104 protein-coding genes, 2 tRNA genes and 1 pseudogene (1 of these 107 cut by a window edge) are annotated in these 114271 nt (G+C 68.8%); 59 read left to right on the plus strand and 48 right to left on the minus strand.

The window, feature by feature from the left end:
• Both FFS15_RS03950 and FFS15_RS03955 read right to left on the minus strand, forming a co-directional pair.
• Positions 1-995, minus strand: a pseudogene (locus tag FFS15_RS03950) (hypothetical protein); the annotation flags it as partial.
• Positions 995-1261: a multidrug ABC transporter ATPase gene (locus FFS15_RS03955; RefSeq protein WP_137843709.1), complete on the minus strand. Its 267-nt coding sequence runs from the start codon at positions 1259-1261 to the stop codon at positions 995-997. The pseudogene FFS15_RS03950 and the gene FFS15_RS03955, both read right to left, overlap by 1 nt.
• A gap of 150 nt (positions 1262-1411) precedes the next feature.
• On the opposite strand from FFS15_RS03955, the gene FFS15_RS03960 reads away from it, so the two are divergent.
• Positions 1412-1795, plus strand: coding sequence for a cold shock domain-containing protein (locus FFS15_RS03960; protein ID WP_137843710.1), 384 nt, complete (start codon positions 1412-1414; stop codon positions 1793-1795).
• Positions 1788-2453, plus strand: coding sequence for a DUF3027 domain-containing protein (locus FFS15_RS03965; RefSeq protein ID WP_137843711.1), 666 nt, complete (start codon positions 1788-1790; stop codon positions 2451-2453). Before FFS15_RS03960 ends, FFS15_RS03965 begins: the two co-directional genes overlap by 8 nt.
• 22 nt (positions 2454-2475) lie before the next feature.
• Here the strand turns inward: FFS15_RS03965 and FFS15_RS03970 are convergent, their stop codons facing one another.
• Genes FFS15_RS03970 through FFS15_RS03995 form a run of 6 tightly spaced genes read right to left on the minus strand, consistent with a single transcriptional unit; the run spans position 2476 to position 10258 of the window.
• A complete protein-coding gene (locus FFS15_RS03970; RefSeq protein ID WP_137843712.1) occupies positions 2476-4794 on the minus strand; it encodes a glycoside hydrolase family 3 N-terminal domain-containing protein in 2319 nt (772 codons plus the stop codon).
• The gene (locus FFS15_RS03975) at positions 4791-5858 is read right to left on the minus strand and encodes an ABC transporter permease (protein WP_137843713.1); all 1068 of its coding nucleotides are present in this window, start codon (positions 5856-5858) and stop codon (positions 4791-4793) included. The genes FFS15_RS03970 and FFS15_RS03975 overlap by 4 nt, the downstream gene beginning before the upstream one ends.
• A gap of 2 nt (positions 5859-5860) precedes the next feature.
• Positions 5861-6940 (minus strand): ABC transporter permease, encoded by a 1080-nt coding sequence (locus FFS15_RS03980; protein ID WP_137843714.1) that lies wholly within the window; start codon positions 6938-6940, stop codon positions 5861-5863.
• On the minus strand, positions 6937-7746 hold the full coding sequence (locus FFS15_RS03985; RefSeq protein WP_137843715.1) for an ATP-binding cassette domain-containing protein: 810 nt from the start codon (positions 7744-7746) through the stop codon (positions 6937-6939). Before FFS15_RS03985 ends, FFS15_RS03980 begins: the two co-directional genes overlap by 4 nt.
• Positions 7743-8567: an ABC transporter ATP-binding protein gene (locus tag FFS15_RS03990; RefSeq protein WP_137843716.1), complete on the minus strand. Its 825-nt coding sequence runs from the start codon at positions 8565-8567 to the stop codon at positions 7743-7745. Before FFS15_RS03990 ends, FFS15_RS03985 begins: the two co-directional genes overlap by 4 nt.
• Positions 8564-10258, minus strand: coding sequence for an ABC transporter substrate-binding protein (locus FFS15_RS03995; protein ID WP_137843717.1), 1695 nt, complete (start codon positions 10256-10258; stop codon positions 8564-8566). The genes FFS15_RS03990 and FFS15_RS03995 overlap by 4 nt, the downstream gene beginning before the upstream one ends.
• Positions 10259-10431: 173 nt before the next feature.
• Between FFS15_RS03995 and FFS15_RS04000 the strand changes: the two genes are divergently transcribed.
• On the plus strand, positions 10432-11064 hold the full coding sequence (locus tag FFS15_RS04000) for a TetR/AcrR family transcriptional regulator (RefSeq protein ID WP_137843718.1): 633 nt from the start codon (positions 10432-10434) through the stop codon (positions 11062-11064).
• A 9-nt stretch (positions 11065-11073) separates the two neighbouring features.
• Here the strand turns inward: FFS15_RS04000 and serC are convergent, their stop codons facing one another.
• On the minus strand, positions 11074-12189 hold the full coding sequence (gene serC, locus FFS15_RS04005) for a phosphoserine transaminase (protein WP_137843719.1): 1116 nt from the start codon (positions 12187-12189) through the stop codon (positions 11074-11076).
• 202 nt (positions 12190-12391) lie between these two features.
• Here serC and FFS15_RS04010 point away from each other — a divergent pair, with 202 nt between their 5' ends.
• The 8 genes from FFS15_RS04010 to FFS15_RS04045 all read left to right on the plus strand — a co-directional run bounded on the left by FFS15_RS04010 (position 12392) and on the right by FFS15_RS04045 (position 22095).
• Positions 12392-12799 (plus strand): hypothetical protein, encoded by a 408-nt coding sequence (locus FFS15_RS04010; RefSeq protein WP_137843720.1) that lies wholly within the window; start codon positions 12392-12394, stop codon positions 12797-12799.
• 29 nt (positions 12800-12828) lie between these two features.
• Positions 12829-13530: a metal-dependent transcriptional regulator gene (locus FFS15_RS04015; protein WP_137843721.1), complete on the plus strand. Its 702-nt coding sequence runs from the start codon at positions 12829-12831 to the stop codon at positions 13528-13530.
• Positions 13531-13893: 363 nt separating this feature from the next.
• Positions 13894-14718, plus strand: coding sequence for a M23 family metallopeptidase (locus FFS15_RS04020; protein ID WP_349290447.1), 825 nt, complete (start codon positions 13894-13896; stop codon positions 14716-14718).
• 326 nt (positions 14719-15044) lie between these two features.
• Positions 15045-15542 carry an HNH endonuclease gene (locus tag FFS15_RS04025; RefSeq protein WP_137843723.1) on the plus strand — a complete coding sequence of 166 codons (498 nt, stop codon included), beginning with the start codon at positions 15045-15047 and terminating at the stop codon, positions 15540-15542.
• 12 nt (positions 15543-15554) lie between these two features.
• Positions 15555-16118 (plus strand): cysteine hydrolase family protein, encoded by a 564-nt coding sequence (locus FFS15_RS04030; protein ID WP_137843724.1) that lies wholly within the window; start codon positions 15555-15557, stop codon positions 16116-16118.
• 102 nt (positions 16119-16220) lie between these two features.
• Entirely contained in the window at positions 16221-16937 is a 717-nt protein-coding gene (locus FFS15_RS04035; protein ID WP_137843981.1) for a hypothetical protein, read from the plus strand.
• Position 16938: 1 nt separating this feature from the next.
• Positions 16939-18570, plus strand: coding sequence for a DNA polymerase Y family protein (locus FFS15_RS04040; protein ID WP_137843725.1), 1632 nt, complete (start codon positions 16939-16941; stop codon positions 18568-18570).
• Positions 18571-18591: 21 nt separating this feature from the next.
• Complete coding sequence (locus tag FFS15_RS04045; RefSeq protein WP_137843726.1) at positions 18592-22095, plus strand: error-prone DNA polymerase; 3504 nt, start codon at positions 18592-18594, stop codon at positions 22093-22095.
• Positions 22096-22159: 64 nt separating this feature from the next.
• Here the strand turns inward: FFS15_RS04045 and FFS15_RS04050 are convergent, their stop codons facing one another.
• Positions 22160-22441, minus strand: a complete 282-nt coding sequence (locus FFS15_RS04050) for a Fe-S cluster assembly protein HesB (RefSeq protein ID WP_137843727.1) — start codon at positions 22439-22441, stop codon at positions 22160-22162.
• A gap of 156 nt (positions 22442-22597) precedes the next feature.
• On the opposite strand from FFS15_RS04050, the gene FFS15_RS04055 reads away from it, so the two are divergent.
• From FFS15_RS04055 to FFS15_RS04090, 8 genes are all read left to right on the plus strand, one after another.
• Positions 22598-23557, plus strand: coding sequence for an NAD(P)-dependent alcohol dehydrogenase (locus FFS15_RS04055; RefSeq protein WP_137843728.1), 960 nt, complete (start codon positions 22598-22600; stop codon positions 23555-23557).
• Positions 23558-23692: 135 nt separating this feature from the next.
• Positions 23693-24067: a nuclear transport factor 2 family protein gene (locus FFS15_RS04060; protein WP_249353692.1), complete on the plus strand. Its 375-nt coding sequence runs from the start codon at positions 23693-23695 to the stop codon at positions 24065-24067.
• A 76-nt stretch (positions 24068-24143) separates the two neighbouring features.
• Positions 24144-25124, plus strand: coding sequence for a phosphodiester glycosidase family protein (locus FFS15_RS04065; RefSeq protein WP_137843730.1), 981 nt, complete (start codon positions 24144-24146; stop codon positions 25122-25124).
• A gap of 4 nt (positions 25125-25128) precedes the next feature.
• Positions 25129-26253 carry a bifunctional glycosyltransferase family 2/GtrA family protein gene (locus FFS15_RS04070; RefSeq protein ID WP_137843731.1) on the plus strand — a complete coding sequence of 375 codons (1125 nt, stop codon included), beginning with the start codon at positions 25129-25131 and terminating at the stop codon, positions 26251-26253.
• Positions 26250-26885, plus strand: a complete 636-nt coding sequence (locus FFS15_RS04075) for a DUF4956 domain-containing protein (protein WP_137843732.1) — start codon at positions 26250-26252, stop codon at positions 26883-26885. The genes FFS15_RS04070 and FFS15_RS04075 overlap by 4 nt, the downstream gene beginning before the upstream one ends.
• Positions 26882-27712, plus strand: a complete 831-nt coding sequence (locus tag FFS15_RS04080; protein WP_137843733.1) for a polyphosphate polymerase domain-containing protein — start codon at positions 26882-26884, stop codon at positions 27710-27712. The genes FFS15_RS04075 and FFS15_RS04080 overlap by 4 nt, the downstream gene beginning before the upstream one ends.
• On the plus strand, positions 27694-29439 hold the full coding sequence (locus FFS15_RS04085) for a carbohydrate-binding domain-containing protein (protein WP_137843734.1): 1746 nt from the start codon (positions 27694-27696) through the stop codon (positions 29437-29439). Before FFS15_RS04080 ends, FFS15_RS04085 begins: the two co-directional genes overlap by 19 nt.
• A gap of 72 nt (positions 29440-29511) precedes the next feature.
• Positions 29512-29583 (plus strand) — tRNA-Arg (locus FFS15_RS04090).
• 222 nt (positions 29584-29805) lie between these two features.
• Here FFS15_RS04090 and FFS15_RS04095 read toward each other — a convergent pair.
• The 5 genes from FFS15_RS04095 to FFS15_RS04115 all read right to left on the minus strand — a co-directional run bounded on the left by FFS15_RS04095 (position 29806) and on the right by FFS15_RS04115 (position 33683).
• Positions 29806-30936 carry a site-specific integrase gene (locus FFS15_RS04095; RefSeq protein ID WP_137843735.1) on the minus strand — a complete coding sequence of 377 codons (1131 nt, stop codon included), beginning with the start codon at positions 30934-30936 and terminating at the stop codon, positions 29806-29808.
• Between the two features lie 412 nt (positions 30937-31348).
• The gene (locus tag FFS15_RS04100) at positions 31349-31834 is read right to left on the minus strand and encodes a (deoxy)nucleoside triphosphate pyrophosphohydrolase (protein ID WP_349290448.1); all 486 of its coding nucleotides are present in this window, start codon (positions 31832-31834) and stop codon (positions 31349-31351) included.
• Positions 31758-32711 (minus strand): hypothetical protein, encoded by a 954-nt coding sequence (locus FFS15_RS04105; RefSeq protein ID WP_137843737.1) that lies wholly within the window; start codon positions 32709-32711, stop codon positions 31758-31760. Before FFS15_RS04105 ends, FFS15_RS04100 begins: the two co-directional genes overlap by 77 nt.
• Before the next feature lie 16 nt (positions 32712-32727).
• Positions 32728-33222 carry a DnaJ domain-containing protein gene (locus FFS15_RS04110; protein WP_137843738.1) on the minus strand — a complete coding sequence of 165 codons (495 nt, stop codon included), beginning with the start codon at positions 33220-33222 and terminating at the stop codon, positions 32728-32730.
• The gene (locus FFS15_RS04115; protein WP_137843739.1) at positions 33219-33683 is read right to left on the minus strand and encodes a hypothetical protein; all 465 of its coding nucleotides are present in this window, start codon (positions 33681-33683) and stop codon (positions 33219-33221) included. Before FFS15_RS04115 ends, FFS15_RS04110 begins: the two co-directional genes overlap by 4 nt.
• A gap of 295 nt (positions 33684-33978) precedes the next feature.
• Between FFS15_RS04115 and FFS15_RS04120 the strand changes: the two genes are divergently transcribed.
• The 5 genes from FFS15_RS04120 (at position 33979) to FFS15_RS04140 (ending at position 44014) form a co-directional block, all read left to right on the plus strand.
• Complete coding sequence (locus tag FFS15_RS04120) at positions 33979-34605, plus strand: DNA methyltransferase (RefSeq protein ID WP_283205747.1); 627 nt, start codon at positions 33979-33981, stop codon at positions 34603-34605.
• Between the two features lie 206 nt (positions 34606-34811).
• Entirely contained in the window at positions 34812-36269 is a 1458-nt protein-coding gene (locus FFS15_RS04125; protein WP_249353696.1) for an Eco57I restriction-modification methylase domain-containing protein, read from the plus strand.
• On the plus strand, positions 36262-38808 hold the full coding sequence (locus FFS15_RS04130; RefSeq protein ID WP_137843742.1) for a DEAD/DEAH box helicase family protein: 2547 nt from the start codon (positions 36262-36264) through the stop codon (positions 38806-38808). The genes FFS15_RS04125 and FFS15_RS04130 overlap by 8 nt, the downstream gene beginning before the upstream one ends.
• Positions 38809-38976: 168 nt before the next feature.
• Positions 38977-40977: a DUF262 domain-containing protein gene (locus tag FFS15_RS04135; RefSeq protein WP_137843743.1), complete on the plus strand. Its 2001-nt coding sequence runs from the start codon at positions 38977-38979 to the stop codon at positions 40975-40977.
• Between the two features lie 292 nt (positions 40978-41269).
• A complete protein-coding gene (locus FFS15_RS04140; protein ID WP_137843744.1) occupies positions 41270-44014 on the plus strand; it encodes an AAA family ATPase in 2745 nt (914 codons plus the stop codon).
• A 150-nt stretch (positions 44015-44164) separates the two neighbouring features.
• On the opposite strand, the gene FFS15_RS04145 is transcribed toward FFS15_RS04140, so the two are convergent.
• From FFS15_RS04145 to FFS15_RS04155, 3 genes are all read right to left on the minus strand, one after another.
• Positions 44165-45925 (minus strand): ATP-binding protein, encoded by a 1761-nt coding sequence (locus FFS15_RS04145; RefSeq protein WP_171013078.1) that lies wholly within the window; start codon positions 45923-45925, stop codon positions 44165-44167.
• Positions 45926-46384: 459 nt separating this feature from the next.
• On the minus strand, positions 46385-48064 hold the full coding sequence (locus FFS15_RS04150; protein WP_171013079.1) for an N-6 DNA methylase: 1680 nt from the start codon (positions 48062-48064) through the stop codon (positions 46385-46387).
• Between the two features lie 548 nt (positions 48065-48612).
• A complete protein-coding gene (locus FFS15_RS04155) occupies positions 48613-49074 on the minus strand; it encodes a hypothetical protein (RefSeq protein WP_137843747.1) in 462 nt (153 codons plus the stop codon).
• A gap of 54 nt (positions 49075-49128) precedes the next feature.
• On the opposite strand from FFS15_RS04155, the gene FFS15_RS04160 reads away from it, so the two are divergent.
• Positions 49129-49689 (plus strand): hypothetical protein, encoded by a 561-nt coding sequence (locus FFS15_RS04160; protein WP_249353698.1) that lies wholly within the window; start codon positions 49129-49131, stop codon positions 49687-49689.
• 255 nt (positions 49690-49944) lie between these two features.
• On the opposite strand, the gene FFS15_RS04165 is transcribed toward FFS15_RS04160, so the two are convergent.
• Positions 49945-50679, minus strand: coding sequence for a hypothetical protein (locus FFS15_RS04165; protein WP_137843748.1), 735 nt, complete (start codon positions 50677-50679; stop codon positions 49945-49947).
• Positions 50680-50827: 148 nt separating this feature from the next.
• On the opposite strand from FFS15_RS04165, the gene FFS15_RS04170 reads away from it, so the two are divergent.
• Together FFS15_RS04170 and FFS15_RS04175 are read left to right on the plus strand one after the other, a co-directional pair.
• The gene (locus tag FFS15_RS04170) at positions 50828-52018 is read left to right on the plus strand and encodes an IS30 family transposase (protein ID WP_137843749.1); all 1191 of its coding nucleotides are present in this window, start codon (positions 50828-50830) and stop codon (positions 52016-52018) included.
• Between the two features lie 874 nt (positions 52019-52892).
• Positions 52893-54524, plus strand: a complete 1632-nt coding sequence (locus FFS15_RS04175; protein WP_137843750.1) for a hypothetical protein — start codon at positions 52893-52895, stop codon at positions 54522-54524.
• 268 nt (positions 54525-54792) lie between these two features.
• Here FFS15_RS04175 and FFS15_RS04180 read toward each other — a convergent pair whose 3' ends face one another.
• A complete protein-coding gene (locus FFS15_RS04180) occupies positions 54793-55365 on the minus strand; it encodes a hypothetical protein (RefSeq protein WP_137843751.1) in 573 nt (190 codons plus the stop codon).
• 156 nt (positions 55366-55521) lie between these two features.
• On the opposite strand from FFS15_RS04180, the gene FFS15_RS04185 reads away from it, so the two are divergent.
• Positions 55522-55785, plus strand: a complete 264-nt coding sequence (locus tag FFS15_RS04185) for a hypothetical protein (RefSeq protein WP_137843752.1) — start codon at positions 55522-55524, stop codon at positions 55783-55785.
• An 88-nt stretch (positions 55786-55873) separates the two neighbouring features.
• On the opposite strand, the gene FFS15_RS04190 is transcribed toward FFS15_RS04185, so the two are convergent.
• The gene (locus tag FFS15_RS04190; RefSeq protein ID WP_249353700.1) at positions 55874-56053 is read right to left on the minus strand and encodes a DNA-binding protein; all 180 of its coding nucleotides are present in this window, start codon (positions 56051-56053) and stop codon (positions 55874-55876) included.
• 119 nt (positions 56054-56172) lie between these two features.
• Here FFS15_RS04190 and FFS15_RS04195 point away from each other — a divergent pair, with 119 nt between their 5' ends.
• Positions 56173-56817 carry a hypothetical protein gene (locus FFS15_RS04195; protein ID WP_249353702.1) on the plus strand — a complete coding sequence of 215 codons (645 nt, stop codon included), beginning with the start codon at positions 56173-56175 and terminating at the stop codon, positions 56815-56817.
• Positions 56818-57351: 534 nt separating this feature from the next.
• Here FFS15_RS04195 and FFS15_RS04200 read toward each other — a convergent pair.
• The gene (locus FFS15_RS04200) at positions 57352-57558 is read right to left on the minus strand and encodes a cytochrome c-type biogenesis protein CcmH (protein ID WP_137843754.1); all 207 of its coding nucleotides are present in this window, start codon (positions 57556-57558) and stop codon (positions 57352-57354) included.
• A gap of 38 nt (positions 57559-57596) precedes the next feature.
• Positions 57597-59009 (minus strand): HNH endonuclease signature motif containing protein, encoded by a 1413-nt coding sequence (locus FFS15_RS04205; RefSeq protein ID WP_137843755.1) that lies wholly within the window; start codon positions 59007-59009, stop codon positions 57597-57599.
• Positions 59010-59175: 166 nt separating this feature from the next.
• On the opposite strand from FFS15_RS04205, the gene FFS15_RS04210 reads away from it, so the two are divergent.
• From FFS15_RS04210 to FFS15_RS04225, 4 genes are all read left to right on the plus strand, one after another.
• Complete coding sequence (locus FFS15_RS04210; RefSeq protein WP_137843756.1) at positions 59176-60141, plus strand: alpha/beta hydrolase; 966 nt, start codon at positions 59176-59178, stop codon at positions 60139-60141.
• 410 nt (positions 60142-60551) lie between these two features.
• Positions 60552-61193 carry a hypothetical protein gene (locus tag FFS15_RS04215; RefSeq protein WP_137843757.1) on the plus strand — a complete coding sequence of 214 codons (642 nt, stop codon included), beginning with the start codon at positions 60552-60554 and terminating at the stop codon, positions 61191-61193.
• A gap of 53 nt (positions 61194-61246) precedes the next feature.
• Positions 61247-61462 carry a hypothetical protein gene (locus FFS15_RS04220; protein ID WP_137843758.1) on the plus strand — a complete coding sequence of 72 codons (216 nt, stop codon included), beginning with the start codon at positions 61247-61249 and terminating at the stop codon, positions 61460-61462.
• Between the two features lie 97 nt (positions 61463-61559).
• A complete protein-coding gene (locus FFS15_RS04225) occupies positions 61560-62012 on the plus strand; it encodes a pyridoxamine 5'-phosphate oxidase family protein (RefSeq protein WP_137843759.1) in 453 nt (150 codons plus the stop codon).
• 9 nt (positions 62013-62021) lie between these two features.
• Here the strand turns inward: FFS15_RS04225 and FFS15_RS18555 are convergent, their stop codons facing one another.
• The gene (locus FFS15_RS18555) at positions 62022-62612 is read right to left on the minus strand and encodes a pyridoxamine 5'-phosphate oxidase family protein (RefSeq protein ID WP_171013080.1); all 591 of its coding nucleotides are present in this window, start codon (positions 62610-62612) and stop codon (positions 62022-62024) included.
• A 142-nt stretch (positions 62613-62754) separates the two neighbouring features.
• Here FFS15_RS18555 and FFS15_RS04235 point away from each other — a divergent pair, with 142 nt between their 5' ends.
• Both FFS15_RS04235 and FFS15_RS04240 read left to right on the plus strand, forming a co-directional pair.
• Complete coding sequence (locus tag FFS15_RS04235; RefSeq protein WP_171013081.1) at positions 62755-64392, plus strand: GAF domain-containing protein; 1638 nt, start codon at positions 62755-62757, stop codon at positions 64390-64392.
• A complete protein-coding gene (locus FFS15_RS04240; RefSeq protein ID WP_137843761.1) occupies positions 64389-65024 on the plus strand; it encodes a response regulator transcription factor in 636 nt (211 codons plus the stop codon). Before FFS15_RS04235 ends, FFS15_RS04240 begins: the two co-directional genes overlap by 4 nt.
• Positions 65025-65033: 9 nt before the next feature.
• Here the strand turns inward: FFS15_RS04240 and FFS15_RS04245 are convergent, their stop codons facing one another.
• Together FFS15_RS04245 and ppsA are read right to left on the minus strand one after the other, a co-directional pair.
• Positions 65034-65870, minus strand: a complete 837-nt coding sequence (locus tag FFS15_RS04245; protein ID WP_137843762.1) for a universal stress protein — start codon at positions 65868-65870, stop codon at positions 65034-65036.
• A gap of 24 nt (positions 65871-65894) precedes the next feature.
• The gene (gene ppsA / locus FFS15_RS04250) at positions 65895-68288 is read right to left on the minus strand and encodes a phosphoenolpyruvate synthase (protein ID WP_137843763.1); all 2394 of its coding nucleotides are present in this window, start codon (positions 68286-68288) and stop codon (positions 65895-65897) included.
• A 218-nt stretch (positions 68289-68506) separates the two neighbouring features.
• Between ppsA and adhP the strand changes: the two genes are divergently transcribed.
• From adhP to FFS15_RS04280, 6 genes are all read left to right on the plus strand, one after another.
• Positions 68507-69517, plus strand: a complete 1011-nt coding sequence (adhP, locus tag FFS15_RS04255; protein WP_137843764.1) for an alcohol dehydrogenase AdhP — start codon at positions 68507-68509, stop codon at positions 69515-69517.
• A 36-nt stretch (positions 69518-69553) separates the two neighbouring features.
• Entirely contained in the window at positions 69554-69970 is a 417-nt protein-coding gene (locus FFS15_RS04260) for a hypothetical protein (protein WP_137843765.1), read from the plus strand.
• Positions 69971-70053: 83 nt separating this feature from the next.
• A complete protein-coding gene (locus tag FFS15_RS04265) occupies positions 70054-71226 on the plus strand; it encodes an acyl-CoA desaturase (protein ID WP_249353742.1) in 1173 nt (390 codons plus the stop codon).
• 109 nt (positions 71227-71335) lie between these two features.
• On the plus strand, positions 71336-72493 hold the full coding sequence (locus FFS15_RS04270) for an NAD(P) transhydrogenase subunit alpha (protein WP_249353704.1): 1158 nt from the start codon (positions 71336-71338) through the stop codon (positions 72491-72493).
• Positions 72493-72792: an NAD(P) transhydrogenase subunit alpha gene (locus FFS15_RS04275; RefSeq protein ID WP_137843767.1), complete on the plus strand. Its 300-nt coding sequence runs from the start codon at positions 72493-72495 to the stop codon at positions 72790-72792. The genes FFS15_RS04270 and FFS15_RS04275 overlap by 1 nt, the downstream gene beginning before the upstream one ends.
• Positions 72789-74168: an NAD(P)(+) transhydrogenase (Re/Si-specific) subunit beta gene (locus FFS15_RS04280; RefSeq protein WP_137843768.1), complete on the plus strand. Its 1380-nt coding sequence runs from the start codon at positions 72789-72791 to the stop codon at positions 74166-74168. The genes FFS15_RS04275 and FFS15_RS04280 overlap by 4 nt, the downstream gene beginning before the upstream one ends.
• 23 nt (positions 74169-74191) lie before the next feature.
• Here the strand turns inward: FFS15_RS04280 and FFS15_RS04285 are convergent, their stop codons facing one another.
• The 3 genes from FFS15_RS04285 to FFS15_RS04295 all read right to left on the minus strand — a co-directional run bounded on the left by FFS15_RS04285 (position 74192) and on the right by FFS15_RS04295 (position 76237).
• The gene (locus tag FFS15_RS04285) at positions 74192-74554 is read right to left on the minus strand and encodes an Lsr2 family protein (protein WP_137843769.1); all 363 of its coding nucleotides are present in this window, start codon (positions 74552-74554) and stop codon (positions 74192-74194) included.
• 97 nt (positions 74555-74651) lie between these two features.
• Positions 74652-75527: a helix-turn-helix transcriptional regulator gene (locus tag FFS15_RS04290; RefSeq protein WP_249353706.1), complete on the minus strand. Its 876-nt coding sequence runs from the start codon at positions 75525-75527 to the stop codon at positions 74652-74654.
• A gap of 173 nt (positions 75528-75700) precedes the next feature.
• Positions 75701-76237 carry a methylated-DNA--[protein]-cysteine S-methyltransferase gene (locus FFS15_RS04295; RefSeq protein ID WP_137843770.1) on the minus strand — a complete coding sequence of 179 codons (537 nt, stop codon included), beginning with the start codon at positions 76235-76237 and terminating at the stop codon, positions 75701-75703.
• Between the two features lie 237 nt (positions 76238-76474).
• Here FFS15_RS04295 and FFS15_RS04300 point away from each other — a divergent pair, with 237 nt between their 5' ends.
• Together FFS15_RS04300 and FFS15_RS04305 are read left to right on the plus strand one after the other, a co-directional pair.
• Positions 76475-80143, plus strand: a complete 3669-nt coding sequence (locus FFS15_RS04300) for an AAA family ATPase (protein ID WP_171013093.1) — start codon at positions 76475-76477, stop codon at positions 80141-80143.
• A complete protein-coding gene (locus tag FFS15_RS04305; protein WP_137843771.1) occupies positions 80130-80333 on the plus strand; it encodes a hypothetical protein in 204 nt (67 codons plus the stop codon). Before FFS15_RS04300 ends, FFS15_RS04305 begins: the two co-directional genes overlap by 14 nt.
• 7 nt (positions 80334-80340) lie before the next feature.
• On the opposite strand, the gene mscL is transcribed toward FFS15_RS04305, so the two are convergent.
• Genes mscL through FFS15_RS04320 form a run of 3 tightly spaced genes read right to left on the minus strand, consistent with a single transcriptional unit; the run spans position 80341 to position 81735 of the window.
• A complete protein-coding gene (gene mscL / locus FFS15_RS04310) occupies positions 80341-80769 on the minus strand; it encodes a large conductance mechanosensitive channel protein MscL (protein WP_137843772.1) in 429 nt (142 codons plus the stop codon).
• A 33-nt stretch (positions 80770-80802) separates the two neighbouring features.
• Positions 80803-81123 carry an FmdB family zinc ribbon protein gene (locus FFS15_RS04315; RefSeq protein ID WP_137843773.1) on the minus strand — a complete coding sequence of 107 codons (321 nt, stop codon included), beginning with the start codon at positions 81121-81123 and terminating at the stop codon, positions 80803-80805.
• Between the two features lie 15 nt (positions 81124-81138).
• Positions 81139-81735: a 5-formyltetrahydrofolate cyclo-ligase gene (locus tag FFS15_RS04320; RefSeq protein WP_137843774.1), complete on the minus strand. Its 597-nt coding sequence runs from the start codon at positions 81733-81735 to the stop codon at positions 81139-81141.
• A gap of 100 nt (positions 81736-81835) precedes the next feature.
• On the opposite strand from FFS15_RS04320, the gene galU reads away from it, so the two are divergent.
• From galU to FFS15_RS04340, 4 genes are all read left to right on the plus strand, one after another.
• Positions 81836-82723, plus strand: a complete 888-nt coding sequence (galU, locus tag FFS15_RS04325; protein WP_137843775.1) for a UTP--glucose-1-phosphate uridylyltransferase GalU — start codon at positions 81836-81838, stop codon at positions 82721-82723.
• A 23-nt stretch (positions 82724-82746) separates the two neighbouring features.
• Positions 82747-83376 carry a GNAT family protein gene (locus tag FFS15_RS04330; protein ID WP_137843776.1) on the plus strand — a complete coding sequence of 210 codons (630 nt, stop codon included), beginning with the start codon at positions 82747-82749 and terminating at the stop codon, positions 83374-83376.
• Between the two features lie 57 nt (positions 83377-83433).
• Positions 83434-84318 carry a large exoprotein gene (locus FFS15_RS04335; protein ID WP_137843777.1) on the plus strand — a complete coding sequence of 295 codons (885 nt, stop codon included), beginning with the start codon at positions 83434-83436 and terminating at the stop codon, positions 84316-84318.
• 85 nt (positions 84319-84403) lie between these two features.
• Positions 84404-84476: transfer RNA gene (locus tag FFS15_RS04340), tRNA-Ala, on the plus strand.
• A 58-nt stretch (positions 84477-84534) separates the two neighbouring features.
• Here the strand turns inward: FFS15_RS04340 and FFS15_RS18940 are convergent.
• Genes FFS15_RS18940 through hemE form a run of 7 tightly spaced genes read right to left on the minus strand, consistent with a single transcriptional unit; the run spans position 84535 to position 91859 of the window.
• On the minus strand, positions 84535-85461 hold the full coding sequence (locus FFS15_RS18940; RefSeq protein WP_137843778.1) for an O-acetyl-ADP-ribose deacetylase: 927 nt from the start codon (positions 85459-85461) through the stop codon (positions 84535-84537).
• Position 85462: 1 nt separating this feature from the next.
• Positions 85463-86830 carry a glutamate-1-semialdehyde 2,1-aminomutase gene (locus FFS15_RS04350; protein ID WP_137843779.1) on the minus strand — a complete coding sequence of 456 codons (1368 nt, stop codon included), beginning with the start codon at positions 86828-86830 and terminating at the stop codon, positions 85463-85465.
• Positions 86818-87801 (minus strand): porphobilinogen synthase, encoded by a 984-nt coding sequence (gene hemB / locus FFS15_RS04355; protein WP_137843780.1) that lies wholly within the window; start codon positions 87799-87801, stop codon positions 86818-86820. The genes FFS15_RS04350 and hemB overlap by 13 nt, the downstream gene beginning before the upstream one ends.
• Complete coding sequence (hemC, locus tag FFS15_RS04360; protein WP_137843781.1) at positions 87798-88724, minus strand: hydroxymethylbilane synthase; 927 nt, start codon at positions 88722-88724, stop codon at positions 87798-87800. The genes hemB and hemC overlap by 4 nt, the downstream gene beginning before the upstream one ends.
• Entirely contained in the window at positions 88721-89404 is a 684-nt protein-coding gene (gene hemQ, locus FFS15_RS04365) for a hydrogen peroxide-dependent heme synthase (RefSeq protein WP_137843782.1), read from the minus strand. Before hemQ ends, hemC begins: the two co-directional genes overlap by 4 nt.
• Positions 89405-89440: 36 nt before the next feature.
• Entirely contained in the window at positions 89441-90799 is a 1359-nt protein-coding gene (locus FFS15_RS04370) for an FAD-dependent oxidoreductase (protein WP_137843783.1), read from the minus strand.
• Entirely contained in the window at positions 90792-91859 is a 1068-nt protein-coding gene (gene hemE / locus FFS15_RS04375; protein WP_137843784.1) for a uroporphyrinogen decarboxylase, read from the minus strand. The genes FFS15_RS04370 and hemE overlap by 8 nt, the downstream gene beginning before the upstream one ends.
• A gap of 17 nt (positions 91860-91876) precedes the next feature.
• Between hemE and FFS15_RS04380 the strand changes: the two genes are divergently transcribed.
• From FFS15_RS04380 to FFS15_RS04400, 5 genes are all read left to right on the plus strand, one after another.
• Positions 91877-93145 (plus strand): glutamyl-tRNA reductase, encoded by a 1269-nt coding sequence (locus tag FFS15_RS04380; protein WP_137843785.1) that lies wholly within the window; start codon positions 91877-91879, stop codon positions 93143-93145.
• 329 nt (positions 93146-93474) lie between these two features.
• A complete protein-coding gene (locus tag FFS15_RS04385) occupies positions 93475-95508 on the plus strand; it encodes a glycosyl hydrolase family 28-related protein (protein WP_137843786.1) in 2034 nt (677 codons plus the stop codon).
• A gap of 141 nt (positions 95509-95649) precedes the next feature.
• Positions 95650-97071 (plus strand): serine/threonine-protein kinase, encoded by a 1422-nt coding sequence (locus FFS15_RS04390; protein WP_137843787.1) that lies wholly within the window; start codon positions 95650-95652, stop codon positions 97069-97071.
• Complete coding sequence (locus tag FFS15_RS04395; protein ID WP_137843788.1) at positions 97068-97514, plus strand: hypothetical protein; 447 nt, start codon at positions 97068-97070, stop codon at positions 97512-97514. The genes FFS15_RS04390 and FFS15_RS04395 overlap by 4 nt, the downstream gene beginning before the upstream one ends.
• 83 nt (positions 97515-97597) lie before the next feature.
• Positions 97598-98920 (plus strand): HNH endonuclease signature motif containing protein, encoded by a 1323-nt coding sequence (locus tag FFS15_RS04400; protein ID WP_249353708.1) that lies wholly within the window; start codon positions 97598-97600, stop codon positions 98918-98920.
• A gap of 37 nt (positions 98921-98957) precedes the next feature.
• On the opposite strand, the gene FFS15_RS04405 is transcribed toward FFS15_RS04400, so the two are convergent.
• A complete protein-coding gene (locus tag FFS15_RS04405; RefSeq protein ID WP_137843789.1) occupies positions 98958-99767 on the minus strand; it encodes a ZIP family zinc transporter in 810 nt (269 codons plus the stop codon).
• A 94-nt stretch (positions 99768-99861) separates the two neighbouring features.
• Positions 99862-100947 (minus strand): Glu/Leu/Phe/Val dehydrogenase family protein, encoded by a 1086-nt coding sequence (locus tag FFS15_RS04410; RefSeq protein ID WP_137843790.1) that lies wholly within the window; start codon positions 100945-100947, stop codon positions 99862-99864.
• 189 nt (positions 100948-101136) lie between these two features.
• Between FFS15_RS04410 and FFS15_RS04415 the strand changes: the two genes are divergently transcribed.
• From FFS15_RS04415 to FFS15_RS04425, 3 genes are read left to right on the plus strand one after another with little or no spacing between them, the layout of a single operon-like run.
• Positions 101137-101931 carry a methyltransferase domain-containing protein gene (locus FFS15_RS04415; RefSeq protein ID WP_137843791.1) on the plus strand — a complete coding sequence of 265 codons (795 nt, stop codon included), beginning with the start codon at positions 101137-101139 and terminating at the stop codon, positions 101929-101931.
• Positions 101932-101940: 9 nt separating this feature from the next.
• Entirely contained in the window at positions 101941-102423 is a 483-nt protein-coding gene (locus tag FFS15_RS04420; RefSeq protein WP_137843792.1) for a YbaK/EbsC family protein, read from the plus strand.
• Positions 102423-102962: an ankyrin repeat domain-containing protein gene (locus tag FFS15_RS04425; RefSeq protein ID WP_137843793.1), complete on the plus strand. Its 540-nt coding sequence runs from the start codon at positions 102423-102425 to the stop codon at positions 102960-102962. Before FFS15_RS04420 ends, FFS15_RS04425 begins: the two co-directional genes overlap by 1 nt.
• Positions 102963-102980: 18 nt before the next feature.
• On the opposite strand, the gene FFS15_RS04430 is transcribed toward FFS15_RS04425, so the two are convergent.
• The gene (locus tag FFS15_RS04430) at positions 102981-103763 is read right to left on the minus strand and encodes an IclR family transcriptional regulator (protein ID WP_249353709.1); all 783 of its coding nucleotides are present in this window, start codon (positions 103761-103763) and stop codon (positions 102981-102983) included.
• A gap of 61 nt (positions 103764-103824) precedes the next feature.
• On the opposite strand from FFS15_RS04430, the gene hutH reads away from it, so the two are divergent.
• The 3 genes from hutH to hutI all read left to right on the plus strand — a co-directional run bounded on the left by hutH (position 103825) and on the right by hutI (position 108454).
• Positions 103825-105390 carry a histidine ammonia-lyase gene (gene hutH, locus FFS15_RS04435; protein ID WP_137843795.1) on the plus strand — a complete coding sequence of 522 codons (1566 nt, stop codon included), beginning with the start codon at positions 103825-103827 and terminating at the stop codon, positions 105388-105390.
• Between the two features lie 2 nt (positions 105391-105392).
• Positions 105393-107102 (plus strand): urocanate hydratase, encoded by a 1710-nt coding sequence (gene hutU / locus FFS15_RS04440; RefSeq protein WP_137843796.1) that lies wholly within the window; start codon positions 105393-105395, stop codon positions 107100-107102.
• 101 nt (positions 107103-107203) lie between these two features.
• Positions 107204-108454 carry an imidazolonepropionase gene (gene hutI / locus FFS15_RS04445; RefSeq protein ID WP_137843797.1) on the plus strand — a complete coding sequence of 417 codons (1251 nt, stop codon included), beginning with the start codon at positions 107204-107206 and terminating at the stop codon, positions 108452-108454.
• A gap of 11 nt (positions 108455-108465) precedes the next feature.
• Here hutI and FFS15_RS04450 read toward each other — a convergent pair whose 3' ends face one another.
• The 5 genes from FFS15_RS04450 to FFS15_RS18560 form a co-directional block, all read right to left on the minus strand.
• A complete protein-coding gene (locus tag FFS15_RS04450) occupies positions 108466-108936 on the minus strand; it encodes a histidine phosphatase family protein (RefSeq protein WP_137843798.1) in 471 nt (156 codons plus the stop codon).
• A complete protein-coding gene (locus FFS15_RS04455) occupies positions 108933-109763 on the minus strand; it encodes an agmatinase family protein (RefSeq protein WP_137843987.1) in 831 nt (276 codons plus the stop codon). The genes FFS15_RS04450 and FFS15_RS04455 overlap by 4 nt, the downstream gene beginning before the upstream one ends.
• Before the next feature lie 131 nt (positions 109764-109894).
• On the minus strand, positions 109895-110242 hold the full coding sequence (locus tag FFS15_RS04460) for a gamma-glutamylcyclotransferase family protein (protein ID WP_137843799.1): 348 nt from the start codon (positions 110240-110242) through the stop codon (positions 109895-109897).
• Positions 110243-110261: 19 nt separating this feature from the next.
• Positions 110262-111533, minus strand: coding sequence for a DUF445 domain-containing protein (locus FFS15_RS04465; protein WP_137843800.1), 1272 nt, complete (start codon positions 111531-111533; stop codon positions 110262-110264).
• A gap of 18 nt (positions 111534-111551) precedes the next feature.
• The gene (locus FFS15_RS18560) at positions 111552-112082 is read right to left on the minus strand and encodes a PadR family transcriptional regulator (RefSeq protein ID WP_171013082.1); all 531 of its coding nucleotides are present in this window, start codon (positions 112080-112082) and stop codon (positions 111552-111554) included.
• A gap of 67 nt (positions 112083-112149) precedes the next feature.
• Between FFS15_RS18560 and FFS15_RS04475 the strand changes: the two genes are divergently transcribed.
• Positions 112150-113262 carry a serine hydrolase domain-containing protein gene (locus FFS15_RS04475; RefSeq protein ID WP_171013083.1) on the plus strand — a complete coding sequence of 371 codons (1113 nt, stop codon included), beginning with the start codon at positions 112150-112152 and terminating at the stop codon, positions 113260-113262.
• A gap of 26 nt (positions 113263-113288) precedes the next feature.
• On the opposite strand, the gene FFS15_RS04480 is transcribed toward FFS15_RS04475, so the two are convergent.
• On the minus strand, positions 113289-114271 hold the 3' portion of the coding sequence (locus tag FFS15_RS04480; RefSeq protein WP_249353711.1) for an acyl-CoA dehydrogenase family protein. The gene runs 181 nt beyond the window's last position; the window shows 983 of its 1164 coding nt (coding positions 182-1164); its start codon lies off the right edge, out of view; its stop codon occupies positions 113289-113291.

The following is a 114271-nucleotide window of genomic DNA, read 5'->3' on the forward strand; positions in this document are numbered from 1 at the left end:
CGCAGGCGCAGGTCGAGGGCGGGGGCGAGGGGGCCGGGGGCGATCGCGGTGAGGTCGGCCTGCAGGTACACGCGGTCGATCTCGGCCGGAAGATGGGCGACGAGTGCCGAGGCGTCGGCTGCGCCGCCGGCGCGCAGGGTGCCCGTCCACGACGGCTCGGCGTCGGAGTCGTCGAGGAGTCCCCAGCGCACGGCGGTCCGGCGCAGGCGCGCGGCCTCGGCCGGCCACTCGGAGTCGAGCGGGTACGTGCTCGGCCACCGCGCCGCGGGCAGGAACCCGCCGTCGGCCGTTCGCAGCCCCGCGGGCAGCGCCGCGCGGTAGCCCGTCGCGATGCTCTGCCAGCGCTCGGCGGTGGACGATGCCAGCCACCGCTCGCCGGCCTCGCGGATGATCCATGTGCGCTCGACGGTGCCCGCGAGGCCCGCGGCTTCGGCCGACAGCAGCAGGTCTTCGAGCTCGTCGGCGGTGGCGACGGCACCGGCTTCGACGAGGCGCTTGCGGTCGACCGCGCTCACCGTGCCGGTGCCGGTGCGAGCGAGGGGTGCCTGGAGCCCCGCGAGGAGCACGTCGGCGAGGGCGCCGGCGGTGGTGAAGGCCCGCTCGGCGGCGGCTGCGGCGGCACGCTCGTCGGCGCGCTCGGGCTCGGGAGCGGCGCCTGCGGCGACGAAGGCGTCAGGCTTGGCACCGAGGAGGTGGCTGACCCGCTCGGCGACGGCGGCATAGGGCGACCCGGCCTCGTCGACGAGGGCGAGCCGCGTCAGCAGTGCCGTCGTCGCGTGATCGGCGGGCGAACCCGCGAGGGCGGCGAGCGCGGGGCGCGGGAGGCGCGTCAGAGCGCGGTCGAGGGATGCGGCATCCAGCAGGCCTTCCGCCGCATCGAAGAAGTCGTGCCATGCGGCCGACGGCGGGACGGCGCGGGCGGCGAGCGTCGCGGCGAGCGCGACGTCGTCGCGAGCGGCAAGCCACGTCGCAAGTGCACGCCCGTCGGAGACCATCAGCCTCCTCGGCCTGCCCGAGCCTTCCGCACGAAGCTCGTGATGAGCACGGTCAGCAGCATCGCGAACGCGACGATCGGGGCGATCCATACGATCACCGCGACGACGGGCCAGATGCCCGTCTGCATGTCGGCGCCCGCTGACGAGCCGATCATGATCGCGAAGAAGCACAGGATCGACAGCAGGAGGAGGCCCAGCGACATGAACGCCAGAAGTCGGTCGATCGGGCGGACGGGGACGTCCTCGCCCGGGGTGTTCGTGCTCATCCGCCTCAGCCTACTCGCCTCGGGGCGTGCTCTAGGCTTGGGGTCGGGGATCGGCCGATCCCCGTTCTGTCGTGTCCGTCTCGTTCGTGGGATGGATGCGATCGTTACGACACTTCCGCCGCAAGCGGTGCGATTCACAGCGAGGTCTCCATGCCCACCGGCAAGGTCAGGTTCTACGACGAGGAGAAGGGGTTCGGCTTCATCACCGCAGATGACGGCCAGGACGTCTTCCTGCACGCCACGGCCCTGCCCGCGGGAGCCCCGGCGCCCAAGCCCGGCGTCCGCCTCGAGTTCGGCGTCGCCGACGGCAAGCGGGGTCTGCAGGCGCTTTCGGTGCGTGTGCTCGACGCGCCGGTGAGCCTCGCGAAGCGCTCGCGCAAGCCCGCCGACGACATGGCGATCATCCTCGAAGACCTCGTGAAGCTGCTCGACACCATCGGCGGCGACCTGCGTCGGGGCCGCTACCCCAGCCCCGCGCACGCGAAGAAGGTCGCCGCGGTGCTGCGCAAGGTCGCCGAGGACTTCGATGACTGATCAGGCCGACCCGGCCCTTCTCGAAGCCCGCGACCTCGCTCTCGCGGCGCTGCGGGAGATCACTCCTGCGTCCTCGATCGGGGCGCCGGCGGACTATCGCATCGAAGACGGCGGCGTCGTGTCGCTGCGCTTCGAGACGACCCTCCCGGGCTATCCCGGTTGGTTCTGGACCGTGAGTCTCGCACGGGTCCCGGATGCCGAGCCCACCGTGCTCGAGGTGGAGCTGCTTCCCGGTGACGGGGCACTGCTGGCGCCCGACTGGGTACCGTGGGCCGAGCGCCTCGCCGACTACCAGGCGGCGCAGCTCGCGCTCACCGAGGCGGCGGGCGCGGACGCGGATGCTGACGACGATGCGGATGCGGACGACGATCTCGACGATGTCGACGATCTGGATGCCGCGGACTTCGACCGCGACGGCTCGCCGATCCTGCACGCGGGCGACGTCGACGGCGTCGACATCGACGAGCTCGACGAGCCGATCGATGCGGACGACGACCTCGACGACGAGGACGACGCCGACGAGGACGACTCCGAAGACGGCCTCGACGAAGACGATGACGCCGACGAGGACGACTCCGACGAGGACGCTGACGAGGATGATTCCGACGAGGACGACGCCGAAGACCTCGACGAGGCCGCCGGGGACGACGACGCCTGACTCGCCGTCGTCCCCGTGGCCCTCACACCGTCGGGGTCGGCGGGTCGAGCAGCACGGCGAACCGTGCCGAGAGCAGGTCTTCGTCGCGTGAGGACGCTCCCACGAGCAGTTCGAACGTGCCCGCTTCGACCCGGCGCACGCCCTGCGCGTCGACGAGGGTGCACTCTGCGACGTCGAGGTCGATCGACACGACGCGGGCCTCTCCGGGCTCGAGGTCGACGACGCGGTAGGCCTTGAGCTCCTTGTCTGCCCAGCTGACCGAGGTCACTTCGTCGCGGAGGTACGCCTGCACCACCTCACGCGCCGGGCGCGCGCCGGTGTTGGTGACCCGCACTTCGGCGCGAACGGTGTCGTCGAGGCCGAATCCGTCGCCGAGGATGCGCAGGTCGTCGTAAGCGACGGTCGAGTACGACAGTCCCTCGCCGAAGGCGTGCGCCGGACTCTGCGTGAGGTCGGCGTACCGGTTGCCGTGCTGCCCGCGGATCTGGTTGTAGTACGTGGGCTGCTGCCCGGCGTGCCGGGCGAACGAGATCGGCAGCCGACCGCTCGGCTCGGTGAGGCCCAGGAGCACCTCGGCGATCGCCTGCCCGCCCTGCATGCCGGGGCTCGCCGCCCACACGAGCGCAGCGGCCCGCTCGGCCGACGGCGGGAGGACGAGCGGCTTGGAGGCGAGGAGCACGACGACGAACGGCGTGCCGGTCTCGGCGATGGCGTCCAGCAGTGCGATCTGACCGCCGACGAGCTCGAGCGTCGCGGTCGAGCGACCCTCGCCGACGAGCTCGATGCGGTCGCCGACGACGACGACGGCGAGGTCGCTCTCGCGAGCCGTGGCGACGGCATCCGCGATGAGATCCGCGTCCGCCGGGGTGGGGACGACGATCTGCGGCCGCGGTTGGCCATCGGGGAAGAACGCGCCCGCGGGATCGTCTTCGAGGGTCAGGATGCCGGCGCCTTCGGCGTACTCGACACTCCAGTCAGCGGGGGCGATGCGGCGGAGGCCGTCGAGGACGGTCGTGATCATCGCGCGCGGGTGGCCGCCGGGCAGCCAGTCCGCCTGTCCCGATGACCCCGCCCAGTCGCCGAGCTGCGTCTGCGCGTCGTCGGCGAGCGGGCCGATCACCGCGATGCGGCGGGGTGCGGCACCCGCGATCGCGCGGCCGGCGGCATCCGTCGTCCGTCCTTCGAGCAGCGGCAGCGTGCCGTCGTTGCGCAGCAGGACGAGAGATCGGCGTGCCGCCTCGAGGTTGAGCTCGGTGTGCGGCGCGCTGCCGACGATCTCCTGGATGCGGTCGGCGTCGGGGTGGCGGGGGTTCTCGAAGAGGCCCAGCTCGAACTTCAAGAGCAGGATGCGCGAGACGGCGCGGTCGAGGTCGGATTCCGCGAGCAGGCCGCGATCGATCGCCTCGAGGGCGCCGTTGAAGAATCCGGGGGTCGTCATCACCATGTCATTGCCCGCCTTGACCGCGGCCGCGGCGGCGTGGGCGTAGTCGGGCTGGATCTTCTGCTCCCAGACCATGCGCCCGACGTTGTCCCAGTCGGTGATGAGAGTGCCGGTGTAGCCCCACTCGCCGCGCAGCACGTCGTTCAGGAGCCAGTCGTTGACCGTGATCGGCACGCCGTCGGTCGTCTGGTAGCCCAGCATGAAGGTGCGGCATCCCTCCTTCGCCACGCGTTCGAAGGGCGGCAGGAACCATGAGCGCAGCTTGCGCCGCGAGAGGTCGGCCTCGCTCGCATCGCGGCCGCCCTGGGTCTCGGAGTACCCGGCGAAGTGCTTGGCGGTGGCGAGGATCGCCGTCTCGTCGTCGAGCCCGCCGCCCTGGTAGCCACGCACCATCGCCGAGGCGAGCTCGCCGATGAGGAACGGGTCTTCGCCGAAGGTCTCGTCGACACGACCCCACCGGAGGTCCCGTGCGATGCACAGCACCGGCGAGAAGGTCCAGTGGATGCCGGTGGCCGCCACCTCTTGGGCGGTCGCGCGCGCGACCCGCTCGAGGAGGTCGGCATCCCACGAAGCGGCCATGCCGAGCTGCGTCGGGTAGATCGTCGCCCCCTCGAAGAAGGAGTGCCCGTGGATGCAGTCCTCGCCGACGAGCAGCGGGATGCGCAGGCGGGTCTGGGCGACGAGCTCGTGCGCGAGTGCGAGGCGCTCGGGCGACGCGTGCAGGATCGAGCCGACGTGCTGGCGCAGCACCTGCTCCTCGATGTCTTCCCGGGCATCGAGCTGCAGCATCTGCCCGACCTTCTCCTCGACGCTCATGCGATCGAGGAGATCGGCGATGCGTGCCGCGATGGAACGCGTCGCGTCGAGGTACGCGGGGGTCGCGATGTCGGCAGTGGTCACGAGGTCTCTCCGGTTGTCGTCGTGGTGGTGGTCGACGGGCGCACGGCGGTGACGGTGTCGTTCACGTTCATGCCCTTCTTCTTCATCGCGCGGGCACGTTCGCCGGCCGAGCGCAGGCGCGGGTTGACGTACTCGTCGATGCCGAAGTTGATCAGCGACAGGGCGACGCCGATCGCGGCGATGCACAGCCCCGGAGGCATGAACCACCACCACTGGCCCTGCCGGAACGCGCCCTGGGCGCTGGCCCAGTTGAGGATCGTGCCCCAGTTGTAGGTCGTCACGGGGATGATGCCGATGTACGACAACGTCGTGAGGCCGATGATCGCGGCCGTCACCGTGCCCACGAAGCTCGCGGCGATGAGTGCCATGAGGTTGGGCAGCATCTCGACGGTGATGATGCGCCGCATCGGCTCGCCATTGGCGCGTGCGGCATGCACGAAGTCGCGGCTGCGCAGCGACATCGTCTGTGCACGGAGCACCCGCGCACCCCACGCCCAGCCGATGAGACCCAGAACCAGCGCGATGACCCACAGCGGCGGGTCCTCGAACATCGTCGCCACGATGATGATGAGCGGGATCCCCGGCAGCACGAGGAAGACGTTGGTGAGGGCCGACAGGCCTTCACTCCGCCATCCGCGCAGGTAGCCCGAGGTCACGCCGATCACGATCGCGATGACCGTGGCGATGATCGCGGCCAGGAAGCCGACGACGATGACGCCGCGCGTGCCGTGGATGACCTGGCTGAGGACGTCCTCGCCGATGTGGGTCGTGCCCAGCCAGTGCGCGGCCGACGGCGGCTGGAACCGCGCCTCGTTGTTGACCTGCGTCGGGGAGTACGGCGCGAGTACGTCGGCGAAGATCGCGACGAGCACGAAGAACCCGAGGATCGACAGGCCCGCGATCGACTTGCCGTTGCGGAACATGGCGAACGCCGCGCCGAGCTTCGACCAGAAGGTCGGCTTGGTGTGCCCGTTGGCGGAGCCTGCGGGAGGCGTGCGCAGCGTCGCCGTCTCGGGGGTGTGGGCCGGGGGCTTGGTCGCATTGTCGTTGACGATGGTGTCCATCCTCAGTCCTCCGTCTGGCGCGTGCGCGGGTCGAGAAATGCGTAGGCGACGTCGGCCAGGAGGTTCGCCACGAGCACCGAGATCGTGATCACGAGGAAGACTCCCTGCATGAGGGCGTAGTCCTTCGCGTTGGTGGCGTCGAGCAGCAGTTTGCCGACGCCGGGATAGCTGAAGACCACCTCCATCACGATCGTGCCGCCGACGATGAAGCCGAGTGCCAGGGCGAAGCTCTGGATCTGGGGGAGCACGGCGTTGCGCGCGGCGTAGCGCCACAGCACCCGTGAGTTCGGCATGCCCTTGGCCTGAGCGACCATGACGTAGTCCTCGTCGAGCACCGTGAGCATCATGTTGCGCATGCCCAGCATCCATCCGCCGATCGAGGCGATCACGATGGTGGCCGCCGGCAGGAAGCCATGATGGATGACGTCGCCGATGAACTCCGCCGACCATTCCGGCTTCACCCCGACTCCGTAGGCCTTGCCGATCGGGAACCACCCGAGCATCACCGAGAAGATCGAGATGGCCATGAGGCCGAGCCAGAAGTACGGAATGGTGCTGAGGAAGGTCGTGATCGGGATGAGCGCGTCGAGGCGGCTGCCGCGGCGCCATCCGACGATCGCGCCGCCGATCGTGCCGATCGCGAACGCGACGAGCGTCGCGAAGCCCACGAGCCCCACGGTCCAGATCAGCGACTGGCCCACCACCTCGGTCACGGGGCGCATGCCGTGGAGGAGCGAGATGCCGAGGTCTCCGCGCAGGAGCAGACCCCAGTAGTCGAGGTACTGCTGCCAGAGGGATGCGTCGGTGTCGAGGCCGAGGAGCGCGCGCAGCGCTTCGGCGGCCTCGGGCGAGACGTTGCGGTTGCGGGCGAGATACGCATCGACCGCGTCGCCCTTCATCATGCGGGGCAGGAAGAAGTTGATCGTGATGGCGGCCCACAGGGTGAACAGGTAGAACAGGACCCGCCCGCCGAGGAAGCGCCACGGGACGCGCGAGCGACCCTTGACCGCGCTGGTGGCGGTGGTGCCCGACACGATCGGGTCGAAGTCCGGTGTGGGGACCGGGGGAGCGACAGCGCTCACTTGTCACCTCCGAGGATGCCGGCTGCGTGCGAGAAGAAGGAGTCGGGATCGGGGGATGCCGCACGCAGCTCTTGGGTGTAGGGGTTCTCCGGACGCAGGATCACGTCGTCGGCGGGACCGCGCTCGACGACGCGCCCCTGGTTGAGCACGAGGATCTCGTCGCTGAAGTGACGGGCGGTCGCGAGGTCGTGGGTGATGTAGAGGACACCCAGGCCCTCCTCGCGCTGCAGGTCGGCGAGGAGGTTCAGCACGCCCAGGCGGATCGACACGTCGAGCATCGAGACCGGCTCGTCGGCGACGAGCAGCTTCGGGCGCGATGCGAGCGCGCGGGCGATGGCGACGCGCTGTCGCTGACCGCCCGAGAGCTCGTGCGGCCGTCGGTCGATCACGGCGTTCGGATCCAGGCGCACGCGCTCGAGGATCCGCCGCACCTCGTCGTCGACCTGGTCCTTGGGTACGACGTGGTCGAGCCGCAGCGGCCGCTCGATGTGATACCGGATCGAGTGGTACGGGTTGAGTGACGCGAACGGGTCTTGGAACACCATGCGCAGCGCCTGGCGGTAGGCGCGCAGGCCCTTGCCGCGCCGGGGGATGGGACGGCCGTCGAGGCGCACTTCGCCGCTCGTCGGCGTCTCGAGCTGGGTGAGGATCTTCGCGATCGTGGACTTGCCGCTGCCCGACTGGCCGACCAGGCCGATCGTCTGGCCCGAGCGGAGCGTGAAGCTCACGTCGTCGAGGGCTTTGATCTGACCGGCGCCGCGGACGGAGTAGATCTTGGTGACGGAATCGAACTCGAGGACGGTCATCGGTGAACCACCCCCCTGGATCCGGTGAGTCTGGGGAACGAGGCCAGCAGCGTCCGGGTGTACGCGTCCTGCGGGTCGGTCCAGATCCGCTCGGCGGTGTCGAGCTCGACGATCTCGCCCTCGCGCATGATCGCGATGCGGTCGCTGATCTCCAGCAGTAAGGGCAGGTCGTGCGTGATGAAGATCACGGAGAACCCGAAGTCGTGGCGGAGCTCCGAGATCTGACGCAGGATCTCGCGCTGCACGAGCACATCGAGCGCGGTCGTCGGCTCGTCCATGACCATGAGCTGCGGACGGAGGGCCAGTGCCATGGCGATCATCACGCGCTGGCGCATGCCGCCGGAGAGCTCGTGCGGGAACGACCGGTAGCGCTGCGCGCCCACTTTGACGATCTCGAGGAGCTCGATCACCGCGGCGCGGCGCTCTGCGCGGCTGAGGTTCGGGCGATGGACCTCGAAGACGTCCTCGAGCTGAGACCCTACGGTCGTGACCGGGTTGAGCGAGTTCATCGCACCCTGGAAGACCATCGAGATCTTGTCCCAGCGGAAGCGGCGCATCTCCTCGGTTCCGAGGCTGTTGACGTCGACGTCTTCGCCGGACGCATCATGGAAGACGACGGAGCCGCTGGTGATCACGGCCGGTGGCCGGAGCAGACGCTGGAGGCCGTAGGCGAGGGTCGTCTTGCCGCATCCGCTCTCGCCGGCGAGTCCGAGGATCTCACCGCGCTGGAGTTCGAGGGTGACGTTCTTGACCGCTTCCACGGGGGGATCGACGTCGTAGACGATCGAGAAGTCCTGGACGGAGAGGAGCGAATCTCTCATCTGTGCTGGTTCGCTTTCGTGAGGGGTGACGTGGCGGGCTGCAGCTTGGTCAGGATCTGCACGATCGCCGGCTGGGTCGGGTCAGCGGAAGCGTACGCGTCCTCCTCCGACGGCCACCCCACGTAGTTGCGGGTGTTGAACTCGCCGAGCAGCGGGTGTGCACCGAGCGGGATCGCGGGGACGTTCTCGACGAACGCCGTCTCGATCACGGTGAGCGCGGCCGCACGGTCGGCCTCGGACGACGCGTTCGCGTACGTGTTCAGCGCCTCGGTGACGGCGGGGTCGTCGAAGCGGCCGAAGTTGAACGCGGCCTTGCCGTCGACGATCCACTTCGGGTCCATCGTGGAGGTGTAGAGGCCGTACGCGTTGCCGGTGTCCTCGAGCCAGTGGATGATCGCCTGGAACGTGCCTTCCTGACGGGCCGCGTCCCAGCCGCCCCAGTCGGGCTGGTCGATCTTGACCTCGATGCCGAGGCCCTCCTTGAGCTCTTCCGCGATGAGCGCCTGCTCGGTGTTCCAGTCGCTCCAGCCCGCGGGGACCGAGATCGAGAACGTGACGGCCTCGCCATCCGGGTCGATCAGAGCCTCACCCTCCCAGGTGTAGCCGGCGTCCGTGAGGATCTGGCGCGCCATGTCGACGTCGACCGAGTACTCCTGGCCTTCGTAGTCGGGGACGATCTCGTCCGAGAGCAGTTCGCTGAGACCGGTGACACTCCAGATCGCCTCGCTCGCGCCTTCGCGCGCGATGTCGACATAGGCCTGACGGTCGATCGTCCACGCGAGCGCCTGACGCAGAGCCGGGTCGTTGAACGGCTTCGTCTGCAGGTTCATGAACAGCGTGGCCGCGCCCACCGTGGGCGACGCGAGGAACTTGTTCTCGGGGTCGGCTGCCAGGAAGCTGTCCTGGATCTGCGGGATGAACGCCTGCGCCCAGTCCGCCTCGCCCGAGACGAGCGCGGTCGTGAGGGCCGCGTTGTCGCCATACGAGACGTAGTGGAGCTCGGGCACGGCCAGCTCGCCGCCCCAGTACTCGGGGTTCGCCGCGAGCGTGACCGACTCGGTCGTCCAGGAGTCGAGGACGTACGGGCCGGTGCCGACGACCTGGCCCTCGCCGGTGAGGGGATCGGTGTTGGGGTCTGCGATGTCGCTCCAGATGTGCTCGGGCACGATCTGGAAGTGCAGCACGCGGGCTTGCTGGTTGTACCGCGAGCTGTTGAATTCGATGGTCACGGTGTCGCCGTCGACACTCACGCTCTTGAGGTCGAGGGCGTTGGTGTCGTTGAGCTTGCCGTCGAGCACCTGGTTGTAGGTGAAGGCGATGTCGTCGGCGGTGAAGTCCTCGCCGTCGCTCCACTTCACGCCGCTGCGGGCCTTGGCGGTGAGCTGCGTGTAGTCGTCGTTCCATTCGACCGTCTCGGCCAGCCACGGGGTGGTGCCGAGGTCGCCGGTCGGGTTGACGAGCGCGAGGGACTCGAAGATGACCTTGCCGTAGCCGTACTTCGAGGCCGACGAGTCGCCGAGGTACGGGTTGTTCGACTCGGTGGTGATCGCGCCGTCGGGCTTCGCGATCGTGAGCGCCACGGTTCCGGTCGATCCACTGTCGGCGTCGGGGTCGGTGCCCCCGCCGGCGCAGCCGGTGAGCACCAGCGCCGCGGCGATGCCGGCGGCGGCGAGGGACGTTTTGAGCCTCATTGCTTCTCCTTAGTGTGGGTGCACGACGCCGTGCTGGCCCCAGGGCGACGACGGCGTCGAGTGATTGCGGAGTTAACTTACAATCAAGTAAGTAAGTAATGCAAGCGCGTCGCTCGCCCCCTTCCGGGGATGCGTAGACTCTCACGCGGCGGGCGAAGAAAGGGGGCTGGGCGATGACCGATGTGCGTCGTCAGCCGCGCTCGCGTCCCGAGACGATCGCGCGTCGGCGAGACATCCTCGACGCCGCGGTCGAGATCTTCGGGAGCAAGGGTTTCACAGGCGGAACGCTTCAGGAAATCGCCGATCAGGTGGGCATGACCCACGCCGGCATCCTGCATCACTTCGGCTCGAAGGATCAGCTCCTGCTCGAGGTGCTCCGGCATCGCGACGAGACCGACGTCGCCGATCTCGAAGAGCAGCACATTCCCGACGGCATGGCGCTGTTCCGGCACCTCGTGCGCACCGCCTTCGTCAACGCCCACCGTGCCGGCATCGTGCAGGCCTACGTGGTGCTCTCGGCGGAGTCGGTGACCGACGACCACCCGGGGCGCGCGTTCTTCCAGAAGCGCTACGAGACGCTCCGGGGCGAGGTCGCCCACGCCTTCCAGGTCGTGTGCGCCGAGCAGGGCGTGACCTCGCTCGAGACGGTCGATCTCGCGTCGGCGAGCATCCTCGCCGTCATGGACGGCCTGCAGGTGCAGTGGCTGCTCGATCCCGACGTCGTCGACCTCGCGCGCGCGTCGGAGTTCGCGATCGAGGCGATCGTCGCCTCGGTGCTGACCCCGCAGCCCTCGCCGCTGGCCTGATCGGCCGTATCAGCCCAGACGCTCGACGGTGTAGTCGATGCAGCGGATGAGCTGACGGACGTCGTCGGGCTCGATCGAGACGAAGGTCGCGACGCGCAGCTGGTTGCGGCCGAGCTTGCGGTACGGCTCGGTGTCGACGATGCCGTTGGCTCGCAGGCTCTGGGCGACGGCGGCGGCATCCACCGTGTCGTCGAAATCGATCGTGACGACGACGGGGGAGCGATCGGCGGGGTCGGCGACGAAGGGCGTGGCGAAGGCGGATGCCGTGGCCCAGTCGTACAGCGCCTGCGACGACTCACGCGTGCGGGAGTCCGCCCACTGCAGACCGCCGTTGTCGTTGATCCAGCGCACCTGCTCGTTCAGCAGGATGAGGGTCGCGAGCGCGGGGGTGTTCAGTGTCTGGTTCAGACGCGAGTTGTCGACGGCGTTCTTCAGGCTCAGGAATTCGGGGATGTAGCGGCCCGAGGCGGCGATGCGCTCGATGCGCTCGATGGCGGCCGGCGAGACGAGCGCGAACCACAGGCCGCCGTCGGAGCCGAGGTTCTTCTGCGGGGCGAAGTAGTAGACATCGGCGTCCTGCGCCGAGAAGTCGATGCCGGCGGCGGCGCTCGTGGCGTCGATCACCGTCAGCGCGCCCGGGTCGCCGGCCACGCGGGTGACCGGGGCGGCGACGCCCGTCGAGGTCTCGTTGTGCGGCCACGCGTACACGTCGACGCCCTCGACTGCCTCCGGGCTGCTGCGCGTGCCGGCGGGAACCTCGCGGACGTCGGGGGCATCGAGCCACGGCGCCTTCGCGGCAGCGGCGAACTTGCCGCCGAACTCGCCGAACACCAGGTTCTGACTGCGCTTCTCGATCAGACCGAAGGCCGCGGCATCCCAGAAGGCGGTCGATCCGCCGTTGCCGAGGATCACCTCGTAGCCCGCCGGGATGCGGAAGAGCTCGCCGAGACCTGCTCGCACGTGGCCGACGAGGTCCTTCACGGGTGCCTGGCGGTGCGAGGTGCCCAACAGCGCCGCCCCGGGGCCGGCGAGCGCCTCGAGCTGCGAGGCTCGGACCTTCGACGGGCCGCAGCCGAATCGGCCGTCGGCGGGCAGGATCTCACGGGGCAGCAGGACGTGGGGCATGGGTCCGATTCTAGGGACTGCCGGGCCGTGCGCCCTGCGCAGGACTTGTGCGGCTCAACAGGAGATCTTGCGGGCGGGGCGTCCTGCGGAAGGCGACACCTCCTGTGGTCGCAGCTTCCTCCACAGGAGAGTCGGTGACCGGAGAGGTCCACAGGTCGGAGGAACCGGAATCCGTCGTGCCCGTGCGAGGCAGGGTTCATCCATGGATTCCTTGATTCGGGCGGTCGCGAACCGGGGTGGGGTCGTGCGGACATCGGTGCTGATGGATGCCGGGTTCGGGCGTCGCGCGCTCGCGGGGGCGGTCGCCGACGGCGTGCTGGTGGCGCCCCGGCGTGGGTGGGTCGCGACGACGGATGCCGACGCATACCTCGTCGCGGCGGCTCGAGGGGGCGTGGTTCTCACGTGTGTGACTCAGGCCAAACGTCTCGGACTCTGGGTGCTCGCGGAGGATCGGTCGCACGTCGCGGCCCCACCCACGGCATCCCGTCTCGCGATCACGAACGCGACCGTCCATTGGAGCCTTCCCGTGGTGCCGAGTGCGCCGCATGCTCTCGAGGGCGGCATCCTGGCTGCCGCCGAGAGATGGGCGGCAGAAGATAGGGTGTCCTAAGCCCCTTCTACCGGCGAGGACACCCCGATATGACCGATCTCATCGACACGACGGAGATGTATCTGCGCACGATCCTCGAGCTCGAGGAGGAGAACATCGTTCCCCTCCGCGCCCGCATCTCGGAGCGCCTCGGGCACTCGGGGCCGACCGTCTCGCAGACGATCGGCCGCATGGAGCGCGACGGACTCGTGGTCGTCTCGGAGGACCGCTCGCTCGAACTCACCCTCGCGGGTCGCCAGAAGGCCGTCGACGTGATGCGCAAGCACCGTCTCGCCGAGCGACTGCTGTCGGATGTCATCGGACTCGACTGGGCCTACGTCCACGAAGAGGCCTGCCGCTGGGAGCACGTCATGAGCGAGCAGGTCGAGCGTCGCCTCGTCGAGCTGCTGGGCCACCCGACGGAATCCCCGTACGGCAACCCGATCCCTGGACTCGACCAGCTCGGCGACGTTCCGGCGACCGGGTTCGATCAGGGCGTCGTGGGTCTCGTTCGGCGTCTCAACGAGGCCGGCGAGCCCATTTCGGGCACCGTCCGCCGCCTCGCCGAGCCCGCGCAGGTCGATCCCGAACTGCTGCAGCAGCTCAAGGGTGCCGGCGTCGTTCCGGGGGCGACTGGCGACTACCGCTACAACGAGGGGTACGTGCTGCTGCAGATGAACGGCAGCGACGAAGGGCTCGAACTGCCGGTCGAGATGGCCTCGCACATCTTCCTCGTCGACGACCGGGTCTGACCCCGGGACGGATGCCGGAACCCGGCGTCCGCGCGGTGCCCATGCGGCGTCCACACGGGGTCTGTCCGACACACCCCCAGGGTTCTGCCAGGTGGTGAACGTGACAGATTCGTTACCTTCCGGTAGCCTCGGAAAGTCCACTAGGCGAGAAGCCCGCCCACGGACCCCGCACGGATTGCCTCCCCGGCTCGTCGTCCGCGCGGTGAAACCCGCACCAAGTGCCCCGACACACACGTGCCGACGAGCCAGCGCCCCGGCGCAGAGGCGCCGGAGGAAAATTTGGCTGAAGAGATAGATTCGCCCGCGAACGAAACCGAGAGCGAGACGACGAGTCTGACGCGCCGTGCGCGTGACCGTCGCAAGGTGACCCGCCGTCCGGCGGCGGTCGCCCCCGTCGCCTCCCGTCCTGCGGCGAAGGCTCCCGCAAAGGCGCCACGTGCTCCGCGTCCCGCGGGGAGCATCAAGAAGCCGCTGCGGAGTCTCGTGATCCTCAGCATGGTCGGTGGCCTCGTCGCCACCGTCGCACTGCCCGCGTTCGCTGCGGCGCGTGTCCCCGAGGACGCCGTGACCATCCAGCAGATGGCCGTCGACGACGCTCAGTCGCTCGTGGTCGCCTCCGACGCCAGCGGCGCCGAGCTGGTGCGCGAGAGCTACGCGGCGACCTCCGCCGAGGAGATCGCCAAGAAGAAGGCCGCCGAGGCTGCCGCTGCGGCGGCTGCCGCCCGCGCCCGTTCGGCGGCTGCCAGCGTCGCGACCGTGAACGTCGACCTCAGCATGGTGGCTCCCGGCAGCGGCGAGGTCCGCTGGCCTGTGAGCGGCTACACGATGGGTGAGGGCTTCGGCACTCGCGGCGGCGCCCACATGGGCATCGACATGCTCGCGCCCGCCGGCACCCCGATCTTCGCGGCCGCGGCCGGCGTCGTGCGCGTCTCGCAGGAGAGCTACGGCGGCTACGGCGTCGCCGTCACGATCGACCACGTCATCAACGGCCAGCGCGTCGGCACCCTGTACGGGCACATGACGTGGGGAAGCCGTCAGGTCGTCTCCGGTCAGACGGTCGCGGCGGGCCAGATCATCGGACTCGTCGGCAGCACCGGTCGCTCGACCGCGAACCACCTGCACTTCGAGACGTATGTCAACGGCTCGAACGTCGACCCGTACGCCTGGCTGGCACAGAACGCGGGCTGATCGCCCGCTTGCCTGTCTGCCTCGCTCTCCGACACGCCATCCGCTGTTCACCACCCCGCGGCCCCCGCATGCCCGGGCGTGGGCTACCCTGAAACCCGACGCTGAGAGAAAGCGGAGGGAAGCCGAATGGGCAGCACGCCACGCATCCGAACCATGGATGCGCTCGGGCGCCTTGTCCTTCGGCATCGTATGACCGGAAGCCACGGTACGACCGTGGCGCCATGGCGCTGTCTGTAGACAGCGCCTTTTTTCATACCCCTGCGCCCCTCGAAACGTCGTGAGTCGAATCACCGGGAAGCCGTCCCGGCCGTTCGAGAGGATGATCGATGCGCACTCTGGTACTGAATGCCGGCTATGAGCCCCTGGCCGTAGTCTCCTTCAAGCGGGCCCTCGTGCTCGTGATGAACGACAAGGCCATGGTCGTGGAGCACATGGAGGGTGAACCCGTCTGGGGCACCCGACGCCCCTACGAACGACCGGCCGTCATCATTCTGACGCGCTATGTGCGCGTGCCGGGCGGGCGCAGCATCCCCGTCACGCGGCGCGGTGTGCTGCGTCGAGATGGTCACCGATGCGCGTACTGCGAGAAGTCGGCGTCGACGATCGACCATGTGCTGCCGCGGTCGCGCGGCGGTGCGGATTCGTGGGAGAACCTCGTCGCGTGCTGCCTGCGGTGCAACAACGTCAAAGGCGACCGCACGCCGCAGGAGATGAACTGGGAGCTGCGCTTCGCCCCGCGTCCGCCGCGCGGCGCGCAGTGGACCGTGCGCGGCACGGATCGGACCGATCCGCGGTGGGAGCCGTATCTCGCGCTCGCGGCGTGATGGGATGGACCCATGACCCGGGCCCTTCTCGTGATCGACATGCAGCGCGCTTTCGACGACCTCGACTTCTGGGGTGCGACGACGAACCCCGCGTGTGAGGCGAACGTCGCATCTCTTGCGGCGGCCTGGCAGGCATCGGGCGAGCCGATCGTCGTCGTGCGGCATGACTCCGTCTCGCCCGGCTCGCCGCTGCATCCGGACAGCCCAGGCAACACGCTCGTCGGCCCGGTCGCCGCGATCGACCCGGCGCTGTTCGTGACGAAGAACGTGAACTCCGCCTTCTACGGCGACCCGGATCTGCACGCCTGGCTGACGGCCGAGGGGGTCGGCGAACTCGTGGTGTGCGGCATCCAGACCAATATGTGCGTCGAGACGACCGCGCGCATGGCGGGCAATCTCGGGTACGACGTGACCGTCGTCCTCGATGCGACGCGCACGTTCGATCTCCAGGCCGAGATCTCGGGTATCGGCACCGTGACGCGTACGGCAGACGAACTCATGCTCACGACCGCTCTCGACCTGCAGGCGGGCGGCTTCGCGCGCATCGCGACGACGGCATTCTTCACCGGCGCATAGCATCGCTCGAGTATCGAACATAACTGTCGGAAGTAGGCGCTAACCTCATCTCCTGCACTTGAAGCACTAGAACATCAGTTCTAGTATGTGGGAATGAGGGCGATGGTGAAGCATGCGGCTTCGCGCGCGCAGCGGCCTGTCGACGACGTGCAGCGTCTGCGCGCGCAGCTCGAGCGGGTGCAGGGGCGCAAGCTCGATGCGCCGGTGCTGCCGGTGCATCCCGCCCTCGCGTCGCTCCTGCCAGGCGGGGGGCTGCGGCCCGGCGCCGCGTACTCGCTGCCGCGCTCGACGTCGCTGCTGCTGGCGCTGCTGGCGCAGCCGTCGCAGTCCGGCTCATGGTGCGGCGTGGTGGGCATGCCGCAGCTCGGCGCCGAAGCGGCCGAGGCGCTCGGCGTCGATCTGTCGCGGCTCGTGCTGATCCCTGATCCGGGTGCGCGGTGGCTCGCGGTCACCTCGACCGTCGCCGAGGTGCTTCCGGTCGTCGCGGTGCGTCCGGTCGGGCGCGCGGCCGACGGCGAGGTCGCGCGGCTGGCGGCGCGCCTGCGCGATCGCGGCGCCGTGCTGCTCGTGCAGGGCCCGTGGCCGCAGGCCGAGGCGACGCTCGAGACTTCCGAGCCGGCGTGGTCGGGAGTCGGGCGCGGCCACGGGTACCTCGCCGGCCGCGACGTGACGATCAGCGCCTCCAGTCGCCGCTGGCCGGGGCCCCGGCGCGCGCGGCTGCTGCTGCCCGATGCCGCGGGCCACATCGCCGCGGCGCCCGAGCCCATCGTGCGCGATCAGTTCGAGTTCACGCGCATCGAGGCGCGGGCGGCGGGCTGAGATGGCTCTGGAGTCTCCCGTGCGGAGCCTCGTGCTGTGGTTCCCCGACTGGCCCGTGACGGCGGTGGGTGCCGTGTCGCCTGATGTCCTGCCCGCCGCCCCGGTCGCGGTGGTCGAGCGCAACCTCGTCGTCGCGTGCTCGGCGTCCGCGCGGGCCGAGGGGGTGCGTCGCGGCCAGAGGCGTCGCGACGCGCAGGCGCGATGCCCGGGGCTGCGCATCGTGGCGGCGGATGCTGCACGCGATCATCGCGCGTTCGCCCCGGTCGTCGCGCGCATCGAGGAGCGGGTGCCGGGGGTGCAGGTTGTGCGCCCGGGCCTGTGCGCGCTGCGGGCGCGGGGTCCTGCCCGCTACTACGGCGGCGAGGCTGAGGCGGCGCACATGCTGCTCGCCACGCTCCGCGACCTCGGGCTCGACGGGGTGCGGGCGGGGATCGCCGACGGACCCTTCACCGCCGAGCAGGCGGCGAAGGGCGGCACGAGCGACCGCGAGCCGGTGTTCGTCGTGCCCGGCGGCGGGGCTGCGGGCTTCCTCGCGCCGCTGTCGATCGCGGTGCTCGACGCCGCGTCGTTCGGTCGGGGGATGGCCCCGGCAGCCCCCGACCTCGTCGGGCTTCTCGCCCGGCTCGGCGTGCAGACGCTGGGAGAGTTCGCCGCGATGCCGCCCGACCGCGTTCGCGAGCGGTTCGGCGAGCGCGGCATCCGTCTCCACGCCCTGGCGGGCGGTCGCGATTCGCGTCCGGTCGAGCCGCGCACACCGCCGCCCGAGCTGCACCGCGAGGTCGCCTTCGAGCCGCCGCTCGAGATCGCCGACCAGGTGGCGTTCGCGATGCGTGTGGCCGCCGACGACTTCGTGGCAGCTCTCGGCGCTGTCGACCTCGTGTGCACCGAGCTGCGGGTCGTGCTCGTGGGGGATCGGGGTGAGCGGAGCGACCGGGTGTGGCTGCATCCGGGTTCGTTCGACGCGGCGGCCGTCGTCGATCGTGTGCGCTGGCAGCTCGCGGAAGACGTGGGCGAGCCGGGCACACCAGCTGTACCTGACAGAACAGCCCGGCTGCGCAGCGGCGTGACGCTCGTGCGGATCTCTCCCGAGGCGGTTGATGCGGCATCCCACCACGCCCCCGCGATCTTCGGATCCGCGCCCGAAGAACGGGTGCACCACGCCCTCTCGCGGGTGCAGGCGATGCTCGGGCATCGGGGCGTGCTGACGCCCGCGATCGGGGGCGGACGGTGGCTCGCCGAGCGGCAGGTGCTCGTGCCGTGGGGTGATCGGCACGAGCGTGGGCGCGCGGGGATCGCCGCCGACCGGGCGCGGCCGTGGCCGGGGAGCCTTCCCGATCCGCTGCCGGCGACAGTGTTCGCCGAGCCGCTGCCGGCCGAGGTGCGCTCGCTCGGCGGCGATCCGGTCGACGTCGACGAGCGGGGGAGCGTCTCGGCGGTGCCGGCGCAGCTGATCGAGGGGGGCAGGCGGCGGCGGATCGAGGCGTGGGCGGGTCCGTGGCCGGTGATCGAGCGGGGATGGGATGCCGCGCGCTCGCGCAGCGCGCACCGGTTCCAGGTGGTCGACGCCGACGGCGCCGCGTGGCTGCTGGTGTGCGAAGACGGCGTCTGGACGGCGGAGGCGAGCTATGACTGAGCGCGTTCCCGAGGGGGTCTGATGGGCTTCCACAACCCGTCGGTGCCGTGGTCCGAGATGGAGCGGCTGCTGAGCGATCGCCGCCGGCCCGGGGGTCCGCCCGCGGGAGCGGATGGCGGCGACAGTCCGGCCTGGTCGCGCAAGCGCGGGCCGTACGTCGCGCCGCGCATCGAGCGCCCGGCCGACGCGATCCCGTACGCCGAGCTGCACGCGCACACGTCGTTCTCGTTCCTCGACGGGGCATCCTCTCCCGAAGAGCTCGCCGAAGAGGCCGAGCGGCTCGGCCTGCACGCGCTCGCCGTCACCGACCACGACGGCTTCTACGGGATCGTCCGCTTCGCCGAGGCCGCAGAGTCGCTCGCGCTGCACACCGTGTTCGGCGCCGAGCTCTCGCTCGAGCTTCCGGCGCGGCAGAACGGCGAGGCCGACCCCGTCGGGGCGCACCTGCTCGTCCTCGCCCGGGGCGAGGAGGGGTATCACCGGCTCGCGGGCGCCATCACCCGCGCGCAGCTGCGCGGCGCCGAGAAGGGGCGTCCGTTCTACGACCTCGACGAGTTCGCGGCGGCCACGAGAGACCACGTCGTCGTCTTGACCGGATGCCGCAAGGGCGCCGTGCGGCGAGCACTCGCGTCAGGCGCCGGGCACGCCGCCGCGGACGCCGCCGGCGTCGAGATCGACCGGCTCGTCGCCCTCTTCGGGCACGACGCCGTGCACGTCGAGCTCATCGATCACGGCAATCCGCTCGACACGCGCGACAACGAGGTGCTCGCGGCCCTCGCTCGCGAGCGTCGGCTGCCGCTCCTCGCCACCAACAACGTGCACTATGCGGTGCCGCGCCGGCAGCTGCTCGCCGCGGCGGTCGCCGCCGTGCGCGCGAATCGCGGCCTCGACGAGCTCGACGGCTGGCTTCCGGCGCACGCCGGCGCGCACCTGCGCTCGGGCGCCGAGATGGCGGAGCGATTCGTGCGGCATCCCGATGCCGTCGCCCGCACCGTGACGCTCGCCGACGAGCTCGCGTTTCCGCTCCGGCGCGTGAAGCCCGCGCTGCCGAAGCAGGAGGTGCCCGAGGGGCACACCCCCATGTCGTGGCTGCGGCACCTGGTGTGGCAGGCGGTGCCGCGGAAGTACCCCGACCTCTCGTCGAAGGATCGCGCGCGCATCGAGAAGGAGCTCGGGGTGATCGAGCTGAAGGACTTCCCGGGGTACTTCCTCATCGTGCACGGCATCGTGCAAGAGGCGCGGCGCCGCGGCATCCTGTGCCAAGGGCGCGGCTCGGCCGCCAACAGCGCCATCTGCTATCTGCTCGACATCACCGCGGTCGATGCGATCGCGTACGACCTGCCGTTCGAGCGGTTCCTCTCGTCGCTGCGCGATGAAGAGCCCGACATCGACGTGGATTTCGACTCGGATCGGCGCGAGGAGATCATCCAGTGGGTGTACGCGCAGTACGGGCGCGAGCGGGCCGCGCAGGTCGCGAACGTCATCCAGTACCGGCCCAAGAACGCGGTGCGCGACATGGCGAAGGCGCTCGGGCATTCGCCGGGGCAGCAGGACGCGTGGTCGAAGCAGGTTGAGGGGTGGGGCGCGGCCCTCTCGACGGGACCGGGCCACGACATCCCCGATCAGGTGCTCGAGTTCGCCGGCGAGCTGCTGAAGGCGCCGCGGCATCTCGGCATCCACTCCGGGGGGATGGTGCTCACCGACCGGCCCGTCGGCGAAGTCGTGCCGATCGAGCACGCCCGCATGGAGAACCGCACCGTAATCCAGTGGGACAAGGACGACGCGGCGTGGATGGGGCTCGTCAAGTTCGATCTTCTGGGGCTCGGGATGCTGGCCGCCCTCCAATACTGCTTCGATCTCGTGCGCGGTGCGACGGGTGAGGAGTGGGAGCTGTCGACGATCCCGAAGGAGGAGAAGGCGGTCTACGACATGCTGTGCCGGGCCGATTCGATCGGGGTGTTCCAGGTCGAGTCGCGCGCGCAGATGGGGCTCTTGCCGCGCCTGCAGCCACGGCGGTTCTACGACCTCGTGATCGAGATCGCCCTCATCCGGCCGGGGCCGATCCAGGGTGGCGCGGTGCACCCGTTCGTCCGGCGCAAGCTCGGGCTCGAAGAGGTGACGTATCCGCACCCGAAGCTCAAGGCGGTGCTCGAGCGCACGCTCGGCATCCCGGTGTTCCAAGAGCAGCTCATGCAGATGGGCATGGCCGTCGGCGGGCTCAGCGGCGAGGACGCCGACCTGCTGCGGCGGGCGATGGGCTCGAAGCGCGGAGTCGAGCGCATCGAGTCGCTGCGCGAGAAGCTGTACGAGGGGATGGCTGAGAACAACCTCGTGGGGGAGGATGCCGACGCCATCTACGCGAAGATCCAGGCGTTCGCGAACTTCGGGTTCGCCGAGTCGCACTCGCTGTCGTTCGCGCTGCTCGTGTACGCGTCGTCGTGGCTGAAGCTGCACTATCCGGCGGCGTTCCTCGCGGGGCTGCTGCGGGCGCAGCCGATGGGGTTCTACTCGCCCGCGACCCTCACCGCCGATGCGCGCCGGCATGGGGTCGAGGTGCGGCGGCCCGATCTGCACGCCTCGGGGGTCGAGGCGGTGCTCGAGGCAGTGCTCGAACAGGGGGAGCGCGCTTCGTCTCGTCGCTTCGCTCCTCGCTCAGCGACCGGTGACACTGAGGTCCCTGAGCGAGCGCAGCGAGACGAAGGGCCGACCACCGGCGCCCCCACCGGCCTCGACGCGTGCACGCAGCGACTCCAACCCCCGGTCGGGCTCTTCGACCGGCACGCACCCGACGAATCCGCCGCGCATCGCCGCGACGGCGCGTTCGCGGTGCGGCTCGGGCTTGCGGCGGTGAAGGGGATCGGCGCGGGGGTCGCCGCGCGCATCGTCGCCGCGCGCGAGGCGGAGGGGCCGTTCCGCGACATGCGGGATCTCGTGCGCCGCACGAGCCTGACAGCGGCACAGCTCGAGGCGCTCGCCACGGCCGGTGCCTTCGAGTGCCTGGGTCTCAGTCGGCGCGAGGCGATCTGGCTGGCGGGTTCGGCGGCGCTGGATCGTCCGGAGTTCCTGCCCGATTCGCTCGTCTCGGTGCAGCCGCCGCTGTTCACCGATCCGACGAGCTACGAGCGGCTGGCGGCAGACCTCTGGGCGACCGGGGTCTCGACCGATGACCACCCCATGACGCACTACCGCTCGGGACTCGATGCCCGCGGCGTGCTCACTTCGCGCGAGCTGTGCGGCCACGAGAGCGGCCGCCGCGTCGAGGTCGCGGGACTCGTGACGCATCGGCAGCGGCCGGCGACGGCATCCGGTGTCACCTTCCTCAATCTCGAAGACGAGCACGGCCTCGTGAACGTCATCTGCTCGGTCGGGGTGTGGAACCGCTATCGCCGGGTCGTGCGCGATGCCCCGGCTCTCATCGTGCGGGGGATGCTGGAACGCTCGATCGAGGGAGTGACGAACCTGCTGGCCGACCGGTTCGAGGATCTGCGGGTGGGGGTGCAGCACTCATCCCGCGACTTCCGATGAGGGCACGCGCGGTGGGCAGAGCGCGGGGCGGGCGCCGAGAGCGACGCCCGCCCCGCGGAAGCCCTCAGGCCTGGTCGGCGAGTGCGAAGCGCACCGAGCCGTCTTCGGCCACTTCTGCGTCGAGCACCCGCTCATCGAGCGCGGCGTGCGCTGCGGCGTCGAGGTACACGTGTGCACCCGAGGTCGTCACGACGGTGTCTTCGGCTTCGGGCGCGGCGGCCACGCTCAGCTCGAAGCCCGCGTCGGATCCGGCGTCGCGGATGCGCACACCGCCGTCGGCTGCCTGCGGAACTCGTGCGACGATCGACTTCACGGCCTCGGCTGCGGTCTCGGTCATTACCAGCATCGTGCTCTCCTTACGCTTGCGGTCAGGGAACCGGCCACGATTCCGAGATCCGGGCGTCGTTGCAACCGTGTCACGGCGATCCGGCCCGATTCCCACGAAACACGGAGGTTGCGCGAACGGGCAGACAACACCCACCTGCACCGCCACACTGGGGGCATGCGCGCGATCGTGTACGACCGGTACGGCGGCGTCGATCGGCTGCGGCTCGCTCACGTGCCCGTGCCGACTCCCGGCAGCACAGAGGTGCTGATCCAGGTCGCCGCGACCTCGATCAACCTCAGTGACTGGGAGGGCCTGCACGGCAGTCCGGCGTACGCGCGGTTCGGCGGGCTGACGCGTCCGCACCGGAAGATCCTCGGCTCCGACATCGCCGGCCGCGTCGTGGCGGTCGGTGCCGACGTCACGCGCTGGCGCATCGGCGACGAGGTGTACGGCGACACCATGCCGCGTCTGGGCGGGTTCGCCGAGTACGCGGTGGTGCCGGCATCCGCCCTCGCAGAGGTTCCCGCCGGGCTCGCGCTCATCGAGGCCTCGACGATCCCGCAGGCGGGCGCGATCGCGCTCCAGGCTGTCGCGCGGGCGAAGCCGGGCGAGCGGATGCTGCTCAACGGCGGTGGTGGCGGAACGGGAATGTTCGCGATCCAGCTCGCCCGGGCAGCCGGCATCCATGTGACCGCCGTCGACAACGCCGACAAGCTCGCGTTCATGCGTGAGCTCGGCGCCGACGACGTGCTCGACTATCGGGCGCGGGACTTCACCACCACGGGGCCGTACGACCTCATCGTCGACCTCGTCGCCGCGCGGTCGGTGTTCGCCTACCGCCGCGCGCTCGCGCCGGGTGGTCGGTACTGGATGGTCGGCGGCACCGGTCGCACGATTCTTCGGGTGCTCACCCTCGGAACGCTCGTCGGGGCGCTGAGCGGCCGGCGCATCGGCGTGATGGCGGTGCGTCAGGGGCCCGAGCACTTCAGCCCGCTCGCGCAGCGCGTGATCGATGGCGACGTGAGCGTCCGCATCGACCGCGCGTTCCCGCTCGACGAGGTCGCGGCAGCGCTCACGCATCACGGCGAGGGGCGTGCGCTGGGGAAGGTCGTGATCACGCCGCAGGGCGCGTGAACCGCACACGGGACGGCCTTGTCGCCGGGCTCCGGCGGCGGGATGATGAGTGCGCCGCCGCGGCGTTGGGGGATGGGGCGGATTCCCGACGATGCGATGCGCCGCGTGAGGGTCGTCGGAGAGACGGATGCCGAGATGAGCACCACGAACGAGGCACAGGTCGAGCGCCTGATCGCCTGCATCAACGATCGTCGCATCGAGGTGATGGACGAGCTGTTCCACGACGACGCGACGATGGACTGGCCGCAGTCGCGCGAGCGCGTGCGAGGCGCCGAGAACCGGCGTGCGATCTACGGCGCGTTCCCGCAGCTGCCGACGATCACGCCGCGGCGCCTCCAGAGCGACGGCGACCTCGTCATCGCCGAGGCGACCCTCGACTACGACGGCCCGCAGTACGAGACCGTGTTCATCTTCGAGTTCCGCGACGGCAAGATCATGAAGGAGACGGCGTATTGGAGCGAGGCGTTCGACCCGCCGGAGTGGCGCGCGCAGTGGGTGGAGAAGTTCTGACCCACGGCGTGAAGTCCATCGGCGCCTCATAGCCGGCACCGACGATGCGCCTCAGTCGGCTGCGTATCCATGAAGCATGGAGCAGAACCGACACCGAAGAACCCGCGGCATCATCATCGCCTCCGGCCTCGTGGTCGCCCTCTCGGGCGGCGGCGCGGCCGCGTGGGCCGCCGACCGATTCCTCATCGAGCACGTCGAGGTCGCCGATGTCTCGGCGTACGAGGCGCAGAACTCGACGGTCGATGAGACCGAGGCCACCGCCACGACGACGACAGAAGCCGTCCTCACCGACACCTCGTACTCCGACGGCGCGACCTCGGTCACGATCTCGACCGTCACCGAGGGCTCGGGCGACGACACCGTCACCTATTACGTCGCCGATGTTGTGCTGACCGATGCCACGACGCTGCGCAGCGCCTTCGCGAAGAACCAGTTCGGCGAGAACATCACCGAGCTCACGAGCGAGATCGCCGCAGACAACGGCGCCGTGTTCGCGGTGAACGGCGACTACTACGGGTTCCGCGACACCGGCATCGTGATCCGCAACGGCGTCGTCTACCGCGACTCTCCGGCGCGGGCGGGGCTCGTCTTCTACAGCGACGGTCGCGTCGAGGTCTACGACGAGACGACGACGAGCGCCGACGAACTGCTCGCCGACGGCGCCTGGAACACGCTGAGCTTCGGCCCCGCGATCGTCGAAGACGGCTCCGTGGTCGAGGGGATCGAGTCGCAGGAGATCGACACGAACTTCGGCAACCATTCGATCCAGGGCGATCAGCCCCGGACCGCGGTCGGCGTGATCGACGAGAACCACCTCGTCTTCGTCGTGGTCGACGGCCGCCAGGAGGGCTACAGTGCCGGCGTCACCCTCACCGAGCTCGCCGACATCATGCTCGACCTCGGCGCGACGACCGCCTACAACCTCGACGGCGGCGGATCGTCGACGCTGTACTTCGACGGCGAGGTCGTGAACCAGCCGTCGAACGGCGGCGAGCGCGCGACGAGCGACATCCTCTACATCGCGCCGGCCGATGCGACCGGCGCGAGCGCGGAGTGACGCCGTGATCGTGCTCATCCCCGCCTTCGAGCCTGGGCCTGCGCTCGATCGTCTGGTGCGAGAGCTCGTGGCAGCAGAACCCGCCCTCGGCATCGTGATCGTCGACGACGGCAGCGGCCCGGACTACGCGTCGGTATTCGCCGCGGTCGCCGCCGAGGGTGCCACCGTGCTCCGCCACGACACGAACCGGGGCAAGGGAGCGGCGCTCAAGACCGGCATCGCCCACATCCTCGCGGCGCACCCGGGCGACGACGTCGTGACGGCGGATGCCGACGGCCAACACACTCCGCGCGACATCCTGCGTGTCGCCGACGCCGTGCGGACCGATGCCGACGCCGGCGCGCCCGCGCTCGTGCTCGGCTGCCGCGGCTTCACCGGCGCCGTGCCGGCGCGGAGCCGCGTGGGCAACGCGCTTGCGCGCGGGATCTTCCGGCTGGCAGCCGGCTGGAGCCTCTCCGACACGCAGACCGGATTGCGCGGCATCCCGTCGGAGCACCTCGCGTGGGTTCGCGACCAGTGGGGCGACCGGTTCGAGTTCGAGCAGAACGTGCTGCTGCAGAGTCGGCGCGCCGGCATTGCGGCGCGCGAGCTGCCGATCGCGACGGTCTATCTCGAGGGGAACGCGTCGAGTCATTTCCGCCCGGTCGCGGATTCGTGGCGGGTGGCGCTGCCGCTCGCGCTGTTCACGGGCTCGTCGCTCATCGCCTTCGTCGTCGACACCATCGCCCTGCTCGTGCTGACGGCGCTCACCGGGCTTCTCGTGCCGTCGATCATCGCGGCGCGCGTGCTGAGCGCGTCGGTCAACTTCGCGGTCAATCGGCGCGTGGTCTTCGGCGATGCGAGAAGGGGACGGATGCCGGGCCAAGCGCTCCGCTACGGCGTCCTCGCGGTCGCCCTGCTGGCCTCGAACGTGGTGTGGCTCGAGGCGCTGACGGACTTCGGCATCCCCCTCCTCCTCGCGAAGATCGCGACCGAAGCGGTGCTGTTCGTCACGAGCTACGGCGTGCAGCGCACATTCGTGTTCGGGCGCGCAGAACTCGTCAGCGACGCAGATGCCCGTCATAGGAGCCCCATAGCGGCGACGGCTCGAATGGATACCGAAAGCTACCCCTCCAGGAGGAACCCATGACCACCAGTGCCCTGATCATGATCGGGATCGATCTGGCAGCCGCCCTCATCCTGAGCTTCGGCATCTACTACCGCCGGCACCACCGCCGCGACCTCGTCGTCGCGTATCTCGGCGTGAACGTCGGGGTGATGGCGGTCGCCGCCGTCCTCGGCACGGCCGAAGTGGCGCTGGGGCTCGGTCTCGGGCTGTTCGGCGTGCTGTCGATCATCCGGCTGCGCTCGTCCGAGATCTCGCAGCGCGAGGTCGCCTACTACTTCGCGGCGCTCGCGATCGGGCTGCTGTCGGGCCTGCCGCAGACGGATCCGTGGCCGGTCGCCGGACTCATCGCGCTCATCCTCGTGGTGCTGTGGGGCGCCGATCACCCGGCGCTGCTGTCGCGCAGCCGGCATCAGGTGGTGCGGCTCGACCGGGCCGTCAGCGACGAGACCGACCTGCGGGCCGAGCTCGAAGAGCGCCTCGGCGGCGCCGTGACGACCGTCATCGTGCAGGAGCTCGACCTCGTCAACGACACCACGCTCGTGGATGTGCGGTACCGCGTGGGTGGGCGAGGGGGCCGGGCATCCGGCGCCACCGTCCCCGCTTCCGCTCTCGGAACCTCCCGCGAGCTCGCCCTCGACGGAGGTGCACGATGACCGCCCTCGGCCGCTTCGACGCCGTGGCTCTCGACGAGCTGGTGGCGACGGCATCCCTCCTCACGCGTGTCGACCGCAAGTACGTCGTGCCGCGCGCCGACCTTGCGACGGTGCTGGCAACCCTCGACGAGCGCACGCGCGTGCTCGAGATCGACGGAGCCCGCGACTTCGCATACGAGTCGGTGTACTTCGACACGCCTGACCTCTTGAGCTTCCGCATGGCGGCGCAGCCGCGGCGGCGACGGTTCAAGCTGCGCACACGCAGCTACCTCGACACGGGTTCGGCATTCCTCGAGATCAAGACGCGCGGGGTGCGCGGCACCACTGTGAAGGATCGTGACGCGTACGACCTCGAGCGGCGCGACGAGCTGACGGGCGACGCGCGTGACGCCGTCGCCGACGCCCTCACGACGATCGGCGTACCGCCGGTGCGTGCGCACGACCTCGACGCGACGCTCATCACCCGGTATCGGCGTGCGACGCTGCTCGCGCCCGACGGCGCCGTGCGCGCGACGGTCGACACCGACCTCGAGTGGGCCGGCGCCGATGGCGACGGATTCTCGCTGCCGGATCTCGCGATCGTCGAGACCAAGTCGGGCGCCGCGGCCTCGCCCGTCGATCGGATGCTGTGGCGCACCGGCCATCGCCCCGCGACCGTCAGCAAGTACGCCACCGGGCTCGCGGCACTGCGCGACGACCTGCCGCGGAATCGCTGGGCGCGCCTTCTGCGGGGGCCGTTCGCGTCGGCGCATCGCGCGCCGGTCCACGCTTCCCGAACCCACAACCACCCTCGACCCGAGGAGGCATCATGCCCCGTCGCCGCCTGATCCTGGCAGCAGTTCCCCTGACCCTCACCGCAATCGTGCTCGCCGGCTGCGCCACGCAGACCGTCGCCGGCACGTCGCCGACGCTCTCGACGAGCGACTCGACGACGGATTCATCGGTCGAGACGACGGCTGTCGTCGATTCCGAGCTGAGCGCCGAGGCGGTGCTCGCCGCAAATGCCGACGTCACCGTCGTGAACGACGACGAGTGGTCGGAGTCGGATGCGGTCGACATCGACCTGAGCGGTTCGTCGGCGTCGTCCGACTCGGATGCCGTCACGGTCGAGGGGTCGACGGTGACGATCACCGCCGCCGGCGTCTTCCGCCTGTCGGGCTCGCTCGACGGGCAGGTCGTGGTCGCAGCGCCCGACGATGCCCAGGTGGTGCTGATTCTCGACGACGCCGAGATCGCGGCATCCGATTCCCCCGCGATCACCGTGACGAGCGCCGACGATGTCGCGATCTCACTCGCCGACGGTTCGCAGAACGCGGTGTCGGATGCCGACGCCTACGTCGACGCCGCGGAAGCCAACGCCGCGATCTACAGCGACGCCGACCTCACGATTTCGGGGAGCGGGGCGCTTGCAGTGTCGGGCAACGGCAACGACGGCATCGCGAGCACGGATGACCTGGTGATCCTGTCGGGCGAGATCACGGTGGATGCCGTCGACGACGGGCTGCGCGGCAAGGACTCGCTGTCGATCGAGGGCGGCACCGTCGTCGTCGAGGCCGGGGGAGATGCTCTCAAGAGCGACCACGACGAGGACGCGACGCAGGGCTTCATCGTGGTCTCGGGCGGCGATGTGACCGCGAGGACCGGTGACGACGGCCTCGCCGCGACGACGGATGTCGTCGTCTCGGGCGGCACCGTGTCGGTGACAGCCGGGTCGAGCGCGGCCGCGGATGATGCGCCGAAGGGCGTGAGCGCCGGGGTCGTCGCGGTGATCGACGGCGGCGATGTCTCGATCGACGCGGTCGACGACGCCGTGCATTCCGACGGCTCGATCGGCATCGGGGGCGGCACGCTCACCGTGACGTCGGGCGATGACGGTGTGCACGCCGAGCAGGTGCTCGAGATTCGTGCCGGCGAGGTCACCGTGGTCGACGCCGTCGAGGGCCTCGAGGCGGCCGATGTCGCGATCTCTGGCGGGGCGGTTGACGTCACTGTTTCGGACGATGGCATCAATGCCGCGAGCGGGACCGCTGCGGCAGCGGGGCAGGGCGGCGGGGGTGGTGCCGGCATGGCGGATTCGGGCGAGACGCTCGTGATCTCGGGCGGAACTGTGCGGGTGACGGCCGTCGGCGACGGGCTGGACTCGAACGGCTCGATCACGGTGTCGGGCGGCTCGACGGTTGTGAGCGGTCCGACGTCGGGCGGAGGTCAGGGCGCGGTGGACGCGAACGGCGCCGTGACGCTCGACGGGGGTGAGCTGTTCGTCGCTGGCAGTGTACTGAACACGCCTGCGGGTTCGCAGCTGTGGGCGGCGGGGACGGTCTCGGGTTCGGCGGGGCAGACCGTCGAGATCGTGGACGGTTCGGGAACGGTGATCGCTTCGTTCGTCGCTGGTGTCGAGTTTGGTGCCGTGTTCTACAGCGGGGCTGGGGTTGCCGACGGTGCGACGTACACGGTGACGGTTGATGGCGCTGAGGCCGGCAGTGTGACGGAAGGCTCGGGTGTGACCGGTGGGATGGGCGGCGGGCCCGGTGGAGGCGGGGGTCCGCGGCCCTGATGTGCCTGGGTGTCTGGCGGCGTCGGCGTTGAGCCGGCGCCGCCACGGCGGTCGATAGACTGAGACCTGCCAGCCTCTGTAGCTCAATGGAAGAGCAGTTCCGTCCTAAGGAAACGGTTGGGGGTTCGAGTCCCTCCAGGGGCACACCTGTTTTTCTTCTCTGATCAGGTATTTCTTCTGTGGTCAGACCACCCAGAATGCGTTTTTGGCCGCTTTTTGGCCGCATTCTGAAAACTCCGAGGGCAGATCTGGGCCAGAAACGAGGCCCTCCACGACGCTTCGTTCGACGTCTTGAAACGCCGAAATCGAGCATCTCGGGCGTCTTGTGCCTCGTCGAAAAGCTGAGCAATCTGCTCTCTCTGCGGCCTACGTCGGTCGGGCGTAGCGGGTCTGCGGTCCGGACGGCAGCGCCACCAATGGCATGGCGTCGTTGAGGCGTGCTGCGACGGCATCCAGATCGTCGTCGAAGAGATCGGCGTAGGTGTCCAGCGTCATCGCCGCCGACGCGTGGCCGAGCATCCGCTGCACGGCCTTCACGTTGGCGCCCGAGCTGATCGCGAGCGATGCGGCGGTGTGACGGAGGTCGTGCGGCGTGAGCCGGGGGATTGATGGATCGATCATCTGCGCGCGCTTCACCGCGTTCGCGAACCACCCCTGACTGCCGGAGTTGCGCATGTGGTTGACGCCGTCGCCGAAGAGCAGCCCTTCCGGACCCTTGCCGGCGCAGGCCTGCTCGATCATCGGAGCGAGACGCTCGGGGTAGGGGACCGAGCGCTTCTCGTGGGTCTTGGGTGTGCCCACGTGGATCTCGTAGGCGATCATCACCGCGTTCTCCTCGATGACGAAGCGTCGACGCAGCCGGTTCACGCTGCGCACCCGCAGCCCGGTGGCCTCGCCCCAGCGCAGCCCGGTGTAGGCGAGCGTCAAGACCATCGTCGGATGCGCCGAGCACGCCGCCAGGGTCGCCACCTGGTCATGTGAGAGGTAGACGCGGCGCTTGCCCGGGCCGTTTCGAGGGAGATTCCGTATGTGGCGGGCCGGATTGTTCGTGAGGCGACGATCATCGATGGCGACATCGATGATGCCGGCGAGGACGCCGAGCGCGCGAAGAACGACCGTGCGCGACTTCTGCGTCGCGAGCTCTGACACCCAATCCTGAACTTCAGAGCGCCGGATCGACCAGATCTCCCTGTCTGCCCAGACCGGAGCGACGTGGTTCTTCCACGCCCGATCGAGCGTCATGTAGTACGAAGGCTTCGACATCGGCGGTTGCTTGGATCGCAGCCAGCTGTCGGCGAACATCCGGACCGGCACGCGCGACGCGACGGGATCGATGTACTCGCCCTTCGACTTCGACACCGTGACCATCGAGAGGTAGAGCTGCGCTTCGCGCATCGTCGTGAAGCCGCGCTTCTGCGCCTCGGTGCTATCTGGCTTGCGGTAGCGCACGCGGTAGCGGCGGCCCTTCGTCGTTTCATACGGGGTGATGGTGCCCATCTCGACCTCCGCTCTGGGTTGATGGTCAGTATCGGGCCAGTGTCGGACACTGGTCGGACGCAGTCAACGCGGCCGACGACAGATGTGGATAGATGACGGAAAACGTCGTCAACTGCCGTTGGCGTGGAGGCGCCCTCCCTCCGACGCCGAGAGTGTAGCGATCGATCGCGCCTCCGTTCTCGCCGCTCACTCCTTGCAGACTCCGCGCTGGCGCGCGTCGCTTAGCAGCTGTTCGACGACGAGCACTGCGGCGCGCTCGATCGCGTTCGTGGCTGATTGTCGGAGCGAGGGCAGAGTTGAGTCGTGAGGTCGCGATGGCGTGGAGCGCGATTCGCCGCTAAGGTCGCGGCGGATCCCGCTGCGCAACTCCGGAGCCGGACAGCTCTTGAGGAGCACTGACGGAGGCGCCGGGCTATCCCGCTCGAAGATCTGAGCGAATGCGATCGACCGCGGGCAAGTCGGCTGGCGCCCACTCGACGGACAGGAGCTGGCTCGGCGCTAGCCAGCACATCGCAGCGTGCTCGGTCAGCCGAGGAACGCCCGACAAGAGCTCGCAGTAGAAGGTAGTGAGCGTCACAATGCCGAACTCGTACTCGTGAGTCGTTGAGACAACCTCTTCGCCGACCGTGATGTCGATGAGCAGCTCCTCACGAATCTCGCGGGCGAGGGCAACTCGCGGCGACTCGCCGTGCTCAATCTTGCCGCCGGGGAACTCCCACATGTTTGGCAGGCTTGCGCTCGGGCCCCGTTGCGCGGCAAGTACCCGGCCTTCGCTCACGATGACCGCGCCTACGACGTCGAATCGTCGTGTCATCCCACCGCTACCCTTGACCTGCGGCGCGCGGTGGTTCCAGCGCGAAGCCCGCCTGTTCGCGGAAGGCAAGCCCCAGCCCGGCATCCAGAAGGAGATCTCGGAGGTCGGCGGTGGGGCGTTCGGGGAGCAGGACCGAACAGCGCAGATCGTTTACGTGCACGTGCCGGCGGTAGTCGTAGAGCTGGCCGACCGCCATACGGAGGTCTGAGCGACCGGCCATTGCTTTCGCTTCGTAGAGCGTGTGATCGGCCTCATCGTAGATGTCAGTGAGTAGTCGGGTCCGTTCGTTCGGGAGGTTGATTGCCCAACGCGAGAATGTGTGCCCGACTTGATGTGCGATGAATTCGTCGACAAGCTGTGACTCGCGTCGCACCGCCAGCCCACCGAGCCGATCCGCCGTCTCAAAGAACTCGGTGGAGTTGATCTCGACGGGAACAGAAATGGCGTGCGGTTCGCGCGCCACTCCGGAGTACCCCACGAGCTCAACGATGTCATCGGGGATCACGCTCACGGGCAGTAGTCGGAAGACGAGAACCGTCCGCAGAGCTCCGCCACGATCGAGCGCGGGCATGCGCTCAAACGGCAAAGCGGGGTCAAGGATGAACTCACCGATGTATCGCTGGAGCTTTGTGCTCGACCCCGCCACGACGCCCGCAGCGCTGAACGCATGGAGAGATCGTCCCTTCGCAGCGTGGGTCAGGATCGGCGAGTTGCTGCCACTGAGCTTCTGGTCACCATCGCGCCCGGCGCCCGTGTAGTGAAAGACAGTCCCGTCTGGGGAGAAGCCGTCGTAGACGTAGCCAAACTGGGTGCCCTCGGCTGGGTCCGTGAACACGAAGACGGAGTTGGAGGTGTTGCTCGGAACGATGCCGCCGGACTGAACACTTCCGCCATACTCCACCACGAGGTCTGCACGCGTGACGATGTCACCTGCGCGGAGGCGGAACGCGGGCGATGGCACGTGATCAACCTATCGATCAGATCGAGTTGGCGGCGAGAGTCATCCCGCCAACGAGTGCAGCGACGACGAGACCGAGTGCAGTCCAGACGATGATCCGCGTCCAGTCCACGTAGCGAGGTGATCGAGCCCCTTGGCCGAATCCGGCCGCATCCGTCCATGCGACGAACTCATCGAAGCGCATCGTGACTCGAGGTGGCGTCCGCGTGGATGGTTTGGACTCTGCAGGCTCAGGGGGACCAGTGCGCGGACCCGTCGAGGGATGAGCTGGCTTCTGCTCGGGTGGCACGGGCGCGCGCTTCCGCAGCGGGTTGCTGATGTAGCGGACCAGGATGTCGCGGGCTTCGCGTGCGTTGTGGAACTCTTGCCCGAGCCGCGCTCGTGCCGCATCGTCGGCATCCGGATGAAGATCAGGATGCAGCGCCCGCGCTCGACGCCGAAACGCGTCACGAATCTCGTCGACGGTTGCGGCCGCAGAGACCCCGAGGTGGGCGCGCGCTTCGTCCAGCGTCATGTCATCGCCGTGAGATATCGCTGGTACTCGCGGGTGAGTCTCTGCTGCCGGCCGTGTTGCGCCAAAGTTTCGAATTGTGCCAGCAGCTTCTTCGACATGTGCGCCTTGAAGGACTCGTGAACGATGAGCAAGGCAAGCGACGCCACCGCTGCGGACCACCCGACGATCCGGAGCATCGGCGAGGACCCGAGGAACGCGCTCGCAGCGAGGGCGACGAGCCACAGCGCCGCACACAAGTTTGAGAGACGTGCCCAGATCGCGATCGAGCGGTAGTGCGCCCCCGTCGTCTGTGCCCACAGCTTGTTGGGGACCCAGTAGCGCCACGCCGGCGGTGCCGCGGTGGCGGCTGGGACCGGGGTCCAGCCCTCGGGCGGATGCCAGAGTGCGTTGTCGCGGATCCACTTGTCGGTCGGGCTCGGCCAGTCTGGCGGCACGCGGAAGTCCGCCGGAACCCCAGGCACGCGAATCCGCTTCGATCGTCCGATCAACGTCGTCGTTCTCCCCCAGAAACCACCATCGTCGCTGCCAGACTAGCGCGGTGCGTTCTCGACAGCAGCGACGGACACCAAGACCGAGAGGCCGCGCTCAGGGCGGTAGCCGGCGCCGACTCTCGATGGATGTCGTGCTGCGCGAGCGGACGTGCGCTAACCGTGCGATATGTCGCTCACGATCGGTAGGTTGGAGCAGCGCAGGCAACACAATTTCGTGCGAAGGAAGGAGGCACCAGTGGGGGACGACCCTAGTTCCGCGCCTCTCGTGAGGTCGAAACAGCGCGTCGCCGACCACGGCGAGGTGTTCACGCCGCCCTGGATGGTCGAGGACATGCTGAACCTCGTCAAGGCGGAGTCGGAGCGAATCGATTCGCGCGTGCTAGAACCGGCATGCGGCTCGGGCAACTTCCTCGTCCCGATAATCAAGAGGAAGCTCGCGACCGTCGAGCGACGCTATGGCAAGTCCGACTTCGAGCGTCGGCATCAGGCCCTCTTCGCGCTCATGTGCATCTACGGCATCGAGCTGCTCGCCGACAACGCCGCCGAGTGCCGCGCGAACCTCACCGAAGTGTTCTCTAACTATCTCGGACTCGCGCCAGCTGACACCTGGTACACCGCCGCCGAGAGGGTGCTTGCCGCGAATGTGGTCCAGGGCGATGCGTTGACCATGACGACGGTCGGCACGACCCCGGACACCCACGGACATCCGATCGTGTTCCCCGAGTGGGGCTATCTCGGCAAGGGAAAGTACCAACGCCGCGACTTCCGATACGACAGCCTCACCCAGCGCGCCTCCTTCCAGGGCACACTGTGGGACCACCTGGAGGAGCACGAGATCTTCACGCCAACCAAGGAGTATCCGGCGATGACCGTTGAGGAGCTGGCCGCATGAGCCAGGCATCGTTTTCGCTCCGCGGCCGTAACCCGGACGTGCTCACCTGCATCGCGAACCTGTCAAACGACGAGGTGTTCACGCCGCCGGAGTTCGCGAACCGAATGCTAGACACGCTGGAGACGGCGTGGGCGGAGACGAACGGCGGGGCGAGCATCTGGGCCGATCCGACGGTCACCTTCCTCGACCCGTTCACGAAGTCGGGCGTGTTCCTCCGCGAGATCACCAGTCGACTCACGGACGGGCTCGCCACGACGATCCCGGACCTTATGGACCGTGTCGATCACATCCTGACGAAGCAGGTCTTCGGCATCGGGATCACGCAGCTCACCGCGATGCTGGCGCGGCGCAGCCTCTACTGCTCGAAGTGGGCGAACGGCAAGCATTCGATCGCGAAGTCGCTCACGACTGAGGACGGCAACATCTGGTTCGAGCGTACCGAGCACACTTGGGTCGGCCGCAAGAAAGAGAAGCAGGTCCATCCGACCGAGTTAGGCGAGATCACCGTCGAGATCGTCGGCACCGGGCGCTGCAAGTACTGCGGCGCGAACGAGGCCGGGTACGCCCGCGGCGACGACCTCGAGTCGCACGCCTACGCCTTCATCCACACCGACGACGTGAAGACGCTCGTCGCCGACCTGTTTGGAGCCGACGTGCACTTCGACGTCATCATCGGGAACCCGCCGTATCAGCTCAGCGACGGCGGGTTCGGCACCAGCGCGGCACCGATCTACCAGCTGTTCGTCGAGAAGGCACTCGACCTCGACCCGAGGTACGCGGTCTTCGTCACCCCGTCGCGGTGGTTCGCCGGCGGCAAGGGGCTCGACGAATATCGCGAGCGAATGCTCGGCGACCACCGGATGCGGAGCATCGTCGACTACCCGAAGCTGTACGAGGCATTTCCTGGTGTGAAGATCCGCGGCGGCATCTCCTACTTCCTATGGGAGCGTGACTACGACGGACCGTGCACCGTCCAGACGATGTGGGACGGCCAGCCTGTTGGAGCGCCCGCCGAGCGGTACCTTGACGCCTTCGACGTTCTTGTCCGATGGAATCAGGCGGTGCCGATCCTCGAGAAAGTCCTCGCCAAGAAAGAGCCGACGACCGACTCGCGAGTGTCGAGTCGAAAGCCGTTCGGGCTCGTCGGCAACTTCAAGGGCAAGGCTTCAGGGGCCGGGCTGAAGTCGCCCGTCCAGCTCTATGCGAATCAACGGACCGCGTTCATTGAGCGGGCTGAAATCCCTGCGAATGCTGCGTGGGTGGATGAGTGGAAGGTACTAATGACGCGTGCTCAGGGTACGAGTGCTGCGATCGAAACGAAGTTCCTAAGCAAGCCGATCGTGGCGCCTCCAGGTACCGCATGCACTGAGACGTACTTGGTTGCGGGACATTTCAAGTCGGAAGCCGACGCCAATCGGTACGCGGGCTACCTGCGCACGAGGTTCGTTCGCTTTCTCGTCTCGCTTCGCAAGCCGACGCAGGACGCTTCGAAGTCCGTCTATGGGTTCGTGCCTGACATCGGTCTCGCCGGTGACTGGACCGACGCCAAGCTCTATGAGCGATACGGCCTGACGCCCGGGGAGATCGCCTTCATCGAGTCGCAGGTCGCCGAGCACGACGACAAGGCAGCGGACCTTGTAGACGACGAAGGTGCGGATGACTAAGTCGCTCGATGAACTGATGCCGGAGCGGCCCGAGGGGCAGCTCCGCATCTACGCATACGCGATTCAAGACGCGCCGCACAAGGGCTGGCTCAAGGTTGGGCAGACGACGCAGGACGTGAAGTCGCGGGTCGCGCAGCAGGTGAAGACCGCGGCGGTGACTAATTACACGATCGACGTCGACGAGTCGGCGCTGCGCGCCGACGGCACCTTCTTCCGCGATTTCGACGTGCGGGAGCGGCTGAAGGCGAAGGGCTTCGGGAACCCGACGTTGGAGTGGATGGAGTGCACGGTCGTAGACGTGCTGACCGCGATCACCGAGCTGCGCACCGGCGAGTCGGTGTCCGGCACGCACCACGAGACCTTCCCGATGCGCCCGGAGCAGAGGCGAGCCGTGGAGAAGACCCGCGACTACTTTCATTCGCTCTGGAAGGAGGACATGCACGCGGTGCCGCGGTTCCTCTGGAATGCGAAGATGCGCTTCGGCAAGACCTTCACGAGCTACCAGCTCGCCAAGTCGCTCGGCGCGACCCGCGTGCTCGTGGTCACCTTTAAGCCGGCCGTCGAGGACGCCTGGGCGACGGATCTGCTTTCGCATAAGGACTTCGATGGCTGGCAGTACGTGTCGAAGTCTTCCGGGGTCGATCCGTCCAAGGTCGACAAGAAGAAGCCGCTCGTCTACTTCGGATCGTTCCAGGACCTCCTTGGCCGCGACAAGGCAACCGGGCTCATCAAACCGAAGAACGAGTGGATTCACGCGGTCAACTGGGACCTCGTGATTTTCGACGAGTACCACTACGGCGCTTGGCGCGACAGTGCGAAGGAGCTCTTCGAGGGCGAGGACGAGAAGGAAGCGAAGAAGGAGCTCGCCGGGGAGTACGGCGAGGGCCTGGAGACCTTCGACGAAGAGCTCGATGAGCTCGGCAGCGACGAGAAGGACTTCCTGCCGATCACTACCCGCGCCTACCTCTACCTCTCCGGCACACCCTTCAAGGCGCTGGCGACCGGCGAGTTCATCGAGGAGCAGATCTTCAACTGGACCTACACCGACGAGCAGCGAGCCAAGGCCGCGTACGCCGCGAAGCATCCGGACACCCTGAACCCCTACTCAGCCCTGCCGGAGATGCGACTCCTCACCTATCAGATGCCGGATGAGCTGCTTGCGGTGGCCCGTGAGGGCGAGTTCGACGAGTTCGACCTCAACGCGTTCTTCGCCGCGACCGGAGTCGGATCGAACGCCGCCTTCAAGCACAAAGACGACGTGCAGAAATGGCTCGACATTATCCGCGGTCAGCACCTGCCGACCTCGCTCGACGCGATGAAGGGCGGCACCCGCCCACCCTTCCCATACTCCGACGTGCGGCTGATGCCGTACCTCCAGCACTCCTTCTGGTTTCTGCCGAACGTCGCCGCTTGTCACGCGATGGCGAACCTCCTCGCAGAGAAGCAGAACGTGCCCTACTGGGGGCAGTACACCGTCCTGAACGTCGCCGGTCCAGGTGCGGGCATCGGTCTCGAGGCGCTCCCCCCAGTTCGCACTGCCATTGGCAACGGCGTCGACACGAAGACGATCACGCTGTCCTGCGGCAAACTAACAACTGGCGTCACGGTCGCGCAGTGGGCGTCGATCCTCATGCTTCGCAATCTCAAGTCCCCGGAGACCTACTTCCAAGCAGCGTTCCGCGTCCAGTCGCCGTGGTCAATCAGGAACCCGAACGGCGACGACCCGTCGGAGGAGGAAGTCGTCAAGCCGGCGTGCTTCGTCTTCGACTTCGCACCGACCCGCGCGCTGCAGCAGCTCTCCGACTACGGAATCGGACTGTCGCCCGAGGAGCCGAACCCGGAGAAGGCCGTCGAAGAGCTTGTTTCCTTCCTTCCGGTCCTCGCCTACGACGGCGCGAACATGACGCAGGTCGATGCCGGCGGCATCCTCGATATCGCGATGGCCGGCACTTCGGCGACGCTCCTGGCCCGAAAGTGGGAGTCCGCGATCCTCGTCAACGTCGACAACGACACGCTGAAGAAGATCATGGGCAACGACAAGGCGATGGCGGCTGTCATGAATATCGAAGGCTTCCGCGCGCTCGGCTCCGAGGTCTTCGAGACGGTCGTCAACAAGTCCGAGTCGGTGAAGAACACGAAGAAGACGAAGGGCGACAACGTCACCCCGAAGGAGAAGAAGGAGCTCACGGACGAGGAGAAGGAGTACAAGTCGAAGCGGAAGCAGATCCAGGAGAAGCTCATCAAGTTCGCCACACGTATCCCCGCCTTCATGTACCTCACCGACTACCGCGAGAACACCCTCAAGGACGTCATCACCAAGCTCGAACCTGGGCTCTTCCGCTCCGTCACCGGCCTCACCGTCGAGGACTTCGACCTGCTCGTCTCCCTCGGCGTCTTCAACGCGGCCCACATGAATCAGGCCGTCTTCGCATTCCGGCGCTACGAGGACGCGTCGCTCTCATACACCGGCATCGCGTCGCACGACGGACTGCAGAAGATCGGCCTCTACGACACTGTGGTCGCTCTGGACAAGACGTAGGAGCCCGCGGGGCGCAAAATGGTCGATTCGTCATCGAGGTCTGGCTAGCCCGTCTTCAGCGGACAGATAAGGTACCAAGGGCGCGCGCACCCGCGCCCACCTCGCCTGCCAACGTCGGTATCGATGTAGGGCGAAAGCACGAAGCCCCCTCACGTCAAGGAGATAGTGGTGAAGGCGACTCCGACATACCTACTCGACTCGCTGTCGAGCAACGACGTCACTTTCTTCATTCCGCCCTATCAGCGGAACTATGAGTGGTCAACGGACACTTGCAAGGTGCTTCTGGCGGATGTTCAGAAGGTGGCGTCTTCGAATGCTGGAGGGGCGAAGACTGAGCATTTCTTCGGGAGCATCGTCTATGTCGTTGAAGATGCTGGGTTCGGTGTACCGGCGAGGTACGTTCTCACGGATGGCCAACAGCGCATAACAACAACGATGCTGCTGTTGATGGCTCTTCGCGACAGCATCGACGACGCGGAGTATCAGGAGACTATTCAGAAGCGATTCTTGGAAAACGATCGTGCGGGCGAAGGGACCGAGTTCAAAATCAAGCTGAAGCAGGTCGAGTCAGACTGGGAGGCGTACAAGCTTCTTGCGCTGCGCCACGAGATTCCCGGTGACCAGAAGAACTCGACGGTCTATCAGAACTACATGTTCTTCCGAAGAGCGATCGACCCGCTTACGGACACGGACAAGAAAGGCTTCCTCGAGAGAGGGCTGATGAAGTTCAGCACGATCTCGATTCAGCTAGAACCAGACCGCAACCCGTGGGAGAACCCCCAGGAAATATTCGAGTCGATGAACTCGCTGGGGCAGCCGCTTTCGCTTGCCGATCTCGCGCGAAACTACCTCTTGATGGGGAAGAACTCGCGGGAGCAAACCGCGCTGTACAACGAATTCTGGCTAACGCTCGAGAAGCGACTGCCTGGACGGCTTTCCGAGTTTCTGCGGGACTGGATGCAAGCTGATCAGCACAAGAGCTTCAAAGTAGCGCGAGAAAACAACTATAAAGAGCTCTACTCCCTGTTTAAGGAAATCACTCGCGGCCGGCATGTAGAGGATCTCTTTCAGGACTTCGTACGATTCTCGCGTCCGTACGCCCTCGCGTGCGGCCTGGAGTCGACTGGCGTCCCCCGCATCGACCAGACTATCTTCGACCTCAACGTAATTGGAGTTGCGCCCGCGTATTCGTACCTCACAGAGGTACTCGGAGCGTGGGAGTCAGGTCAGCTCTCGGACGCACAGGTAGAGAGCGTTCTGATTGCGGTGCGGACCTATTTGCTGAGACGGCGCGTGCTTGGCATCACCCAGGCAGAGAACAAGTTCTTCCCTGCGCTTGGTGCACGATTGGGAGACCTGATTGCATCGACTAGTCTCACCGAAACGCTCTTCGCTCAGCTGTCGTCGCAGGAGTACGCATTGCGCCTCCCAAACGACGACGAACTCGGCGTAAGGCTAGTGAGCATGAACTTCTACAACCTGGGCAGATCCAGGAACTATCCGCGGCTCCTGCTGTCTTTGGCCGAGGAACTGCTCACAAAGTCCCGACCCGCATGGGACGACGCTCATCTCCAGCTCGAGCACATCATGCCGCAAAAGTTGAGCTCGCAATGGCGCAGCGCCCTCGGCGGCTCTGCAGACCAAATTCACCAGGATCTGGTGAACAACATCGGCAACATCACTCTCATCCGTCACAACCAAGAGCTTGGGAACAGGTCGTTCGCCGAGAAGAAATCCCTGTACTCGGCCAAGTCCGGGTTGCAGGTCGCGCAGAACCACGTTGTCGATCGGGACGCATGGGACGCCGCATCGATACTGGAACGACAGCAGTACATGATTGGAATGCTCGTGAAGGACATCCTGCGCATCCCGCAGAAGTTCACGCACGGCAGCAACTGGGCGCAGGTTCAAGGCGACAGTTCGCAGTTCGACTCTCGCCAGATACTGAACCAGTTGATCGGTGAGACCCTCCAGTACGTTCCGAACCCCTCGATCGTTGCGCAGGTCGTAAGTGACTCTAAGGTTCTGTTCGAGGGAAAGGAATGGAGCTTGTCTCCACTCACGCGGGAGCTTAAGGAGCGGGACGGCGCCGTGAGTAAGTCCAGCCAGTTCCAGGGCGCTCTCTACTGGAGCTGGGACGGCACACGGCTGGTGGATCTGGACATCTAGCAAGCTACGTCGTCGACGTTCCCTATCGAGGGCGAACATTCCGCCACGCCGCCGAGAACACATGCCGAGCCGAAAGGCTCCGAATGGACGCCCGACGACAATGACGCGCCGTCGACAGCACGTCCGGAACGCTCCCGACACACCAAAGACGCGAGGGACCGCAGAAACGAAAGAGCCGCGATGCACGCAGGCACCCACGGTGGGCGACGCCCTTTGAAACCGCTTGGCTACAGTTTCCTGCAACGCGCAAAAATCCCTGGATAACCGCGAAAACCTAGCCTACTCTGGCGCCATGCGCGGAGGTCTGGAGCGGTGGAAGAGGGGTGTCGATTCCCGCGGGGTTCGGCACGCGATCTCGTACGCTCTCGAGGGCACATGTGACGCGCACATGCCCTGCTCGACGGGCGTCGAGGCGCTCGAGGCGTATGGCGCAGCATCCGATTCCACCGTCTCTCGATTCATCGTCGACAACGGCGTGATCACGACCGACCAACTCACGGCCGGCGGACTTCGTGTCTGGCTCACCGGGCACGACCCGATCACGGGGGAGGAGCGAGGACACCAGCGGCTGAGCCCTGACGCAGACCTGCTGCTCGACGGGACTCTCAATCACCCGAAGTCGTACAGCATCGCGGCGCTGCTGCATCCCGAGCTCGCGGGCGAGTTCGAGGCGCTGCAAGACCGGCTGCGCGAGCGCATCCTGCTCACCTGGCAGACCGAGCTCAATGCGCGGCGCGGGCATGGTGGGCTCATTCGCGAGCAGATCACGCGCATCGAGGTCGTCGAGTTGCAGCACCGCCGATCGCGGGCGCTCGACCCGCACATCCATCGCCACCTGTGGCTGACCATCAAGGTGCTCGGCGCGGACGGCAAGTGGTCGAACCTCGACTCGCGCGTCGCGATGAAGCTGCACACCGTCATCAACGCCGAGGGCGAGCTTGCCGCCCGCACAGACCCCGCGTGGATCGCCGCGCTTGCGCGCCACGGATACAGACTCGACGACGCGGGCGAGATCGCCGAACTTGCCGGCGCCGTCCGCCCGCTCTCGCGCCGGTCGGCGCAGATCGAAGCGAACCGCGCGCGTCTGATCGCGGAGTGGTCGTCGGCGCACGGGGGATCGGCGCCGAGCGTCGAGGTGGTGCAGCAGATCGACCGGCGCGCGTGGGCGGTAGCGCGTCCGAACAAGCCGGCCGACCTCGACGAGGTGTCGTGGGAGTTGCGCGTCCGCGACGAGATCGCGGCGATCGATCCGAGCCTGATAATCGCTCGTGCACCGATTGCAGTCCGTGCGACAGACCCGCACGCGCTCGATCTGGACATGCTCGCTGGTGCGGCGATCGTGGATGCGGACGAACGCTCCACATCGTGCGGCGGGCGGTTCAGCACCTTCGACATTCGCGCCGGCGCAACGCGCGCGCTCTCACGCACGGGCATCGTTGCGCCGCGCGATCAGCTCGATGGCGTGATCGACGAGATCGCGACGCGCGCCGCGAAGGCCGTGTGGTGGCTCGTCGAGGAGGTTCCGCCTGCGCATGTGAAGGCCTTCATGGCCACCGAGACGGTGCGGGCCAAGGTGCGCCTCGCCGCACGCCTTGACGTGATCGCCCGGCCTGGCCGCTCGCTCCTGCCGAACGAGGTGCGTCGCTTCGCGTCGAACGAAGACATCTCGACGCTGGATGCTTCGCAGTACCTTGCAGCGTGCGCGATTTCCGGGACCGATGGGCTCGTCACGGTCACTGGCCCCGCCGGCACCGGCAAGACCACGATGCTGCGTGTTGCGTTCGCAGCGCTCGGGTCGCAACGGCGGCGGATGCTCGTCGTCGCGCCGACCCGGAAAGCGGCGTCGGTGGCGTCTCGTGAGGTTGGGGCTGCGGCATCCAGCATTCATGCGTTGCTTGCCGACCACGGCTACCGGTGGGGCGCCGATCAGGCCGGCGCGGATGTGTGGACGCGACTGCGTGTGGGTGAGGTCGATTCCAGCACGGGTGCCACATATGGCGGGCCGGCGCAGTATGTGTTGCGTTCTCGCGATCGGATCGTGGTCGATGAAGCGGGCATGGTCGATCTGCAGACGGCGAACGCACTCGTCGACCTCGCGATTGCACAGGGCGTCGGGCTCGCGTTCGTCGGCGACCCGCACCAGGCGTTGCCGGTCGGGCATTCCGGTGCGATGGGTTCGGCGATTCGGCACGCGAATGCCGCGGTTGAGCTCGATACGGTGCATCGGTTCCGCGATCCCGAGTATGCGGCGCTCACGCTGCGACTGCGAGCCGCGAGTGATCGCGAGCGTGCATTGGCGGTCGCTGGTGAGCTGGAGGAACGCGGTCACGTCGAGCGGGTCGATCATCACGATGCGGCGCGTGAGCGGATGGTCGACGCGTACTTCGAGTGGCACCGGCCTGGCAAGCGGGTGACGTTGGTTTCCGGTACCAACGCTGAGGCTGATGCCATCAACGACGCGATCCAGCAGCGTCGGGTCGATCACGGTGAGCTGGACCCCGGTGTCGTCGCGTGGGGGATGGGGGAGCAACGCATTCTCGTCGGCGACTCCGTCCAGACTCGCCGAAACGATCGGCGCACGGGTGTCGAGAATCGTGCGCAGTGGATCGTGCGCGACATCTATGAGGAGTGCGTCGATCTCGTATCGGTCGGCGACAGCGGTGAGTTGCGGCGAGTGTCTGCCGCGTATGCGCGGGAGCACATGCAGCTCGCCTACTCGTCGACGGTGCATGGCGTGCAGGGCGACACCGCCGATGCGTCGGTGGTCGGGCCGGATGTGGACGCGGCGGGACTGTACGTTGGCCTCACTCGCGGGCGAGTGCACAACGTCGCGATCGTGGTCGCGCGGTCGGATGCTGCCGCCCGCGAGCGTCTCGCCGAGTCGATGCAGCGCGGCACGCCGGAGCTCACGATGCAGGATGCCGTGCGCGCAGCTCAGGCGGAGATGCGGCGCGCGGCGCGAGCGCGGGACTTGGCGGCGATGGCGAGCGGGCCGGTTGTGCGGGCGCCGAGCGCGGGGCGTGGGATGGGGATGTAGTGGCGGTCGATTCGCGGGCGCGGAGCCGGCGAGCACTCGTGCTGGCTATGTGGGCGGGTCGGATGCGGGCATCAGGGCCCTCGGGACATGTCCTCGCCCGTTCTGATGGAGGATCGGACCGCGGGCGGCCAAAGCCAGAACCCAGCGGTGTCAGTCTTCCCGACCCAACGCTTCAAGCTCGACCAGGAAAGTATGAATGTCGTCGCAGAGCGCAGTCGCCGGAATGTGTTTGGCAACCTTCACCGCCTTTACGTCGAAATGCGCGAGGATGGCTTTCGCTCGCGCATCCATGAATGCGTCTGCAGTGTCAGTTTGCGTCCAGCTTCGCCCGATCGTTCCAAACCCAAACATCGCGTCCAAGTCGGACTTCACAACAGCCGTGCTGATACCCGCAGCGGCCGCGATAGCATCGGGCCAGATTAAGTACGACTCGATGTAGCGGCGACGCCATTTCAGCGCGATGAAACCGTCTTCGCTACCGTTGTTCTTGTCGTGAAGGGTTGCGTCTACAGTCCCTGCGGCCTCGTCATCCCGATCGCGAATACTAAGAGCTCGAACATCTCCGAACTCGGCGCGGAGTGAGCGCCACACAATCTTGCGCTCCTTCACATGGTCGCTCGTTTGCCAGTCGGCGACGTTCGACGGCCATGCGCATCCCGCCGTGTGTGCGAGCACGCGCAACACGTCGCGATCAGACTTGCCCTCGTAGAACAGCACCCGCTTGGTTTTCCTAACGCGGTCGATGCGAGGTGCATAGTCGCTGCCGATGCCGACCATGAGGCCGACCTTCTGTTCATCCTCTGACAGATACCTGAATCGCGGTGTCGTACGGCCACGCACTTCGAGGATCTCGGTCGGTGAGGTCGTCCGGATGATTTCGGCCGAGTGAGTCGCGAGGAGGACTTGCTTGTCAAATTGACTCGCGAGTTGGGCAAGCCGATCGACCATCTGTGCTTGGAGTGCTGCGTGAAGGTGTGCGTCGGGCTCATCGAAAAGGAGCACGTCGATCGATGGGGCCGTAGCGAGCGTGTAGACGCTGAGCCACTGGAGGAACCCGCTCCCCTCGACCATGAGGTCGCGAGGCTTGTACTTCGGGTAGCGCGTCAACTTGAAGCCGTCGACGTGTCCCTTCACGACGTTGGCCTGAATGTACGAGTGATACTCCTCGTTGAAATCGGACATAACAATCTCAGCGGAGAAGACTTCTCGAAGCGTTCCCTGAAGTAGCTCCCAGGGGTCTTCCTCGCGCAGCTTCACGAGGTCCTTCTCCGGGACGCGCGTCTTTCCCACTGCAAGCTGGTCGCGCCGTGCGAGGTTAGCAAGCCGCATATCTAGGAGAAGGTTTCGTAGAACCGCCCCCGCGAGGCCCTCACCGATCCGTCTGCGCCGCATCGCGCCCGTCGCTCGCTCTTCGCGCGCCGAGATCCCAGCGAACGGCGGCAAGTACGCGATCACGGGGACGCGGTCGTCGTCCGCGAGATTTGAATCGGACACCTTGACGAAGAGCCGGTCATTCGCCAACGACAACGAGAATTCAAGAAGTTTCTCGTTGCCGCTTGGGTCTTGCCAATCGCAGCGAATTGAAAGGGTGTATCCGTCAGGATCGACGTCAGGAATCTTCGACGACTTCAGGTTTGTCCAGAGATGGTTCAACGTCGGTACGTTAATCGGCGAGAACTCGTCATCTCCGATGCCCAGACCGAGCGCCGCACGCCCCGCACGAGTGAGCGCGACTGCGCCCTTCTCCGCGACTGTCGCAACTTTGCAGAACTCCCACACCGCGAGCGCCTGAAGCAGCGACGATTTCCCCGCGTTGTTGCCACCGGCCACAATAGTGAGCCCGTCGCGCAGCTTGACCTTGTCATTGTTGAATTGCTTGAAGCGCTTGAGCGCAACCTTCGTGAGCCTCAATGTGCTGCCTCCCTCAACGACACTATGGGTCGCGCCTTGCGAGGGCGTGCAACACGCGCGTCCCGATGGACGAGGCATGGGTGAAAGCACCCGTGGGTCATCAATGATGGGGCGGGGAGCCAGTCCTCAGACGAACGATCTTTGGTTGTTGGGATCGATCACCCTTGCTTCGCAGCTCACTGCTCAACAAAGATCGCGCCCTGACCTCGGCCATTACCTCTGTCAGGATACGATCCTCTCCCGGGATGGGTAGTCCCCGCTCAGCGAACATTCGCCGCTTGTCGCTGCATGCTTGGCGCAGAGCTTGGCGAGCCTCGTGCTCTCGAGCTTGTTGTGCTCGTTCGGCCTTTCGGCGCTCGCCCTCGGCGACCGCGTCCTGGGTGGTTCTGCCAAATGCAGCGCGTGCCTTCTCGGACTGCCGGTGTCGGTACCACCGGAGAAGCGCATCGAGATTTTCGGTCAAGACTTCTCCTTGGGCTCGGATGAAGACTTGGCGCTGCTCTGCTTTGGCCGCCTCGGCTTGGTGAGGCGGAGCATTTGAGTCGTCTCGCCCGCAATCAGGTTGCCGCGTGTGAGCGCATCTCGGAGCTCGCCGTCGGCCGATTCCAGCCAGGACACGAGACTCTGAAGTCGGTTGTGAGTTTGCCGCAGTTCGTAGAGTCGATCCATGGAGCGCGTTTGCTCCTCGAGTGGGAGCAAGGCGACTTCGTAGCGCCGGATGTCGCTTCGTGCCGAGGCGTCGTAGAGGGCCTCGTGGCGGTCATTCCATTGCGAGCAGATCGACTCGGCGACGTACCGAGGGTCGAGCGCCTCGGAGACGTGTAGCGCTTGCATGCCTCTTCCGAGCACCCAAGTTCCAGAGGAGGCGTACGGTACAGCGAGGAATCCGGTGTTTGCGCGACCAAGGACGACATCGCGGTCTCCGATGGGCGTGACGCCCTCTTCGGTGGCGATCGGCCCTCTCCTGAACTCTGCCCCGCGCGCATTGTAGGTGCGTCTCGAGAACAGCACCTTGCTGGTGACGACCCTTGTTTCGTGGGACCACCACACGAAGTCTTCGTCTTTCGCTGTGGCCGAGCCTCGGAGTACCGTGAGCAAACCGGCGTCGACCAGTTCACCTATCGTCACAACTCGAGGCGCTATTCGAGCATGAACCTTGGTCTGCTCAAGCACGAGAGGCGCGTCAGCCATTCCAGTCGCGAGGCCGAGGTCGTTGTAGTACTGGTCGAGTGGATCTGAACGCCATGTCTCGGTGCCACGGTGGGGTGCGATCCAGTACGGTGGCTCGATCACGACGCCCGGGGAGGCGAGGTCTGCTCGCGCGACCGTATCTGACCTGTCGCCAGATTCGCCGGGCGAGTAGTCGGGGCCGTACTTCTCGTCCTCGCGCTCCGTGAACTGCCGGTACATCTTCGCGAAGCCATCGCCGAGAAGTTCGGTGGCGGCACTCTCGCGTGCGTCAAGCATCAACACACTGTCACGGATGTAGGAGGCTCGATCGTCATCTGGTGCCTCGAGAATCCACATTGCGAGCGGCGCGGTGGAACTGGTCCGCAGTCCGCGCGGCAGGCTCATGATTGCGGACACCGCCGACGAGGTGATCAGTGCACGACGCACCGAGTCCTCGCCGTTTGCGAATTCGCCCAGGACGTCGGAGCCAGTCACGACGACGCCGACACCTCGTTTGGAAATGAGGGGGGTAACGTACTCGATCCATCCAAGCGAATGTTGATTGAGCGGTGGCGGCCCGAATGGAAGAGCGGCAACCCTTTCGGGTGCCCAAGGTGCGGCACTTGAAAGCGGCGGGTCGCAGAAGACGATGTCATACCGCGCGAACTGCAGGTCGGCTTCGGGCACGGGCGTGTTTACGACCTCAACGTCACGGCCGACGAGTGCGAGCCTGAGACGCGTTGCAGCCGCGAGAAGTTTGTCGGGCTCGATGCCCGTGAGTTTGGCGGTGGGGTACCTCGCTGCGGCGGTTGCCAAGAAGTCTCCGCGTCCTGCCGCTACGTCGAGGACCGTTGAAACGTCATCGATGTCGAGCAGTGAATTGCCAAAGTCAGAGAGTCCGGTGTGTGTGCCAAGTTCCTCCGCGACACGGTCTCTGTTCTGGTCGAGTGCCGTGAGCGCGACCGGCACGGTCAGAGCTGGTGCGTCTTCGCGCGAAGCCCGGTTCAACTTGTTGAGAGCTTCCAGGACCCCAGCGTCGAGTCCACTTACGCACTCAGCGGCCAGGAGCAGAACTTCCCTGAACTCGGCGTCAAGTTGACCCTCGGGTTGCGCGAGTGAGCGGAGGAAGTCACTTAGCGCTGGACGGGCCCCGTAAGTGGACTCCGAGATCTCGTCACTGAGAGAGCCGAGACGGGACAGCGGGCCGCGCCTTGGGACATCCCGCGCGATGCCAAGCTGCCAACTGGCGACGGCGCCCACTACCGCCAGCTGGGATGCTGACGATGACGAGTAAGACGGGTCCGCGAATGTCTGCATGGGGGCCGCGGTCGTTGACTTTCCGTTTGTGGAGAGCCAAGCGACGATCGCTTCTCGATCGAAGAGGGGCCGCCTCTGGGAGCCACCTGAAGGTGCCGGGAAGTCTGGATGCCGACGTCGCCAGTTGCTCACAGTAGATGAGTCGACCCCCGCGAGCGTTGCGATCTGACTAGGTGCGAGAGTGGGCGTCGTTGCGTCGGTCATGCGGCGCCCCAGTTGACTGAGGTGACATCCGGCATAGGTGCGAACTCGTGGCATGCGAGCAGCAATCGGCGGGAGCAGCTGGTCGTTCGCGAGACTACCCGGGTCATGAGTGAGGAGCCGAGCGCCCCGATGGCGGCTGCGAAGATGCCGTCCCCGCTCGCAATCACGACCCGCCCGTAGTGGTCCGTGATCCGCTCCTCTTCAAGCACTTCGAGGAGAGCCAGGTCAGCTCCGTCAACGCCAGATCCCACCACGCGTCGAGCGGCGCCCCAGGCGATGGTGTCAACGCAGTTCGCCCTTGAACTACCGATGACAGTGTGATCACCCGAGATGATCGGAGACACGCGTGTATACGCGTCCCGCGCATTCCTGACATTGGCAAGGCTGACTGAGCCCGCGCAGAGGTTCTCGATGTCGATGAGATGCAGGGTCCGCATCGAGAGCATTGAAGTGGTCATGAAAGATATGGAAGCACATCAGTGCGTAGAAAGCAATTACTTTCAAGCTCGGAGATGAAAGCAATAGCACCCCACATCGCAATTCTGCGACGACGGATCGAGCGCGGGCTCGTGCGCGTCGACGCGTCCGTCCAGACCCGCCGCAACGATCGGCGCACGGGCGTCGAGAATCGTGCGCAGTGGATCGTGCGCGACATCCATGAAGAGTTCGTCGATCGTGTGTCGGTTGGCGACAGCGGCGAGTTGCGGCGAGTGTCTGCCGAGTATGCGCGGGAGCGTGTGCAGCTCGCCTACGCGTCGACGGTGCATGGGGTGCAGGGCGACACCGCGGATGTGTCGGTGGTCGGGCCGGATGTGGATGCGGCGGGCCTGTACGTCGGTCTCACTCGCGGGCGGGTGCACAACGTCGCGATCGTGGTCGCGCGGACGGATGCCGCCGCCCGCGAGTCTCTCGCCGAGTCGATGCAGCGCGGCATACCGGAGCTGACGATGCAGGATGCCGTGCGCGCGGCTCAGGCGGAGATGCGGCGCGCGGCGCGGGCGCGGGACTTGGCGGCGATGGCGATGGGGCCCGTGGTTGGGGCGCCGAGTGCCGCGCGCGGGATGGGGATGTAGCGGCGTTCGATTGGCGGGGCGCCCAGCGGCAAACGTGGGGTCGAGCAATCCGGGCGGGGTCGGGCATGGGCATCAGGGTTTCGCGAAATCTTCTCGCCTGTTCTGATGGCGGACTGACTTTCGCGGGTCGGCGGTCGAGAGATTGTCCGTGCCGAGTTGTCCTCCCAAGGTGCGGACGACATGACGGGATAGGCGGGAAGGCACAGCTCTGGTTCGGTTTGGGGCGCCGCGTTCTCGACCTTCGCCGGGCACCGCCTAAGAGCCCGAACCGCGCCGAAGTCGTGGGCGCCGAACACGCACAACCGGTGCGACGGGAGTGGACGCAGTCGCGCGCGACGCGGTCGTGACGGAACGGCTGATGGATTTGAGATGGTCGCCCACCACTTCGATGTCCTTGCCGATGCGCAAGAGGGGCGGAACAGGCAGCTCAAGTTGCCGCTCGACGTCGAGGTCAAGGACCATCTGCTCCTTGTAGGACTGGCCAGCCGAACTGTCGTACGTCACCGTCACCTCATATCGGCGGGGTACCCCGGGCGCGACATCGAAGATGCGGGGCACCCGTCCGAAGAACCATACGTACGCAGCATCTGGGTTCATGACGGGAAAACGAACGGTGCCGTCGAACACAGAGTTGACCTTGGCGAAGTGGGTCGGCATCATTCCAGGCTTGAAAAATCCATCGATGGAGGTGAAAGGTATGTCTACCGACAGGCGCACATTGAGCGCTGGGCTTCGTCCGGAGTTGCGCACTGCGAGGAACATTGTCCCCTCCAGCGGTTGACCGCGACTCTTCGACACTTGCCGATCCATCTGCAGATATACCTGCACACGCGGTCGACTGATCTCCAGGTTGGCCTGGCGTGTTCGCTCATTGGCGTGGACGAGCTCGCGGTTAGAGGAATCGACCTGCCGGATCTGATACCACGTGAATGCGAGGGCGCCTAGCACCGTTGCCCCGAACAGGGCCTGCCATTCTTCGGCCGTCGGCATGTTCTCGAAGCGCCACCATTGTCGGCGACGGTTGAAAACGAGGCCATAGCGACGGGGTGTTTTCCAGTGACGATCGCAACGAGGACCGTTCGAAGGGGGTTCTCGTATGTCTTCTCGTCGTGTTCCGAAGGGGCCTGGTCGTCGTCCGATGACCGACAAGCGCCGGCAGTTTCTGGAGTTGCTCGCTGAGGGTTGGTCCGTCCGCGGAGCGTGCACAAGGCTGGGAATCTCGCGGTCGTCGGGTAACCGTTGGAAGAACGGCTCGTTGGAGCGTCAGAAGGATGGCACGGTCAAGTTCGTGCCTCCTCTCGAGCCGCTTGCTGCCCGCACGATCTCGCCTCGGTTTCTCTCCGAGGCTGAGCGCATTCAGATTGCCGACCTCGCTAGTCGCAGCCTCGGCCCGACCGCCATCGGGCGAGCACTGGGCAGAGCACCGTCGACCATCAGTCGAGAACTCCGCCGCAATCTCCATGCCTCCGGCCAGTACCGCCCATTCCACGCGCACTCGGCCGCGGCGACGCGGCGGCGTCGCACCCGCCCACTCAAGCTGTCCATGGACGCCGCGTTGCGCGAGTTCGTGCTCGCCAGACTCGGGGAGCGATGGAGTCCGCAGCAGATCGCCCGAGCGCTCAGACTCGCTCACCCGACTGACCCGAGGGCGCGGGTTGCGACCGAGACGATCTATCAGGAGATCTACCGGCCAGGCTCGGGGCTCATCCGCAAGCCGGAACCCTCGCCGCTGCGCACTGGGCGCGATCACAGGCGTGGACAGAGCCGCCAGGTCCGCACGCGTCGGCGGTTCGCGCAGCCGATGCTCTCCGTCCATGACCGCGGCTTCGACCCGACCGACAGATCGGTCGCGGGTCATTGGGAAGGAGACCTCATCGTCGGACCGCACAACCGTTCGGCGATCGGCACGCTCGTCGAACGGCAGACCCGGTTCGTGAAGCTGCTGCACCTGCCCGCGCACAACTCCACCGAGCTGCTCCACGCACTCGTGAGAACACTCAACGAACTGCCGCCGCCGTTGCGGCAGACGGTGACTTGGGACCAGGGCACGGAGATGGCCCGGCACCTCGAGATCACTCAGGCGACCGGCACGAGGATCTACTTCTGCGACTCGGCCAGCCCGTGGCAGCGAGGGTCCAACGAGAACGCGAATGGGCTCCTACGGCAGTACTTCCCAAAGTCGACCGACCTCTCCGTCCATAGCACCCGCGACCTCGCGCGCGTCGAGAACGAGCTCAACCGCCGGCCCCGCATCACCCTCGGCGACCGGAGTCCCGCCGACCTTTTCGCGACCCTGCTAGCCTCCGAGAATCACCCCTCGTTGCGATGACTACTGGAATACAAGACGTCGCAATGGCCTACTTTTCGAGCGTCGTCGACAACCATGCGCCGAAGAATGAAGCAGACAGGCAAAACAGGCCAAAGGCGAGGACCAATGCGCCTACGAACGACAGTGCGCGATGCGACTTGATGAAGTTTCCCATTTGGCGTAACAGTACGGCGACTACCCACGGAACGGCGAGGTCCAACTGACGGTCCCCTCCGGTGGCTCGGGCATGGGCCGGTCGGCACGAACTTCCTGGACTGAAGACTTGCGTCGCAGGACTCGACGACCCCGCCTACCTGTTGAGTAGGGGGCGGCAGCGCCGCTCGGTCTCGTCGAATAAGCAAACGTCTTCGGTGTTGATCGTCACTGCGGGAGCAAGTACTGGGCGGGCGGAACGCTTTCTCCGACTACTCGACATAGCTGCGCGACTCGGGTCGCCGCCGGCCAGCACCACCGACTACTTCTGAGCGTGGCCCGCGATGGGGCTTCTATGGCCTTTCTGACCGGGCAGGTGCGAGGTCGACGAGCGGGGCTTGGCGGACGAACTTCACCCGTTGCTAGCTCGTACGGGCAACATCCCCGCGCCCGCGAGAAGGCACCTTCACGAGCAGCAATGACGGCATGGACAGGGCCTACACTCGCGGTGTGCGCCAGTCGCGAAACGAGCCTCTCCGGTCGATGTCCGGAGGACACACGCCGAAAGCTCATCGACATCCAAGGGCACGGCGCCGAATGGGGCCCAGAAGTGAAGCCGCCTGAGTACTACCAGACTCGTGTCCCACCAATCGACCGACCGGATGGTCGGACTGCGAGCCCCGAAATCACAAGACTTCGCGCCGCCACGCGTGCTCTCCGATTGCACCTCGATAGCCTGCCGGTGGACTACAACAGCGGGTCGGGACCGGACCGTTTTTTAGCCGGTATCAGCTTCAATTTTGCCCGCCAGCGTTACGGCTGCGCTGAATCCCTAATCGGATCCGGCATGGGCGGGGTAGTCCTCGGCGCGATCAGCAGAAGCGTCCTCGTCGATGGATTGATGTGGCGCTGGGTCGCCGCGGACCCGTCGACACGACGTCTGATCCTCCTCGGCGGTCTTCTCCGTGAGCGCAGCGGCATCTGCGACGCGGCCGACAAGGGTGGCGTGACCATTACGAACCTCCCGCGATGGTTGATGCCAATCCCTCCCGTGGCCGGTCTCGCAGGACTTGAAGCATGGTGGGACAACCCTCAGATGCCCGACGCTGATGCACTCCTCGAGGACTTTCTCAACACCGCCGGGGATCCCAATGCGGCGCCGTCTGGCGACCCGATGCATCTTCTCGACGCTGCCGGTTTGCGAGGAGCCGTGCTGGTGCTCGCCTTTGCCGGTCACGGCAATTTTCTGGGCCTCCAAAGCTGTCTGACTGAGGACGGGCAGCCTGGCCACGATCTTCGGGATGTTTATGAGGCGTTGTTCATGCATGCTGCCGCCGTCGGAGTGTTGGCCGTGCTTCACGGGACGGCAGCAACCGTTCCCGAGTTATGGCCCCAAGACGTCGAGCAAGAGCAATTCATGCAGGACGCAATCGCGTTCGGGCAGGAGATCGCTGACAGTGCGCGTCCGATCCACAGGTTGGTTGCGCCGAGACCACGAAGGTACAACGCCCAACGTGCTCGAACGCGCGAGTCGCGCGACAAGCTGAACCCTCAAGCTCTCCTCGCTCCAAGACACGCGGAGCCGTTTGGCGGCGACCTTCGGCCAACGATCGACGCTGCGGAACGTTTCTGGGTGCGCTCCCGGGCGACTCCGGTCACTGAGGAGCACTTCGCCGGGCAAGTGATGCTGCACGAGGTACTCAACTACGGAGGCGCGTACTCAAACCTCGAAGCCGCACTCGCCACCTACGACAAAGACGGTTCAGGACCGATATCGGTCTTCGCCGCGCGGATGCTGCTCGAGGAAGCTGCCCGGCTCCGCTGGCGATTCAGCGTGACGGAAGATGAGTTTGCGGATCGAGCGACACAGTACTTCGATGAGTTCCGGTACCGCCGTAACAAGACCGTCAAGCTACTTGGTGGCAACGGCGTCCCGAAAGCGGACGCCGAGAGACTCTTTGAACTTCCGTCAAGGGTGCAATCACCGCCACCACAACCCCCGACGAAGAACAGGAGGCCCATTCCGACCACGGCGGCAATGATTGATCAGTTTGGCGTTGCGACGCAGCCGCGGGAGCCGGGCTGGCTGGGCGTGGCGTACTCCTTGTTGAGCCAGGTAACACACGCGACCCCTCTTGGCGCCTTACACACGATCCACTTCTCCGCATACGATTCCCTGCAAACTAACGTGCTCACACCGGAGTTGGTCGCGCTCGCACTGGACGTCGCGTGCATGGCGGCTGCCTACCTGATCGGTCACTCGTCGCTCGTTCTTACCGACATTGGCCGTGATGGGATCGAGTTCCGTGACAAGCTTCGGCTCGAAGCTTCGAGAGTTCACGCGGCGGCGCGCGTCGTCCATGGCCTCGGCTAGTCGGCCAGGCGTAGCCGACTCATCGAGGAGCGCAGATTGCTTAGGCAGAGGTCGCTCGTGACTGCCACGACGCGTGCCCGAGGGAAGTGGCCCTAGACGAACCGCCCGCGAAGAATCGATGCACGCCCGAGAACCGGCCTGCGGTCGCTGTTGAACCGAACCTTGCTCTGTGAGGCGTAGCGCCACGCTGGATAGCCCGCAGTGGGGTGCTGGGCTGGGACGGCCGTGCGAGCCCTCAGAATTGACGTGTTAGCGCGCTTGAGTCGCCTCAATCTCCCCAGAGTTCGTTGACGGCCGCTTTGTGGTCGGCGGCGCGAGCGTCATCGAGGCCCGACTCTTCCCGACCCAGTTCCGTGAGGGCGGCAGCGAGTTCGTTGAAGTCGCTCTCGGTGTATAACTCCTGCGGAAGCGTCTGGGGAATGTCGCGGTGATACGCATTGGTTTTGAAGTACCCGTAGCGCGCGAGAATGTCGGTCGGACCACTGACCCTCCCGCGGAACTTCGCGAAGAGCGCGCTGTGTATGTGGCGGGCCTCAACCCTGCTATAGCTGCTCTCAGCTCGTGGCCAATCGATCTCGTCGATCGCACCGATGAATTCATCACCGAGCCGCTTCGCTTCCGCTGCCAGGTCCGCCCGCATCTCATCGATGCGTTCCTTGCCTAGTTCCCGTGTTACGTCGGGCTGCTTGTGCGCGGAGCGCTTTGCGATCGCCTCGACCTTTTCGGGCATGTTCGCCGCGATATTCTCGAGCACGGAACGCTTCAGCGCGCCCACCTTAGTCCGCGCCGCGCGGACAGCCGCTTGCGCTCGTTCGATCTCTGCCTCAGTCGCTTCGCTCACGATCGCGAGCGTACCGCGGTGCGCCGACACTCTTTGCCTAAGTCGGGGCGCGTTTCTCCGGCGCACATGCGAAAGCCGTGCAGCGACATCACAAGGTGATCGGATGCCGTTGGCCTCTTGGTCGATAGTAGAAGCGAGCCTCCTTTCGGAGGCGGAATGGAGATCGCCATGGCACTGATTGCCACTGCAACACGTAACGTCGACGCGCAGCCGCACAACCAACACGCCTGGAAGCTCGTCGTCTTTGACGGCTCGCAGCAGGTCTGGGACGACATCGTCTACGATCACACTCTGGTCCCCGACCTGGCGCTGGAAGAACAGTTGGTTGGGCGACTCATGAATGGGCCGTACACATCGACGGCGCAAGACGTGATTCGAACGAAGGACGGGTACCGAATCGAGAACGTCCGACGTCGCTAGGGACTACCTGATCAGGTAAGCCGTGCTCGCTTCAGCACTGCGATGACGCGAGCTCCATTGCGTTGAGGCGCCGTCGCCGTTGTATCTGTCAGGCGTCTACACCAAAGGCGCGCAGCAGCGGCACGCGGGGGATCATCCGACGCGGCCCAAGCTGGACCGTGGGGATGGTGCCGTTCTCGATGCCGAGCTTGATCGTGCGGTAGTCGACGCCGACGAGCTTGGCGGCATCCTTCATCGTAAGAGCGAGCTGCTCCGGTGAGCGGTTCATAGCCTATCCCTTCGTTGAGCCAGCACTGTCAGTCTCCCTTCGTCGCAAAGTACCACACTGCTGAGCCAAGATCGACAGTCTTCTTCGCGAATCGCCGACGACCTGGAATAGTGGGCTCCATGGCAGACGTCGAGGCATATGACATCAGCGACGAGCGCGTCGAGCTCGGCAGCCGCGTAACCCTGCCGAAGTCATGGCATGCGCGCGTGTCGGGGGAGCAGGATGTGCCCGGCACGATCACCGTGCGCGTGGAGTGGGATGCTGCGCTCGGCCGGACTGCGGTCGTGTTCGCCGCTGTCGAGCGCGAAGGGGAAGGCGTCGACATCACCAGCCAGATGCTCCGCGAGGTGCGCACGCATTGGATCATGGCGAGGTCGGCGATCGAGGTCGTCACGGTCGACGTCAAAGGAGATGGTGAGGGTGGCCTCGACCGCATCCCGGTGCAGGAGTTTCTCGGCCGCTTGCTGGCGCAGCAGGAGCGCGAACCCTTGGAATCCCTCTACGCGGCGGTCGCCGTCTATCGCGTTGCGACGGCGATCAGCTTTCCTCCGCTCAAGCTCGTCTCCGACACTCTCCAGATCAGCCAGAGCACAGCGACCCGCCTCATGAAGACCGCCCGCGATGCGGGTCTCGCGCCGGAGGTACGGATCCAGGAGCCTCGACGTGCGCCGGCGGTTGACCCATACAACCCGGGCAGGCGGTTTGACCCTTCGGCGCCCTACGCCGGACCCGCTCAGTCCGGAGGGCCGTCGATCGGTCTATGACGCCTTCACGTGGGGCAGGATCGCGTGGATCCCGGCAGGCGAGCCGGGACTTCGTGGGCGACCCTCGCGCCCTCACGCCGGAGCGACCACGCGGATCCCTGCCGTCGCGGCGGCTCGGGCGAGCTCGTCATCGTAAGGTGACGAGCTCGTCGGCACCGATCCTCAATGCGGTCGCAAGGTGTATCGCGTCGTTCGAACGCAGCGGAGCATGAGCCACAAGGCTTAGCACACTGCACGGTGGACGGGAACTAGTGGCCTTGTCTAGTGAGCAATATGCTCAAAACCGTCATGTCGAAATTTGATATCAATTGCTGTTGAATGAAGGTCCCATCCGGAGGCCAGTGATAGCGCGGCAGAACGGTACATTTTTGGCCGCATTTTGGCCGCATCTCATTCGTCGTTGGCTGTTTTCGGACGTCGGTCGATGTCGTCGGAGTCACCAAAACCCGCGTAATTCCGCGGAAGTTGTTGCTCGATGCCGCAGAGCACAATGCTCAAAACGTGTTCGAGTCCCTCCAGGGGTATCTGTCGAGATCAGACTCCACTACCGCGCCGTCGGCGCGCGACCCCGATCCCGATCAGCACCAGCCCGACAAGCAGCACGATTGGCCCGATGACCGCCCACAGGGTGGAGCCGCTCATCGCGGAACCGCCCAGCACGCCGAGGCCCTGCAGCGTCCACACGCTCCCGACGAGAGCCAGGAGAATGCCGGGTACGAGGAAGGGCCACAGTCGTTTCATGGGCACAGCCTAGGTCCGCCAGCGCGTCCGCGCCCGAGTCAGAACGGCGCAGGATCGAACTCGGAATCGGTGGCGAATTGCACCCCGGCGGCGGGGTGATCGGGATAGACCGCGCCGGTGGGGCTTGTCCACTCGAGGACGCCACCGGCCTTCTGCGCAACCGTCCACGGCGTGTGGTGTTTCAGGGTGTGATGCCGGCGGCAGAGGTGACCGAGATTCGCGACATTCGTCTTGCCGCCGGATTGCCAGTCGATGGTGTGGTCGAGGTCGCTCCGGGCGGTGGATTGTCGGCATCCGGGGAAGCGACAGTGTTGATCGCGAACGGCGAGTGTTCTACGCATCTTCTTCGTCGGTCTGTATCGGTCGACGGCGAGCACGGCACCCGAGATCGGATGCGTGAGGATCCGGTCCCAGCCGGGGGCGGTGCGGGTGAGTTCGCGGGCGGTCTCGGGGTCGATCGGGCCGTGCCCGGCGAGGGTGATCGCGTCGAACGGGTCGTCGACAGGCGAATCGATGAGAGTCAGCACCGGAACGGTGATCTGAACGGTCGCGCGGATGGCGCCGAGGTTCGTGTGGCTCGCACCGACGTGGGCCACAGGGTCGCCGGCGAGGAGCAGGTCGGCGGCGAGGTCGACCCGGATCGCGTCGAGCGAGCGGCGGGTCGCGACGAGTTCGTCGAGGTGCTCGCGTGCCTGGTCGGCGCGAGTCCGAGCAGGGTCGGCCGCCGACGTGCCGGCGGCTGCGCGCTCGGCCCCCTCGGCGACCTTCACGGCCTCGCGAGCATTGCGGATCGCCTGCGCCTCGGCATCCGCGACCTCGCGCGCCATGCGGGTGATCCGATCGTGGATGCCGTGGATGAGCACCGCGGGGCCGGTGATGTTCAGCGCCGCCATGCTGTCGTCGAGGTCGTACACCTGCGTCGCCCGGGTCGCCGCGGCAGCCGCGTGTCGTTCGCGGATCGACTCGTTCAGGAACCACTGCGCGCGGCGCTTCGCGACCGGGCGCAGCCGCGACGCCGACTCTGCTTCGGCATAGGTGAGGATGCTCGATTCGTACTCGGCTATCAGGGCGGGTTCGGTGATGCGGTCGCCGGCGTCGACGATGACCCGCGCGTGCGCGAGCGAGATGCGCCCTGCCTCGAGCGCCGCCGTGGTCGCGGGAAAGCCGCTCACCAGCCGTTCGGCGTCGGCGAGCTGCCGCTGCACCGTGCGGTCGGATACGCGCAGCGCCGACGCCAGTTCGGCGGCGACCGAGCGATGGGCGAATTCCGCATCGGACTGCGCGGCCTCGGCATCCGCCCACTCGTCTGCGATCTCATCGGCCCGGGCGAGCGCGCGGGCTTCGCGCGCTTGTAGCGTCGCGATCTGCTGCCGGATCTCGACCACCTCGGCCACCACCGGCGCCAGTCGCGCGGCGGCGACTTCGGCGGGGGTTGTGGCCGTCTTGGTCATGGTTCGATCATGACAGGGGGGTCGGACATTGTTTCGATGCTCCGGGCGTCGCGCCAGATGGCGGTCTCGGCGCGCTCATCGCGCCGCGTTCGGCGGTCGCGCGCCGACAGACTGGAATGGATGCTGGAGAACGACACCCGAACCACCGGAGAACGAAGGAGTTCCCATGAGCACATCCGTTGCACCACCGTTCGATCCCGAGCTCGCGGCGGTGCTCGCCGTGCTCGGCGAGCAGCTGCCGCCGTCGAACACGCCCGAGATGATCCCCCTGCTGCGCCAGGGGCTGCCGATCGACGTCAGCGTCGATGACCTGCTCGCCGAGGCCGGCGTGGAGCGCATCGATCACACGATTGCGGCGTACGAGGGAGGCGAGATCGGTGTGACTGTGCTGCGCCGGATCGGTCGCACTGGCGTCGGACCGGGGATCTATCACACGCACGGCGGTGGCATGATCATCGGCGACCGCTTCGTCGGACTCGGCCAGATCCTGCCCTGGATCGTGAAGCATGACGCGGTCGCGGTCACCGTCGAGTATCGGCTGGCGCCGGAGTTCCCCGACCCGTACCCGGTCGAGGACTGCTACGCGGGCCTCGTCTGGACCGCCGAGCATGCCGACGAACTCGGCATCGACCCGGCGCGCCTCATCATCGCCGGCGCGAGTGCCGGTGGTGGCCTCGCCGCCGGCACGGCCCTGCTCGCCCGCGACCGGCAAGGACCGCCGCTGGCCGGCCAGGTGCTGATCTACCCCATGCTCGACGACCGCGACGCGACCGTGTCGACGGCGCAGATCGACGGGATCGGCGTGTGGGATCGCACCAGCAACGTCACGGGGTGGACGGCGCTCCTCGGCGAGCGGTGCGGCACCGACGAAGTGTCGATCTATGCCGCACCCGCCCGCGCGACCGACCTCTCGGCGCTGCCGCCGGCGTTCATCGACTGCGGCTCGGCCGAGGTGTTCCGGGACGAGGACGTCGCCTATGCCACCGCGCTGTGGCACGCGGGTGTGCAGGCCGAGCTGCACGTGTGGCCGGGCGGATTCCACGGGTTCGACATGATGGCCCCGCACACCGCTCTCGCCCAGGCGATGGTCGCCGCGCGCGACGCGTGGGTCTCGCGCATCCTCGACGCGTAGACGAGCCGTCATAGCCCCGCGCGCACCCCCGGAGTTAGGGTGAGCGCGGGGCTACGACGCGACGACCCCGAGGCGGTGGATGCTGATGCAAGAGCTCGTCGGGCGGCTCACCGCCCTGGATCCCGAGGCGAGTGACACGCTCAAGGTGATCACGTACTTCGACGCGCTCGTCGGGGCCGGCGCCGGCATCGACGCGCTGCTGCGGGCGGCGGCGACCCTTTCGGGCGTGACGGCCGGTGTGCGCATTCACACGCGGATCCAGCGACGCCGACCTGATGGTCATCGAGCGGAGGGGGAGTCGCCTGTTCGCTCGCCGAGTCGACAGATCGCAGGCGGCGAGGTCTGGCTCGAGCGCGGCGCCGACCACTTCGTCAACGACGAGATGGTCGGTCGAGCGGCTCGCGCTCGCGGTGACGCTGACCGAGGCGCGCCACCAACCCGAGGCCGCGCTCGAGGTCGCCGTCGACAGCGGCCGCCCAATCACCGAGCGCCTCGCTGCTCTCGCTCGGCTGCGCATCGACGCCGCGGCGCGCGTGCGGGCGATCGCGGTTCCGCTCGATGCGACGGAGGCCGGTTCCGTGCCGATCGTCGCGGGGGTGGGGATGGTGCGAGCGCTGATCGACGACGGCATGCGTGTTCTGCCGACCGCAGGCGGCCTCGGCACGTGGGTACGTGCGGAACGACTGCCGGAGTCGTGGGATGCCGCGACCACCGCGCTTCGCCTCGCCGACGTCGCTCGACCCCTGGTCGACGCGACAGAGCTCGGCGCGCTGCTGCTGGTCGCGCGCGCGTTCGAACCGTCCAGTCCGCCGGAGGACGTGCGCGTGCTCGCGTCGCTCGACGACCGTTCGCGTGAGGTGCTGCACGCCCTGGTGATGAACGAGAGCCTGCGCGCTGCATCCGCTGCACTCGGAATGCACCACTCGACGATGCAGTCTCGCCATGAGTCCCTCACCCGCGATCTCGGCTACGATCCGCGCTCGCCGTTGGGCCGCGCTCGGTACCTCACCTCCGACCTGCTGCTCCGGCTGGACGGGGCCGGCGGCCGCTGAGAGACGGGCGCCGGATGCCGACACCCACCACCCCAATGGGTAGAGTGCGTCCCATGGCAACGGATGTGACCCTCTACGTCGGCAGCATCAACTCGAACTATGCGAAGTTCCGCTTCACGGATGCCGCCGTGTGGGCGGGGGTCAGAACGCAGATCCTCAACGCGATGAACGCCGGAAAGGGGACGATCGAGATCGACCGCAAGGGAGACAAGATCGTCTACGTGTACAGCCCCTACCTGGCCATCAGCTGGGTCGAATCCGGAAGCTGATCAGCTCGGCAGGACCTTCGACCCGATCGTCGACCCCACGGCGGAGTTCGCTGGAGCCGAGGGCCGGGATGCGGCCGCGAACAGCGGAGGTGCTGTCATGGACACGACGAAGGGTGCGGTCGTTCGCGGGCTGACCGAGGACGAATGCTGGGACCTTCTCGCACGCTGCGAGCTGGGCCGTCTCGCCGTCGCGGTGAACGGAGAGCCGGACGTCTTCCCGGTCAACTACGTGGTCGACGGCCCGCGGGTGCTGTTCCGCACGGCACCGGGGTCGAAGCTCGCCGAGCTCTCGGTGAACCCGCGCGTGGCGTTCGAGGTCGACGAGCACGACGACACGTTCGGCGCGAGCGTGGTGCTGAAGGGCACGGCGAGCCGGCTCGAGCTGCAGCGCGAGATCGACGAGGCCGACGCGCTGCCGCTCGCCCCGTGGATTCCGACGCTCAAGTACCGCTGGGTGCGCATCACGCCGATCTCGATCACCGGCCGCCGCTTCACGCGCGGTCCCGAGCCGGATCGCTACGCCGCGTCGGCGGGCGACGCGTGGACCTGACCCCGACGTTCAGTCGGCGCGCAGCGGCGGGAAGTGGGGGATCGGGTCGGGCTTGACGACCGACCCGACATGCGGGCCACCGGGATCGGTGGCGACGAGTGGAGCACCCTGCCGGCCCGGGCGTGGCCGCTTCGCGAAGCGCCGCCCCGTGACGCTCTCGGGGATGAGCCGGATGAAGTCGCCCTTCGGCGTGGGACTCGACGAGACGAGGTCGAGCACGCCGCTCGCCTCGATCTCGGCATCCAGATGCATGCGATGGGCCTGGGCGTGCACGACGACGCTCCAGTGGTAGTTCGTCGTCTCGCCGTCGATCTCGAACGCGACCGCCGGGTGCTTGACGATGCTGCGCATCTTCGAGCCCGGCGCCGACCGGAGGAACAGGTTGCCGTCGTGCACCAGGTAGTTCACGGGGAAGACGTCGGGATGACCGTCATGCCCTTCGATCGCAAGCCTGCCGAGCGTCGTCTGTTCGAGCAGCTGCCAGCAGCGGACGGTGTCGAGCTTCTCGACCTTCGCGGTGGGCTCACTCGCCGACGCCGGCGGGACGACCAGGTACGGGTTCTCGACGTCGTCTGTGCGGGGGGAATCGTTGCCGACCATGATGATGGGCCCCTTTCTGGCTCTTCCTCCAGTGAAGACCCACCGGGCGAGATGCCACAGGGTCGAAGGTCCCGGCCGTGCTGGTGCGCGGGCGATCGGCGTCCTACATTGGGCAGTGACTCGCGGTGGACGGAGGAGTGCCGTGGCCGAACCCGGATCACAGGCGCGCCTGCGCGCCCTTCTGCGCGCGACGCAGGCGGTCATCGAGCCGAGCGATCTCGAGCTCGTCCTCCGCACGATCGTGGATGCCGCGGTCGAGCTCGTCGATGCGCAATACGGCGCGATGGGAGTCATCAGTCCCGAGCGCGACGCGCTCGAGCAGTTCATCTACGTGGGGATGTCGACCGAGGATGCCGCGGCGATCGGGCATCTGCCCGAGGGCCACGGTCTGCTCGGTGCACTGATCGCCGACGCCCGCCCGATCCGGCTGGCCGACATGGCCGGCGATCCGCGCGCGGCGGGCTTCCCTCATCATCACCCCCCGATGCAGTCGTTCCTGGGTGTCCCGGTGCGGGTGCACGGCGTCGTCTTCGGCAACCTCTATCTGACGAACGGCCGCAGTGGCGCCTTCAGCGACGAGGACGAGCAGCTGGTGACGGCGCTCGCGACGACGGCCGGGTTCGCCATCGAGAACGCCCGGCTGCTCGCTGACTCGACGAGGCGCGGCGAGTGGATGCGGACGGCGGCCGAGGTATCCGCCGCGATCCTCTCGACGCCGACCAATACCGCGCTCGACCTGCTGGTGACCCGAGTGCGCGAGGTCGCTGCCGCCGAGCAGCTCACCGTCGTCGTGCCGAGTCCCGATGATCGACGACTTCGCGTGATCGCGGCGAGCGGCGAGGCGGAAGCGTCGCTGCTCGGTGCGGTCATCGACCCGGAGGGTGCCTTCGCGGAGCGGATGCTGGATGCCGGCCCGGCCTATGCGCAACCCCGTCTCACGGCGAGGGGAGTTGAGCCGTTGCTCGTCACCCGTGACGGGATGACAGGGCCGGCGATGGCGGTCCCGCTCCGCAGCGGCGCCGCGTCGTGGGGCACCCTCTGCATCGCTCGCGCCCCCGATGACCGCCGGTTCTCGCCCGCTGAACTGGAGGGCGCGATCGACCTGGCGGCGCGCGTGGGCATCGCGCTCGATCTCGCGCGTGCCGGTGAAGACGCGCAGCGCGCGCTCCTCGCCGATGATCGACGCCGGATCGCGCGCGACCTCCACGATCACGTCATCCAGCAGCTTTTCGGCGCGGGTATGGGCCTGCAGGCACTCGCCGGGCGATTCGGGCCCGGCCCCGACGGTGAGGCTCTCGGCGAGGCGATCGACCAGCTCGACGACGCCATCGCGCAGATCAGAACCGTGATCTTCGCGCTCTCGCATCGCGACGACACGTCGGTGCGGCACCGCCTCCTCGACGTCGTAGGGGAGGTGTCGAGCGGAGCGAGGCGCCCGCCGGCGATCCGGTTCAACGGACCCGTGGATCTCATCGTCCGCGATGAGCTCGCGACCGATGTCGTCGCGGTCGCGAGAGAGTTGCTGAGCAATGCGATCCGGCATGCGCACGCCGACCACGTCTCGCTCGACGTCGGCGTCGCGGGGGAGACGGTGACCGTCACCGTGCAGGACGATGGCGGCGGCATCCCCGACCACGCCCGACGCAGTGGGCTCGACAACCTCCGCGAGCGTGCCGTGCGTCGCGGGGGAGCATTCGCGGTCGAGAGCTCGAGCAGCGGCACGACGGGGCGCTGGAGTGCACCTACGGCCGCGTCGACCGAGACGTGGGAGACAGCATGATCGGCGTCTTCCTCGTCGACGACCACGAGATCGTGCGGCGCGGGCTCGCCGGACTCATCGGGTCGCAGCCCGACATGGAGGTGGTCGGCGAAGCGGCGACCGCCCGGCAGTCGCTGGGCCGGATCGAAGCGACACGGCCCGACGTCGCTGTGCTCGACGTGCGGCTTCCGGACGGCAGCGGCATCGACGTGTGCCGTGATGTGCGCTCACGCGTGCCGTCGGTCGCGTGCCTGATCCTCACGGCCTACGACGACGACACCGCCGTGTCGGCCGCGGTGCTGGCAGGAGCTGCCGGGTATGTGCTGAAGGACATCGGCGGCTCCCGACTGGTCGATGCCATCCGCGCGGTGGCGGGCGGCAGCATCCTTCTCGATGCGGGCGCCGTCCGTCAGGCGAAGGTGCACCTTCACGAGCGAGCAGACGAAGACCCGCGCCTCGGGTCGCTCGGGCTCCGCGAGCGACAGACCCTCAAGCTCATCGCCGACGGCCTGACCAACCGGCAGATCGGCGAGCGGCTCGGCATCGCCGAGAAGACGGTGAAGAACTACGTCTCGTCGATGTTGAGCAAATTGGGTCTGGAGCGCCGGACGCAGGCGGCGATCTTCCAGCTCGAGCATCCCGACCCCCAATAGCGCGGGCGGTCAGTTCGCACGCGCCGGGCGGCGAGGCGGCACGACGCAGACAGGGCAGTCCGCTCGCCACAGCACCTCTTGCGCGACCGAGCCGAGCAGCGCCCCGGCCAGCACGCTGCGGCGATGCGTGCCGATGACCAGGAGCGACGACCGCGACGCGAATCGCAGGAGCGCGCCCGAACGGCTGTCGCGGATCAGCTCGGTCTGCAGGGGGAGATCCGGATGCTGCTGCCGCACGCGCTGCGCGGCGACGTCGAGAACCCGCCGGTGCTCTTCGGCCACCACGTCGGGGTCGAGCGCGAGCGCGGTCCCGTAGTCGAAGGTGGGCATGGGCATGAGCCACGAGTGCACGAGGCGCAGGCGTGTCGTGGTCGTGGCCGCTTCGGCGGTGCCGGCGTCGAGCGCCGGGTCCGAGGAGTCGTCGTCCGCGACGCCGACGGTCACCGGGTCGTCGCCAGGCGTCCAATCGAGGGGAATCAAATACACGGGTGCCGTCGCGCGCGTGCTGAGCCGCAACGGCGTCCATCCCATGGCCGCGGCACGGATCGGATGACCGGGATTGATCCCGACCACGACCAGGTCGGCATCCTCCGCGGTGCGTGCGATCGCCCCGGGCACGTCGCCGTCGACGCGGTGGAGCGTGACGTCGAGCCCGGGGAGGCGATCGCGCAGGAAGGCCTCCGCGTCGCCCAGGTGCGCCTCGCTGAGTTCGTGGTCCTTCGCATAGCGCGACTCCACGAGCACGACATCGACGCTCGCCGCGCCCCGGGCGGCCCGTGCCGCCGTCCAGCGGAGGGCGGCGCCGGCGGCGGGACTGCCGTCGAAGCCGAGGGCGATACGTTCCATCCGAGCCACCTCCTCGCGTCCTGATCAGACCGGAACAGCCGTCGAAGCCGACACCTCGGCCAGACGCAGCCACGTCTCGACGATGGCGTCGGCATTGAGAGACATCGACTGGATGCCGCGCGCGAGCAGCCATTCCGCGAGGTCGGGGTGATCCGAGGGACCCTGCCCGCAGATCCCGATGTACTTGCCGCGGCGGGTGCACGCCTCGATCGCGCGGGCGAAGAGGTCGAGCACGGCGGGGTCGCGCTCGTCGAACGATCCGGCCACGAGTGCGGAGTCGCGGTCGACGCCGAGGGTCAGCTGGGTCAGATCGTTCGAGCCGATCGAGAAACCGTCGAAGTGGTCCAGGAACGCGTCGGCGAGGATCGCGTTCGAGGGGATCTCGCACATCATCACGATCTCGAGCCCGTTCTCGCCGCGGCGCAGCCCGTTCTCGGCCAGCAGCGCGATCGTCGCCACGGCCTCGTCGACAGTGCGGACGAACGGGATCATGATCTTGAGGTTCATCAGCCCCATCCGGTCGCGGACGTGTCGCAGCGCCTCGCACTCCATGGCGAAGCACTCGCGGAAGCTCGGGGTCGTGTAGCGCGACGCTCCCCGCCAGCCGAGCATGGGGTTCTCCTCCTGCGGCTCGAAGAGGTCGCCGCCGACAAGCCCGGCGTACTCGTTCGTCTTGAAGTCGCTCATGCGAACGATGACCGGCTTCGGAGCGAACGCGGCCGCGATGGTCGCGACCCCCTCGGCGACGCGCTGGACGAAGAAGTCCCGGGGGGAAGAGTAGGCGCGCGTCCGCTCGGCGACGTCGGTGCGAAGCGGCTCGGGCAGGGTGTCGAACTCGGCGAGCGCGCGGGGATGGATGCCGATGGCGCGGTTGATGATGAACTCGAGTCGGGCGAGCCCCACGCCGCGGTTGGGCAGGCGCGCCAGCGTGAACGCCTGGTCGGGCACCGCCACGTTCAGCATGAGGTCGACGGGGATCTCGGGGATGCTGTCGAGCGGCGTCTCGTCGATCGCGTAGTCGAGGATGCCGCGGTAGACCAGCCCGTCGTCGCCCTCCGAGCACGAGACGGTGACGCCGGCCCCGTCTCGCAGCGTCGTCGTTCCGTCTCCGGTGCCGACGACGGCGGGAATCCCCAGTTCGCGGGCGACGATGGCGGCGTGACAGGTGCGGCCGCCGCTGTCGGTGACGATCGCCGAAGCCTGTTTCATGATCGGCTCCCAGTCGGGGTCGGTGCGGTCGGCCACCAGCACGTCGCCGGGTCGGAACTGATGCATGAGGGAGAGATCGTGCATCACGCGCACCGGACCGTGGCCGATCTTCTCGCCGACGGCGCGGCCGGCCGCGAGGACGTCGCTGCGGGCTCGCAGCTCGTATCGGCGCAGCACGCTGGGGTCGCGCCGCGTGACGACGGTCTCGGGGCGGGCCTGGACGATGAAGAGCGTGCCGTCCACGCCGTCAAGCGCCCACTCGATGTCCATCGGGCGCCCGTAGTGGGCCTCGATGACGAGCGCGCTCCGCGCCAGCTCCTCGACCTGAGGATCAGTGAGGCTGAACCGCGATCGTTCGTCGTCGTCGACGTCGGTGAGCACAGTGCTGTCGCCGATGCGCGTGCCCGCCGCGTAGCGCAGCGCGATCGCCTTCGTGCCGAGCTCGCGCCGGAGGATCGCGGGCCGCCCCGCCCGCAGCGCCGGCTTGTAGACGTAGAACTCGTCGGGATTCACCGAGCCCTGCACCACCGTCTCGCCGAGACCGTACGCGCTGGTGATGAAGACGACCTCGTCGAAGCCCGACTCGGTGTCGATCGTGAACATGACGCCCGACGCGCCGACATCCGATCTCACCATGAGCTGAACGCCGGCCGAGATGGCCATGTCGTCCTCGTCGAAGCCTCGCTGCGCCCGGTAGACGACGGCCCTGTCGGTGTAGAGCGACGCGAAGACGCCGCGGATGGCCTCGAGCACGTTCTCGATGCCCGCGATGTTGAGGAAGGTCTCCTGCTGCCCGGCGAAGGATGCGTCGGGAAGATCCTCGGCAGTCGCCGACGACCTGATCGCCCACGTCACCTGGTCGGGACGCGCCTGCTCGGCCACCAGCGCGTCGTATGCGGAGCGGATGCTCTGCTCGAGGCCGGCGGGGAACGGCTGACCCTCCACCCACGCGCGGATCCGGGCGGCGACCACGGCCAGCTCCTGCACATCACTCGTGTCGAGGCCCTCCAGCTCGGCCTGGATCCGAACGGCGAGGTCGTCGTGCGCCAGGAACGCACGGTAGGCGTCGGCCGTCGTCGCGAAGCCTCCGGGCACGCGGACGCCCACGCCGTGCAGGCGCGAGACCATCTCGCCGAGCGACGCGTTCTTGCCGCCGACCCGGGGAAGGTCAGCCATCGTGATGTCGCGGAACCAGAGCAGATCAGGCATGTCGGGGTCTCCCATCGGCGGTGCGGTCGTACGCGTACCATCGTGCGCGCCGTCGGTGAGGCATGCAGGGTCGAAGGTCCCACCAGCCCCGACGGCTCCGTTTCGGGTGGGACCTTCGGCCCAGTCGCCGCCGTCGCGGAGGCGGAACATGGCGAATGCGCCGGGTTCCGCGCGGACCTTCGCCCTCAGACCATCGCGCGACAAGAGAAAGACCCGCCATGAAAGCCGCCGTCGTCACATCGTTCACCGCGCCGCTCGAGGTCGGTGAGCGAGACATCCCCGAACCCGCGACGGGCGAGGTGCTCGTGCGCCTGGAAACCTGCGGGCTGTGCCACACCGACATCCACGCCGCGCGCGGCGACTGGCCCGTCAAGCCCGGACTGCCCTTCATCCCCGGCCACGAGGGTGTCGGCATCATCGAGAAGCTCGGCACCGGCGTCACGCACCGCTCGATCGGCGAGCGCGTCGCGCTCCCGTGGCTCGGCTACGCGTGCGGCGAGTGCCGCTACTGCATCGACGGCCGCGAGACGCTCTGCGAGCAGCAGCACAACAGCGGCTACTCCGTCGACGGCGGGTTCGCCGAATACGCCGTGGCCAGCGCGAAGCACGTCGTCACGGTCCCCGACGGAGTGACATCGTTGGATGCCGCACCCCTCACGTGCGCAGGTGTGACCACCTACAAGGCGCTCAAGGTCGCCGGCATCGTCCCGACCGAGCGCGTGGCCGTCTTCGGAATCGGCGGCCTCGGGCACCTCGCGGTGCAGTACGCGCGCCTCATGGGCGGATCCGTCATCGCCGTCGACATCGAGCAGCCCAAGCTCGAACTCGCTCGAGAGCTCGGGGCAGACCATCTGGTCAACGCCGCCGAGGTCGACCCCGTCGCCACGATCCAGGATCTCGGCGGTGCGGATGTCGCGGTGGTGCTCGCCGCGTCTCCTCGTGTGTTCGAGCAGGCGTTCTCGTCACTCAGCCGAGGCGGTCGCCTGATCTGCGTCGCACTCCCGAAGGACGAGAAGATGAGCGTCTCGATCTTCGAGACCGTGCTCAAGGGCATCTCGATCATCGGGTCGATCGTCGGCACGCGACAGGACCTCGCCGAGGTCTTCGCGCTCCACGCAGCCGGCCGCACCCGGATCATCGCCGAGGGCCGCAAGCTCGATGAGGTGAATGAAGCGATGGCCGAGGTGCTCTCGGGCGCCGTGCTGGCCCGCCTGGTGTTCGAGTACTGACGCTCACTGACACACCCGGGCGGATACACTCGCCCCGTGCGGATCCGGCCCATCGATCTCGTGGACGTCTTCGTCTACCTCGTCGTGCTGGGCGCGTTCATCCAGCTCTTCCCCGCCGTCATCACCGAGACGTTCCTGCTCGCGCTGCTGACCGCCATCCTGCTGAAGATCGTGCTCGAGGTCGTGCTGTGGGCGAAGAAGAAGATCGTGCACCGCTTCCGCACGGCCGACTCCACCGGCGCCCGCGTCACGAGCGCGATCACGCTGGTGCTCGTGCTGCCGGGGAGCAAGTTCCTCGTGCTCGGTCTCGTCGACCTGGCGTTCGGCGACACCGTGTCGCTGGGCGGCTTCTTCCAGGTGACGGCGCTCATCATCGTGCTGATGGTCGCGCGCGGCGGCACGCGCCGGCTCTTCGAACGAGCCGAAGACGACATGTCGGTGCGCACGGGCTGATCCCGGAATCCGCCTGTGCATCGACCGTGCATGCCGCTTCGTGAATGTGGTCGCCCGTATGCTCGGAACCAGCGGCCGGGTTTCTGCCCGCCGCACTCCAGCTCAGGCTCTCGGGTCCTGTTGCCGACCCGAGGAGCCGCCTTATCTCCGCCAGTGATGTCGTCGTCTCCACGCTCGGCCCGGTACGCCAGACGTACGCCAACCAGGAGACCTTCCCGCCCATCGCCCGCGCCTACACGCGCGTGTCGAATGTCGTGAAAGAGACGGGCCTCCTCGCCCGGACGCCCTGGTTCTACCTGATCGTCGGCAGCGTCATCGCGCTCGGCATCGGCGGCTGCATCACCGGGTTCATCCTGCTCGGCGACAGCTGGTTCCAGCTGCTGATCGCCGGCGCCCTCGGCATCCTGCTCACCCAGGCCGCCTTCCTCGCCCACGAGGCCGCGCACCGTCAGATCCTCTCCACGGGCCCCGCCAACCTGCGCCTCGCGCGCATCATCGCCAGCGGCGTGGTCGGCATGAGCATCTCGTGGTGGGACTCCAAGCACAGTCGTCACCACGCGAACCCCAACCGCGTGGGCCGCGACCCCGACATCGAGGTCGACACGATCTCGTTCCTCGATGAGGATGCCGCGAAGTCGCGGGGCCTGATCCGCCTCATCACCCGCAAGCAGGGGTGGCTGTTCTTCCCGCTGCTGACCCTCGAGGGCCTGAACCTGCACTACCAGGGTCTGCGTCACCTCCTCTTCACGCGCGAGCGCATCGAAGGCCGTTGGCTCGAGCTCACCCTCATCGTTCTGCGCCTCGCCGTCGTGCTGGTGCCGGTGTTCCTGCTGCTGCCGCTCGGCATGGCGTTCGCGTTCATGGGCGTGCAGCTCGCCGTCTTCGGCGTCTACATGGGCGCTTCGTTCGCGCCCAACCACAAGGGCATGCCGATCATCGCGGCCGATGCCCGCCTCGACTTCTTCAGCAAGCAGGTGCGCACCTCGCGCAACATCTCGGGCGGCTGGTGGGCGACCACCCTCATGGGCGGACTCAACTACCAGGTCGAGCACCACCTGTTCCCGAACATGGCGCGACCCCACCTCGCGCAGGCGCGCGAGATCGTGCGCGACTACTGCAAGACGCTCGACGTGCCCTACACCGAGACGACGCTGTGGAACTCGTACGGCATCGTCATCGAGTACCTCAACCGCGTCGGCCTCGCCGCGCGCGACCCGTTCGACTGCCCGGCCGCAGGTCAGATGCGCCGCGCCTGACGCAACGATTGCATCTCGCCCTCGCGCCCATCGGTCCTCGATGAGGGAACTCCTGGTTACGATGCCGGGAGTGCCTCGACGAGGAAGTCGCGGCGGGGAGTGAGGACACGTGCCGGTCACGGTACGCGTGCGCGTCGAGCGCACGCCCGGTGAGAAGCGGGTCGCGGCGTCGCCCGAGAGCGTGAAGAAGCTCGTCGCGTCGGGTGCGATCGTCGAGATCGAGGCGGGTGCAGGTGCGCCGGCGCGGGTGGCGGATGCCGCCTGCCGCGACGCCGGCGCCACGATCGTCGCGCCTGGCACGCCCGTGGGCGGCGGCATCCTGTTCCATGTCCGCCCGCTCACCGTGGCGGAGGTCGAGGCGCTGCCTTCCGGCACCGTGACGATCGGGGTCATGGACCCCTTCCAGAGCACCGCCGCCGTCGAGGCGGCGCGCACCGGGGGAGTGACCGCGTTCGCGCTCGACCTGCTGCCGCGCATCTCACGCGCGCAGTCGATGGACGTGCTGTCGTCGCAGGCGCTGCTGGCCGGGTACCGGCTCGTGACGCTGGCCGCCGACGCGTTCGGGCGCATGTTCGGCATGACGATGACTGCGGCCGGCACCCTCGCTCCCGCGCGCGTGCTGGTGCTCGGCGCCGGGGTCGCGGGGCTGCAGGCGATCGCGACGGCGAAGCGCCTCGGCGCGATCGTGTCGGCCAACGACGTTCGCGCGGCATCCGCCGACGAAGTGCGCTCGGTCGGCGGCACCTTCATCGACCTCGATCTCGGAACCGCCGACGCGAGCGGCGGCTATGCGAAGGAACTCGCCGAAGACCGCGCTCGACGGCAGCAGGAGCTGCTCGCGCCGCACGTGGCGACGGCCGACATCCTCATCACCACCGCCGCCGTGCCGGGACGCGCGGCGCCGCGGCTCGTGACGGCGGCGATGGTCGCCGCCATGAAGCCCGGATCCGTGCTCGTCGACCTCGCGGCCGAATCCGGCGGCAACATCGAGGGGTCCGTCGCGGGGGAGCGGCTCGACGTGGCCGTCACCGGCGGCACGGTCGCCCTCATCGGCGCGCGCGACATCCAGTCGGATCTCGCGCCAGACGCCTCGAAGCTGTATGCCATGAACTGCGCGAACTTCACCGCGCTCATCGTGAAGGACGGAGAACTCGTGCTCGACTTCGACGACGAGCTCGTCACCGGAAGCGTCGTCACCCACGAGGGCGCGATCGTGAACGAGCGGGTCTCGGCCGTGATCCAGGCACCGAACGGGGTGAGCGCCTGATGGACGGCTTCGCGCTGCTGACGATCACGATCCTCGCGGTCTTCCTCGGGTTCGAGGTCGTATCGAAGGTCTCGAGCACCCTCCACACGCCGCTCATGAGCGAGGCGAACGCCATTCACGGCATCATCCTGCTCGGCGCGGTGATGGTGGCAGGACAGGCCGAGGACGCGCTCGCGATCGTCCTGTCGATCGTCGCGGTGGTACTCGCGACCATCAACGTCGTCGGCGGCTTCGTCGTCACCGACCGCATGCTCGTGATGTTCTCGGCGAAGCCGCGACGGACGGGGGCGAGCGCATGATCCTGCTGCCGCCCGAAGTGGTCACCGTCTGCTACATCGTCGCCGCGGTGCTGTTCATCCTCGCGCTCAAAGGGCTCGGCAATCCGCGCACGGCGCGGCGGGCGAATCTGCTCGGCGCCGGAGGCGCCGCGATCGCCGTGCTGGCGTACATGCTGAGCGTGGAGCTTCGGAACCCGGTGTGGATCATCGGTGCGATCGTCGTCGGCGCCGTCATCGCGGTCGCGACGGCCCGTCGCGTGCAGATGACCCAGATGCCGCAGCTCGTCGCCGCCTTCAACGGCGTCGGCGGCGGGGCTGCGGCGCTCGTCGCGCTCGTCGAGGTCGGACACTCCGAGAGCCCGTGGTCGCTCGTCGTCGTGGCCGTGACCGTGCTCATCGGCGGGGTCTCGCTCACCGGCTCGTTCGTCACCTTCGGGAAGCTCCAAGGACTCGTCACGACCCGCGCGGTGACCTTCCCGGGCCTCCGGGCGCTCATGATCGCGCTCGTCCTCGCAGCAGTCGGGGCCGGTGCCGCCCTCGTCATCACGGGCGACGCCGTCTACGCGTTCGTCCTGGTCGCCCTCGGGCTGCTGCTCGGCGTCTTCCTCGTGCTGCCCATCGGCGGCGCCGATGTGCCGATCGTGATCTCGCTGCTGAACGCCTTCACCGGCCTCGCGGTCGCGGCCTCCGGCCTCGTGCTCGCCAACGTGCTGCTGCTGATCGCGGGCACCCTCGTGGGTGCGAGCGGCACGATCCTCACGATGGCGATGGCCAAGGCCATGGGGCGGACCGTCACCGGCATCGTCTTCGGCGCGTTCCGCGCGACGGTGGCCGGTGCTTCAGGCGGCGGGGCGAGCGATCGCCCGGTGCGCACGATGGATGCCGACGACGTCGCGATCCTGCTCGACTACGCCCAGCGCGTGGTGATCGTGCCCGGCTACGGGCTCGCGGTCGCGGGCGCCCACCACGCTGCGGCCGAACTCGCCGAGGTGCTGCGCGAACGCGGCGTCGACGTGGTGTTCGGCATCCATCCGGTCGCCGGGCGCATGCCCGGGCACATGAATGTGCTGCTGGCCGAAGCGAATGTGCCGTATGACGCGCTGGTGGAAATGGACGACGTGAATCCGCGATTCAAGACGACCGATCTGGTCCTCGTCGTCGGTGCGAATGACGTCGTGAATCCCGCGGCGAAGACCTCGCCCGGCTCCCCAATTTACGGAATGCCGATTCTCACGGTCGCCGATGCGCAGCAGGTGGTCTTTCTCAAGCGCTCGCTGAATCCGGGATTCGCCGGAATCGACAATGAACTCTTCTTCGACCCGAAGGTGTCGATCGTGCTCGGCGACGCCAAGCACACGCTCACGAAGCTGCTCTCGGCGGTGAAGACGACCGCCTGAGTGGGTTGCGGATCAGCGTGCGGTCAGTGTGCGGCTTCGTACGCCTCGAGGACGGATGCCGGCACGCGCCCGCGCTCAGATACCGTGTAGCCGTTGCTCTTGGCCCACGCGCGGATCGCGCTGTAGTCCTGCTGGCCCGTGCGACGCCGTTTGCGCGCGGCGGAGGCAGCGGCGGACGATCCGGACGAACTGCGTGACGATGAGATCGAGCGGGCCGCATCGACGAACGGGGCGATCGCCTCGCGGAGAGCCGCCGCATTCTCGGTGGTCAGATCGATCTCGTAGGCGGTTCCGTCGAGCGAGAACAGAACGGTCTCGCCGTCGCCGACTTCGAGAATGGTGCCGTCGAGATCGTCGACGAGCTGATGCACGATTTTGCGGGCCATAGGTGTCACATTAGGCGGAATTGGGGCACAGCACTATCGTGCATTCCGCGCGTGCCCGAATTGCGGTGTCGATTCGCGGCGAAAAAGGAAATGCCGATCAGGGGAGAAGGCCTGCGCGCCGCGCCCGCGCGACGGCGGCATGTCGGGTCGAGGCGTCGAGCTTCGCCATCGCCGACTGCAGGTAGGACTTGACGGTGCCTTCGCGGAGCCCGAGGGTCTCGCCGATCTCGGCGTTGGTGGCGCCGATCGCCGCGCACGCGAGCACGTCGGTCTCGCGGCGAGAGAGGTGCACCTCGAGTTCGAGCGTCGGCTCGGCATCGGTCTTCGACAGCGCGGCGAGGCGCTCCTCGATGCGGGCGAGGCGCTCGCGCAGGGCCGGATCGTCGACCCCGGCGGCGATCGTGCGGAGCTCGGCGTAGGTCTGGCGCAGCTCTTCACGCGCTGCGGGAGCCATGGCCGGCGCTTCGGTCGAGCGTGGGACCAGGGTGAGTCGGCGAGCGACTTCGTCGCGCACGCGCAACTCGGTGGACAGCTCGCCCGCCACCGCGAAGGCCGACTGCGCGACCACCTCGCCGACCGGCTCTTCGGCCCACGAGCCGCAGTAGATGACACCACGGGCGCGCGCGCCGACGACCACCGGGATCGCGAACAGGGTCGAGATGCCCTCGCCGAGGACGGCGCGGTCGTAGTCGTGGGTGATGCTGCGGGCGGAGCGGTAGTCGAGGGTGAGGCGCGCCCGCTTCTCGACGAGGGCGCGGCCGCCGAGTCCGCGTTCGGGGCGGACGACGAGACCTTCGAGGCTGCGGGTGCGGGCGCCGACGATCGACGTGATCGGAATCGCACCGTCGATCTCGAGCCCGCCGAAGGCCACGGGGAAGCGCGTGCGGCGGACGAGTTCGGCGACGGCGCGCGCGAGAACCTGCGCGTCGCTCTCACCAGGCGACGGCGGCTCGATGCTGCGAAGTGCTCCCACGCACAACCTGCTTCCGGGGAGACGGCTGCCGTGCCGCCTGTCGCGACGACTTTACCATCGGGCCGTACCCGGGATCGGGCTGATGGGGTGGGAGAGATGACCAGGAGCCCATCGACGCACGGTCCGGCCGGACTGCCGTGTGCCGACCGGACCGTGCATCGTGCGCGGGCGGCCTACTCGCCCGCGGTCTGTGCGAGCGCGGCGAGCTCGAGATCGATCAGGAACCGCTTCACCTCGGGGTGGCCGCCGTACTCGCCGAGCGACCCGTCGGCGCGGACGACGCGGTGCACCGGCACGACGATCGAGAACGGCGTCGTCGCGCATGCGGTGCCGACGGCTCGTGCGGCGCGGGGACTGCCCGCCGCGATCGCGACCTCTCCGTACCCGGCGGTCTCGCCGTAGGGGATGTCGCACACGGCGCGCAGCGCCTCGCCCGTGAAGCCGCGGACCAGTCGCCAGTCCAGCGCGAGGTCGAACGTGCGGCGGGCGCCCGCGAAGTACTCGTCGAGCTGTGCTGCGGCGTCGGTGGCGGCATCCGTCTCCTCGTGGATCGGTGCCGCGTGAAGGAGGCGACTGATCACGGCGATCTCTTCGGAGGCGGCGTCGTGGACCGGGTGGAGGGTCACGATGCCGGCGTCGGTCGTGACGATCAGGATGTCGCCGACGGGGGACGGATGAAGCAGGAATCGGGGGGCGTCCTCGGGGGTCATGCGACCATCCTGGCGCTGCGGCACCCGCAGCCGGGCGGGCGCGCGCTATCGGGGAGAACTGCGGTGCGAACCAGGCCTGGGGAGGAACCGCTGATCACTCGGCGTGTCTGCCAATACCGCGAAACCCGCCTCGCCTGCAAGGGCCTCGCAGCGACGCCGCCTAGTCTGGCTCGTGTGTGGCGAGCAGAAGGCAGCGCCGTGGTCGGCGCAGAAGATGTCGAGCCCGGGATCTCGGTGATGCCCGGCGATCTCGGCCTTGCCGAGCCCGACGTGACGGTGATGCACATCGCCGAACCCGAGCGCGATCGCCTGCGCGTACAGGCTGCCGAGCTCGGCGGCCGCTCGACGCTGCTGCACTTCTCCGACGCCCACGACGCCTCGATCGAGATCACCAAGGCGCATCCGGGCAGCCTGCCGCAGTTCATCACCGGCCGCTCGACGCTGCTGTCGAATCTGTATCGCGACGAGGTGGCCCTGCGCGGCGCCCGGCTCGCCGCCGAGCGCATCACGGCGAAGAACCTCGAGCTGCGGACGACACGGGGGCTGGATGCCGTCCGCCTCGCCGTCGGCCTCGCCTCGTGGAGCATCGGCGGCATGGCGTGCACCGCGCCGGTGCTGCTGCGGCCGCTCGCGATCCGCCGGCACCACACCGACTTCGAGCTGAAGCTGCACGGCACCGTGTCGGTGAATCCCGAGCTCGTCCGGGCGCTGCGCACGCACTTCGGCATCTACCTCGACGGCACAGCCCTCGCAGCCCTCGCCCACGAAGGCGGCGTCTTCAAGCCGCAGCCGGTGATCGACCACCTGCGCGCCCTCACCGCCGACGTCGAGAGCTTCACCGTCAAGCCGCGCCTGCTGGTATCGAGCTTCGCCGACGTGGGCGGGGCGATGGCGCGGGATGCCGTCGACCTCGACCACCCGGTGCTCAACGCCCTCGCGGGTCACCCCGACGACCGCGAGCGGCTGACCGCCCGTCGAGACGTGGCGCCGCAGACCGGCCCCGACGACCGCCCGCCGGGCGCCGACAACCTGCTGCTGGACGCCGACTCCGAGCAGGAGCGCGTGCTCGCCCGCATCACCGCCGGGCAGTCGCTCGCCGTGCACACGCTTCCGGGAACGGGCGGCACCCAGACGGTCATCAACGCGGTCGGTGCGCTCATCCGCGACGGCAATCGGGTGCTGGTCGTCAGCGCTCGCCGATCGACCCTCGACGGCATCCGTCATCGCCTCGCAGGCATCGGCCTGCCGGGTCTCGCCGTCTCGCCCGGCCACGTGCAGCGCGACCTCATCCGCGCGATCGGCCGGAATGAGAAGGCCGAGCAGCCCAAGGTCGCCGACATCGACGAGGCGCTCGTGCGCCTGCGCGGCGTGCTGCGCGATTACCGCGGCGCCGTCACGACGACCCATCCCTCGCTCGGCGTCTCGGTGCTCGACATCCTGCGCCGCCTGTCGCGGCTCGCGGGCAGCGACCCTGCGCCGTCGACGGCGGCGCGCTTCGACGCGGCGACGCTCGAGCGCATCGCGCCCGTGCGTGCGGAGGCTGCGACCAAGCTCGCCACCGCGGCACGGCTGGGTGAGTTCCGCTTCGGCCCCGACGACTCGCCCTGGTACGGCGTGTCGTTCTCGACGACCGAGCAGGCGCGTGCGGCTCACGCGCTCGCCGGGAAGCTCCACCAGCACGACCTGCCCGCTCTCCTCGAGCGCGGCTACGAGCTCATCGCGCAGACGCGCATGCGCCCGTTCGCGACGGTCTCAGAACTCGGCGCCTACCTGAAGCTGCTGCTCGGCATCCGCGATTCCCTCGACCGATTCAGCCTCACCGTGTTCGAGCGGCCACTCACCGAGCTGATCCAGGCGCACGGTCCGCGCCGCGACGCGCCCAACCTCAGCGGCGCCAACCGGAGGCGGCTGCGTCGCCTTTCTCGCGAGTACGTCCGCCCCGGCGTCCACGTCGCCGACATGCACGAGGCCCTCGTACGCATCCAGCAGCAGCGCACCGACTGGCAGCGACTGGTCGACGTCGGCGTGCTGCCCGAGGTGCCGCTCGGCCTCGCCGATGTGCACGTCGCATGGCAGCGCGTGGATGCCGAGCTCGCCGAGCTCGATGCGACCCTTGGCCGCACCGGTGCCGACCGGCTCGCGACGCAGCCGGTCACGCAGCTCGTCCGGATCCTGGCGGGCCTGGCCGCCGAGTCCGACGTCTTCGACAACCTGCGCGAGCGCGTGACCCTGCGCACCGAGCTCGCAGCCCTCGGCCTCGAGCCGCTGCTGGCCGAGCTGTCGGTGCGCCACGTGCCCGAGGCGCAGGTCGCCGCCGAACTCGAGCACGCCTGGTGGCAGTCCGCGCTCGAGCACCTGCTGCGTCAGGATCGCGCGCTCCTCGGCGCGAACACCGCCGTCGTCGACCGCCTCGAGCGCGACTACCGTCTCGTGGATGAGGCGCATGCCGCGGCATCCGGTCCTCTCCTCGCAGCGCAGCTCGCGACGCAATGGCGCATCGGGATCGTCGACGAGGCGGCCGAGGCGGCCGCCCTCAAGCAGGCGCTGCGCACCCCCACGGCGACGCCGGGTGAGCTCATCGCCGCCGCTCCGACGCTGATGCGCACGCTGGCGCCGGTGTGGCTCGCTTCCCCCTACGAGGTCGCCGAGATTCCGGCGCACCACGGCTTCGACGTCGTGATCATCGCGGATGCCGCCGCGCTCTGCCTCGCCGAAGCCGCCCCCGCGCTGCGTCGGGCGAACCAGGTGGTCGTGTTCGGCGACCCCGTCACGCAGAAGCCGACGCCGTTCCGCGTGGCGGCGAGCATCTCAGCCGCAGACGTCGAGCCCGAGCCCGACGAGCCGTTCGACGCCGACAGCATCTTCGTGCGGCTCGCCGATCTGCTGCCGGTGGAGACCCTCACCCGCAGCTATCGGGCCGGCGGCGAGGATCTCGCCGAGCTCGTCAACGACGCGTTCTACGGCGGCGAGCTGGTGTCGTTCCCGTGGGCGGGCTCGTATCTCGGCCGCGGGAGCCTCGGCGTCGACTACGTCGAGGGCGGCACCGGCGCGCCCGACCCCGTCACCGGGGCGGTCGAGAGCCCGGATGCCGAGGTCGCGCGTGTCGTGACCCTCGTCGTCGAGCATGCCGTCAACCGCGGCACCGAATCGCTCATGGTCGTCACGGCCAGCGTCAAGCATGCCGAGCGCATCCGCGGTGCCGTCGAGGCGGCGTTCGCGGGTCGCTCGGACGTCGCCGACTTCGTCTCGCGCGACACGGCCGAGCCGTTCGCGGTGCTGACGCTCGAGGAGTCGGTCGCCGAGAGCCGCGACCGCGTCGTCTTCTCACTCGGCTTCGGCCTCACCAAGCACGGCCGCGTGCTGAGCGACTTCGGCGACCTGTCGACCCCCGACGGCGAACGTCTGCTCACCGTCGGCATGACACGCGCACGGCGCTCGATGGTGATCGTGTCGTCGATCCGGCCGTCGGCCTTCGACGACGGCCGACTCGAGTACGGCGCGGCCACCCTCATGTCGATCCTCGGCGGCATCGCCGCCCGCGCGCGCCAGGCGCGGCTGGAAGATCTCGCCGACCCGCTGACGCTCGCCCTCGCGCACGAGCTGCGCGCGCTCGGCCTCGCGGTCGACGTGCACTACCGCGGCCTGCTGCCTCTCGTCGCGCAGTTCGACGGGCGCGCGGTCGTCGTCGAGAGCGATCCCGAGACGATCGGTGAATCGCTTCGAGAGTCGCTGCGGCTGCGTCCGCAGATCCTGCGCCGCCTCGGATGGCACTACGTGCGCGTGCACTCGTTCGACCTCTACAGCGATCCCGCCGGCGTCGCAGCCCGCATCGCGTCCCTCGTGGGAGTCTCGCCCGAGGCGTCGAAGGCCGAGACCGACACCCAGCCGATCGATGTCATCGAGTAAGAGGCAGCGGATCGAGAAGGTCCCCGGCTCCCGACGTGCAAAGCTCACGCCGGCGCCGGGCACGACCGCCGAACCGCGCCCGGCGGACGACGAGAAGACGGATGCCGCGGACGGAGAGGCGGCAGCATCCGGAACGGTCGCCGGCCCCAACGACGAACGCATGCGGCGGGACGTGCCGCCGCACTGGTGAGCCGGCGTCAGACCTTCGCGGCGGGGGTGTCGTTCTGACGCTCGAGAAGGTCGCGGATCTGGATGAGCAGCTCCTGCTCGGTGGGAAGCTCGGAGGCTTCTTCTTCGGCGACGCCGGCCTTCGCGGCCGCGCGCTCCTTGACCTTGTTCATCGGGTAGACGAAGACGAAGTAGACCACGACCGCGACGGCGAGGAAGTTGATGATCGCGCCGAGGATCGCGCCGAAGGCGAAGAACACCTCGTCGCCGTTGATGTTCTCGACGGTCCACCCGACCTTGTCGAGGCTGCTCGCGTTGAAGACGAGGGCGATCAGGGGGTTGATGAGTCCGGCCACGATCGCGTTGACGATCAGGGTGAACGCGGCGCCGATGACCACCGCGACGGCCAGGTCGATGACGTTTCCGCGGAGGATGAACTCCTTGAAGCCCTTGATCACGTGATGCCCCTCACTGTCGCCGGCTCCCGCCGGTCATGAACCCGTCGACGCGGGCGAGGCCTTCGCCTCGGATTTCGATGATGTCGAAGATGACGACGAGTCGCCACCGGATGACGAACTCGACGAGCCCGACGAGCCTTCGCTGGGCTTCGCGGATGCCGACCCCGACTGTGCGCTCGCGCGGGAGTCGGTGCGGTAGAAGCCCGATCCGTTGAAGGTGACGCCGATCGAGCCGTACTCCTTGCGGAGCACTCCGCTGCACTCGGGGCATTCGGTGAGCGCGGGTTCGGCGAAGGACTGGACGGCGTCGAACCGGTGGCCGCAGTTCTTGCAGGCGTAGGCGTAGGTGGGCATGTCTCTCTCGGGCGTTCAGCGCCGCTCGGGCGCGAGGGTGAGGGTCTGGGTGGGCGTGACGACGCCGGTGACCGACTGGTCGTGCACGTCGCTCGGCACGAGGTCGACGACCTCGGAGTCGAAGACGACGGCGTACACCGGAGGGCAGCGCTCCATCGAGCCGAGGGTCTTGTCGAAGTAGCCGCGGCCCCAGCCGAGGCGCATGCCACGGCTGTCGACGGCGGCGGCGGGGATGACGAGCAGGTCGACGTCGCCTGCGGCGATCGGACCGAGCAGTTCGCCTGTGGGTTCGGGGAGGCCGAAGAGGCCCTCGGCGATCTCGCCCTCGGGGGTCGCGATCGCCCAGTCGATGAGCCCGTCGGCGCGCGTCACCGGCAGGAGCACCCGGATGCCGCGGCGGACCGCGTCGGTCACGAAAGCACGGGTGCCGGGCTCGGTGGTGGTCGAGAGGAAGCAGGACATCGACCGGACGCCGAGTCGCTCGACGAGGGCGTCGAGCTGGGCGTGGATGCCGACGGCGGCCGCGTCGCGCGCCTGCGGGGTGAGCAGCTGGCGCCGCTCGCGAAGCTCGGCGCGCAGCGCCCGCTTGGCGTCTGCGATCGCGTCGGACATGCCGTCGAGTCTACGGCGCGGGGGCGCGGCCAGACTCCCGCTCTCCATGTGCACCGCACGGAACCGCGGCGAATGTCGACGCTGTACGTAGAATCGGGGAATGCCTCATACCCCCATCAAGGCGGTCATCCCCGCGGCCGGTCTCGGCACACGCTTCCTTCCTGCCACCAAGGCGATGCCCAAGGAGATGCTCCCCGTCGTCGACAAGCCGGCGATCCAGTACGTGGTCGAAGAGGCCGCGGCGGCGGGCATCGACGACATCCTCGTCATCATCGGGCGCAACAAGAATGCGATCTCGAACCACTTCGACGCGGTTCCCGAGCTCGAGGTGAAGCTGAAGGACAAGGGCGACGAGGATCGCCTGCGCCGCGTGGTGCAGTCGAGCGACCTCGCCGACATCCACTTCGTCCGCCAGGGCGAGCCGCGCGGACTCGGTCACGCCGTGCTGCGCGCGAAGGCGCACGTGGGTGCGTCGTCGTTCGCCGTCATGCTCGGCGACGACCTCATCGACGAGCGCGATGAGCTGCTCACCACGATGATCGCCGAGCACGAGCGCACCGGTGCCGCCGTCGTCGCCCTCATGGAGGTCGACCCGGATCACATCCACATGTACGGTGCCGCTGCGGTGGAGGAGACCGACCGGGACGGGATCGTCAAGGTCACCGGCCTCGTCGAGAAGCCCAAGCCCGAAGACGCGCCGTCGAACCTCGCGATCATCGGCCGCTACGTGCTGAGCCCGTCGGTGTTCGAGATCCTCGAGCGCACCGAGCCCGGCAAGGGCGGCGAGATCCAGCTCACCGACGCCCTGCAGGAGCTCGCCGCCGACCCCGACGGGCCTGGCGTGTACGGCGTCGTGTTCCGGGGTCGCCGATACGACACCGGCGATAGGGTGGACTACATCAAGGCCATCGTGCAGCTCGCCGCCGACCGCGAGGATCTCGGCCCCGAACTGCGTCCCTGGTTCAAGGAGTTCGCGGCGACACTCTGACGCCGCTCGTGCGAGGGGGTGCGGTGGATCTGACGGTTCCGCGTCGGCACGGCCCCGTGTCGATCCGACTCGTGCGGCAGCGCGATGCGCGCGTGCTGCAGAACGAGCTGCTCGCCAATCGCGAGTGGCTGCAGCCGTGGGAGGCGACGAGCCCCGACGGCCCGGTGTCTTTCGACATGAAGCTGGGCGTCCGGCGCCTGCTGCAGCAGTACCGCGACGGTGCCGGGGTTCCGTTCGTCATGGAGTACGGCGGCGAGGTCGCCGGGCAGCTGAACGTGTGGGGCATCTCGCGGGGGTCGCTCGCCTCGGCGACGATCGGGTACTGGGTGGGACGGCGCTTCGCGGGTCGCGGAATCACGCCGGTCTCCGTCGCGCTCGCCACAGACATCTGCTTCAGCGAGCTGCGCATCCACCGCATGGAGATCTGCATCCGTCCGGAGAACCAGGCGAGCCTGCGCGTGGTCGAGAAGCTCGGCTTCCGCTACGAAGGTCTGCGGCGCCGGTTCATCCACATCGACGGCGACTGGCGCGACCACTACGCCTTCGCACTCGTGCGAGAGGACGTGCCCGAAGGCGTGCTGCAGCGGTGGGTCGCCGGGCGAGTGCCGCAGGACGCCGCCACGATCCCGCCGTCGGACCGACTCCACGCATAGGGCGACACGCAACGGATGCCGCGGCCTCGGCATCCGTCATCGCCTAGCGTGGTCCCCATGGGTGGGCAGGTGCTGGGCGGGGGAGTGATCGTGCTCGTCGCTGCGCTCCTGTGGCTCGTGTATCTGCTGCCCTCGTGGCACAGCCGCCGACAGTACGACGCGGCCGAGCGCAATGCCGTGCGGCTGAATCAGGCGCTGCGCGTGCTCGCCGAGACCAGCGAAACCCCTGATGAGGTGCGGCTCGAGCTGAACGCCCGCACCGCACTCGCGCAGCAGCGACTCGCGCGGCGCGCGCTCGCGCATCGCGAATCGGCGGCTCTCGAACAGGCGAAGGTCGACCTCGAAGAGGCACGGCATGCCCGAATCGCCGCGCGCGAAGCGCCGGCCGCGCGCCGTGCGAGAGCGCGAAGGACGCTGCGGCTGATCGCGACGACGATCGTGCTCGCCGGCATCGGCGTCGCGACGTGGGGAGCGTTCGAGGTCGTGACGAGCGGAGCCCAGCTGCTCCTGTGGACGGGGGTGGGCGCGAGCGTCACCGCCGCTCTCGTGCTGCGGCGCATGTCGCGTGTCGGGGCGCGCACGTTCGTCGCCGCGACGGATGCCGAAACCCGTGTCGCGGTCGCATCGTCGCTGCAGGATCTGACGCTCGAGTCGGAGCGACGCGAGTGGGCGCCGCGAGAGCTGCCGCGGCCACTCACGGCATCGGCCGGTTCGCGCGCCGCGGCGGTGCTCGATGCCGAGGCCGCACGCGAGGCGCTGCGCACCGCCGCACTCGAGGAATCCATCCGTCAGCGTGCCGAAGCGCAGGCTCCGCCCTCGATCGGCACGGCGCGCGCTGCGCGCTCCGGCGCCCTGGATGTCTCCCGCATGGGCTACGTCGACGATGCCGAGATCGAGGCGCACGTGCGCGACCTGCTGGCGCGGCGGGCGTCCGGGCAGTAGTCCTGCAGGGCGCTCGCGAGGGTCGTGCGGGGGTCGTGCGGATTCGGAGCGGGTGTTCCTGCGTGATAGTGTTTACGAGGTTTACGGGCCTGTGGCGCAGTTGGTAGCGCGCCTCGTTCGCATCGAGGAGGTCAGGGGTTCAAATCCCCTCAGGTCCACCGAAAACCGGAAAGCCCCCGAGGAATCGGGGGCTTTCTTCCTGCCTGCGCGGGTGGGTCAGCGCGGCGGCGGGGCGGGGTAGCGGTCGTCGGTGCACCAGCCGATCTCCCACCCGAGGCTGTCGTCGAAGTAGTCGGCGTACGAGATCGGACGACCGTAGGTCTGCTCGACGCGGGCCAGCAGGCCCGCGTACCAGGCGACGTAGGCCGGGTCGTCGGCGAGCGGCTCGAGCGTGGGCATTGCGGCGAGCATCGCGTCGGCGAGCTCGGCGCGCGGAGTCAGCGCATCGACGTGTCGCCCCAGGAACTCGTTCACCGCACCGGTCGTGTACGCCACCTGCGCTCGAGGGTCGGCGAGGTCGCCGGCCTGGGTTCGCCAGTACATGCCCGAGGCCGACATTCCTGGGTGGATTCGCACGCGGTGGTATCCGCGCTCGTGCAGCACGCGCACCGCCTGCAGGATGCGCACGGCGGGGGCGGTGGCGAGGGCTGCGGTGATCCGGCGGTGGGTGGCGTCGTCGAACGCGACGAGCCGCACCTCGTCGATCGTGGCCGTGGCGGTTGCCGCGGCCGCGATCGCCTCGACCGCGATGAGGATCGCCTCGTCGCGCGGCCAGCCGTAGACGCCGGCGCTGACGAGCGGGAACGCGATGCTGCGGGCGCCGAGCTCACCCGCGACCTCGATCGAGCGCCGGTAGCAGGAGGCGAGCAGGGCGGGGTCGCGCTCGCCGGCGGTGTGATTGGGGCCGACGGTGTGGACGACCCAGCGCGCGGGGAGGCGTCCGGCGGTCGTCCAGCCGGCATCTCCCGTGGCAAGGCCCCGCGGGAACCGTGCGATGCAGTCCTCAAGGATCGCCTGGCCGCCGGCACGGTGGATCGCGCCGTCGACTCCGCCGCCGCCGCGCATCGCGCGGTTCGCGGCGTTGACGATGACGTCGACGACCTCGGCGGTGATGTCGCCGCGCACGGCCGTCAGGCGCGTCATGTCAGCTCGCGGTGGGTGCTGTCGCCTCGGCGGCCGCACGTGCGGCCGCGGGCAGCGCGTCGATGATCTGCCGGACGGCCTCGTCGTCGTGCGCGGCCGAGACGAACCACGCCTCGAACACCGACGGCGGCAGCGAGACACCCTGCTCGAGCATCGCGCGGAAGAACGGCGGGTAGCGGAACGCCTCCTGCGCCTTCACGGTGTCGTAGTCGTGCGGTGCAGTCTCGGCGAACTGGATCGAGAAGAGATTCCCCGAGCGCTGCACGACGTGCGTGACGCCTTCGGCGGAGAGTGCGGATGCCGCGGCGTCGGCGATCTGTGCGGCCGCGTTGTCGATGCGGGCGTAGGCGGCGGCGTCGAGGTGGTCGAGCGTCGCGCGTCCGGCCGCGACCGCGAGCGGATTGCCGCTGAGCGTTCCCGCCTGGTAGACGGGGCCGAGGGGCGCGAGCAGCTCCATGAGCGACGCCGACCCGCCGAGGGCCGCGAGCGGCAGCCCGCCGCCGACGACCTTGCCGAAGGTGATCAGGTCAGGCGAGAACGGGACCGGGTCGATGCCGTACCAGCCGGCCGGGCCGACGCGGAAGCCCGTGAGCACCTCGTCGAGGATCAGCAGGGCGCCGTGGGCGTGGGCGATCGCGGCGATCGCGGCGTTGAAGCCGTGCGCGGGCGGCACGATGCCCATGTTCGCCGGCGCTGCCTCGACGATGATCGCGGCGATGTCGTCGCCGCGCGCGGCGAACACCTCGCGCACCGCGTCGAGGTCGTTGTACGCGATCACGAGGGTCTGCGCGGCGATGGGTGCGGGGACCCCGGCCGACCCCGGCATCGCGAGTGTCGCGACACCCGAACCCGCCTCGGCGAGGAGACCGTCAGAGTGCCCGTGGTAGTGGCCCGCGAACTTCACGATCAGGTCGCGTCCGGTCGCGCCGCGCGCGAGGCGGATCGCGGTCATCGTCGCCTCGGTGCCGGTCGAGACGAGGCGCACGCGCTCGATCGGACGCGTTTCGTCTCGCTTCGCTCGCTCAACGACCGGCGGGCGGACGACGCGCTGCTCGATGAGCTCGGCGAGCGAGGTCTCGCCCGGGGTCGATGCGCCGAAGCCGAGGCCGTGGGCCGCGGCATCCTGGACTGCCTTGACGACCGCGGGATGCGCGTGACCGAGGATCGCCGGACCCCACGACCCGACGAGGTCGACGTACTCGCGACCCTCGACGTCGGTGACGCGCGGGCCCGAGGCGGACACGAAGAAGCGGGGGGTGGTGCCGACCGAGCCGAACGCGCGCACGGGAGAGTTGACTCCGCCCGGCATGGCGGCGCGGGCGCGCTCGAACTCCTGGACGTTGGTCGTCTGCGTGCTCATCGGATCCATCCCGCCAGTTCCACGGCCCAATAGGTGAGGACGGCATCGGCGCCGGCGCGACGGATGCCGAGCACCGACTCTTCGACGGCGCGGCGGCGGTCGATCCAGCCGTGGGCGGCTGCGGCCTCGATCATCGCGTACTCGCCCGACACCTGGTACGCCCACACGGGCACCGGGCTGGATGCCGCCGCATCGGCCAGCACATCGAGGTAGCTCATCGCGGGCTTGACCATCACGACGTCGGCGCCCTCGGCGACATCGAGGTCGATTTCGCGGAGGCCCTCGCGGCGGTTCGCCGGATCGAGCTGATACGTGCGGCGGTCGCCCTCGAGCGAGGACTGCACGGCCTCACGGAAGGGGCCGTAGAAGGCCGAGGCGTACTTGGCGGCGTACCCGAGGATGGGCGTGTTCGTGAAGCCGGCGCCGTCGAGCGCCGAGCGCACTTCGGCGACCTGGCCGTCCATCATGCCGCTGAGGCCGAGCAGCTGCGAGCCCGCCTCTGCCTGCGCGATCGCCATGTCGCGGTAGCGAAGGTTCGTGGCGTCGTTGTCGACGTACCCCCGGGCATCGAGCACGCCGCAGTGGCCGTGGTCGGTGAACTCGTCGAGGCACAGATCGGTCTGCACGACGAGGGCATCGCCTGCCTCTGCGACTGCGATGCGCGTCGCGACGTTCAGGATGCCGTCGGGATCGGTCGCGCCGGACCCGATGGCATCCTTGTGCTCCGGGACGCCGAAGAGCATCACGCCGCCGATGCCGGCCTCGGCCGCCCCGGCGATCGCACGGCGGAGCGAATCGGTGCTGTGCTGCACGACGCCCGGCATCGACGAGATCGGCACGGGCTCGGCAGCGCCCTCGCGCACGAACATCGGCAGCACGAGGTCGGCGGGGTGCAGGCGGGTCTCGGAGACGAGACGGCGCATCGCGGGCGTGGCGCGCAGGCGCCGGGGACGGTACGGACGGTCGGGGTGATCGATCATGGGCGGGCTCCGGTGAGTCCGGCGGCGCCCGCATCGAGCAGTTCGCGCGCGGCACCTTCGGCGACGTCGCGTGCGACATCGCCGTCGTCGGGCCAGACCGCGGCGTGCGAAGAGGTGAGGACGGTCGCGCCGTCGAGGCTGTAGACGCTCGCCGACAGCAGCAGCAGGCCCGCGTCGACGACGGCGCGCGCGCCGACCGGTGCCGAGCAGCCGGCCTCGAGGAGCGCGAGCACGTGGCGCTCGGCCTCGACAGCGGCACGGGTCTCGACGTGATCGAGGGCGCGCACAAGGCGCTCGTCGCCGCGGCGCACCTCGATCGCAAGCGCTCCCTGCCCGGGGGCGGTGGGCCAGCGGTCGGCGTCGAGGTACTCCGTGACGGCCTCGGTGCGACCCAGGCGCTTGAGGCCGGCGGCGGCGAGGACGACGGCATCCAGATCTCCCGGCGCGACGCGACCGAGCCGGGTGTCGACGTTGCCGCGGATGTCGACGACCACGAGGTCGGGGCGGCGCGCCCGCAGCTGCGCCATGCGGCGGGGCGAGCCGGTGCCGACGCGAGCGCCGTCGGGGAGAGTCTCGAGCGTGAGGCCGTCGCGCGCGCACAGGGCGTCGCGGGGGTCTTCGCGTGCCGGGATCGCGGCCACGACGAGCTGGTCGTGCGGCGCGGTCGGCAGGTCCTTCAGCGAGTGCACGATGACGTCGCAGCGGCCCTCGAGCAGGGCGTCGCGGAGGGCTCCGGTGAACAGACCCGCGCCGCCCGCGCGTGAGAGCGGCTCGTTCGAGCGGTCGCCGTCCGTCGTGATCGTGATGAGCTCGGTCTTCGTGCCGGTGGCGTCTGCGAGGTCGTCGGCGACCATCCCGGTCTGGGCGAGCGCGAGCGCGCTGCCGCGGGTGCCGATGCGCAGCGTGCCGCCGGACGTCGTCACGCGAGCACCTCGGCGATCTCGTCGAGCGTGATGCGGCGCCCGGTGAAGAACGGGACCTCTTCGCGGACGTGCCGGCGCGCCTCGGTCTGGCGCAGGTGCCGCATGAGGTCGACGAGGTCGACGAGCTCGGGGGCCTCGAGCGCGAGGATCCACTCGTAGTCGCCGAGCGCGAACGACGCGACGGTGTTCGCGAGCACCTGACGGTACTCGGCGCCCTTGCGACCGTGATCGGCGAGCATCTGGCGGCGCTCGTCGTCGGGAAGGATGTACCAGTCGTACGACCGCACGAACGGGTAGACGGTGAGCCAGGCCTCAGGCTCTTTGCCGCGCATGAAGGCGGGCAGGTGGCTGGCGGTGAACTCGGCGTCGCGGTGTACCCCCATCGCGTTCCACACCGGCATGAGCGACGCGAGCGGCTCGGCGCGGCGGAGGATGCGGAGGGCGGCCTGAAGCACCTGGGGGTCGGTGCCGTGCAGCCAGATCATGAGGTCGGCGTCGGCGCGCAGGCCCGAGACGTCGTAGAAGCCGCGGACGGTGACACCGGATGCTTCGACCTCCGCGACAGCGGCGGTGAGGTCGCCGCCGGCCGCGGGACGGGTGTGGTTGCGGCGGAACACGGCCCACAGCGTGTAGCCGAGCGTCTCGCTCTCGGACGTGGGGGCAGCCGAGGTTTCGCTCATCCCTCCATTCTTCCACCCCGGGGAACGGGGGAGGTGTCACGGGTGGGCGAGGAGGCCCGTCGCGGTGCGCTCGGCGTGCGCGATGATGCCGGCGAGGCCTGATCCGGCGACGGTCTCGCCGACGGTGGGTGCGGGGTCGGCGGGACGGGATGCCGCGTCTGTCGATGCCGGGCGCACCCACGTCACGTGCGCCGCATCGACCACCGTCGGGATCCGCACTCCGAGGAGCACTTCGGCGTCTGTGCGCGCGGTGGCGACGGGGTCTGCCGGGAGTGCGTCGTAGGAGAGTCGCAGCACGTGGTGGTCGCCTGCGGCTTCGCGGAGCCACTCCCACTTCGCCGTGGCGTGGGTGAGTGCGCGGGCTGTGACCGGGGCTCCGTGCGCGACGAGCAGCCCGCTGCCGCGGGGGGCGCGCGTCAGCAAGCCGGGGGTTTGGGGCGGAGCCCCATTGGGGGCGCGCGTCAGCAAGCCGGGGGTTTGGGGCGGAGCCCCATTGGGGGCGCGCGTCAGCGAGCCGGGGGTTTGGGGCGGAGCCCCATATGGTGCCGCATCCCATTCGTCCTGGTCGACGACGAGCGTGATGAGATCGATGCGGCGGCCCGGTGCCGCGGGTGCCCACACGCCGGGCGCGGCGGCGACGACGGTGCCGCCCAGCGCGTGGGCGTCGTCGATCCGCGTGCCGAGGCGCACGTCGACGCCGAGGCGATCGAGGTCGGCGGCGAGGGCGGTCACGAGTCGGTGGACCCCGCCGCGGATGCCGGCGACCGCGGATCCCGGGGGCGCGTCGGCCCGCAGCCGCGCGACGGCGCCCGACAGTGAGCCCACCTCGGTGAGCGCTGTGCGGAGCCCCGGGTGCGCGCGCTCGAGGGGCAGGTCATCGGGATGCTGCGAGTGCACGCCGTGCACGACGGGGGCGACGAGCCGCTCGAGCAGTGCCTCGCCGAGGCGCTCGCGGACGAGGGAGCCGAGCGTTGCGCCAGGGTCGATCGCTCCGAGCGTGCGGGCGTCGAGGTCGACCGCCCGGGCCGCTGCTGCGGCGCCGATCACCCGCACGACGTCGGCGGCCAGCGGGTCGGCGGGGATGCCGAGCAGCGCCGTCGCCGGCAGGGGTACCGGGTCGCCGGACGCCGGTTGCAGCCATGCGGGGCCGGGGCGCGGCTCGACGATGTCGCCGGCGAGCCCGAGCTCGCCGAGAAGCGCCGCGACCGTGCCGCCGCGCACGGCGAAGCTCTCGGCGCCGGCATCCATCGCGATTCCGCCGACGACGTGCCCCGCGACCGTGCCGCCGAGGCGATCCGAGGCTTCGTACACGACGACGTCTGCGCCCGCGATCGCGAGGCGCCGCGCGAGGACGAGCCCCGCGACGCCGCCGCCGACGACCTGGAAGTCAGTCACGGGAGTGGACGAACTCCACGATGCGCGTGAGCACCGCCGGGTCGGTGTCGGGCGGGACCCCGTGGCCGAGGTTCAGCACGTGCGCGGGGGCGCTGCGGCCGCGGTCGAGCACGTCGACGATGTGCGCCTCGAGCACGGGCCACGGCGCCGCGAGGAGCGCCGGGTCGATGTTGCCCTGCAGGGGCACGGTGCCGCCGAGACGCCGGGAGGCCTCGTCGAGGGGCAGGCGCCAGTCGACGCCCATGACGTCGACGCCGATGCCGTGCATCGCGGCGAGGAGTTCACCCGTGCCGACGCCGAAGTGCACGAGGGGCACGCCGAGGCTGCGCACCGGATCGAGCGCCCGTGCCGAGTGCGGCGCGACGAAGCGCGAGTAGTCGGCGAGGCTCAGCGATCCCGCCCACGAGTCGAAGAGCTGCCCGGCCGAAGCACCCGCTTCGATCTGCGTCGCGAGGAAGGCTCCGGTGATCTCGGCGCACCACGACAGCAGTGCGTCCCACGTCGCGGGCTCGGAGTGCATCAGGGCGCGCGTCTTCAGCTGCTCCTTCGACGGGCCACCCTCGACGAGGTAGGAAGCGAGCGTGTACGGCGCACCGGCGAAGCCGATGAGCGGCGCAGTGCCCAGCTGCGCGAGCCCCGCCACGGTGGCGGCGACGCCCGCGCGGATCGGAGCGAGCGCCTCGGGGTCGAGCGGGGGGAGGGCCGCCACGTCGGCGGCCGTGCGCACGGGGTGCTCGAGCACCGGGCCGCGACCGGCGACGATGCGCACGTCGACGCCCGCGAGCTTGACCGGGATCACGATGTCGCTGAAGAAGATCGCGGCGTCCACGCCGTGGCGGCGCACCGGCTGCAGCGTGATCTCGCTCACCAGGTCGGGATTCAGGCACGCGTCGAGCATGTCGGTGCCGACGCGCAGCTCGCGGTATTCGGGGAGCGAGCGGCCCGCCTGGCGCATGAACCACACGGGCGGTGTCGCCGCGCGCTCGCCGCGGTAGGCGCGGATGAGCGCGGGGGCGGTGTTTCCGTCGACGTCGGGCGATGCAGAGCTTTCGTGGGGCACCCGTTAACATTAGGCTCGTGCTTCTCTGTCTCACCGCGAACCATCGGAACGCGAGCCTCGACATCCTGGAGCGCCTTTCGGTCGGGGCGCCCGCGGCGACGCGCGCCCTGGTCGACGATGAGCTGTTCGTGGCCGGAGCCGTCGTGCTCGCCACGTGCAACCGCTTCGAGGCCTACCTCGACATCGACGAGCCGCTCACCGGCGGCGAGGCCGTCGCGGTCGAATCGGTCGTCGAGGCGATGGCCTCGGCATCCGACATCCCCGTGGACCACCTGCGCGCATCCGTCGCGGTGCACCAGGGAGCGGATGCCGCCGCCCACCTCTTCGCGGTGACGAGCGGGCTCGAATCGCTCGTCGTCGGCGAGGACGAGATCTCGGGACAGGTGCGCCGGGCACTCGAGTCCGCGCGCGCCGAGGGCATGACGAGCAGCGAGTTGGAGCGGCTCTTCCAGAGGGCGACGCACACGAGTCGCGGCATCCGAAATCGCACGGGGTTGCGCGGCACGCATCGCTCGCTCGTGCGCCTCGCGCTCGAACTCGCGTCGAGCCGCGTCGCCGACTGGTCGGCCGCGCGCGTGCTCGTCGTCGGCACAGGACGCTACGCCGCCCGCACCGTCGAGGCCGTCCGCGCCCGAGGCGCCGTGGACATCCGCGTCTTCTCGCCGTCGGGTCGCGCGGCCGCGTTCGCGGTGAAGCACGCGTTGACCTCGGTCTCGGACTTCGCGGATGCCGCAGCCGACGCCGACGTCGTCATCACGTGCACGACGGACGCCGTCGTCCACGCCGACGCCTTCGAGCCCGGCCGCCGCGTGCTCGTGATCGACCTCGGGCTGCCGCGCAACGTCGACCCTGCCGTGGGTCGCGTCGCCGGCGTCGAACTGCTCGACCTCGAGACCATCCGCCTGCACGCGCCGCTGGCCGAGTTCAGCGCGCACGCCGATGCGCGCGCGATCGTGGGTGATGCCGCGACCGAGTTCGCCGCCGACCGCGAGGCGGGTCCGGCCATCACGGCGCTGCGCCAGGAGGTGCTGAACGTCGTCGAGGACGAGATCGCCCGCGCGCGCTCGCGCGGTGCCGGCGACGACGTCGAGGCGGCGCTGCGCCACCTTGCCGGCGTGCTGCTGCACCGCCCGTCGGTGCGCATTCGCGAGCTCGCCGTCGAGGGTCGCATCGACGAGGCGCGCGCTGCGCTCGAGACTCTGCATGGACTGACCGTCGATGACGGCGCGGCGGACGGCGCGGCGGACGACGCGGTCGCCGGACCGAGCTGGTCCGCTTCGGCCTGACCGGTCTGCTCTGGGCTGGGCTGGGCTGGGCTGGGGTTCGCCGGGTTCGGGGCGTGTTCGGTGCGCGACACGCCGGGTGGGGCCGCGTGTCGCGCACGTACGACGCCCCAAAACCCTGGGGGGTCTGGGGACTGCGCGGGGCGCAAACGGCGCAAGCGGCGCAAGGGGCGCAAGCGGCGCAAGGACTTGCGTCCACTGCACGACAGCACCGCAAGAAACAAACAGAAGCATGGAAAGTATCGACGACTGCTTGAATATCCACGCTGATTCGCCCTAGATTGGCGGCGAGCGGGCAATGTCGCCCGTCCCCCGGATGAAGCGAGTCGACGATGACACGACCTGGAACCTTCGTCGCGGCCTTGGCTGCGGCATCTCTCACGGTGGCCGTGCTGGCGGGTGCGCCCGCAGCATCCGCAGCCCCTCCGACGAACGCGCCACCGCCCGTCGTGACGCGCGCCGCGCTCGACCCCGCGCTCGTGTCCGGCCGCGGCGCCGATGTCGCGTTCCTCGAGCAGGAGGCCGAGAGCGTCGCGACGAACGGCACGGTGATCGGCCCCGGCCGAGAGGCCTACACGATCGAGGCCGAGGCATCGGGCCGATCGGCGGTCAAGCTGCTGCCGGGGCAGTACGTGGAGTTCACCCTGCCGGCGGCGGCGAACGCGATCACGGTGCGCTACAGCATCCCGGATTCACCGAACGGGGGCGGCCTTGAGGCGCCGCTCGCCGTCAAGGTGGGGCCGCACACCACGAAGCTCACGATGACGTCCCAGTACGGCTACCTCTACAACCAGTACCCCTTCACGAACGACCCGAACGCGGGGCTGCTGCATCCGGATTGGTGGCTCGCGGAGTGCGCCTGCGTGCCGCAGTACGACCAGCCGGGGTTCGAGCCGGTGAAGCCGTTCCGGCCGATGAAGTTCTACGACGAGGAGCGGCTGCTGCTGCACAAGACGTACAAGGTCGGCGAGACGGTGCGGCTCACGGCACCCGCCGGCATCGCGTGGACGGTCATCGACCTGATCGACACCGAGCTTGTCGGAAAGCCGTACGTGAAGATCAAGGCCGCGAACGTGCTCGCGTTCGGCGCCGATCCGACCGGCCGCAAGGATGCCGCGAAGGCGTTCGAGAAGGCCATCGCCTTCGCGCAGAGGACCGGGCTCACCGTCTACGTCCCGCCGGGCACCTACCGCGTCGACCGCCACATCATCGTCGACGACGTCACGATCGAGGGTGCCGGCCACTGGTACACGAAGATCACGGGATCCGAGATGACGCTCGCCGAACCGGCGCCTGACGGCTCGGTCCATACGGGGGTGGGTTTCTACGGGAAGGATGCCGCAGACGGCGGCAGCCGCAACGTGCACCTCTCCGGCTTCGCGATCGAGGGCGACGTGCGCGAGCGCATCGACACCGATCAGGTGAACGGGATCGGTGGGGCGTTCCACGACTCGTCGTTCCGGAGCCTGCACATCCAGCACACGAAGGTCGGCCTGTGGTTCGACGGGCCGATGTCGAACGTGCTGGTCGAGGACAGCATCATCGTCGACCAGATCGCCGATGCGCTGAACTTCCACCTCGGGGTCACCGACTCGACGGCGCGGAACAACTTCGTGCGCAACACCGGTGACGACGGGCTCGCGATGTGGGCCGAGTCGCACGGCGGCACGACGCCCACGAACGTCGGCAACGTGTTCGACCACAACACCGTGCAGACCCCGACACTCGCGAACGGCATCGCGATCTACGGGGGCACCGACAACACCGTGTCGAACAACCTCGTGGCCGACACGATCCGCGAGGGGAGCGGGCTGCACGCGGGGTCGCGCTTCGGCGCTCACCCGTTCGCGGGGACGCTGACCTTCGAGAACAACACCACGGTGCGCGCGGGCACCCGCGAGCTGAACTGGAACATCGGCATGGGATCGCTCTGGATCTACGCCCTGGAGGGGTCGATCTCGGGCATCCGCGTGAGCGGCGACCACTACCTCGACAGCACCTACAACGCGATCATGGCGGTGGCGGAGTGGGGCGTGAAGGACCTGTACTCGATCACCGACGTCGCCTTCGAGGACGTGCGCATCGACGGGACCGGCACGTCGGTGCTGAGTGCACGGGCAATGGGCGGCGCGTCGTTCGAGAACGTCGATGCGCGCAATGTCGGCGCGGTCGGCATCAACAACTGCGGCGCGTTCAACTGGCTGCCGACCGGCAGCGAGTTCTCGGTCACCGACCTCGGCGGCAACGACGGCGGGGGCACGACCGGACCCTGGGCGGGATCGTGGCAGCTGCCGAACACGATCACGTGCGACGACCGGCCACCCGTGGTGGCGCCGTCGGCGCCGTCGGCGTGGGTGCAGCCGTGACGGGCGCAGCCGCGATGCGTGGGTGAAGCACGACGGATGCCGCGGGCCGTCTAGCCTGCGGCATCCGTCGTGTCCAGCCCCTCTTTCGACGTGCCTTCGTCGCGTAGAGTTCCTCGCACCGAACTCGGGAGGGGAGGCGCAATGACGGTGGGCGAAACGGACGATCTGCGTGCGCCAGCGGTGTTCGCCGATCCGGGGCCGAAGGCGGGCGAGCTGCTCGACGGCCGGTATCGCATCGACGAGCTGATCGGCGAGGGCGGCATGGCGCGGGTGTACCGCGCCTCCGATGTGATGCTCGGTCGGACCGTCGCGGTGAAGGTCTTCCGTTCGGGCACGGCGGATGGGGCCGACCTCACCCGCAAGGCGTCGGAGACGACGCTGCTCGCCTCGCTCAGTCATCCGTCGCTCGTGACGCTCTTCGATGCCCGCGTCGACACTGACGAGGGCGCCTACCTCGTGATGGAGTACATCGAGGGCTCGACGCTCGCCGACCGCATCGCCGCCGGGCCGATCGCGAGTGCGGATGCCGCCTCGCTGGTCGGCGATCTCGGCGAGGCCCTGCACGTGGTCCATGCGGCGGGGATCATCCACCGCGACATCAAGCCGTCGAACATCCTGCTGCGACCTCCGTTGCTGCCGGGGCACTCGTTCCGCGCGACGCTCGCGGATTTCGGTATCGCACATCTCGTCGACGCCGCGCGCGTGACGCTGCCGGGAACCGTCATGGGGACGGCTGCCTACCTCGCCCCCGAGCAGGTGCGCGGGGCCGAGCCCACGACGGCGGCAGACATCTACGCGCTCGGCCTCGTGGTGATCGAGGCGCTGACCGGTCGGCGGGCGTTTCCGCAGGCGGCCACCCACGAGGCGCTCATCGCTCGACTCACGTCGCAGCCCGAGATCCCCGGTGACCTCGGCTACGGGTGGAAGTCGTTGCTGAGTGCGATGACGGCCACCGATCCCGCGCAGCGGCCGACTGCCCTCGAGGTGGCGGTCGCGGGGAGCCGGATCGACGCGGGTGCGATCGATGCCGACGTCACCGGGGTGGCCGGCGTGATTCTGGAGGAGTCGGGTGGATCGGTCGTGCCCCCGGTTCCTGCTCTGCCCCCGATTCCTGCGCTGCCGGCTGAGGCGTTCGTGTCTGGTGAGGTTCGGTCTGGATCGGGGATGCCGGCTGCCGACACTGCCGCTGAATCGAGCCCTGACCGCACGAAGGTGCTGCCCCTCCCCGTCACGGTGACCGAGCGGGTGCCCGTGACCGGCGAGTCGGTGCTGGAAGCGCGCGGCAGGACGGGATCTGTGCCCTCTGATGCAGGGTTCCTCGACGACCCTGCGCACGAGCGCTCGGATGGAGCAGTGGCTCCCTCGCGCGCGCGGCGGTCGTGGGGCCTCGTGATCGGGATCGTCGCGGGCGGCCTGGCCGCTGTCGCGGTGACGGCGGTGCTCATCGGCTGGGGTGCGTCGGCATCCGCTCCTCCGGCGTCGCCGGAGCTGCCGGAGCTGCCGCAGCTCGAAGAGCCGCTCGGCACTCATCTGGACGATCTGCTCGAGGCGGTGACGCCGTGATGTTCACGCGGGTTGCCGCTTACGCCGGCGCCGTGGCGCTCGCGGCCGGGATGCTGGCGGGGTGTTCGTCACCGTCGAGTGAGATCGCGGCCGGCGCGGCCGCGCCGATGCAGGAGAGCGTCGTGGCCGTCGCCGACCACGCCGCTGCGGGGGACGACGCGGCGGCGCTCAAGGCGCTCGACGACCTGCAACGACAGCTCGACGAGGCGATTGCGGCGGGCGAGGTCAGTGCGCAGCGCGCGATGGAGATCCAGGCGTCGATCGATCTGGTCCGGGCCGACCTCAATGTGCCCGCCGAGGCGCCCGCGCCGACAGCGCCGGTCGACGACTCGGACGACGACTCTGGTGACGATTCGGGCGACTCCGGAAGTGGGAACTCGGGGAACGGCAACTCAGGGAAGGACAACCCGGGCAAGGGCAAAGGCAAAGGCGGCGACGACTGAAGTCGTCGTGACGTTCGGATCTCTGGGTCCAGTTGCGGATTCAGCGAGCGCTCAATGTCGGAGGTCTGTTCTAGCCTTCAGGTATGCACTTCGACGACGATCCGCCTGATGACGATGATCCCGGCCGCGACTATCGCTCTGCCGACGACGCCTGGGTTCCCGACGCCGTCGACCTCGTGCTGGAGGTCGCGACGATGCTGTCCGTCTTCGCCGCGCAACAGCTGCGGCGCATCGATGCGATGAGGCGCGAGGCGCTCGCCGAGGCGGTCGGGCGCGGTTCGGGCGTGCGCGAGATCATCGACCGCGGCATCCGGCTCGAGCTCGCGGCGGCGCTGCGGATCACCGAGTACGCCGCTGCCGAGCTCATCGTGCGGGCGGACGCGCTGGTGCACCGGTTCCCGCAGATGCTCGATTCGCTCAGCGGCGGCCGCACCACCGAGCGTCACACCCAGATCTTCGTGGCGGCGATGGCGGGACTCGAAGTCGAGTTCCACGAGCGGGTCGTTCCGCAGGCGATCGTGCTGGCCGAGATCGAGCCGGTCGGCACGTTCCGCAGGTCTTTGCGGGCGCTTCTCGAGACCGTGCGCGCCGAGACGCTCAGCGAGCGCCACGCAGTGGCCGTCGCCGGTCGGCGCACGGTGGTCGAGCCCGCCGAGAACGGGATGGCCTGGTACATGGCGCTCATCCCCGAAGTCGAGGCGCGGGCGATCGACGCGCGCGCGACCGCGATGGCGAAGGCCATCGCGGGGCGCGAGGGCGAGACGCGCACGCTCGACCAGATCCGCGCCGACGTCGTCTGCGATCTGCTGATCGAGGGGTGGACCGACGCGGTTCCCGATGAAGCGCAGGGGATCCGCGCGACCGTCGCGGTGACCGTGCCCGCGCTCGCGCTGCTCGACCGTGGTGATCTCTGTGATGGCGCTGCTGGGGCTGGAGCGGGGTCCGGAGTCTCCGAGCCGGCGACGGTCGAGGGCATCGGGCCCATCCCCATCGAACGTGCTCGCGAACTGTGCGGCGGGGCGGACGGTTGGATGCGGATCCTCACCCATCCCGAGACCGGCGTCGTGCTCTCGGTCGGGCGTGATCAGTACCGACCACCGCCGGGTCTGCGGAAGCTCGTGAAGTGGAGGGCCGGCCGCTGCATGGCGCCCGGATGCGGGATGCCCACCGACCGGTGTGAGATCGACCACTCGATCGACTGGATGCTCGGTGGCGAGACGTCGATCGTGAACCTCGCTCCGCTGTGCAAAGGCCATCACACCGTGAAGCATCACGGCGGCTGGGGGGTGCGGCAGGTCGACGGCGGAGCGCTCGAGTGGACGTCACCGTCGGGGCGGCGTTATCGCGTCGATCCCGAGCGGCGGGTGCCGGTCTTCCGGACGTCGAGCGAGCCGGCGCCGTTCTGAGACAGAGTTTGCGACAGAGGAGGTCTCGAGATCGCCGCTATCCGGCGACCTCGTGCAGCACGAACGCGCCCAGGAAGCCGATCGTCGCCCACAGCCCCGTGAGCGCGTGCTGCTCGTCGAAGGCCTCGGGGATCATGGTGTTGCAGATCATTGCGAGCAGTCCGCCCGCGGCGATCGTCGTGATGAGGGCGACGAGATTCGCCGGAGCGGTCTGGAAGGCGACGAAGCCCAGCACGGAAGCTGCGACCGTGATCGCGGCGATCGATCCCCACAGCAGAGCGACCGTGCCCCCGCTCGATCCACCCCGCTTGAGCGCCGCGGTCGAGCCGAGCCCCTCGGGGAAGTTGCTGATCGCGATAGCCGCGACGATCGGGATGCTGATGCCGCCGTCCAGCACCGACAGACCCATGACGATCGACTCCGGGATGCCGTCGATAAGGGCGCCGATCGCGATCACCATGCCGGCACCGCCGGCCAGTCGTGCCCCGCCGCGGCGCGCGACGATGCTCGCCGGGACCTCTACGGACAGATCCGCCGGCACATCCGCGGGGACCTTCGCGGGGACCTTCGCGGGCTGAGCCTTCGGGCGCGAGACGAGCTGGTCGGCGACGATGTACAGGATCGCACCGCCCAGGAAGCCGATCACCGTGGGGACGAGTCCGCCATCCTCGGCGGCCTCCTCGACGAGTTCGAAAGCCAGCGTCGAGATGAGGACGCCGGCACCCACCGCCATGATCCCCGCCACAACGCGCTGCGGGATGGCGACGAACCACGCGACCGCGGCACCCACGAGGAGAGTTCCGCCGCCGATCACACCGCTCAGCGCCGCCAGCCACACTCCGCTCATGGCGCCAACCTAGCGGCAGGCGGACGGATGGATGCCGCGGCCACGCGGGCCGCGGCATCCACTCGTCGATGGGGTCCTCCGGGGAGAACCGTGATCAGTGGGTGAGTGCGTGCCGATCCGCGCCGGCCGCGAGACGCTCGGCGGCCAGGCCCTCGGCGGCCTCGAGCGGGGTGACGCCGCGCGCCTCGGCCTCGTCGAAGATGCGGCGCACGGTCTCGCCGATCCGCGAGACGCGATCCATGATGTCGGTCCGCGAACCCAGGTGCTTCGCCTCGAGGTCGAGGTAGATCACGCCGCCCGCGTTGACGACGAAATCAGGCGCGTACAGGATGCCGCGACGCGCGAGTCGATCGGCGCCCGAACGGTCGGCGAGGGGGTTGTTCGCCGGTCCGCACACGGCCTTGGCATCGAGCGCATCGATGACGTCGTCGGTGAGGAGGCCGCCGATGCCCGCCGGCACGAAGACGTCGGACGGAACGAGGTGCTCTTCGCCCGGAGTCGCCCACTCCGCCTCGAGGTCGAGAGCCAGATCGCGCTTGGCGGGGTTGACGTCGGTGACGGTGAGCACGGCGCCCTCGGCGGCGAGGCGAACGGCGAGACGGCCGCCGACCTGGCCGAGCCCGGAGACGGTGATGCGGCGGCCGGCGACGTCGGCCGACCCGGTGACGCGCTCGAGGGTCGCACGCAGCGACTCGTACACGCCGAGGCTCGTCGGTCCGGCGGGTTCTCCCGACCCTCCGACGGCGTCGGGGAGGCCCACCACGTGCTCGGTGCGCTCGCTGACGACCAGCATGTCTTCGGTGGTCGAACCGACGTCTTCCGCCGTGCGGTAGAGGCCGCCGAGCGACTCGACGGCATCGCCGAGGTCGAGGAACGCATCGCGGCGCCGATCCGTATCGAGCACCGTTCCCGGGGGAAGGGCGATGACCGACTTGCCGCCACCGGCGTCGAGTCCGGCCGCCGCGTTCTTGAGCGTCATCGCCGCCGACAGACGCAGCGCGTCGCCGAAAGCGTCGCTCCAGTGCGGGTACGTCCAGAGGCGGGCACCGCCGAGGGCGGAGCCGAGCACCGAGGAGTGCAGCGCCACGGTGATGACGAGGCCGCTGCGACGACCCGTGACCACCTCCACGCGTTCGTGGGTGAATTCGGGCAGGGGCAGGGAGGGCAGGGTGTGCTTCATCGCGGGTTCCTTCGGCGGGCCTTGTGGGCGTTGCGCTATGGATGCCGCGGCGTTGCGGCATCCGCATCCATTGGAACACCATCACGCGATGTGTTCAACCACCACACGCGATATGACGCACATTGCCAGCCTTGGTGATACGCGCGTCACATTACTGCGCCAGAGTGCGCAGCGCGTTACTGTCGCACCATGCCCGACGCCTACACCCACGGTCATCACGAGAGCGTTCTGCGAGCTCATCGCTGGCGCACCATCGAGAACTCGGCGGCGTACCTGCTGCCGCACCTGAAGCCCGCCTCGTCGCTCCTCGACGTCGGGAGCGGACCGGGCACGATCACGGCCGACTTCGCCGCCTGCATCGCCCCCGGCCGCGTCGTCGGCGTCGACGCATCGACCGACGTGGTCGCGCAGGCGACCGCCGACCACACCGCCCCCGGACTCAGCTTCGTCGTCGGCGATGCCTACGCCCTCGACGCCGAGGACGGCGAGTTCGACGTCGTGCATGCCCACCAGGTGCTGCAGCACATGGCGCGACCGGTCGACGCCCTCCGTGAGTTCGGCCGCGTCGCCGGCCCCGACGGACTCGTCGCCGCGCGCGACGTGGACTATGAGGGCGTGCTGTGGTTTCCGCGCGTGCAGGCGCTCGACGAATGGCACACGTTGTACCTCGCGACCCACCGCGCCGTCTCGGGCGAGCCCGCGGCCGGTCGACGCCTCAAGTCCTGGGCGCGCGAGGCGGGACTCACCGGCATCCGCTCGAGCGCCTCGCTCTGGCTGTTCGAGAGCGACGTCGACCGTGCATGGTGGGGCGGCGCGTGGGCCGACCGCGTCGTGCATTCGGCGTTCGCCGACGGTGCGCGGGCCGTCGGCGCCGACGACGCGCTGCTCCAGCGCATCTCGGACGGCTGGCGCGCATGGGCCGATGCTCCCGACGGCTGGCTGCTCATGCCGCACGGCGAGATCCTGGCGCACGGCCCGCAATAGTCTGGACGGGTGACCGCGCCGAACGACCTCCCCGCCCGCAGCCGCCTCGTCCACGAATCCCTGCGCGCCGCCGGGATCACCGGTGACATCGTCGTGCTGCCCGACGCCGCCTCGACGGCCGCGCTCGCCGCGGCAGCCCTCGGCATCGAGGTCGGCGCGATCGCGAACAGCCTCGTGTTCTGGTCGGACGACGCCCCCCTCCTCGTGATGACCAGCGGCGCGCACCGCGTCGACACGAAGGCCCTCGCCGAGCGCCTCGGTCGCGGCGTCATCGCCCGCGCGTCCGCGGATCAGGTGCGCGAGGCCACCGGCCAGGCCATCGGCGGCGTCGCGCCGACCGGGCATCCCGAGCCGCTCGTGACGATCGTCGACGAAGACCTCGCCCACTTCGACGAGATCTGGGCTGCCGGCGGCACGCCGCACACGGTCTTCCCGATGACCTTCGACGATCTCATGCGACTGACCGGCGGCACTGTCGCGAAGGTGGACTGATGGCCTCCGCAGACGAGGCGACCGCCCTCGGACTCACCGCCGTCGCAGCCCTCAAACGCGGCGACACGCGCGAAGCTCTCGCCCTCATCGCCCGCGGCGCCGACGTCGATGCCCGAGATGACATGCTCGACTCGGTGCTGCTGTACGCCGGCGCGGAAGGCATGGACGAGGTCGTGCGAGCGGCGCTCGCAGCGGGCGGCGACCTCACCGTCACCAACAGGTACGGCGGCATCGCTGTGATCCCGGCGAGCGAGCGCGGACACGTCTCGACCGTTGCGCTCCTCATCGAGGCGGGGTCGGATCTCGACCACGTCAACCGGCTCGGGTGGACGGCGCTGCATGAGGCGATCGTGCTGGGAACCGGCGGCCCCGCGCACCAGGAGATCGTGCGGCTGCTCCTGGCCGGCGGCGCAGACCCTCGCCTGCCGGATCGTGACGGAACAACCCCGCGCGAGCTCGCCGAACAGCACGGCTGGAGCGAGATCGCGGGGCTTCTCGACACGCGACTTCGCGAAGACGACCGGGGCTCGGGCGACTAGCACATCGAGCGCGTCCCGCTAGGCCGCGCCCCCGATGCGCCGCGACAGCTCGGCGGCAGCGTCGGCGGCATGGCGGGCGACGGATGCCGCATCCGGCGCGCCGTCGACCGGCCACGTCACCGCGATCGCCGCAGCCGGCCACCCGGTGTGGTCGAGCACCGCGACGCCCACCGACGCCAGTCCCAGCGTCACCTCGCCGTCTTCGACCGCATGACCGCGAGTCCGCACCTCGCGCAGCACATCACGCAGTTCGCCCGGCCGCGCGGGGCCTCGGCCCGTGCGGTCGGCGAAGGCCGCGGCATCCGGATACAGCGCCCGCACCTGCTCGCGCGGGAGCGCCGCGAGCATGGCGCGACCGCTCGCCGTGAGGTGCGCAGGCAGCCGTACGCCCACGTCGCTCACGAGCGCAGGGCGCCGCGGCGCGCGCTCCTCGACGATGTACAGCACATTCCGCCCGGTCATGACAGCGAGATGCGCGCTCTCGCCGGTGCGGTCGGCGAGAGCCGCCACGAGGGGCCTGCCCAGGCGCGCCAGCGGCTGCTGGCGCGAGTAGCCGCCCGCGAGCTCGAACGCCGCCGTGCCGAGCCCCCACCGGCGCTCCCCAGGCAGGTGCACGACGAACCCGTGCGTCTCGAGCGCACCGAGCAGGTGATAGACGCTCGAGCGCGCGATGCCGAGGTTGTCGGCGATCGTCCGGGCGCCGATCGGACCCCGCTGTCGCGCGAGGAACGACAGGATCCGCAGCGTCTGATCGGCGGCGGGAACCTGTGGTCGAGCGGGGGTGGGCGGATTGTCTGGCATCCCAGACACAGGATGCCACGAACCCCTGTCGCCGGCGACCCCCGCGGTGTGGAATCGACACATGACCACCCTCACCGGCTCCCGCCCCGGCGTCGTCACGGTCGGCGCGGCACCCCTGCGTCCCGAAGACGTCGTCGCCGTCGCCCGCCACGGCGCCCGCATCGAGATCGACGCACAGGCACTCGTGCGCGTCGCCGCGACCCGCGCCCTCGTCGAGGGCCTCGCCGACGATCCCGAGCCTCACTACGGCATCTCGACCGGCTTCGGCGCGCTCGCCACGACCTTCATCGCACCCGAGCGGCGCCTCCAGCTGCAGGCGAGCCTCATCCGCTCGCACGCCGCCGGCACCGGAGCGGAGGTCGAGCGCGAGGTGGTGCGTGCCCTCATGCTCCTGCGCCTGCAGACGCTCGCGACCGCGCACACCGGCGTCCGCCCTGCGGTCGTCGAGACCTACGCCGGGATGCTCAACGCCGGCATCACCCCGATCGTGCGCGAGTACGGCTCGCTCGGCTGCTCGGGCGACCTCGCCCCGCTGTCGCATGTCGCGCTCGCCGCGATGGGCGAGGGCGACGTGCGCGACGCCGAGGGCGACCTCGTGCCCGCCGCTGACGCGCTGGCCGCGGCATCCCTCACCCCGCTCGTCCTCCGCGAGAAGGAGGGCCTCGCCCTCATCAACGGCACCGACGGCATGCTCGGGATGCTGCTGCTCGCCCTTCACGACCTCTCGATGCTGCTCGACACCGCCGATGTCGCGGCCGGCATGTCGGTGGAATCGCAGCTCGGCACCGACGCGGTCTTCGCCGCCGACCTGCAGGCGCTGCGTCCCCAGGTAGGCCAGGCGGCCTCGGCCGCGAACCTGCGCGCGGTGCTCGAGGGCTCCCCGATCGTCGCGTCGCACCGCGACCCGGCCGTCTGCACGCGCGTGCAGGACGCGTACTCGCTGCGCTGCTCGCCGCAGGTGCACGGAGCCGTCCGCGACACCGTCGACCACGCCCGCATGATCGCCGCGCGCGAGCTCGCCTCGGCCGTCGACAACCCCGTCATCACCGACGACGGCCGGGTCGAATCCAACGGCAACTTCCACGGTGCGCCGGTCGCGTACGTGCTCGACTTCCTCGCGATCGCGGTGGCCGACCTCGCCTCGATCTCGGAGCGCCGCACCGACCGCGCCCTCGACCCCGCCCGCAGCCACGGCCTGCCGCCCTTCCTCGCGCACGAGGTCGGCGTCGACTCCGGCCTCATGATCGCGCAGTACGCCGCCGCCGGGATCGTCTCCGAGCTGAAGCGCCTCGCGGTGCCGGCATCCGTCGACTCGATCCCATCGTCCGCGATGCAGGAGGACCACGTCTCGATGGGGTGGGCAGCCGCCCGCAAGCTCCGCCGCGGCATCGACGGCCTCACCCGTGTGCTCGCGATCGAGGTGCTCACCGGCGCCCGCGCGCTCGACCTTCGGGCGCCGCTGCAGCCCGGACCCGCGACCGGCGCTGTGCGCGACCTCGTCCGCACGGTCGCAGGCGGCCCCGGCCCCGACCGCTTCCTCTCGCCCGACATGGAGGCGGTGACCGCGCTCGTCGCCTCGGGCGCCGTCGCGGCCGCAGCTCTTCCGCTCTCGAACACCAAGGAGTGACGATGACCGTCTCACCCGAAGCAGTGACCACCCGCACCGTCCGCACTGTCCGCGCAGCGCGCGGCAGCGTCCGCACCGCCAAGAGCTGGGGCGCCGAAGCCGCCAAGCGGATGCTCATGAACAACCTCGACCCCGAGGTCGCCGAGCACCCCGAAGACCTCGTCGTCTACGGCGGCACCGGCAAGGCAGCCCGCAGCTGGGAGGCGTACGACGCGATCGTGCGCACCCTCGACGAGCTCGAGCCCGACGAGACCCTCCTCGTGCAGTCGGGCAAGCCCGTCGGCGTCTTCCGCACGCACGAGTGGGCGCCCCGCGTCCTCATCGCGAACTCGAACCTCGTGGGGGACTGGGCGACGTGGCCCGAGTTCCGCAAGCTCGAAGAGCTCGGCCTCACGATGTACGGCCAGATGACCGCCGGGTCGTGGATCTACATCGGCACGCAGGGGATCCTGCAGGGAACCTACGAGACCTTCGCCGCCGTCGCGCGGTCGCTGGCTTCCCGGTTGTCGAGTAGGCGCGAAGCGCCGTATCGAGACACGCTCACCGGCACGCTCACGCTCACCGGCGGCGCCGGCGGCATGGGCGGCGCCCAGCCGCTCGCCGTCACCCTCAACGGCGGGGCGGTGCTCATCGTCGACGTCGACGAGTCGCGGCTCGCGCGCCGCGTCGAGCACGGCTACCTCGACGAGTACACGACCGACCTCGATGCGGCAGTCTCCCGCGTCGTGGCAGCGAAGGAGGCCGGTGAGGCGCTCAGTGTCGGCATCGTCGGCAACGCTGCCGAGGTGTTCCCCGAGCTCCTGCGTCGCGGCACGCCGATCGACATCGTCACCGATCAGACGAGCGCGCACGACCCGCTCGCCTACCTTCCGATCGGCATCTCGGTCGAGGAGTGGAAGGATGCGGCATCCCGCGATCCCGAAGGGTTCACCGTGAAGGCCCGCGAGGCCATGGCCGCGCAGGTGGCGGCAATGGTCGGCTTCATGGATGCCGGCGCCGAGGTCTTCGACTACGGCAACTCGATCCGCGCCGAGGCGCAGCTGGGCGGCTTCGAGCGTGCGTTCGCGTTCCCGGGGTTCGTTCCCGCGTACATCCGCCCCCAGTTCGCCGAGGGTCGCGGACCCTTCCGCTGGGTGGCGCTGTCGGGAGACCCCGAAGACATCCGCAAGACCGACGAGGCCGTCAAGGCGCTGTTCCCCGACAACGCCGGACTCGTCCGCTGGCTCGAGAAGGCCGGTGACACCGTGCACTTCGAAGGCCTCCCGGCCCGCATCTGCTGGCTCGGCTACCAGGAGCGTCACCTCGCGGGACTGAAGTTCAACGAGATGGTCGCCTCGGGCGAGCTCGCCGGCCCCATCGTCATCGGCCGCGACCACCTCGATGCAGGGTCTGTCGCGAGCCCCTACCGCGAGACCGAGGCGATGGCCGACGGATCCGACGCGATCGCCGACTGGCCGCTGCTGAACGCCCTCCTGAACACGGCGAGCGGCGCATCGTGGGTCTCGATCCACCACGGCGGCGGCGTGGGCATCGGCCGCAGCATCCATGCCGGGCAGGTGACGGTGGCCGACGGCACCGACCTCGCCGCCGAGAAGATCGCGCGCGTGCTGGTGAACGATCCGGGCACCGGTGTCATGCGCCACGTCGACGCCGGCTACGACCGGGCCAAGGAGGTCGCGCGCGAGCGCGGGCTGAACGTTCCGATGCTGTGACGGCGGTATCGTGTCCCACTCTCTCTGGCTGAGGAGCAACTCAGCGGTGAGAATCGGGACATGGCGCGGAGAATTCGGGAGATGCGAAGGGGAAGGATGCTGTGAGCACCACGCTCATCACGAACATCGGCGAACTGACGACCAATGTCGGCGGGGCCAGCGCACCGGGCGACCCGTGCGGCACCCTGCGCGATGCGGCGGTGCTGGTCGTCGACGGGCGGGTCGCCTGGGTGGGCCCGGCAGATGAGGCCGAGGACGTTTCGTCTCGCTTCGCTCGCTCAACGACCAGGGAGCCCTCGGTCGTTGAGCGAGGGAGCGAAGCGACCGAGACGAAACGCGTGGATGCCGGCGGCGGCGCCGTCATCCCGGGGTTCGTCGACTCGCACACGCACATCGTGTTCGGAGGCGATCGTGCGGACGAGTTCGAGGCGCGCATGACAGGAACCGCGTATGCGGCGGGCGGCATACGGCGCACGGTCGCGGCGACACGGGCGGCGACGGATGCCGAGCTGCGCGCGCGGCTGGCCGGATTCGTCGCAGAGCTTCACGCCCAGGGAACCACCACGTTCGAGGTGAAGACGGGGTACGGCCTCACGGTCGACGACGAAGCGCGGCTAGCGCGACTCGCCGCCGAGGTAACGCCCGAGGTCACCTTCCTCGGCGCCCACGTCGTGCCCGCCGAGTACGCCGAGCGCCGCGAGGACTACATCGCGCTCGTCGTCGGCGACATGCTCGACGCGTGCGCTCCGCACAGCCGCTGGGTCGACGTCTTCTGCGAGCGCGGCGCTTTCACTCCCGACGAGTCGCGCCGCATCCTCGACGCCGGCATCGCCCGCGGACTCCTGCCGCGCGTGCACGGCAACCAGCTCGGACCCGGCGACGGCGTGCAGCTGGCGGTCGCGGTGGGGGCGGCATCCGTCGACCATTGCACGTATCTCTCCGACGCCGATGTCGCGGCCCTCGCCGCGAGCGACACCGTCGCGACGCTGCTTCCGGGCGTCGAGTTCTCCACGCGCCAGCCCTACCCCGATGCGCGCCGGCTCATCGACGCCGGCGTCACCGTTGCGCTGGCGAGCGACTGCAACCCGGGATCCAGCTTCACGAGTTCGATGCCGCTCATGATCGCGCTCGCCGTGCGCGAGATGGGGATGACCCCCGCCGAAGCCGTGTGGGCGGCGACCGCAGGCGGCGCCCGAGCGCTGCGACGCGACGATGTCGGCGTCATCACTGCCGGCGCCTGCGCCGACCTCGTGCTGCTCGACGCGCCGACGCGCGTGCATCTGGCCTACCGACCGGGCGTGCCGCTCGTCTCGCGGGTCTGGAAGGACGGGGCAGAACTCACCCCGGCCTGATCTCAGCGGTCTCAGCGGGGCGTGTCGAAGCTCCACGAGTCGGGCTCGAGCGAGGTCGCGACGTCCCAGTCGTCGTGATCCCACGTGAAGGTCGCGACCGCGCACGTCGGCATGTGGGCGATGCCGCCGTCCGAGAGGCGCCCCGCCAGCACGCTCATGCCCGGGTCGTGCGCGACGACGACCACGCGCGCGGTTCCGGTCGCCCGCGCCGCGTCGAGCAGGTCGCCCGCCGGTGCGCCGTAGAGTGCGGAATCGAGTGTGACGTCGACGCCGAGCGCCTCGCCGAAGAAGTCCGCCGTGGTCGCGGCGCGCACCGCCGTGCTCGCGAGGATCACATCGGGACGGAAGCCGCGCACCGCGAGCAGACGCGCCATGCGCGGGGCATCGTCGAGCCCCCGGTCGTTGAGCGGACGGTCGTGGTCGTCGAGCGACGGGTCGCCCCAATCGGACTTCGCGTGGCGAACGAGGGCGAGGGTGATCATCGGGGTCCTTCCGTCCGGCTCGCGAGACCCGCGAGCAGTTCGAGCACGCAGAGGGCGGCCAGCCGCACCGTGCGCCCGTCGGGGGCGTCGGCGGTCGCGTCGACCTCGGCGATGTCGGCGGTCTGCACCCTCGCATCGATCGCGATGGCCCGGACGAGCGCACGCAGCTCCCACGCAGCGAGCCCGCCCGGCACCGACGCCGGACATCCCGGAGCGACGGAGCGGTCGCACACATCCACGTCGACGTCGAGATGGATGCCGCCGCCGGCCCCCGCGATCTCGAGCGCCTCCGCGGCGACGTCGGCCGCGCCGCGACGGCGGAGGTCGTCCATCGTCATGACGGTGATGCCGAGATCGGCCGCGCGCCGCGCGTAGGCGGCGGAGTTCGCGAAGTCGGCGATGCCCAGCTGCACGATGCGACGCGGATCGAGTCCGTCGTCGACGAGACGGCGCACGGGCGAACCGTTGGAAACGCCGTCGCGCAGGTCGAAGTGGGCGTCGATCGTGATGAGCCCGGTCGCGCCCGCGCCCTCCGCGACCGCGTAGGTGAGCGAGTTGTCGCCGCCGAGAGCGACGACGAGGCGCGAGCGTGAGCTGAGGTCGGCGACGCGGGCGCGCACCGCCGCCTCGCCGTCGGGCCCGTCGGGCTCGGTGACATCGCCCGCGTCGACGATCCGCAGCACGTCGTTCAGGTCGACCGCCGGTGGACCGAGGAGAGTCGGACTGTAGCGGCGGAGCGCCTCGCGCACGGCTGCCGGTGTCGCATGGGCTCCCGTCGGCGACAGCGAGGTCCGCCACGTCGGAACGCCGAGGATCGCGGCATCCATCGGAGAATCGTCGTCGGGTGTAACGGGCCAGTCGCCGGCACGAGGCCAGAGCGCATCGTGGGAGAGTGTCACGGCTTTCACGCTACCGCTGATGAGCGACGAAGGCCGTTGACGGGCGGGATCAGCGCCGGTCAGTGGGCGACGTACACCCACGCGGTGCGGCCGCTCGCGAGCACGACCTCGGCGCGGCGGTAGAGGGCGACCTCGTACTCGTCCGAGGCCTCGATCTCGTCCTCGGTCACCCGCAGCACCTTGCCGAGCACCTTGTCGAGCGGATTGCCGGTGGGCCGCACGATCGGGTGCACCGACAGGCCCGACAGGTCGACGATGCGGTGATCCTCGATCTCGGCGTAGTCGACGGTGTAGCCGGGGAGGACATCGTCTTCGGCCTCGAGGTGACGGCCGTAGATGTCGAGCTGGACATCGGGATTCTGGAGCGTCCCGTAGCTGAAGAGGAGCTGGTGGGGGCTGTCGGTCACGCGATCAGGGTACCGGCAGTCAGCCCAGGAATGCTTCGGCGATCGAGAAGATGACGAGACCCGCCAGTGCGCCGACGATCGTGCCGTTGAGGCGGATGTACTGCAGGTCGCGGCCGACCATGAGCTCGATCTTCTCGGTCGTCTCGTCGGGGTCCCAGCGCGAGACGGTGTCGGAGATGATCGAGGCGATGTCGTGTCGGTAGCGATCGACCAGGAACACCGCGGCATCGGTCACCCAGCCGTCGACGCGGCGCTGGAGGGCGGCATCCGTCGTGAGCCGTTCTCCGATCTCGCTCAGCGCCTCGGCGGCCCGCCGCCGCAGCCCGCTCTCGGGGTCGGCGAGCGAGACGAGCAGGCCCGCCTTGGCGGTGTTCCACGCCTCGGCGGCGAGCTCGCGCACGCGCGGGCTGTCGAAGAGGGTCGCCTTGGAGTCCTCGAGCCGGCCGATCGTGGCGGGATCGTGCTGCATGTTGGCTGCGAGGCGTGCCAGATAGCCGTCGACGGCGCGGCGGGCGGGATGCTGCGGGTCGATCTGCACGGCAGCGATGAACTTCATGGCCTCGTTGTAGACCGTGTCGTCGACGAGCCGGTGCGCGATCCCGGGAACCCACGCGGGAAGGCGCCGGGAGACCAGTCCGGTGAAGGCGGCGTGGTTGGCCTCGAGCCACGCCGCGATGCTGTCGACGCCGAGGTCGACGGCGCTCCGATGCGCGCCGGAGTCCACGATGCGCTCGAGCCATCCGCCGAGCGGCGGACCCCACTCGGGAGCGATGAGGTGCTCGCGGGCAAGGTCGGCGATGAGGTCCTGCACGTCGTCGTCGCTGAGAGCGCGGAGCACCCCCGCGGCCATGAGCGAGCCTTCCGCGGCGACGCGCTCTGCGTGCGCGGGTTCGCGCAGCCACGCGCCGAGCTTCGCGGCGATCGCCGTCTCGTCGAGCTTGGTGCGCACGACGTCGGCGCGCAGGAACTCGGTCTCGACGAACTCGCCGAGGTTCTGCCCGATCTCGTCCTTGCGCTTGGGGATGATCGCGGTGTGCGGGATCGGGATGCCGAGGGGGTGGCGGAACAGCGCCGTGACGGCGAACCAGTCCGCGAGCGCGCCCACCATGCCACCCTCGGCCGCGGCGCGGACGTAGGCGAGCGCGGGGTACTGATCCTGGAGCGCGAACGCGATCACGAAGATCACGGCCATCGCGACCAGGGCGCCGAGGGCGACGCCCTTCATGACGCGGAGCGCTCGGCGGCGCTCCTGATCGGCCGGACTCAGGAGGGCGGTCGGAGTGCGGGCCATGCCGTCATCCTCGCAGGTTCATACGGCGTCTCCGGGCAGCTCGTCGAGCCAGCGAGCGGCGAGCTCGTGCGCGCGGATGCCGTAGTCGAGCGTCGCGCGCTGGAACGCGAACATGGCCGCGTACTCGGCGGGGATGCTCTGCGCATCGATGGATGCCGCAGCACCCGTGAGTCCGTCGAGATCGGCCGACACGCGCTCGCGCAGCCGAGCGATGACGGCCGCGCGGTCGGCGGGATCGGTGAGGGAGCCGGTGAGGAACACCTTCGCGAGCATCGTCGTCTCGGCATCCGCGCCCGTCGTCGGGGCGAGCATCCACTCGCGCCACGCCGCGCGTCCATCATCGGTGATGGTGTGGAGTTTGCGGCCACGACGACCCTCGCTCGCCTCGCTCACGGTGACGAGACCCTGGGCGACGAGGTGCTGCAGCGCACGTTGGAGGCTGCCGAAGCTCGCGCTGTAGAAGAGCGAGACGCCCTGGCCGAACTGCTTGTGCAGGTCGTACAGCGACAGCGGACCCGCCAGCAGGAGTCCGAGGATCACGTATTGCACCGGCGCCGTTCCTTTCGTATGCTCCTCATAGATATATATCTCATAGAGATATCCCTGAGGAGGATCCGTGGCCCATCCTGACACGGCGACCGGCAAGCTCGAGCGCACACTCACGCGCGCCGCGCGGGCACGGGCGCGCGTCCGCGACGCGATGCCCGAGCCGCAGGTGCTCGTGATCGCACCCGGCTTCGAGTTCGCGTTCGGCGACCGCGCACGCAGATTCCACACCGCCAGCGTCGGCAAGACGATGACGGCGACGCTCGCCTTCCAGCTGGCCGAGCGCGGCGCGCTCGACCTCGACGCCCCGATCACGGGGCTGCTCCCCGCCGAGGAATGGCGCGGACTCTTCGTCGTCGACGGGATCGACCGCGCACGCGAGGTGACCGCCCTGCACCTGCTCGCCCATACGAGCGGTGTCGCGGACTACTTCGAGGGCCCCACGCGGGCTCCGCGGAGCTTCGTGGACGACGTGATCTCGGCGCCCGACCGGCTGTGGGCGCCCGCCGACCTTCTCGGATACACCCGTGAGCACCAGCGGCCCGTCGGCGCACCCGGAGCGCGGTTCGCGTACTCCGACACCGGCTACGTGCTCGCCGCGCGCATCATCGAAGAGGCGGGCGGCGCGCCGCTTCATCGCCAGCTGCACGAGCGCATCTTCGCGCCCGTCGGCATGGACCAGTCGTGCCTGCTCTTCCACTCGTGGCCCGGCGGTGGTGACGCGGGCGGTGACGCGAGCAGGCCGCCCGCCGCCGCGCTCGATCTCGCCCCGCTGTGGCTCGGTCGGCACGAGGTCAGCCGAACGCGCGCGCTCAGCTGCGACTGGGGTGGCGGGGGAGTGGTCTCCACGGTCGACGACCTCGTGCGCTTCAGCGTCGCGTGGCACGGCGGCGAACTCGTCTCGCCAGAGTCGCTCGCGCGCATGACCGCGGCCTCGAACCGGTTCCGGCCCGGGATCCGCTACGGCACCGGCGCGATGCAGCTGCGATACGCGGGGTTCTCACCTTTCCTCCGCGGGATGCCGCACCTCACCGGCCACCTGGGCGTCACGGGCGCGCACCTGTTCGGCGACGACGGCAGCGGCATCCATCTCGCATTCAATTTCCACGCAACCGGTGAGATGGTGCGCAGCTTCCGCGTGCACATCGACCTCGTGCGTGCGGCCCTGCGCGACGCCCGCTGACGACGCCTTCCGAGAAGCCGACGGCCTCAGCTCTCGAGGGGGCCCAGCCACGCCGTCGCGACGGTCGCATGCGCCGATTCGGGGTCGGAGGGGTGGAAGAGCCCCGCGAGGACGTCGCGGTACAGACGCGAGAGCTCGCTCGAGGCGAAGTACGACGAGCCGCCCGCGACCAGCACCGCGTCGTCGACGACCTGCTTCGCCATCGTGACGGCGCGATGCTTGACCCCCGAGAGGAGCGAGAACCATCGCGGGCCGTGATCGGCGACGGAATCGACGTCGCGGCTCAGCACCTCGAGCTGCGGCGGCAGGGCGTCGTACGCGAGCGCCATCGCGGCGATCCGCCGGCGGATGTCGGGATCCTGGCTGTAGGCGGCACCCGTCTTCTTCGAGGTGCGGCGACCGGCCGTCTGGACGGCGAGATCGAGCGCGCGACGCGCGATACCCGTGTAGACCGAGGCCAGCAGCAGCTCGAACACGCTGAAGATGCCGAACACGATCGGGTCGGGGTTCGGCCCCGGTGCGACGCGGCGCACCACGCGGTCGGCAGGGGCGACGGCGCCGTGCAGCTCGGTCGTCCGCGACTGCGTACCCCGCATGCCGAGCGTGTCCCAGTCGTCGCGGGTGACGACCGCGTCGGTGCGCGGCACGAACGCGTAGACGATCCGCGGCTCGTCCGGCGTCGACACGTCGAGGCCGTGGAGGCCCAGCTGCGTCCACACCGGCCCGAGCGAGGTGAAGATCTTCGTCCCCGTGAACGCGTACCCGCCGTCTGGGAGGGGCGCGGCATCCGTGTCGCTGCCGAAGAGTACGAGGTCGTTGCCGGCCTCGCTGATCCCGAAGGCGAACACGTCACCGGCGACCGCGCCCTCCTGCACGAACCGCAGCGCGTCGATCCCGCGGTCGGCGAGCACTTTCGCGACGCCCGTCCACACCAGGTGCATGTTGATCGCGAGCGCCGTCGCCGGCGCCGCTCCCGCGAGTCGCTGCTGCAGCAGCGACGTCTCGACGA

The sequence above is a fragment of the Microbacterium sp. 2FI genome, from assembly GCF_005502885.1.
In the GTDB taxonomy this organism is placed as follows: domain Bacteria; phylum Actinomycetota; class Actinomycetes; order Actinomycetales; family Microbacteriaceae; genus Microbacterium.

Excerpts from the sequence above, each read along its gene's own strand:
- hutH (WP_137843795.1), top strand. The coding sequence starts at position 103,825 with ATGACCACCCTCACCGGCTCCCGCCCCGGCGTCGTCACGGTCGGCGCG.
- FFS15_RS04170 (WP_137843749.1), top strand. The coding sequence starts at position 50,828 with ATGACCGACAAGCGCCGGCAGTTTCTGGAGTTGCTCGCTGAGGGTTGG.
- FFS15_RS04390 (WP_137843787.1), top strand. The coding sequence starts at position 95,650 with ATGACGGTGGGCGAAACGGACGATCTGCGTGCGCCAGCGGTGTTCGCC.
- FFS15_RS03995 (WP_137843717.1), bottom strand. The coding sequence starts at position 10,258 with ATGAGGCTCAAAACGTCCCTCGCCGCCGCCGGCATCGCCGCGGCGCTG.
- FFS15_RS04085 (WP_137843734.1), top strand. The coding sequence starts at position 27,694 with ATGCCCCGTCGCCGCCTGATCCTGGCAGCAGTTCCCCTGACCCTCACC.
- FFS15_RS04190 (WP_249353700.1), bottom strand. The coding sequence starts at position 56,053 with ATGAACCGCTCACCGGAGCAGCTCGCTCTTACGATGAAGGATGCCGCC.
- FFS15_RS04450 (WP_137843798.1), bottom strand. The coding sequence starts at position 108,936 with ATGATCACCCTCGCCCTCGTTCGCCACGCGAAGTCCGATTGGGGCGAC.
- hutU (WP_137843796.1), top strand. The coding sequence starts at position 105,393 with ATGACCGTCTCACCCGAAGCAGTGACCACCCGCACCGTCCGCACTGTC.
- FFS15_RS04035 (WP_137843981.1), top strand. The coding sequence starts at position 16,221 with ATGGTGAAGCATGCGGCTTCGCGCGCGCAGCGGCCTGTCGACGACGTG.
- FFS15_RS04050 (WP_137843727.1), bottom strand. The coding sequence starts at position 22,441 with ATGCTGGTAATGACCGAGACCGCAGCCGAGGCCGTGAAGTCGATCGTC.
- FFS15_RS04400 (WP_249353708.1), top strand. The coding sequence starts at position 97,598 with ATGCACTTCGACGACGATCCGCCTGATGACGATGATCCCGGCCGCGAC.
- galU (WP_137843775.1), top strand. The coding sequence starts at position 81,836 with ATGCCTCATACCCCCATCAAGGCGGTCATCCCCGCGGCCGGTCTCGGC.
- FFS15_RS03960 (WP_137843710.1), top strand. The coding sequence starts at position 1,412 with ATGCCCACCGGCAAGGTCAGGTTCTACGACGAGGAGAAGGGGTTCGGC.
- FFS15_RS04185 (WP_137843752.1), top strand. The coding sequence starts at position 55,522 with ATGGAGATCGCCATGGCACTGATTGCCACTGCAACACGTAACGTCGAC.
- FFS15_RS04320 (WP_137843774.1), bottom strand. The coding sequence starts at position 81,735 with ATGTCCGACGCGATCGCAGACGCCAAGCGGGCGCTGCGCGCCGAGCTT.
- FFS15_RS04210 (WP_137843756.1), top strand. The coding sequence starts at position 59,176 with ATGAGCACATCCGTTGCACCACCGTTCGATCCCGAGCTCGCGGCGGTG.
- FFS15_RS04140 (WP_137843744.1), top strand. The coding sequence starts at position 41,270 with ATGCGCGGAGGTCTGGAGCGGTGGAAGAGGGGTGTCGATTCCCGCGGG.
- FFS15_RS04225 (WP_137843759.1), top strand. The coding sequence starts at position 61,560 with ATGGACACGACGAAGGGTGCGGTCGTTCGCGGGCTGACCGAGGACGAA.
- FFS15_RS03985 (WP_137843715.1), bottom strand. The coding sequence starts at position 7,746 with ATGACCGTCCTCGAGTTCGATTCCGTCACCAAGATCTACTCCGTCCGC.
- FFS15_RS04315 (WP_137843773.1), bottom strand. The coding sequence starts at position 81,123 with ATGCCCACCTACGCCTACGCCTGCAAGAACTGCGGCCACCGGTTCGAC.
- FFS15_RS04275 (WP_137843767.1), top strand. The coding sequence starts at position 72,493 with ATGGACGGCTTCGCGCTGCTGACGATCACGATCCTCGCGGTCTTCCTC.
- FFS15_RS04025 (WP_137843723.1), top strand. The coding sequence starts at position 15,045 with ATGCGCACTCTGGTACTGAATGCCGGCTATGAGCCCCTGGCCGTAGTC.
- FFS15_RS04285 (WP_137843769.1), bottom strand. The coding sequence starts at position 74,554 with ATGGCCCGCAAAATCGTGCATCAGCTCGTCGACGATCTCGACGGCACC.
- FFS15_RS04100 (WP_349290448.1), bottom strand. The coding sequence starts at position 31,834 with ATGCCGGGCTGGGGCTTGCCTTCCGCGAACAGGCGGGCTTCGCGCTGG.
- FFS15_RS04385 (WP_137843786.1), top strand. The coding sequence starts at position 93,475 with ATGACACGACCTGGAACCTTCGTCGCGGCCTTGGCTGCGGCATCTCTC.
- FFS15_RS04030 (WP_137843724.1), top strand. The coding sequence starts at position 15,555 with ATGACCCGGGCCCTTCTCGTGATCGACATGCAGCGCGCTTTCGACGAC.
- FFS15_RS04195 (WP_249353702.1), top strand. The coding sequence starts at position 56,173 with ATGGCAGACGTCGAGGCATATGACATCAGCGACGAGCGCGTCGAGCTC.
- FFS15_RS04295 (WP_137843770.1), bottom strand. The coding sequence starts at position 76,237 with ATGACCCCCGAGGACGCCCCCCGATTCCTGCTTCATCCGTCCCCCGTC.
- FFS15_RS04010 (WP_137843720.1), top strand. The coding sequence starts at position 12,392 with ATGGATTCCTTGATTCGGGCGGTCGCGAACCGGGGTGGGGTCGTGCGG.
- FFS15_RS04465 (WP_137843800.1), bottom strand. The coding sequence starts at position 111,533 with ATGGCCCGCACTCCGACCGCCCTCCTGAGTCCGGCCGATCAGGAGCGC.
- FFS15_RS04060 (WP_249353692.1), top strand. The coding sequence starts at position 23,693 with ATGAGCACCACGAACGAGGCACAGGTCGAGCGCCTGATCGCCTGCATC.
- FFS15_RS03975 (WP_137843713.1), bottom strand. The coding sequence starts at position 5,858 with ATGGACACCATCGTCAACGACAATGCGACCAAGCCCCCGGCCCACACC.
- FFS15_RS04110 (WP_137843738.1), bottom strand. The coding sequence starts at position 33,222 with ATGACGCTGGACGAAGCGCGCGCCCACCTCGGGGTCTCTGCGGCCGCA.
- FFS15_RS04415 (WP_137843791.1), top strand. The coding sequence starts at position 101,137 with ATGCCCGACGCCTACACCCACGGTCATCACGAGAGCGTTCTGCGAGCT.
- FFS15_RS18940 (WP_137843778.1), bottom strand. The coding sequence starts at position 85,461 with ATGACGCGCCTGACGGCCGTGCGCGGCGACATCACCGCCGAGGTCGTC.
- hemB (WP_137843780.1), bottom strand. The coding sequence starts at position 87,801 with ATGATCGATCACCCCGACCGTCCGTACCGTCCCCGGCGCCTGCGCGCC.
- FFS15_RS04065 (WP_137843730.1), top strand. The coding sequence starts at position 24,144 with ATGGAGCAGAACCGACACCGAAGAACCCGCGGCATCATCATCGCCTCC.
- FFS15_RS04075 (WP_137843732.1), top strand. The coding sequence starts at position 26,250 with ATGACCACCAGTGCCCTGATCATGATCGGGATCGATCTGGCAGCCGCC.
- FFS15_RS04055 (WP_137843728.1), top strand. The coding sequence starts at position 22,598 with ATGCGCGCGATCGTGTACGACCGGTACGGCGGCGTCGATCGGCTGCGG.
- FFS15_RS03955 (WP_137843709.1), bottom strand. The coding sequence starts at position 1,261 with ATGAGCACGAACACCCCGGGCGAGGACGTCCCCGTCCGCCCGATCGAC.
- FFS15_RS04155 (WP_137843747.1), bottom strand. The coding sequence starts at position 49,074 with ATGACCACTTCAATGCTCTCGATGCGGACCCTGCATCTCATCGACATC.
- FFS15_RS04425 (WP_137843793.1), top strand. The coding sequence starts at position 102,423 with ATGGCCTCCGCAGACGAGGCGACCGCCCTCGGACTCACCGCCGTCGCA.
- FFS15_RS04160 (WP_249353698.1), top strand. The coding sequence starts at position 49,129 with ATGAAAGCAATAGCACCCCACATCGCAATTCTGCGACGACGGATCGAG.
- FFS15_RS03990 (WP_137843716.1), bottom strand. The coding sequence starts at position 8,567 with ATGAGAGATTCGCTCCTCTCCGTCCAGGACTTCTCGATCGTCTACGAC.
- FFS15_RS04280 (WP_137843768.1), top strand. The coding sequence starts at position 72,789 with ATGATCCTGCTGCCGCCCGAAGTGGTCACCGTCTGCTACATCGTCGCC.
- hemQ (WP_137843782.1), bottom strand. The coding sequence starts at position 89,404 with ATGAGCGAAACCTCGGCTGCCCCCACGTCCGAGAGCGAGACGCTCGGC.
- FFS15_RS04080 (WP_137843733.1), top strand. The coding sequence starts at position 26,882 with ATGACCGCCCTCGGCCGCTTCGACGCCGTGGCTCTCGACGAGCTGGTG.
- FFS15_RS04405 (WP_137843789.1), bottom strand. The coding sequence starts at position 99,767 with ATGAGCGGAGTGTGGCTGGCGGCGCTGAGCGGTGTGATCGGCGGCGGA.
- serC (WP_137843719.1), bottom strand. The coding sequence starts at position 12,189 with ATGCCCCACGTCCTGCTGCCCCGTGAGATCCTGCCCGCCGACGGCCGA.
- FFS15_RS04410 (WP_137843790.1), bottom strand. The coding sequence starts at position 100,947 with ATGAAGCACACCCTGCCCTCCCTGCCCCTGCCCGAATTCACCCACGAA.
- FFS15_RS04040 (WP_137843725.1), top strand. The coding sequence starts at position 16,939 with ATGGCTCTGGAGTCTCCCGTGCGGAGCCTCGTGCTGTGGTTCCCCGAC.
- adhP (WP_137843764.1), top strand. The coding sequence starts at position 68,507 with ATGAAAGCCGCCGTCGTCACATCGTTCACCGCGCCGCTCGAGGTCGGT.
- FFS15_RS04245 (WP_137843762.1), bottom strand. The coding sequence starts at position 65,870 with ATGGAACGTATCGCCCTCGGCTTCGACGGCAGTCCCGCCGCCGGCGCC.
- FFS15_RS04000 (WP_137843718.1), top strand. The coding sequence starts at position 10,432 with ATGACCGATGTGCGTCGTCAGCCGCGCTCGCGTCCCGAGACGATCGCG.
- FFS15_RS04240 (WP_137843761.1), top strand. The coding sequence starts at position 64,389 with ATGATCGGCGTCTTCCTCGTCGACGACCACGAGATCGTGCGGCGCGGG.
- FFS15_RS04200 (WP_137843754.1), bottom strand. The coding sequence starts at position 57,558 with ATGAAACGACTGTGGCCCTTCCTCGTACCCGGCATTCTCCTGGCTCTC.
- ppsA (WP_137843763.1), bottom strand. The coding sequence starts at position 68,288 with ATGCCTGATCTGCTCTGGTTCCGCGACATCACGATGGCTGACCTTCCC.
- FFS15_RS04305 (WP_137843771.1), top strand. The coding sequence starts at position 80,130 with ATGTCATCGAGTAAGAGGCAGCGGATCGAGAAGGTCCCCGGCTCCCGA.
- FFS15_RS04335 (WP_137843777.1), top strand. The coding sequence starts at position 83,434 with ATGGGTGGGCAGGTGCTGGGCGGGGGAGTGATCGTGCTCGTCGCTGCG.
- FFS15_RS04205 (WP_137843755.1), bottom strand. The coding sequence starts at position 59,009 with ATGACCAAGACGGCCACAACCCCCGCCGAAGTCGCCGCCGCGCGACTG.
- FFS15_RS04130 (WP_137843742.1), top strand. The coding sequence starts at position 36,262 with ATGACTAAGTCGCTCGATGAACTGATGCCGGAGCGGCCCGAGGGGCAG.
- FFS15_RS04165 (WP_137843748.1), bottom strand. The coding sequence starts at position 50,679 with ATGCCGACGGCCGAAGAATGGCAGGCCCTGTTCGGGGCAACGGTGCTA.
- FFS15_RS03965 (WP_137843711.1), top strand. The coding sequence starts at position 1,788 with ATGACTGATCAGGCCGACCCGGCCCTTCTCGAAGCCCGCGACCTCGCT.
- FFS15_RS04220 (WP_137843758.1), top strand. The coding sequence starts at position 61,247 with ATGGCAACGGATGTGACCCTCTACGTCGGCAGCATCAACTCGAACTAT.
- FFS15_RS18555 (WP_171013080.1), bottom strand. The coding sequence starts at position 62,612 with ATGGTCGGCAACGATTCCCCCCGCACAGACGACGTCGAGAACCCGTAC.
- FFS15_RS04095 (WP_137843735.1), bottom strand. The coding sequence starts at position 30,936 with ATGGGCACCATCACCCCGTATGAAACGACGAAGGGCCGCCGCTACCGC.
- FFS15_RS04455 (WP_137843987.1), bottom strand. The coding sequence starts at position 109,763 with ATGGATGCCGCGATCCTCGGCGTTCCGACGTGGCGGACCTCGCTGTCG.
- FFS15_RS04015 (WP_137843721.1), top strand. The coding sequence starts at position 12,829 with ATGACCGATCTCATCGACACGACGGAGATGTATCTGCGCACGATCCTC.
- FFS15_RS04045 (WP_137843726.1), top strand. The coding sequence starts at position 18,592 with ATGGGCTTCCACAACCCGTCGGTGCCGTGGTCCGAGATGGAGCGGCTG.
- FFS15_RS04300 (WP_171013093.1), top strand. The coding sequence starts at position 76,475 with ATGCCCGGCGATCTCGGCCTTGCCGAGCCCGACGTGACGGTGATGCAC.
- FFS15_RS04350 (WP_137843779.1), bottom strand. The coding sequence starts at position 86,830 with ATGGATCCGATGAGCACGCAGACGACCAACGTCCAGGAGTTCGAGCGC.
- FFS15_RS04430 (WP_249353709.1), bottom strand. The coding sequence starts at position 103,763 with ATGCCAGACAATCCGCCCACCCCCGCTCGACCACAGGTTCCCGCCGCC.